This window comes from Azospirillum brasilense (assembly GCF_022023855.1).
GTDB lineage: Bacteria > Pseudomonadota > Alphaproteobacteria > Azospirillales > Azospirillaceae > Azospirillum > Azospirillum brasilense_F.
Genome location: NZ_CP059449.1, coordinates 2,136,891 through 2,249,309, shown reverse-complemented (window position 1 = coordinate 2,249,309; position 112,419 = coordinate 2,136,891). Strand labels below are relative to the sequence as shown.

Here is a 112,419-nt window from a genome sequence, read left to right as displayed (position 1 = left end):
TCAGCCCCTCCACCGCCACGGTCAGCGCGTCCAGCGTGCCCTGGGCGGTGCCCGATACGGTGCCCTCCCGCCAAGCAATGCCGGGGGCGAAGCCGTGCAGGGCAGAGTCCGGCCCGGCCTGAACCTCGTAGCGCAGGTCGAGACTGCGGCGGTCGGCGCCGACACGCCCCGAGAGATTGGCCGTGGCGGCGGCGGTCTCGACGGTCACCGGCTGCAACGTCAACGCCCCGTCCGGAGCGACCACCACGGTGCCCTTCAGAACCGGCTGCGGCCCGGCCAGCGGCGCGATGTCGGGGCCGAGCAGGGACGCCACGTCGCCGGTCGCCGCGAGGGTGACGGCGTGCCCTTCCGGAACCGCCTTGATCGTGGCGTCGGCGGCCAGCCGGGCGGCGTTCTCCGCCGCCGCGGTGAAGGTGCCCTTCCAGTCGTCCAGCGAGCCCTGCCCGTCCAGCGAGGCGCTGACCGGCGGCGCGCCGGGGATGTTCAGCGCGGTGGCGATCAGCCCGCCCGCCGGCTCCGACGCCTTCAGGTTCAGGTCGAGCCGCTTGTCGTCGGGATTGAAGGCGACGTCGAGCGCCACCGTTCCCGGCTGCTCGCCGAGACGGTCCACATTCAGATGCGCTTCCAGCGACGACCCGCCCGACGCGAGGTCGAGCGACCCGTCGATCTTCAGCCGCGCTTCCTGCCCGATCAGCGGCTCCGCCAGGACCAGCTCGGCGATGGCCAGCTTGTCCACGGCGACGCCCACCGGCAGGCTGGGCAGCAGCGACGTCGGCCCCTGGTCGGGCGGCGGCTCCGGCCCCTCGGCGGGCAGCGGCGCGCGCTCCACGACGACGCGCTGCGCCTCGATGGCGTCGGCCTTGGCCCGCCCGGTCAGCAGCGCGGTCGGGGCGAGGTTGACGCGCAGATCCTCCAGCCGCAGCCACACGCCCTCGCGGTCGGCGACGGTGACGTCCGAGATCGTGAAGTTCACGGGAACCGCGCCGCCGATGGTGCCGATCCGGACCTGGAGGTCGGGGCCGTTCACCGCCTTCTCGATGGTCTGGGCGATCCAGCGCCGGACCGCGTTGGCCGGCCCCCAGCCGCCCCCTTCGCTGTCGGCCGCGCGCGCGGCCTCCGTCAGGACCGCCCCGGTCAGGACGGCGATGGCCAGAAGAAGGACGATCAGACGACGCAGACCCGACACCACGCACCCCGTTGCGGCGTTCCCCGAATGGTATAACGGGAAAGAGCATGGGCGATCCCGATCCAAGTGGCAAAAATGCGACCCGGTCCGACATCACCGGTTGAAAGGACGAATCAGAAAGCCTGACCCAGACTGAGATAGAGCTGCCACTTCGCATCGCCGGAATCGGCGTTCAGCGGGAAGGCGACGTCCGCGCGCAGCGGTCCGAAGTCGGTGTAGTAGCGGGCGCCGATGCCGGCACCGACCTTCAGCGGCTCCTTGAAGTCCGGGAAGGCGCTGTCGAAGACGGTGCCGGCGTCGACGAAGGGCACGATGCCGATGGTTTCCGTCACCTTGACGCGCAGTTCCAGCCCGGCCTCGAACAGCGACCGCCCGCCGGTCGGATCGCCGTAGATATCGCGTGGTCCGGCCTTCTGGAAGCCGTAGCCGCGCACCGACCCGCCGCCGCCCGCATAGAAGCGGTGGTCCGGCGGCACCTGGTCCAGCGACGCTCCCACCGTGCTGCCGACGCCGATGCGCGCCGCCGCGACGTAGCGCCCGTCGTCGGACAGATCGCGGTAGGCCGACGCGTTGATCTGGAAGCTGGTGAAGATCGAGTCCGTATCCCCGGCGTAGGGGAACCAGGGGGTGGCGAGCAGCGAGGCGCGGTAGCCCCTGGACGGGTTCAGCAGATTGTCCGATCCGTCCCAGGCGATGCCCAGCGGCACGCCGATGAAGCCGGTCTGGTACTCCCGCAGGTTGGAGCGTACCCGCCCGCGCTCTCCCGACATTCCGTAGGAGACCTTGAGCTGGTCGGTCACCTGCCGCTCCAGCGAGGCCGAGCCGATGGTGGCGACGCGGTCGTAGGCCGGCGGCTGCTCCGAAGCGACCTGGAAATCCAGGATCAGCGACTGGCGCGGCGCCAGGAAATCGGGCTTGCGGAAGTTGGCGGACAGCCGGATGTCCGGCAGATCCAGGGTGCCGCGTGGCCCCTGCGCGGCGCCGTTGTCGCCGCCGATCCGCCCGACCTCCACGCCCAGCCGCAGCCGCTCCGCCCCGCCGAACAGGTTGCGGTGGCCCCAATAGGCGGAGCCGCCCACGCCATCCTCCGACGAGTAGAAGGCGCTGGCCCCGATGAAGCGGTGCAGCTTCTCGGCCAGGGTCACGTCCACCGGCGTGACGCCGCCCGGCCCCGGCTCCTCGGCCAGCCGCACCCGCACCGTGTCGAACACGTCGAGCTGGGCGATCTGCTGGCGCGCCCGGTCGACCTTGGCCGGGCTGTAGATGTCGCCCTGCTTCCAGGGCAGGCGCCCGCGGATCAGCCCCTCGTCCACGCTGGCCAGCCCGTCGATCTTGGTGTCGCCGAACATCACCAGCGGGCCGGGATTGACCGAGTAAGTAACGTCCATGCTGTGGTCGTCGTGGTCGACCACCACCCGCCGCTCGGCGACGGTGGCGAAGGGGTGGCCGCGGTCGGTCATCCGACGCAGCAGCGCGGACTGGGCGTCCACCACCTGCGGCGCCCGCGCCCGCTCCCCCACCGGCAGGCCGATGTCGCCGGGGGTCACGTCGCCGCCCGGCAGCGGCGCGCCGTCGGTGGAGGCGATGGTGATGGTCTTGAAGCGGTAGGGGGTGCCGGGCGTCACCGCGACGGTCACCTTGGCCGGCGTGCGGGCCGCGTCCACCCGGATGTCGAGAACCGCATCGTAGAAGCCGGCGGAGCGCAGCGCCGTCTGCAGGCGTTCCCGGTCGTTGTCGGCCCGCCGCTCCAGCCCCAGCACCGACGGCGGCAGGTCGTCCTTCAGGCTGACCAGCGAGGAGCTGTCGCGCAGCAGGTCCCGCAGCTCGTCGTCCTCCATTCCGGTGAACTCCACCTCGTAGGGGATCTGCGGGCCGGGGGCGTCGGGGGTGGGGTCATCCTGCCCGGAACCATCCTGCGCCGCGGGCGGCGGAGCGGCCTCCTGAACCGGGTCCGGCGCGGGGTCCTGCGCGCGCAACGGGTCGCCCGGCACGGCGGCGAGCGCGCTGGACAGGAGAATGACGGCGAGGCGGGAAGCGGAAACGCGGCTGGTCATCACCGGACCATGTGGGATTCCGCGACGCAGACGCCAATGATTCGGTCGCCGCGGCGCAAGGAAATTCCGCATAGGCGCTTTGGGCGAGTTTCCCCCACCACGCCGCTTGCGTTATGAAGCCGGATCATTATATTGCGTCGCAACAGTTTCCCCGGCAGAGCCCCCCGATCGATCTCGGAGGGTTTTTTTGTTGTGCGCGGCCGACGTGCCGCGGTGTCGGGGCGGCATTGCGCAACGGAAGCCCCAGAGCGGATTTAAGAGTCCCCGACACATGAATCTTCGTAACGTCGCCATCATCGCGCACGTCGACCACGGCAAGACGACCCTGGTCGATCAGCTCCTCAAGCAGGCCGGTTCGTTCCGCGAGAACCAGCAGGTCGCAGAACGCGCCATGGACTCCAACGACCTGGAGCGCGAGCGCGGCATCACCATCCTGGCCAAGTGCACGTCGGTCCTGTGGAACGACCTGCGCATCAACATCGTGGACACCCCCGGCCACGCCGATTTCGGCGGCGAGGTCGAGCGCATCCTCTCCATGGTGGACGGCGTGGTCCTGCTCTGCGACGCCGCCGAAGGGCCGCTGCCGCAGACCAAGTTCGTGCTGGGCAAGGCGCTGAAGCTGGGCCTGCGCCCGATCGTCGTCATCAACAAGGTGGACCGTCCCGACGGCCGTCCGCACGAGGTGCATGACGAGGTGTTCGACCTGTTCGCCTCGCTCGACGCCTCGAACGAGCAGCTCGATTTCCCGACCCTGTTCGCCTCGGGCCGCAACGGCTGGGCGACCACGGACCTGGAGAACGGCGCCCGCGAGACGCTGACCCCGCTGTTCGAGCTGATCCGCGACCATGTCCCGCCGCCCAAGGTGGAGGAGGACCTGCCCTTCGCCATGCTGGCAACCACGCTGGAGGCGAACCCGTATCTGGGCCGCATCCTGACCGGCCGCATCCAGACCGGCAGCGTCAAGGTCAACATGGCCATCAAGTCGCTGAGCCGTGACGGCAAGCTGATCGAGAACGCCCGCATCAGCAAGGTGCTGGCCTTCCGCGGTCTTGAGCGCGTTCCGGTGGACGAGGCGCACGCCGGCGACATCGTCGCCCTTGCCGGCCTGACCACCACCACCGTGGCCGACACCATTTGCGCGCCGGAAGTGGCCGAGCCGCTGGCCGCCCAGCCGATCGACCCGCCCACCCTGGCGATGACCTTCTCGGTCAACGACAGCCCGCTGGCCGGCCGCGAGGGCGACAAGGTCACCAGCCGCATGATCCGCGACCGCCTGATGCGCGAGGCTGAAGGCAACGTCGCCCTCCGCGTCAGCGACACCGAGGGCGGCGACGCCTTCGAGGTGGCCGGCCGCGGCGAACTGCAGCTCGGCATCCTGATCGAGACGATGCGCCGCGAGGGCTACGAGCTGGCCATCAGCCGTCCGCGCGTGCTGTTCAAGACCGACCCGCTGAACGGCCAGCGCCTGGAGCCGATCGAGGAAGTCGTCGTCGACGTGGACGAGGAGTTCTCCGGCACCGTCGTGCAGAAGATGGCGGAGCGCAAGGCCGACCTCATTGAGATGCGTCCGTCGGGCGGCAACAAGACCCGCATCGTCTTCCATGCCCCGTCGCGCGGCCTGATCGGCTATCAGGGCGAGTTCCTGACCGACACCCGCGGCACCGGCATCATGAACCGGCTGTTCCACGGCTACGCCCCTTACAAGGGCACGATTGCCGGCCGGCGCACCGGCGTGCTGATCTCCAACGCCGACGGCACCGCGGTCGCCTACGCGCTGTGGAACCTGGAGGATCGCGGCCCGATGCTGATCGATCCGGGCGTTCCGGTCTATCAGGGCATGATCATCGGTGAGCACACCCGCGGCAACGACCTCGAGGTCAACGTCATCAAGGGCAAGCAGCTCACCAACATCCGCACCACCAGCAAGGACGAGGCGGTCCGCCTGACCCCGCCGATCCAGATGACGCTGGAGCGCGCCCTGTCCTACATCGGCGACGACGAGCTGGTGGAGGTGACGCCGAAGTCCATCCGCCTGCGCAAGCGTTACCTCGACCCGAACGAGCGCAAGCGCCACGCCCGTGCCGCCGAAGCCAGCTGAGGCTGACGGGCAAGGCAGCGTTGAGATTGCGGGAGGGCTTCGGCCCTCCCGCTTTTTTTATGGCCCGTTTTCTTTTCAGCGGCGGTGGCCGCGGTTACCCTCCCGGAAACACATCCGGAGGGACCAATGTCAGGGCGCGAACACCAGTACGGCACGACGGTGACCTGGACGGGCAATCAGGGAACCGGAACCTCGGGCTACAAGGCGTACAGCCGCGATCTTGAGATCACCGCGCCCGGCAAGCCGCCGATCCCCGGCTCGTCCGACCCGGCCTTCCGCGGCGATCCCGCGCGCTACAACCCCGAGGACATGCTCGTGGCCTCGCTCTCGGCCTGCCACATGCTGTGGTACCTGCATCTGTGCGCCGTGAACGGCGTCGCCGTTATCGCCTACACGGACGAGTCCTCCGGCACGATGGCCGAGGACGCCAATGGTGGGGGCCGCTTCACCGACGTCGTCCTGCGTCCCCAGGTCACTCTCGCCCCCGGAAGCGACTCCGCCAAGGCCGTGGCCCTGCACCACGAAGCCCACGAGAAATGCTTCATCGCCAATTCGGTGAATTTCTCGGTTCGGGTCGAGGCGCGGATCGCCGTTGAATGACAAAGAAACCCCCTTCCGGATGGAAGGGGGCGATTCCTAGTCCCGCAAACTCTTCTTCTTGATGTCGGGCTTCTCGCCCAACTCATCGAACTTCTCCTGGACGGGCTTGTCGGGGTCGCCCGAGGCTTGCCCGGTTTCCTTGATGAGCTTGTCCTCGATCCGCTGAGCGGCGTCGGACGGAGCATCGTCCTTGCGATGCCCCCGCTCCTCCGCGCCCATCACTTGTCGCCTTTGAGGATGTCCTTCACCTTGCCGACGACCTTGTCCAGCTTGCCCTCGGCCTTGTCGGCGCGGCCCTCGTCCTTCAGGTCCCGATTGCCGGACAGGTCGCCGGCCTGCTTCTTGACTTCGCCCTTCAGCTCCTTGCCGGCACCGGTGATGCGGTCGGTGTTCATGGTGCCCTCTCCTTCGAACGGTGAATGTTTCAGGGAGCATGAACAAGGCAGCATGCAAAACGTCACGCCTTCGCTTGGCCGCAAATGGAGAGGGGGTCGTCGCGTCCGGCTTCGCCGCGCCTCACTTTTGGCCCAACCCCTCGCCGATCTTTCGGATAAGGCTGTCCCGCTCCTCCGGGCTGTAGCGCTCCGCGAAGCCCGACCCCCACACCGGCCCCGGCCACGCCGGGTCCTTCTTGGAGCGGGCGATGACGTGGATATGAAGCTGCGGGACCAGATTGCCCAAGGCCCCGACGTTGATCTTGTCCGGGGCGAACAGAGTCTCCAGCGTGCGCGAGGCCAGGGCGATCTCGTCCATCAGACGGTGCTGGTCCTCTCGGGACAGCTGGTGGATCTCCGTCAGACCATGCCGGGCGGGAACCAGGATCAGCCACGGCCACACCCGGTTGTCCATCAGCAGGACGCGGCACAGCGGCCATTCGGCGATCGGGGCGGTATCGGCCTGCAAACGGTCGTGCAGATGGAACATCGTCATGGGGTCCCGTGTCTTCCCTTCGGCCCGTAAGGTTTTCCTTGCGGTGTTCAGGGAAGAAAACGCCCATCCGGTGCGTTCGTCCAGTGGGGATTGCCGCCGCTGCAGGCCCGGGCACCGGCGCGTTGGAGTGGGACTGGTTGCGGGACTAGGAAAAATGTATAAACTGCCGCACGATCTTTATTCGGTCCGATGATGTTCCGGTCGGAGGCGTTCGGTCTTCCGGCTTATGCGGATCGCGCGGCGGATTGAGACGTGTCCTGCAACCAGGGTGGTGGGTCCGGGTGTTCGGTCCGAAGGCGGTGTCGGGGCGGCGAGTCCCCCTGTGTGCCGATCCGGTTGAACCCCTTCGCTGAATTGAAAGATGCCCGGCCGGGGCGGACAAAGCCAGGACGGCCGGCAGACGTTTGGGACAAAGAAAGACGGTCATGCGCAAGTCGGCGATCGCGGCTCTTCTTCTCGTGATCCTGGGCAACATCGGAGTCTGGGCGCTGTGGAACCGCCCGGTCGCCGAACGGTCCTGGGGCGGCGCCATCAGCGGCGTCGGCTATACGCCCTTCCACCCGGACAAGAGCCCATCCAAGGGCGACAAGGCCTCGGCGGAAGACATCGAGAAGGACATGAAGGCCCTGGAGGGGTCGGTCAAGGGCGTGCGCATCTACTCCACCACCGACGGGTCGGAGCAGACGGCGCCCATCGCCCGCAAGTACGGGATTCCGATCACCGCGGGCGCTTGGATCGCCGGCAAGCCGGAGATTGACGAGCCGGAGATCAACGGCCTGATCAAGCTGGCGCGCGACAACAACAACGTCCGCCGCGTCCTGGTCGGCAACGAGGCGATCCTGCGCGCCGACGTCACCGTCCCGCAGGCCATTGAGTACATCAAGCGTGTGAAGAAGAAGGTCAACGTCCCGGTCTCCACCGCGGAGCCGTGGCACGTCTGGCTGGAGCATCCGGAACTGGCCGACGCCGTGGACTTCCTGGCCGTCCACCTGCTGCCCTACTGGGAAGGCGTGCCCGCCGACCAGTCGGTCGATTACGCCATGTTCCGCTACAACGAGCTGAAGACCAAGTTCCCGAACAAGCACATCCTGATCTCGGAAATCGGCTGGCCGGCGGACGGCCCGTGGCGCCGTGGCGCCGAGGCGAGCCAGGTCAACCAAGCCAAGTTCATCCGCACCTTCCTGAACGTCGCGGCGCAGAACAAGCTCGACTACTTCATCATGGAGGCCTTCGACCAGCCCTGGAAGCGGGAGATCGAAGGCACCGCAGGCACCAGCTGGGGCCTGTGGGACGCGTGGCGCAAGCCGAAGTTCCCGATGATCGGCGAGGTGACGGAGTTGCGGAATTGGCCGCTGCTCTGCGGCATCTCCATCGCCGTGGGCTTCCTGCCGCTCGTCTTCTTCCTGTGGCGCCGCGGCGGCGACCTGAAGTTCGGCGGGCAGGTCTTCTACGGCGCGATGATCCAGGGCGTATCGTCGGTGCTGGTCTTCACCTTCACCGCGGCCAGCGTCGCCGGTCTCGCCACCACCACCGAGATCGCTTGGGGCATCCTGGTCTTCTGCCAGCTTGTCCTGCTCGCCGTCATGCTGATCGACGGGCTGGAGCTGACGGAGGTCGTCTGGCAGGACCACTTCAAGCGCAAGTTCCAGCCCTGCTCGGCGGCCCCTCTGCCCGACGCGCCGAAGGTGTCCATCCATGTGCCCTGCTACAACGAGCCGCCGCACATGGTCATGGAGACGTTGGATGCGCTGGCCCGGCTGGACTACCCGAACTACGAGGTCCTGCTGCTCGACAACAACACCAAGGACCCGGCCGTGTGGCGCCCGGTCGAGGAGTATTGTCGCAAGCTGGGGCCGAAGTTCCGCTTCTTCCACCTGGACAACTGGCCGGGCTTCAAGGCCGGCGCGCTGAATTTCGGCCTTGCCCAGACGGCGCCGGACGCCCAGCACATCGCCGTCATCGACAGCGACTATCAGGTCCATCCCGACTGGCTGAAGGCGACCATTCCCCATTTCAACCGGCCGGAGGTCGGCTTCGTGCAGTCCCCGCAGGACTACCGGGACTGGAGCCACGATCTGTTCCAGCGGATGATCAACTGGGAATACGCCGGCTTCTTCCACATCGGCATGATCCAGCGCAACGAGCGCAACGCGATCATCCAGCACGGCACCATGACCATCATCCGCAAGTCCGCGCTGGAGGAGGTCGGCCGCTGGGGCGAGTGGTGCATCACCGAGGACGCCGACCTCGGCCTGCGCCTGTTCGAGCACAAGTACGAGGCCGTCTACATGCCGGAGAGCTACGGCAAGGGCCTCGTCCCCGACAGCTTCTCCGCCTACAAGACGCAGCGCTTCCGCTGGGCCTACGGTGCCGTTCAGATCCTCAAGCACCACTGGCGCGACCTGCTGCCGGGCGGTCCGCGCCTGACCGCCGGGCAGAAGTATCACTTCATCACCGGCTGGCTGCCCTGGTTCGCCGACGCCGCCCACATGATCTTCGGCATCGCCGGAATCATCTGGTCGCTCGGCCTTCTGGCTTTCCCGAAGTATTTCGAGTTCCCGCCCAGCGTCTTCATGATTCCGACGCTTAGCGTCTTCGCCTTCAAGGTCGGCGCCTCGCTCTGGCTGTACGAGGCGCGGGTGAAGTGCGGCTTCTGGGACAAGGTCGGGGCGGCAATCGCCGGCATGGCGCTGACCCACACGGTGGGCCGCGCCATGTGGCTGGGCATGTTCACTTCCGGGCGCCCCTTCGTCCGCACGCCGAAGTGCGAGAACCAGCCGGCGCTGATGCAGGCCTTCCTGATGGCGCGGGAGGAGATCGCGCTGCTGCTGGGCCTTTGGGGCGCCGCTCTGGCCATCGTAGTGGTGTTCGGTCACGAGAATCGCGACGCCTTCATGTGGTCGGGCCTGTTGGTCGTGCAGTCGCTGCCCTACCTGTCGGCCTTCATCACCGCCCTGATAAACGCCTTCCCCAACATTGGGCTGGGCAAGCGGCGTCCTGAACCCACGGAAGCCGCCGGAGCCGGGGCGGACTGAGCGCTCCTGCCCATTGGATCGCCAACCCGAATCGCACGCATGAAGAGAGCCCCGCCGGAATGGCGGGGCTCTCTTCGTTTCGCCCGGAAAGGCGTGCCGTACGCATTCTTAGTCCTGGGAACCGCCGTCCGCCATCTGCCCGATCCCGACATGCGCCGACGCAGGATGGGTGGCGTTCACCTGGATCATCAGGCGCTCAACGATCTGCAACGCCACGCGATGCAGATTTGGATCCTCACCCTTTGGATCGCGATTCTGGTGGGCGGCAGCGGCGTCCTCAAGCGCGGCATGCGCTTCCTCGAGCCGTAAGACCCCGCGTTCCACCAATGCGAGCATAAGGGATTCACAAATCGAGAGGGCAGCCAGTCCCGCCGCATCCCGCTCCGCCGCCATGCCGCCCCCCGCACTGATCTGTTACCACCGCCGGCCGTTCAAAACCCCATACGGCCAATGCCACCAACAGTTTTGTATATGATCCCTCACCTGTCCGGTCGAGAAAATCTAACCCCCATTAACCTATGTTATAGATGGTTTTATCGTTTGGCTTAATCGTTCGAGGCCGCCCGGAATTGGGCTGGCAGTGGCACTCGCTTCGGGGCCATAACAATTGGACGATCAAAGGCTGGAACAGAAATGACCCGCGCCCAGGCCAACATACCGTCATCTCCACTGGGGCGCAAGATAACCAGTTACATGAGCCTGACAGACGAGGAGAAGAGTTTCCTCAACGAGTTGGAGCGCAATGTTACCCGGCACGGTTCGCGTTCTGATCTTCTCCAGCAGGGAGAACGCTACGGTTGCGTGCGAGTGATGCGCAAAGGCTGGGCAATCCGTCACAAAGCGCTTCCCGATGGGCGGCGGCAGGTTGTCAATTTTGTCCTGCCCGGGGACATCATCGGCTTTTACTGCAACCTGTTCGAGACGGCGGACCATGGCGTCACCACCCTGACCCCGGCGGAGGTCGCCAACTTCCAGCCGGAACGAATCATCGAACTGTTCAAGCTCTTCCCCCGTCTGGCCGCCGCCCTCGCCTGGTCGGGCGCCAAGGAGGAGGCGATCATCGCCGAACGCCTGCTCAGCGTCGGCCGCCGCACCGCGCTGGAGCGCACGGCCCACCTGATCGTGGAACTGCTGCGGCGGTTGAGCATCGTCGGGCTGGTCGAGGAGGGACGCTTCACCCTGCCGGTCACCCAGGAAATCCTGGCCGACGCGCTGGGGCTCAGCATCGTCCACATCAATCGGACGCTCCGGCGGCTGCGCGACATCGGGCTGATCGATCTGGCCGGACAGCAGATCACCGTCCACGATGTGAAGCAGCTCGCCTCCGTCGGCCAGTTCGACGAGTTGTACCTGCACCTGATCCAGGCGCCCAGACAGCTGGAGCACGCCTTGGACGCCAAGTCCGACCGAAAGCGCGCGGGGGACTGATCGGTTTTTTCGACCCTCTTAGATATTCCCTTCCGATTAACCTATGACAATGCGTCGGCGCGCCGTTCGATATAGAATCTTAATTACCTGCACAGATAACTGAGCAGACCGACCACGGAGCGGACAGCGGCCACCCCCGCAACAGCTTTCCCAAACACGCTGGACGGACGGTATCGGGCAGCCGATATCGCCGTCCTGCTGTTCACCGGTTTCCCCGCTGTTCATTGGATAACGCATGACCGACGCCCCCCTCGCCGGCCGATCCGCAAGCTCCGGCACACTGACCGTCGCCCTTCTTGAGGACGACATGGTGCTGTGCCTGTGCATGGAAACCTTGTTCGAGGATTGGGGAATGGTGCTGGTCAGCGCCCCGACGCCAGACGCGCTCCTGGACGCGCTGAATGGCGGGGCGCTCCCCGACATCCTGGTCGCCGATTACCATCTGGGACGTCACGGCAAGGCGCCGGAGTCGGTGCGGGCGGTGCTGGAGGACGTCGGCTCCGCCCTGCCCGTCATCATCACCACCGGCGACGAGTCCGCAGCCACCCAGGCGGAGATCCGCGCCGCGGGCTGGCATTTCCTCCCCAAGCCCTACGATCCCGAATCGCTTCGCGCCCTGATCCTGACCGTTCTCGGGCGGGCGGACTGATACGCCCTTTCCAGCCGCCATCCCCTCACGCGCCGGCCCGGACATCCTCCACCAACGCCTCCAACCGGTGCAGGTCGCGCACGACCAGCGCGTCGGCCCGCCGCTCCACCAGCCCATCGCGGGCAAGATCGTTCAGCACGCGGGCGACCGTCTCGCGTGCGGTGCTGACCCGGCTGGCGATGTCGGCGTGGATGGGAATCGGAGCGATCACCGCCGTCGCCCCTTCCACCCGCCCGCGTTTGGCGAGCCGCAGCAACTCGGCGTGGACACGGTTGTTGGCCCCCAGCGTGGACAGTTCCATCACCCGGTCGGTGGCGATGCGGACGACCCGGCACAGCCGCCGCATCACCGCCATGGCGAGTTCCGGGTGGCCGGACACCAATTCCTGAAAGGGTTGGGGTGCCAGGAAGGCGATCAGGGTTCCCTCCTCCAAAGCCATCGCGGAGGCCGAGCGGGGAAGCCCGTCGATGGCCGCCATCTCTCCCAGGAAGCCGCCGGCCTCGATGTCGTCGAAGCTGATCTCGCGACCCGCCGGGGAATGGCTCAACACCCGCACGCGCCCGTGGACCACCAGCACGACGTCCCGCGATTCTCCCTGGTGGTCGATGATCTGCTCGCCGGCGTGGAAGCGGCGCCAGCGGCACTGGCGCGCCAGGGCGACGCGCTCCTCCGCGGACAGTGGGCTCAACAGCGTGATCGCATCCAGCCGGGACAGTCCAGCGTCAACAGGCACGGGGCCACATCCTTTTCTGACAGCCACCCTCAAGCACAACCCTGAGCATAGCCGGGCCTGCGCAAAGGTGGAACCGCCTCCCTCGAACGGGTGTCGCTAACGTCCCGTTAACCCTGAAAGCGGCAGAACGGACGGGACGCGCCCACCGGAATTGAGAGAGCCATGTCGTTCCAACTGCCCTCCGGCCCCGTTCCCCGCAGCCTGATCCCTTATGCCGGCCGCGTGGATTCGCAGCGCCTGCTGTCGGTCGTCGCCATCCCCTTCGCCGCGGCCATCGCCATGGCGACCGCCGTGGCGGCGATGGGCGGCGTGACCGACCCCATCGCCGAGGCCGGCGGGCCGATGTACTTCGTCCTGAACTTCGTGAAGTTCTGCTATCTGGCGGTGTCGATGGCCCATCTGTCCGGCGCCCTGGCGGAGCGCGCCAACGGCGGCCTGCCCGCCGGCCTGTGGCTGGACGAGATGGATCGCTCGGAGCCGGAGTCCCGCGAGTCCTTCTGGCATGCCTTTCCGAACCACCTCGACGGGGCGGCCATCGCCGGCTGCGTCACGATGCTGTGCTTCCTGCTGACCTGAGCGCGCGCCGTCCGGACAGCGCGCCGTCCTCGACACGGATGCGGTGCAGGGTCAGCGGCACGTTCAGCAGCGTGGTCAGCACCGCGATCCACCATGCCCCGAAGACCAGGGGCAGCACGGCCAGTTCGCCCGCCACGACCAGATAGTTGGGGTGGCGGACCCAGCGGAACGGCCCGCGCCGCACCAGCGGGGCGCCGGGCAAGGTGACGATGCGGGTGGTCCAGAACCGCCCCAGCGTGGCGATCACCCAGACCCGCCCAGCCTGCAACAGCACGAACAGGGCGAGCAGCCAGCCGTTGATCGGCGCGTCCGCCGGAACGACGGCGAACAGCAGGGCCAGCCATCCGGCGTGCAGCCCGACGAACAGCGGGTAATGGGCGGCCCCGACCTCCTGCGCGCCCGCGGCTAGCAGGCGGCGCGTGTTGCGTTGGGCGATGACGAGTTCGCCCAGACGCTGGGCCGCGACCAGCAGCAGAATGACGTGGGGCCAGCCCAGCGGCAGCGTTTCCATTCCAAGCGCTCCTAGAGGTTGACCTGGGCCATCGCAGCGGTGAAGCCGGGGCCGAGCGCGGTCATCAGGTGGGGGCCGTGGGCGCCCGACGCGATGCGCCGCTCCAGCACGAACATCACGCTGGCCGCCGACATGTTGCCGCAGCGGCGCAGCACCGCCCAAGCGTCGTCCAGCCCGGCGGAGACCGGGGCGCAGACCTCCTCCAGCGCGTGCAGCACCTTGGCGCCGCCGGGGTGGCAGATCAACCCGGCAAGGTCGCCGCGGGCCAGCCGCCGCCGCTCCAGGAAGCCGTCGAGGACCGGTTCCAGCCGGTTGCGGATCAGCGCCGGGATGCTCTGGCTGAAGATCACGCCGAGACCGTCATCCTCGACCCGCCACCCCATCACGTCCTGCGTTCCCGGCCAAGTGTGCTCCGCACCGTCCACAAGGCGCGGCCCCTCTCCCTCAGCATCGGCACGCAGCACCGCCGCCGCTGCGCCATCCGCGAACAGGGCGCTGGCGACGACGTTGGTCGGGGTCGCCTCGGCCGAGCGGAAGGCCAGCGTGCAGAGTTCCACCACCAGGAACAGCACCGTCCGCCCCGCCATCGCCTGGGCGATCTGGCCGGCGCGGGTCAGTCCCAGCACGCCGCCGGCGCAGCCCAGCCCGAACAGCGGCAGACGCACCGTATCGGGACGGAAGCCCATGCGTTCCAGCAGCAGCGCCTCCAGGCTGGGCGTGGCGATGCCGGTCGTCGAGGCGCAGACGATGGCATCCACCTCCTGCGGCCTCAGACCGGCGCGGGCCAGCGCCTGCCCCGCCGCCTCTTCCAGCAAGGCCAGGGCGCCGTCACGGAAAGCGGCGGTGCGCTCCGGCCAGCCGCGTGGCTCCATGTACCAGTCGATGGGCATGACCGCGTGGCGCGTCTCGATGCCGGTGTTGGCGAAGACCGGCACCAGCCGTTCGAAGTCGCGCATCCGCGGTCCGAAGACGGCCCGTGCGACGCCGAGGGCCTCCTCCTGGTCGAGACGATGGGGCGGCAGAGCCGTGGCGAGCGAGAGGATGCGGGGGGTATGGGTCATCCTCAGCGATGTGATGCGCGTGGGGATGGCGGACCAGCCCCCCGGAGGGGTTTCCTTCGCTTGCTCTCCCGCGACTCTTTCCCGCCATCCGATACGTCGTTGTGGATTGAGCAGGACCCATGTCCTGTATCACTATACCGGGCGTCGGATTTTCGGGGGTGGGGCGGTGGATCGGAACGAGCAGAGCAGCCAGAGCGCGGCGGACGAGAACACGTCCCACCGGCCCGCTGGCATCGGCCTGATGGGGCGGCTGCGCGCCTATTTCCTGGCGGGCGTTCTGGTGACGGCGCCGATCGCGGTCACGGTCTATCTCGGCTGGTGGCTGCTGGCCTTCATCGACGGGCATGTGCGCCCGCTGATCCCCTCCGCCTACAACCCGGAAAACTATCTGCCCTTCTCGATCCCCGGCATCGGGGTGCTGACGCTGATCATCGTGCTGACCCTGATCGGCGCCTTCGCCGCCGGCTATGTCGGGCGGCTGGTGGTGCGCATCGGCGAAGGCGTGGTGGAGCGCATGCCGGTCGTCCGCTCCGTCTACGGGGCGGTCAAGCAGATCGTCGAGACGGTGCTCGCCAAGAAGTCCAAGGCCTTCCGCGAGGTGGTCCTGGTGGAGTTCCCGCGCCACGGCATCTGGTCGCTGGGCTTCATCACCGGCGCCGCCCATCCGGAGATCCAGAAGATCTCCGAGGAGGAGATGGTGCACGTCTTCATCCCCTGTGCCCCGCCGACCGCCGGCTATCTGGCGATCCTGCCGCGGCGCGAGGTGACCGTTCTGGACATGACGGTGGAGGATGGGCTGAAGCTGGTGATGTCCGGCGGCATCGTCACCCCGCCGAACCGCAAGCCCCCTCCGCAGCTTCACAAGCTGGATCGGGAGCGCAAAAGCGCCTGACCAGCACCAGCCCCCTCAACTCGCTCAGTAGCTCACACGGATGCCTTCGCGGTATTGCTGGGCGGATTTCGCGTCCTCGAAAGCACCAACTCCGCTCTTCTGCATCGCTTCCCACGCCGCCATGACCTCTTCGCGCAATTGAACCCGCTGGCCCATCACCGGAGCGTCCGTCCTGGCTTGCGTTGCAGGAAGGGAGATCGAGGGAAACAACGAATCGTCCGACGTGAATTCACGGTCCTGCGCAACCGTATGGGTGGATGGCTGCCCCGTCCGCTCGGCAATCAGAGAAGCCGCATCACGCTCTCCGAGGGAGCGAAGGGCCTTGTCAATGGAGGACAGGTCAACCCCGGCGTCCTTCAACTTATAAGCCGCATCGGCTTCCTTGCGTGTGTACGCCATCCGCGAGTCGGCAGGCTGCGTGATGCTGAAGCCCTGGAAGGGATCCAGAATCATACGCTGGTTACCGGATTGAGCAAGCAACAGCGCCGGGTTGGTGCCCTGCGCCATCAGTGAGGTCGATATCTCTCCATACTGCTCCGACGCTCCCTGACCACGCTGATCCAGCAGGGACAGCTTTCCCATAAGCTCCTCTCGCTTCGCACTGGTCGCGCTGAGAGCTTTTCTGAAATCATCCGACGTGGTGTCGTCGCTGGAGAAAAGCCCCGCATTATCATTGTGAGCCATGCGAAACGTCGCCGAGTACGCCGTGAGACGGGACTCTTTGAGCCGCTGTTTGAGCGCATTATGGACGTCTTCGCCGGTCAGCTTGCCGCTGTCGACCAACGACGACAACTGCGTCCGTGTTTCAGCAGACAGCGCATTGAACGCGGTCAAAGACTCATCACGCAGAGAAGAGGCCAGAGGGCTCAACGACACACTGTCCGCAATCCCTCCGGTGGTCCCACCGATCGCCCGCCCTGCTCCGCCTCCTGACGCCGACGAAGCGGACGGAGACGGAACGGAAGACGATGTGCGTTGGATTGATCCGCCCAGTTGTGAGGAGACATCGGAAATGCTCATCGCCGGATTCCTCGCCAGTTAGGAAAAGTGGCATTGCGCAAATTATAAACAAAAAGGATCATGAAGACGCCAGTCACACGCAAAACCACACACATATGCGTTAATAAATTCAGGACGCATCTTACCAAAACCAAACATTGATCAACGCCCAGCCGACAAGGCGCTTTGAATTTCTCACGCGACCTGCGTACAAGCGTTGATCAATATTGTTAATATTCAATTACTCTCTTCCAAGAATCACTCAGGTGAACAGGCTGTTCCATGACGAGTGCGCGAGAGCGCCCCAGCCGCTGACGAGCGATCCGTTGACTGCGGCTCCCTCAATGGTACCAACACCATCGTTTCCGAGATTCGTCAGCATTCCGCGAATCATAATGCCATTGTCGAAGCTGCCATCGTTAAGCTCGCCGCTCTGGTAAATGTAAAATGTGGATCGATCATCGCCCCAAGTCACCGTGAGCGATGTGGCATTCACCATGTAAAGAAAGTCAGAATTATTGAACTCATTCCCTGATAGATCATCAACGACGGTAATTCCGCCAAGAGCAAAGTCGTGATAGTATAAATCATTACCAGATCCGCCATATAGCGTATCGGCATTGCTCAATCCGGAAGCTGCACCTCCGCCAAGGATCGTATCGTTGCCGTTGTTCCCGTAAACACGATCCCGTCCCCAGCCGCCATCAGCGTAATCGTTTCCATCATCGGCGTAGATCCAGTCATCTCCGCCGCCGCCGTATATTTCGTCGTTCCCCTGAAGGCCAACAATACTATCATCACCGGTGGTTCCAGGCAGATAATCCGCGCCCGCCGTTCCAATAATCACAGCCATGACGAACTCCTTATTCAATTTATGATTCCATTGATGAGGATTCATCATTAGCCGACAGGAAGACAATTTTCAAGGGAAAAACACAAACGTGCACCAACCATTAGTTATCTAATCATTAGACACAGACACAAATTATTTGAGTATTTGCGTATGCATCGCATTTCGTTGAAGAAGTGTAGACGAGCATTTCTCCTGCCGACTTGGCAGTGGTGATGCATTGAAAGAGAGGCACTCTTTGGGGACCCGGCGACGGGCAGGCTCACGCGAAAAAGCGCGCGCACGTCAGGCTTGAGAAGCTTGCCGGAGAACAGACTTGAGGCGCCGATCAAGATTTTGATCGGACCGAGCAAAATCAATGGTTTGCGCCCATGAAAACGGGGTCTTGTTCTGCGCTACTACCCCGACCGCAACGTCTTTGCGGCGGCATCCCGCTCGAACAGGTACAGCAGGGTGCGCAGCGCTTGACCGCGCTCGCCGGCCAAGTCCGGATCGCGGTCCACGATCAGCTTCGCGTCGTCGCGGGCGGCGGCCAGCAGATCGCCGTGCACCGCCAGATCGGCCATGCGGAACTCGGGCAGGCCCGATTGGCGGGTGCCCAGCACCTCCCCCGCGCCGCGCAGCCGCAAGTCCTCCTCCGCGATGACGAAGCCGTCCTCGGTGTCGCGCATCGTCTTCAGGCGGGCGCGCGCCGTCTCCGTCAATTGCGGGTCGAACATCAGCAGGCAGGACGACGGCTTCTCGCCACGCCCCACCCGGCCGCGGAGCTGGTGAAGCTGGGCGAGGCCGAAGCGCTCGGCGTGCTCGATCACCATGACGGTGGCCTCGGGCACGTTCACGCCGACCTCAATGACCGTGGTGGCGACCAGGACGTCCAGGTTCCCGGCCTGGAAGGCGGCCATGACGGCGTCCTTGTCCGGCCCGCGCATCTTGCCATGCACCAGCCCCACCCGGTCGCCGAAGGTGGCGCGCAGGAAGGCGTGGCGCTCCGTCGCGGCGGCGAGGTCGGTCTGTTCCGATTCGTCGACCAGCGGGCAGACCCAATAGACCCGCGCGCCCTCCTGCACCTTGCGGTGGATGCCGTGCACCACCTCCTCCAGCCGGTCGAGCGCGATGGTCACGGTCTGGATCGGCTTGCGCCCCGCCGGCTTCTCGGTCAGGCGCGACACGTCCATGTCGCCGTAGGCGGTGAGCGTCAGCGTGCGCGGGATCGGCGTCGCCGTCATCACCAGCACGTCCACCGCCCGCCCCTTGGCGGAGAGCTGGAGCCGCTGATGGACGCCGAAGCGGTGCTGCTCGTCGATCACCGCCAGGGCGAGATCCTTGAAGGCGACGTCCTCCTGGAACAGCGCGTGGGTGCCGACCAGCAGCGGCAGCTCGCCCGAGGCCAGCCGGTCCAGCACCGCCTGCCGCGCCTTGCCCTTGTCACGCCCGGTCAGCAGGGCGAGGTCAACCCCCGCCGCCTTGCACAGCGGGGCGAGGCTCTCGGCATGCTGGCGCGCCAGGATCTCGGTGGGCGCCATCAGGGCGGCCTGATGGCCGGCCTCCACCGCGTTCAGCATCGCCATCAGCGCGACCACCGTCTTGCCGCTGCCGACGTCGCCCTGGAGCAGGCGCAGCATCCGCCGCTCCGACGCCATGTCCTCGTAGATTTCCTCCAGCGAGCCGGCCTGGGACTTGGTCAGGGAAAACGGCAGCGCGGCGGCCACCTTGGCGCGCAGCCGCCCGTCGCCCTGGATGACTCGGCCCGACAGGCGACGCTGCTGGATGCGGACCAGCGTCAGGGCGAGCTGATTCGACAGCAGCTCGTCATAGGCCAGCCTGCGGCGGATCGGGTTGGTCGGGGCGAGGTCGGCCTCGTCCTCCGGCGTGTGGGCGCGGCGGATCGACTCGTGCCACGTCGGCCAGCCGTTGCGGGCGCGCCACGCGGCGTCCTGCCATTCCGGCAGTTCCGGCACATCGTTCAGCATGGCTCGAACGGCCTTGCGCAGCGTCTTGGCCGGAAGCCCGGCGGTCATCGGGTAGACCGGCTCCACCGCCTCGATCTCGTCCTTCGACTCCAGCGGGACCACGGCGTCGGGGTGGGTGATCTGCGGCGTGTCGTGGAACCACTCGACCTTGCCGGACACCACCACCGTCTTGCCGACCGGCATCTGCCGTTCCAGCCAGTCGCCCTTCACATGGAAATAGATCAACTCCAGCACGCCCGTCTCGTCGGTGCAGCGGACCTTGTAGGGATGGCGGGAGTTGAGCGGAGCGGCGTGTGAATCGATGCGCACCGTCATGGTGGCGATCCGCCCGTTCGGCGCCTCGGCGATCTTCGGGGCGTAGCGGCGGTCGATGACACCGCACGGCAGGTGCCACAGCAGGTCCACGACCTGCGGACCGGCCAGCTTTTCGACGAGCTTGCCCAGCCGGGGACCGAGGCCGGGGAGCGCCGTCACCGGGCGGAACAGGGGGAAGAGAACGACGGGACGCACGGGAATGGAGTCTCAGCAGCGGGGATACGGGGGCCTGTGGCACCCATTCAAGCCCGCCGATGGGGCTCCGCGTCAAGCGCGGCGGTTTCCGATAAAGGCTGGGAGGGGAAAAGAAGACGGCGGTGTGCAAGGGTTTGGGGGGAAGCCTGGGCGGGGGACGCCGATCCAAGGCAAAAACCCTATGCACACCGCCGCAAGAAACGATCCGAGGGTATGCGGGAACATTCCGGATCGTGTGTGGCCGGCGGCGGGAACCGCCGGTGGATGACTCGCCAGTAATCAAACGTCGTCAATGACTGCAGTTGTAGCGCCCCCCGCCTGACCCCAGCGTTGCGGGATCATGAAATCCGTTTCATGAAGCCGCCGCTCACCGGGCGGCGGCCAGTAGGGCGTCGATGTCCACATGCTCCTCCAGCCGGGCGGCGATGCGGTCGAGCGCCTCTTCGACTGTCGCGACGTAGGATTGGCCGGACGCCTCGGCCCCCAGCCCCGTCAGGAAGGCGGCGCGGAAGCCGTCCGCCCCGAACAGGCCGTGCAGGTAGCAGCCCATCACCCGCCCGTCGGCGGACACCGCGCCGTCGGTCTGCCCGCCCGTCAGGGTCAGCATCGGGCGGGCGCGGTCCGCCCCCTCCGTGCGGCCCATGTGCATCTCATAGCCAGCGACCGCGGCCCCCGTGGCGGTATCGACACCGGTCGCCTCTTCCAGCACCTTAGGCCCCTTCAGCACGGTGTCCACGTCCAGCAGGCCCAGCCCCTCGGCCTCGCCCGGCGGTCCCTCGATGCCGTCCGGATCGGCGATGCGGCGGCCAAGCATCTGGTAGCCGCCGCAGATTCCCAGCACCCGCCCGCCGCGACGGCGATGGGCGGCCAGATCGACGTCCCAGCCCTGGGCGCGCAGCACCGCCAGATCGGCGATGGTCGCTTTGCTGCCCGGCAGGATGACCAGATCGGCGTCGCCCGGCAGGGGCTGGCCGCGCGGCACCATGGACAGGGCCACGTCCGGCTCCTGGGCCAGCGGGTCGACATCATCGAAGTTGGCGATGCGCGACAGCATCGGCACGGCGACGCGCAGCCGCCCTCCGGCGCGTGTCTTCCAGGTGTCCAGCGCCACCGCGTCCTCCGCCGGCAGCAGGGCGGCGTCGGCCAGCCAGGGCACGACGCCGAAGCTCGGCCAGCCCGTGCGCTCCGCGATAACCGACAGGCCGCCGTCGAACAACCGCACGTCACCGCGGAACTTGTTGATGAGGAAGCCGGCGACCAGCGCCCGCTCCTCCGGCGGGATCAGGGCGTGGGTACCGACGAGGCTGGCGATCACCCCGCCGCGATCGATGTCGCCGACCAGCACCACCGGCACGCCCGCCGCGGTGGCGAAGCCCATGTTGGCGATGTCGCCGGCCCTGAGATTGACCTCGGCCGGGCTGCCCGCCCCCTCGACCACCACCACGTCGGCCTCGGCCTTCAGCCGCTCGAAGCTGTCAAGCACGGTGGGGAGAAGCTGCCCCTTGCGCGACTGGTAGTCGCCGGCCCGTGCAGTGCCCGCCACGACGCCGCGCACCACCACCTGGGACCCGACGTCCGACTGCGGCTTCAGCAGCACCGGGTTCATGTGGACGGACGGGGCCACCCCGCAGGCCCGCGCTTGGAGCGCCTGGGCGCGCCCGATCTCGCCGCCGTCGGCGGTGACCGCGGCGTTGTTGGACATGTTCTGCGGCTTGAAGGGCCGCACGGTCAGGCCGCGGCGGACCAGCGCCCGGCACAGCCCGGCCACCAGCAGCGACTTGCCGACGTCGGACCCGGTGCCCTGAAGCATGATCGCGCGCGGCATGATCGCGCGAGGGAGGACCTTCGCTGCGGCCATGGCTCAGAACTCGATGCCCGGCTGGGCCTTGATGCCCGCCTGAAAGGGGTGCTTGACCAACGTCATCTCGGTCACGAGGTCGGCGGCCTCGATCAGCTCCGGCTTGGCGGTGCGGCCGGTGACCAGCACATGCAAGCCCTCGCGCCGCCCGGTCAGCACCGGAAGCACCTCCTCCACCGGCAGATAGCCCATGCGCAGCACGATGTTCAGCTCGTCGAGCACGATCAGGCCGTACTGGGGATCGGCCATGAGTTCCTGCGCCTTGGCCCAGGCGGCCTTGGCGGCGGCGATGTCGCGCTCGCGGTCCTGGGTCTCCCAGGTGAAGCCCTCGCCCATCGTGTAAAAGTCCACGAGGTCGTCGAAGCGCTCCAGCGCCACCGTCTCGCCGGTGGACCAGGCGCCCTTGACGAACTGCACCACGCCCACCCGCATGCCGTGCCCGGCGGCGCGCAGGATCAGGCCGAAGGCGGCGGTGGACTTGCCCTTGCCGTTGCCGGTGTTGACCATCAGCAGGCCCTTCTCCTGCGTCTTGCTGGCCATCACCCGGTCGTGCAGCGCCTTGCGCCGCTTCATCTTCTCGACGTGGCGTTCGTTCTGGTCGGCGTCTTCGGTCATGGTGTCTCTCCCTTCAGCAGCAGCGGCAGCCCGGCGGCGACGAAGGCCACCCGCTGGGCCACGGCGGCGATGTCCTGGTGCAGCCGCCCCGCATGGTCGCGGAAGCGGCGGGCCAGCGCGTTGTCCGGCACGATGCCCAGCCCCACCTCGTTGGAGACCAGCACCACCCGCCCCTCCACCGCCGCCAGGGCGGCCAGCAGGTCGGCGGAACGGGCGGGCACGTCGGCGTCGGCCATCATCAGGTTGGACAGCCACAGCGTCAGGCAATCGACCAGCACGCCCGTCCCGGCGCCGGCGTGGCGGCGCAGCGCGCCGGGCAGGTCCAGAGGCTCCTCCACCGTCGTCCAGCCGGGGCCGCGGTCCTCCTTGTGGCGGGCGACGCGGTCGGCCATCTCGGAGTCCCAGATCTCGGCCGTGGCGATGTAGACCCGCGGGCCGGGCGATGCAGTCACCAGCCCCTCGGCGTAGCGGCTCTTGCCGGAGCGGGCGCCGCCCAGGACGAGGGTGATATCGGTGCTCATAACGGTCGGGCCACCTTGACGCTTGCGAGATGGACGCTTGCGCGGAACCGGATGGTTAGCGCAGTTGGCGCCCCGGCGCAAACCGCCATGCCGGTTGTCCTCCCCCGCCACCCTCCCGTACCATCCGCCCGCCACTTTTTCTCCCGAACGACCCCGGAGCCGCCGACCGTGACCGATACCGCCCGGCCCCGCCCGGCCCTGGCCCGCGCCGCCGCGTTCCTCCGCCGCCTCATCGGCAAGCTGTTCCGCCGCGGCGCGCCCGTCCCGCCGCCCCCGCCGAGACCGGTGCCGGTGACGGAGCCGATGGAATCCGGGGTCTTCACCGACGACTCCGGCTCGCTCGCCTATCGGCTGTTCGTACCGAAGGGGGCGACGGGACCGCGCCCGCTGCTGGTCATGCTGCACGGCTGCACCCAGTCGCCGGAGGACTTCGCCGTCGGCACCCGCATGAACCGGCTGGCCGAGGAGGCCGGCTGCCTCGTCCTCTACCCGGAGCAGACCCCGGCGGCGAACGACAAGAAGTGCTGGAACTGGTTCAACCCCGACCACCAGCGCCGTGACCGCGGCGAACCGGCGCTGATGGCCGGAGCGGCCCGGCAGGTCCTGGCGGAACTGGGAGCCGATCCGCAGCGCGTCTACGTCGCCGGAATTTCGGCGGGTGGCTCCGCCGCGATGGTTCTGGCGATGACCCATCCCGACCTGTTCGCCGCGGTGGGCGTCCATTCCGGCCTGCCCTACGGCTCGGCCAGCGGCGTTCCGTCCGCCCTGCTGGCGATGAAGGCCGGCTCCTCGCCCGGCCAGCGTCCGGCGGTCGGGGCTCCGGTGGTGCCGGCCATCGTCTTCCACGGCGACGCGGACAAGGTCGTGCACCCGCGCAACGGCGATCATGTGATGGCCCAGGCCACCGCCAACGCGGAGGGGCTGACCGCGACGACCGAGGACGGGCAGGCCCCCGGCGGGCGCGGCTTCACCCGCACCGTCCACAGGGACCGCGACGGAGCGACGCTGTTCGAGCAGTGGACCGTCCACGGCAGCGGCCACGCCTGGTCCGGCGGCAGCCCGGACGGCACCTACACCGACCCGCAGGGGCCGGACGCCGCGCGGGAGATGCTGCGCTTCTTCCTGTCCCATCGGCACGCCGAGCCCGCGACAAGCGCGTGAGCCCCGCGGTTACCACTTTTGCACAACCGAATTCACGCCGCCCGTGCCATAAACTTCTCCAGCACCCACCAGCCCAACGATCCGGCCATGCGCGTCACCGCTCCCCGCCTCGCTGCCCTTGGCGCCCTCGCGCTTTGCCTGTCGGTGTCGCCGACGGCCCGGGCCGCCAACGTCTCCGCCGGGCAGGCCGAGGCGAAGGAGGCCGCCAAGTCGCTGGGCAACTGCACGCCCGCCAAGGTCGAGGTGATGAGCTACGTCACCGGCCGCTCCGGCCAGACCGTGTTCAAGGTGGGCTGCACGGAGGACAAGGACACCTTCGTGCTGGTGCAGTGCCGGTCGCGAATCTGCACGCTGCTGCGCTGATTCACGGCTTTTTAATGAGGTGTGCCTGGAATCGGACTCGAACACGGGACGGGGTGCAAGGGGAATGAGGCTCGCTCAGTCAATCGCGATGGTGGCGCTGGCGGTCCTTCCGCTCGGTGCCTGCAGCGGGCCGATGATGGTCGCCAGCCTCGGCGCCGATCTCGCCTCCGTCACCAGCACCAAGAAAACGCTCGGCGATCATGTGGTGTCCGCGGCGACCGGGCGCGACTGCTCGTCCGTGTCCTTCTCCGAAACCGGGCACTATTGCCCGGAGAAGGTCTACGTCGACCGCTCCCGCCTCTATTGCTACAAGACTCTGGCCGACGTGGATTGCCACCACATCCCCGACCCGCACCGCAACGGCCACACCGCCTTGGCGAGCCCCCCGCCGGACATCCGGCCGGAACCGCGGCAGCCGGGCTGGATCGAACGGATGATGACCGCGGCGGAGCAATAAGCCCGGCGGAGCAAACCCCCGCTCCGGGCCTCAGCGCATCTTCTTCGCCACGAAGGCCTTGGCGAGGGTCATCATCGCCTTCTCATGGGTGACGCCGCCCTGCCCGCCCTTGCCGGCGGGAACCACCATGGTGGCGGACTTGACCGGAGCGGCTGAGCCGGCGCGGCCGCGCGGCGCCGGTGCGTCCTCATCGGGGTCGCGGCCGAGGCGGCTCAGCACGTCGGCCAGCGCCTCCTTGCTCAGCGCGGAATCCACGGAACTGCGGGACCGGCCCGGCTGCGCGGGCGCAGACCGGCTGGACGCCGACGGGCGGACGCCCCGCTCGATCGCCGCCGCGGCGATGGCCTTCAGGAAGGGCTGCGAGATGCCCAGCAGGAGCTGCGGGTCCTCGACCGCCCAGGTCATCAGTAGTTTTTGCGCGGTCGCCCGGCTCCCCTTGGCCGCCACCAGCGCGTCGCGCACCTTGCCGTCCACATAGGAATTCGCCATCGCCACACGCCTCCGACCGCCGCGGACGCTCATCCGCGCAACAGGGCGACTCTCCGGCGGCAAGGGTTAACAAAGGGTTGCAAAGGCGGTTGGCCGAACGCAGGAGGGCGCCCCACGGGCTGGGCGGTTGCGCGGCGGGGTGGGAATGGGGGATAGTGGGCCTATGCTGATCGAAACCTACGCCGACCTGATCTGCCCCTGGTGCTACATCGGAAAGCGGCGGCTTGCCCGCGCGCTGGCCGATCGCCCTCGCGTCCAGGTGGAATTGCGCTGGCAGCCCTTCCAGCTCAACCCGGACATGGCGGCGGGCGGGATGGAGCGCAGCGCCTATCTGGCGGCCAAGTTCGGCGGCACGGAGCGGGCGCGGCAGATCCATCTGGTGGTCGAGGAAACGGCGGAGCGCGACGGACTGCCGCTGCGGCTGGACCGCATCCGGCGCTCACCCAACAGCTTCGACGGGCACCGGCTGATCCGCATCGCCGCCCGCCACGGGCTGGGCGACCGGATGGCCGACGCGCTGTTCCACGCCTATTTCGTGGACGGGCTGGACATCGGCGACCGCGACACGCTGGCTGCGACCGCCGCCGGCCTGGGCTTCGATTTCACGGAGATCAAAAATCTGCTGAATGGCGATGCGGAGACCACGGCGGTCTTCAACGCCGACGCCACGGCGCGGCAGCTCGGCCTTCAGGCGGTGCCCTGCTACATCTTCAACCGGCGTTACGCGCTGTCCGGCGCGCAGGAGCCCGCCAGCTTCCTCCCGCTTCTCGACCTCGGGGTGGAGGAGCAGGAAGGCGTGACGGCGGCGGCCGATTGATGATCGTGGAATTTTAATGATGATCCGGGTCACCCCGCGCATCAGCCTGGACGAGAGCGAACTTCAGGAGAGCTTCATCCGCGCCTCCGGCCCGGGCGGCCAGCACGTCAACAAGACGGACAGCGCGGTGCAATTGCGCTTCGACGTGGCGGCCTCGCCGAACATCCCCGACGACGTGAAGGCCCGGCTGGTCCGGCTGGCCGGCTCGCGCATGACGGCGGCGGGCGTGCTGATCATCGTTGGCGACACCTACCGCAGCCAGCTTCGCAACCGCGAGGACGTGCGCGAGCGGCTGATCGACCTGATCCGCGACGCAACGGTGGTGCCTAAGAGCCGCCGCCCGACCAAGCCGACCCTTGGCTCCAAGAAACGTCGCCTGGAGGCCAAGGGTCAGCGGTCCGACATCAAGCGTCTGCGCTCCGGCAAGCCGGAGGACTGAGGCGGTTTATTGCGGCGTCTTCTGCCGGCTCAACGAGATCATGTTCCCGCCATACTGGAACTCCGGCAGGTTGGCGAACTGGTCCTTGGTGAGCTGGGTCGCCACGATGGCGTCCTGCTGCTGGTTGTAGCGGACGTTGTCGATGTCCAGCGCCACGTTGCGCCCGCCGATGCCCATGATGCCGCCGGTGGAGACCACCAGTTGGCTCGGGCGGTTGCTGCGGTTGAACAGCACGTCCTCGACCTGCCCCACCTTCTGCCCGTCATAGGCGACGACCGACTTGCCCAGCATGGCCTGCGGCTCAATCCGCGAGGCGGTCTGGAGCGATTGCTCGGACATCGGGCGGGAAGCCTGATCGCTTCCCCCACCAAACCAGCTCGACGTCTCGGCGCAGCCCCCCAAAGCCAATAGCGCAACCGCCGACAGGACCGGAACAGCAACCTTACGCATAGCCCCCTCCTTCTGACGAGATAACCACGCGGGTTTAAACAGGCTGTCGACCGCAATCGTCACGGTGTCTTGCGGCGATCGCGCCCGACGCGCCGGAACGCGCCGCGTCCAGCCGTGTTCTGCACACTCTCAACTCTCCCCCGAGGCTCCGCCGATCATGGCCGAAGACACCGCCCGCCGGTTGCAGGCCCGCCCCATTCCGGTGCCGAAGGCCGCCCCGCCCGCCTCCACCCAGACGACGCTGCTGGTCACTGCGCTGGTGGTGGCGACCCTGTATCTGGGAAGCGACATCCTTGTCCCCATCGCGCTGGCGGTGCTGCTGACCTTCGTCCTGGCGCCCATCGTCAGCCGGCTGGAGCGGCTGCGTCTGGGCCGGGTACCGTCGGTGCTGGCCGTGGTGGTGCTGGTCTTCGCGGGCATCGCCGGCTTCGGCATGGTGGTCGGCGGGCAGATCGCCGATCTGGCCGACAACCTGCCCAGCTACCAGCGCAACGTCCACGCCAAGCTGGATTCGCTGCGCTCCAGCGCGTCGTCGGCGGGCAGCGGCGGGGTGGTCCAGCAGGCGACCGAAGCCTTCCGCGACCTGAAGCAGGGGCTGGAGCAGGTAACCGGGGAAAACCCGCCCGCCGCCACGGCACCCGCCAGCGCCCTGCCCGCCCCCGGCGCCGCGCGGGAGCCGGTGCCGGTGCGGATCGAGCAGGACGGCTCCGACGCGCTGACCATAATCAGCGACGTGCTGGGGCCGGCCATGGCGCCGGTCGCCACGGCGGGCATGGTGCTGGTCTTCACCATCTTCATGCTGCTGCAACGCGAGGATCTGCGCGACCGGCTGATCCGGCTGGCCGGGTCCGGCGACCTCAGTCGCACGACGGAGGCGATGAACGACGCGGGCGAGCGGGTCAGCCGCTATCTGCTGATGCAGTGCGTGGTCAACGTGACCTACGGCCTGCCCATCGGGATCGGGCTGTGGCTGCTCGGCGTGCCCAACCCGCTCTTGTGGGGGATGCTGGCGACGGTGCTGCGCTTCATCCCCTTCCTGGGACCGGCGATCGCCGCGGCCTTCCCAATCCTGCTGTCCTTCGCGGTCGATGCGGGATGGACCCTGCCGCTGCTCTGCATCGCCCTGTTCGTGGCGGTGGAGCTGTTTTCCAACAATGTGGTGGAGCCCTGGCTCTACGGCTCCGCCACCGGTCTGTCGTCCCTGGCGATCATCGTCGCGGCGGTGTTCTGGACCACGCTGTGGGGGCCGGTCGGGCTGCTGCTGGCGACGCCGCTGACCGTCTGCCTCGTCGTGCTGGGGCGGCACGTGCCGCAGCTTCATTTCCTGGAGGTGATGCTGGGCGACCGCCCAGTCCTGCCCGACGAGGCCAAGCTGTACCAGCGCCTGCTCGCCCGCGACCCCATCGAGGCCATGGAGATCGCCGAGGAGAAGATGACCGGCGGCGGCCTCGCGGAGGCCGGGCACGGCCTGCTGCTGCCCGCCCTGTCACTGGCCGAGCAGGACCGCCAGCGCAACCGCCTGAACCCGGAGGGACGGCAGGCGGTGGCGGAGGGCATGACGGCGCTGCTGGACGAGATGATGGAAGCCTCCCCGCCCGCCGCAGAGGACACGCCGCTGGTCCTGTGCATCGGCGCCCGCAACGACCTGGACGAGGCGGCGGCGGCGCTGCTCGGCCATTTGCTGCGCCCGCGCGGGCTGCGCGCCGACGTGATCCCGTGCGAGAAGGTGTCCGTCCGCTCCATCGCCGCGCTGGCCCCGACCGGCGTGTCGGCGGTGGTCCTGTCCTATCTGAATCCGTCCGCCCTCTCCCACGCACGCAGACTGGTGCGTCGGTTGCGCCTGCATTTCGGCCCGAACGTGCCGATCCTGCTCTGCCTGTGGAGCGCCCACCCCGAGGCCGACGCTCCGGAGCACGCCATATCCCAGACCTCGGCCGACCGCGTCGCCACCAGCCTGACCGGCGCCGTCACGCAGTTGGAGGAGCTGGGCGTTCTCGCCGCCGTCGAGGCGGAGAAGGCCCCGCAGGCGTAATGATCAGGAGGGTGCGACGACGGTGCAGACGCGCTTCAGCGCGTCCGCCGCACGCTCCACGTCCTCGTCGCGCACCAGCACGTAATCGGTGTCGTAGGTGGACATGGCGAAGATCGGCACCCGCGCTTGGGCCAGCGGCACGGCGATGCGCGCCAGCACCCCAAACAGCGAGAAGTCCAGCGGCCCTTCCACCTTGAAGGCGCGCCAGCCGCGCTCCGCCGTCACGCCATCCGGCACGCGGGACTCGCGGCAGAGGATGGACAACTCCTCCCCCGTGCGGGTGGCGCTGACCAGCGGGTCGGTCCAGTCGAGCCAGCCGGGCATCCCGTCCCCCGGCGCCAGCCGCGCAACCGCCAGCCGATCGGGCAGGACCGACAGGGTGAGCGGCTTGGTCTCCGGCAGCAGGGCGGCGTCCAGCGTGGCGCGGTCCACCTCGAACGGCTTCAGGATGCGCTTGGCTCTCGCCGCCAGCGACGGAATGCGGGAGCGCATGGCCCGGCCCAGCATGTCCGCCGCGACCGGGCGAAGCTCCGGATCGTCCGCCGCCAGATCGACCATGGCCTGAAGCGCGGCGCTCTGCACGATCCGGCTGGCCCGGTTCTCGAACCAGCCCTCCAAAAGCGCCACGGCGCGCCCGCGCTGCTCCTCGGTCAGGGTCAGGCGGGGAAGGACGGCCGCCAAGTGCCAGCGCACCTCCGCCTGCTCGATGGCCGCGGCGTCGGTCAGCAGCCGTTCCGCGAAAGCGTCCAATGGGCGGGCATCGCCGCGCGACACCCGCTCCAGGGCATCGGCGGCGCGCATCCTCACCCCGGCGTCGCCATCGAACAGGCAGGCGACCAGTTCCGGCAGGCGGGCGGGATCGGCGGCCACCGCCTCCGCCACCGTCGGAATGTCGCCGAATGCGCGACGGTCGCCGCCGAGCGCCAGGGCCTTCGCCAGCCCCCCGTCCTTTTTCATCGCCTCAGCGCCGCCCGAAGGGACGCGAGGGAATGTTCCGCCCGAACTTCGACCCGACTTTCAGCGCGCTGGGCCGTTGCGGAGGGGGCGGCGGTGGAGGCGGAGGCGCCTCGCCCTTCGGCACGGCGCCGCCGCCGGCCATCTGGGCGAGATCGCTCATCAGCCGGTTGACGCCGCGCACCCGCTGGGCCTCGTCGGCCCATTCGCGGGTGTAGACCAGCTTGTGGTCGGGCCGCAGCTTCATCAGACTCATCTGTTGGCTGATGTAGGTCAGCAGCTTGGCCGGCTCGGCGTAGCTGTTGTTGCGGAAGGTCAGAACGGCGCCCTTCGGCCCGGCGTCCACCCGCTCCACCCCCGCCTGTCGGCAGAGCTGCTTGATGGTCACCACGTCGAGCAGGTTCTCCACCTCGCCCGGCAGCTTGCCGAAGCGGTCGATCAGCTCCGCCGCGAAGCCGTCGATCTCCGCCCGATCCACCAGCTCCGCGATGCGGCGGTAGAGCGACAGGCGCACCGTCAGGTCGGGGACATACTCCTCCGGGATCAACACCGGCGTGCCCAGATTGATCTGCGGGGTCCAGGGCTGGTCCTCCGCGCCGCTCGGCACCTGCCCATCCATGCCGGCGCGGGCGTTGGCGACGGCCTCCTCCAGCATGTGCTGGTACAGCTCGACGCCGACCTCCTTGACGTGGCCCGACTGCTCCTCGCCCAGCAGGTTGCCGGCGCCGCGGATGTCCATGTCGTGGCTGGCCAGCTGGAAGCCGGCGCCCAGGCTGTCCAGCGTCTCGATGACGTGCAGCCGCTGCTGCGCCGTGCCGGTCAGCGGCTTGTTCGGCGCGTAGGTGAGGTAGGCGTAACCGCGCACCTTCGACCGGCCGACACGCCCGCGGATCTGGTAGAGCTGGGCCAGACCGAACATGTCCGCCCGGTGCACGATCAGCGTGTTGGCGTTGGGGATGTCGATGCCGCTCTCGATGATGTTGGTGGCGAGAAGCACCTCGAACTTGCCTTCGTCGAAGGCGGTCATCACCTCCTCCAGCTCGCTGGCGGGCATCTGGCCGTGGGCGGTGACGATCTTGACCTCGGGTACCAGTTCGCGCACCCGCTCGGCGACCTTGGGCAGGTCCTCCACTCGCGGGCAGACGTAGAAGGTCTGGCCGCCCCGGTAATGCTCGCGCAGGATGGCCTCGCGCACCACCACCGGGTCGTAGGGCAGGACGAAGGTGCGCACCGCCAGACGGTCCACCGGCGGGGTGGCGATCAGCGACAGCTCGCGCACGCCGCTCAGTGCCATCTGGAGCGTGCGCGGGATCGGCGTGGCGGTCAGCGTCAGGACGTGCACGTCGGCGCGCAGCTCCTTCAGCCGCTCCTTCTGCTTCACGCCGAAATGCTGCTCCTCGTCGACGATGACCATGCCGAGCTGCTTGAACTGCACGCCCTTGCCGAGCAGCGCGTGGGTGCCGATGACGATGTCGGCGGTGCCCTCCGTCAGCTCCTGCTTGACCTTGTTCTGCTCCTTCGCCGTGACCATGCGGGAGAGCTGGACGATGCGCAGCGGCAGCCCGGCGAAGCGGGTCGTGAAGGTCTTGAAGTGCTGGCGCGCCAGCAGCGTGGTCGGCACCACCACGGCGACCTGCTGGCCGCTCATGGCAACGAGGAAGGCGGCGCGCAGCGCGACCTCCGTCTTGCCGAAGCCGACGTCGCCGCAGACCAGACGGTCCATCGGACGGCCCGAACCGAGGTCGGTGAAGACCTCCTCGATGGCCTTCAGCTGGTCGTCCGTTTCCGGATAGGGGAAGCGGGCGGCGAACTCCTGATAGACGCCCTCCGGCGTGTAGACCGGGTCGGCCTTCTTCAGCATGCGCTCGGCGGCGATCTTCAAAAGCGCCTCGGCCATGTCCTTCAGGCGCTTCTTGACGCGGGCCTTGCGGCCCTGCCAGCCGGCCCCACCCAGCTTGTCGAGCTGCGCGTGCGCGTCCTCAGACCCGTAGCGGGTCAGCACCTCGATGTTCTCGACGGGGACGTAGAGCTTGTCGCCGCCCTCGTAGATCAGCCGCAGGCAATCGTGCGGCGCCCCGGACACCTCCAGCGTCTCCAGCCCGTCGTAGCGCCCGATGCCGTGGTCCATGTGCACCACGAGGTCGCCCGAGGCCAGCGCCGTGTATTCGGCGATGAAGTTGGCGGCCTTGCGCTTCTTCTTCGCCGCCGGGCGGACGAGGCGGTCGCCGAGGATGTCCTGCTCGGTGATGACGGCCATGTCGGCGGAGGTGAAGCCGTGCTCCATCCCCAGCACGATCATGCCGATGACGTGGCGGTCGAAGCGGCGGACGTCCTCGATGCTCTCCGCCGGCTCGAGCCCCGGAATGCCGTGGTCGCCCAGCACCGTCATCAGACGGTCGCGCGAGCCCGCGGAATAGCCGGCCACCAGCACGCGCCGCCCGTCGGCCCGCAGGGCGCGGATGTGGTCCTTCACCGCCTCGAAGACGTTCACGTCGGGCCGCGCCCGCTCCTCGGCGAAGTCGTGGCCGCGCCGACCGCCGGCGTCCAGCGTGCCCTTGATGCCCGGCGGCGTGCCGAAGGGCTGGAGCTGCGCCACGGCGTGGGTGGCGAACAGGTCGTCCCAGGCCTGGGCGTCGAGGAACATCATGCCGACCGGCACCGGCTTGTAGACCGGCGAGCCCGTCCGCTTCTCGATGACGATCATGCTCTCGCGGGAGGCGTGGAAGTCCATCACCTGCGCGATGCGCGAATCGCGCGCCTCCGTCGCCTGATGGTCCAGCGACAGGATGGCCTTGGGCATGTAGGCCAGCAGCGATTCCATCGTCTCGTGGAACAGCGGCAGCCAATGCTCCATGCCGCCGTACTTGCGCCCGGCGCTGATCGCCTCATAGAGCGGGTCGTCGTCGGTGACGGCGCCGAACAGCTCGCGGTAGCCGGAGCGGAAGCGGGCGATGCCGGCCTCGTCCAGGAAGACCTCCGACATCGGCTTCAGGTCGACGCCGTCGCGCTTGTCGGTGGTGCGCTGCGACATGGGATCGAAGCTGCGCACGGCCTCCAGCTCGTCGCCGAACAGGTCGAGGCGCAGCGGCTCGTCGGTGCCCGGCGGGAACAGGTCTATGATGCCGCCGCGCACGGCGAACTCGCCCGGCTCGCGCACCGTCTGGGCGCGGGTGTAGCCGTTGCCGGCCAGATAGCGCTGCAGCTTCTCCAGGTCGATCCGGTCGCGCAGCTTCGCCGAGAACACCGCGTCGCGGAAGGCGGCGCGGGGCGGCACCTTCTGCACCATGGCGTTGACGGTGGTCAGCACGACCAGCGGTGCGGCGTCCGCCTTGCGCGCCAGAAGGCGGGTCAGCGTGTCGATGCGCTTCGCCACGATGCCGCCGTTGGGCGACACCCGGTCGTAGGGCAGGCAGTCCCAGGCCGGGAAGACCTGCACCTCCAGCGACGGCGCGAAGAAGGCCAGCGCCTCCGCCAGCTGGGCGGCGCGGCTGTCGTCGAGCGCGACGTGGAGAAGTCCGGCGCTCCCCGCCCGCTTGGCGAGGTCGGCGAGGACGCGGGCGTCATGACCGGCGGGGGCGCCGCCGACCAGAAGGCGGCCGGAGCGTCCCGGCTGCAACTGTTCGAAGCTGGGCAAGGATCGGGCCTCAGGACCCCTGACGGGGCGTGTAGCGGAACTTGGTCAACAGCTGCATGACGTCGGTGTCATGCTCGGCGGGCAGCGGCTCGCGCCCGGCGTACCAGTTGTAGAGGTCGGGGTCGCTGAGTTCGAGCAGCGCCTCGTAGCGGTCGAGCTGCGCGTGATCGAAGTCCGGGACATGGGCGTCGGCGAAGCTGCCGATCAGCAGGTCCATTTCCCGCATGCCGCGGTGCCACGACCGGAAGCGCAGCCGCTTGCGCCGGTTTTCCAGGGATTCGCCGCTCTCGGACAGGGTGTTCTCGTCGCTCATGCCATCCACGCCAAAAAGCCCCGGCCCCGGAAGATAGGGGGCGGAGCGGTCCACATCCACCCCCGCATCCTGCACACCGGCACGCCCCCGCGCAAACCGAAATGCCGGACGATCCCCCGGAAGGAGCGTGATTCAGCGCGCCAGCCACGCCTCCAGCCCGTCGCGCAGGTCGGGGCCGGGGGCCAGCCGGGCGAAGCGCTCCGTCTCCACCGCCAGCCCTTCGCCGATGGTCATGTTCAGCCCTCGGGTCACCGCCCCCAGGATGCCGGACGCCGCCGCCGGGGAGTGCCGGACGATCCGCCCAGCCAGTTCGAAGGCCGCGGGCAGCAGCGCGTCGTGGGCCACCACCTGATTGACCAGCCCCACCGCCAGCGCTGTCGCCGGCGGGAAGGCGTCGCCGGTCAGCAGCCATTCCAGCGCCCGCTTGCGCCCCACATTGCGGGGAAGCCGCTGCGTCCCGCCGAAGGTCGGCATCATGCCGAGCTTGATCTCCGCCTTGGAGAAGGTCGCCCGCTCGCTGGCCACGGCGAGGTGTGCCGCCTCCAGAATCTCGCAGCCGCCGCCGTAGCAGATGCCGTTGACCGCGGCGATGATGGGCTTGGGGAAGGACTCGATGCGCGCACACAGCGTCTGTCCGGGCCGGAAGGCGCGCACCGCCGCCTCCGGTCCCCGCCGGACGGCCGGGGTGAACTCCGCAATGTCCGCCCCGGCGGAGAAGGCCCGCTCCCCGGCGCCAGTGACGATGATGGCCCGCACCGCCGCGTCGGCCTCCAGCGCGTCCAGCGTGTCGAGCATGGCGGCGGCCAGCGCCGTGCTGATGGCGTTCAGCTTGGCGGGGCGGTTCAGGGTGAGGGTGGCGATTCCTCCGGCGGTGACGCACAGCACGGGGTTGGCGGGGTCGGCGTGTTTGGTCGTCAGGGGCATGGCGCGGTCCTTTTGTCCTGCGTTTGGGATGCCCCACTGTCGAGCCCGAGCCACGCTCCTGACAAACGAGTACGCCGCGTGTTCGGGTGAGCAACGCTCACCTGAAACCGGGCCTCTGCCGCACGCCAAAGCGTCACCTTGACAGAATCGCGACAGTTGGTACACTGAACAGTCCCAGCCATTAGCCGTGGAGGTCGCCATGACCGACGGTTCGATTGGACGCTCGGAACCTCTGGTCCGCTCGGCCGGCGTGGTGGAGCGCACCGGCAGCGCGACCGACCGCAGGAAACGGCGGCAGAATCGGCAGGACCTGCAACAGCAGGAGCGCGAGCAGCAGGAACGCCGCGACCAGGACGAGGCCAACCACAAGCGGCGGCGCCTCTACGACCTGCTGTTCGACGAGATCGACGAGCTGGACACGCTGAACGCCGGGCAGCGGGCGCGCATCAAACAGAATCTGCGCGCGCAGCTCGCGAACCGCCGTCCGCCGCCGCATCTCGCCCCCAACCTCACCCAGCCGCCGCCGGCGGATGAGGACATCGAACGCATCGCAGCGGCGCTCCTCGAAAAGGCCGTTGCGGTCCATTCGGTCGACCATGACCACATCGTCGACATGGCGGCGCCGACGCACCCGGCGCTTCCGCCCGGACAGACGGCGGAGAATGTGGCGCTCGCCAACCAGCTCCGCGATTGCCTGGAACGGCGGACGACGACATCGCGGCGCGTTGCCGTGTATCTGCGCCTTCTTCTGACGCTCGAAGGCGCCTTCCGTCCGCATCTGGTGGTGGACGCCTGACGACAGTCCCACCGTGGCTGTGATGCGCGAATTCGGAGAAAGCCCCCCTCCGATGCGCCACCCAGGATGGTTGGACCATGCGGCACAATGGGCCTGTTGTTTCTCCGGCGGGGTTCGGGCGCGTTCCCGCGCCGTTCCCGCCGCGGAAAACCCGCTCCCGCAGGGAGGTTCCCCCGTGCCCGACACCCATCTCGCCACGCACGCCCAGCCGTCCGGCGACGCTCTTCGCCAAACTCTATCCACCCGTTTCCAGAAGATCCGCGCCCGCACCGCCGAACTCGCGGCGCCCTTGTCGCCCGAGGACCTGATGGTCCAATCGGTGGCCGACGGCGCGCCGGCCAAATGGCACCTCGCCCACACGACATGGCTGTTCGAAACCACCGTCCTGGTGCCCTGCAATCCCGGTTACCGTCCCTTCGACCCAGCCTTCCTGACGTTGTTCGCCGCCCGCGACGACCGGTTCGGCAGCCACCAGCTTCCCTCCCCCACCCTGCGCCTGCTCTCCCGGCCCAACGCGGCGGAGGTGATGCGCTACCGCGACCATGTGAACGCCGCGGTGCTGCACCTGCTGAACCAAGCCGACGAGGCCGACCTGCCGGAAATCGCCGACCGTGTGATCGTCGGCATCACGCATGAGCGGCGCCACCAGGAACGGCTGCTGACCCACATCAAGCACGCCTTCTGGAGCAACCCGCTGCGTCCCGCCTACGACCAGCCGCCACAGGCGGTTCCGACTCCGCCGCAGCTGGAACGCTGGATCGAGCATGAAGGCGGCATCGTCGAGATCGGGTTGACCAATGCCGGGGCTGGCTTCGATCATGAGGGGCCGCGCCACCGCGTCCATCTTGAGCCCTTCCGCCTCGCCGCCCTGCCGGTGTCCTGCGGCGCCTTCCGGGACTTCATCGAGGATGGCGGCTACGCGAAGCGCGCGCTCTGGCTCGCCGACGGCTGGGAGGCGGTGCAGACCGAGGGATGGCAGGCTCCGCTTTACTGGGAATGGCGCGACGGCGCGTGGCAGATCTTCACCCTCTACGGCATGCGCCCGCTCGATCCCGCCGAGCCGGTCTGCCATGTCAGTTGGTTCGAGGCCGACGCCTTCGCCCGCTGGGCCGGCAAGCGCCTGCCCGAGGAAGCCGAGTGGGAGGCCCTGGCGTCCTGCTGCGACAGCATGGGCAACCTGCTGGGCACCGGCAACCGCCACCCGCGCCCCAGCACCTGCCACGGCGACGGCCCGTGGCAATTGTTCGGCGACGTTTGGGAATGGACGCGCAGCCCCTTCGCCCCCTATCCCGGCTACCGTCTACCGGACGGGGTGGACGAGGCCGTTCATGGCCGCTTCATGATCAACCGCATGGTGTTGCGGGGCGGCAGCTGCGTCACCCCCTTCGACCACGCCAACCCGACGACCCGGCATTACCTGCGGCCGGAGTCCCGCCTGTCCTTCACCGGCCTGCGGCTGGCTGAGGATGCCTGACATATTGGAATCGTTTTAAACGGTGGCGCCGCACCGCAGCAAGCTCTATAACCATAATTAAATTATGGTCTATGGAGCCTGTGATGTCCCTCGATCTTCCTCCGGTGTTCCGCCACCACGTTTTCTGTTGCTCCCAGCAGCGCCCGCCCGGTCACCCGCGCGGGAGCTGTGCGGCGAAGAATGCCCACCCGCTGTGGGAACAGCTCGGCCAGCGCATCCAGGCCAAGGGATTGTTGGACGTCGGCATGGCCTGGACCGGCTGCCTCGGCTTCTGCTCCGCCGGGCCGCTGATGGTGGTCTATCCGGAGGGCCTGTGGTACCGCCCGGAAACGCCCGCCGACATCGACGAGATCGTCGATTCGCACCTCGTCAACGACACGCCGGTCGAACGGCTGGTGATGGTGCTGACCCGCTAAACGTAAAGGCTGAACGCAAAAGCCCCTCCGCGGCTTGGCCGGCGGAGGGGCTTTCTTCGTGCTGAACGACGATGCTATTTCCGGAACAGGAACTCGCGGCCAACCTTCACGCGCTTCTCTCCGTCATATTCGATGATGTCGGCGGTGGCGTAGGTCTCGGTCCAGCGCTCGGGCAGATAGCTGCCGGTGCCGATGATGTCGACGGGGGCGTTGGCCTCCGCCATCAGGCGGCACTTCGCCGGGCCGAAGCCGGAGCTGGCGACGATTTTCACCGCCGGGAAACCGGCCTCGTCCAGCTTCTCGCGCATGAAATGGATCGCCGCCGCCGACACGCCGGTGCCGATCAGGTAGCGGAGCTGCGTCTCGTCGCGATAGCCGCGGATGGAATGGGGGGCGTGCCGCTCCAGCACCGCGTAGGAGCCCGGCGGGTCCAGCCCTTCGAGGAAGCGCCCGCCCGGCGTGTCGAGCCGCACCGCCAACTTGCCCTGCGCGGCGAGGCCGGGGAAGCGGCGGCAGACCTCCATCGCGTCGGTCACCTCACGCCCGAAGTAATCGACCAGGACGGTCAGAGGCAGTTCGGGGAAGGTCTCGTGGAACATCTCCGCCGCCCGCACGGTCGATCCGGCGTAGCCGATCAGCGCGTGCGGCATCGTGCCCATGCCCTTCTTCTGGCCGAAGAAATGGGCGGTGGCGTCCGTGGCGTTGCCGATGAAGCCCTTGGCGCCGACCTTGCGCTTCGCCCGGTCCGACCCGACCGAGGCGGCGTAGGCCATCATCTCCTCCATCTCCGTGCCGGCGCAGTGGCGCGCCTCCATGGCGAGGAAGGCGGTCTTCGGCAGGTCGGCGCACATGGTGAAGGCGTTGTAGGCGCCGACGCAGGCGGGGCCGAGCTTCTGCAGAATGATCGTCTCGGTGTCGACCAGATGGTAGAAGGAGCCGGTGATGTAGAGGATCGGCTCGCCCGCACCGACCCACTTTCCTTCCGGATAGTTCAGGACGATGTCGAGGTCGAACCCGCGCTCCCGCGCAACCGCCTCCAGCCATTCGATGGCGAGTCGCGGCGCGCAGACCACCGGGCGGCGCATGAAGATGGCGTAGGTGACCTTCTTGTCACCGAATTTCCCGACCGCCTCCTTGGTCCGCTTGAAATAGGTGTCGGTCCATTCGGTGATGGCCGACGCGGGCGGATGGCTGGCGGGCGTGTGACTGGCCGGCGGCTGGTTCCTGGTCTCGTCCATGGCGATGTCCTTGTCTTCCCGCTCTTGCCCTTCACGATGGCCCCATCCGGAGTCCGCCCCCGCGGCGGGAACGGCAATCCGACTGAGAAACCAGCATTATACGCCCCGGCCCTCCGGTGGAAGAGGCTTCATCCGCTTCGGCCAACCGCCGCAAGCAATGGTGATTTACCGAAAATACGCTACGAAATCCGGCGCATTTCAAACACAAAGAAGCTGGGAAGAAATGGGCAGTTCCTGACTGTAATGTGCTGTCACCAAAAAGTATAAAATACCTGTATTTGACGCCTTCCTTTTACCCATCCACCATACACCCAAGAACAGGCACCACCCCCTTGCGGTGCCGGGAAAAGCGACGAGGTCGGCATGAGCCGGACAATCCGCCAGAACGCGCCGAACATTGCGGCAGGCCCCTCGACGGCAGCCACCTCGACGCTCGACCGCCTGAGCCGCCGTGTGGTGGTCGGGCTTCTCTGCACCATGGCCGGCTTGGCTGCAGCGGGCACCGGCGGGGCCTTCCTGCTGAAGCCCGGCACGGCGCAGGCCGGGCGTGTGGTGGGGGACACGCTGCGGACCGCCGCCAATTACGCGCGCCTGCCGGCGATGATCTTCACGCTGAGCGACGGCGACCGGCTGCGCGAGCTGCGGGTCCGCGTGGTGCTCGACATGGAGCCGACGGCCCCCGCCAAGACGGTGGAGAGCTACGGGCCGCGCATCGCCAGCGCCATGACCAACGTGATGCTGGAAACCGACCCCGGCGAATTGCGCGGGCGCAACGGCGCCTTCTACATCAAGGACGCGGTGATGCGCACCGCCGCGAAGGAACTCGGCGCGATGAAGATCCGTCAGGTGCTGGTCCAGGAACTCGTCATGCGCTGAGGGAAGGCCAGCCAGCCGCCTCGATCCGCCATCTCGGCCAACGCTCGACAGGCGTTCCGGAATGGGGAACACTCCTGTCCCGTTCGGATCTTGGGATTGCAAGGAGACGGCCGTGGCCGAGTTCGATTTCGACCTTTTCACCATCGGTGCCGGCTCCGGCGGCGTCGCGGCCAGCCGGCGGGCCGCGGCCATGGGGGCCAAGGTCGCCATCTGCGAAGGCAGCCGGGTCGGCGGCACCTGCGTCATCCGCGGCTGCGTGCCAAAGAAGCTGCTGGTCTACGCCGCCCAGTTCCGCGACGCCTTCGAGGACTCCAGCGCCTATGGCTGGGCCACCGCCACGCCGGCCTTCGACTGGGCCACGCTGATCGGGCGCAAGGACGCGGAGATCGACCGGCTGAACGGCATCTACATCAAGATGCTGGAGAACTCCGGAGTCACCCTGCACACCGGCTTCGGACGGCTGATCGACCGCCACACGGTGGAGGTCGCCAACCAGCGCTACACCGCGAAGAACATCCTGGTCGCCACCGGCGGCTGGCCGGCGCTGCCCAAGATTCCGGGGATCGAGCACGCCGTCACCTCCAACGAGGCGTTGCAGCTCGGCACCCTGCCCCACTCGGTCATCATCCTGGGCGGCGGCTACATCGCCGTCGAATTCGCCGGGATCTTCCGGGGCTTGGGCGCCGAGGTCACGATCATGATCCGCGGCGAGGAGCTTCTGAACGGCTTCGACGACGACATCCGCGTCGCTCTGGCCCAGGAGATGCGCAAGCGCGGCATCACCATCCTCACCCGCACCCAGCCGGTGAAGGTCGAGGAAGGCCCCGGCGGCTTCACCGTCACCGACCAGCTGGGGCGGGAGCATTCCGCCGGCCTCGTCATGGCGGCGACCGGGCGCCGTCCGAACACGCGCGACCTCGGGCTGGAAGCCGCCGGCGTCGCGCTTGACGAGAACGGGGCGATCCGGGTGGATGAGTATTCGCGCACCAGCGTGGACAACATCTTCGCCGTGGGCGACGTGACCGACCGCATGGCCCTGACCCCCGTCGCCATCGCCGAGGGGCGCGCCTTCGTGGAGACGCTGTTCAACGACAACCCGACCAGCATCAGCTACGCCAACATCCCGACCGCCGTCTTCTCCATCCCGCCGCTCGGCACCGTCGGCCTGACAGAGGCGGAGGCGCGGGCGAAATTCGCGACGGTGGACATCTACAAGGCCGGTTTCCGCCCGATGAAGCACACCATGTCGGGCCGCGACGAGCGCGTCCTGATGAAGCTGGTCGTGGACGGCGAGAGCCAGCGGGTGCTCGGTTGCCACATGATGGGCATGGACGCGCCGGAGATCGTCCAGGGGCTGGGCATCGCCCTGAACTGTGGCGCCACTAAGAAAGATTTCGACCGCACCATCGCCCTCCACCCCTCTACCGCGGAAGAGTTCGTCCTGATGCGCGAGAAGGTGTCCTGACGATCGGACATAAAACCAAAGGTCAGGAGCCTGATTTCCTGGAACGCTTCTAAGAAGCCTGTGTTGAGGGCACACGACGATGGCGGCGGCGATCACGGCGGCGGTCCAGCACCACCGCGGAAGCCGCCGCCTCCCATCCTTCATCCAGGCTCCGGGAGGGCTCCTACGCATGTTCATGCACAACAAGAACCTGATGTACACGGTCCGCGTCGCTGAACCGGACCCGAAGCTGGCCAGCCTGATGCTGGAACAGTTCGGCGGTCCCCAGGGCGAACTGGCGGCGGCCTTGCGCTACTTCACGCAGGGCCTTTCCGACGAGGACCCGGGCCGCAAGGACATGCTGATCGACATCGCGACCGAGGAACTGAGCCATCTGGAGATCATCGGCAGCATCGTCGCCATGCTGACCAAGGGCGTGAAGGGCAAGCTCGCCGAGGGCGCCGAAGAGGTCACCGACCTCTATGCCGACATCGCCAAGGGCAACGGCAGCCACACGCTGGCCCTGCTCTACGGCGGCGGCCCGGCCCTGACCAACTCCGCGGGGCAGCTGTGGACCGGTGGCTACATCGACAGCATCGGCGAGCCGACCGCCGACCTGCGCTCCAACATCGCCGCCGAATCGCGGGCCAAGATCATCTATGAGCGCCTCATCAACATCACCCCGGACCCGGGCGTGAAGGACGCGCTGACCTTCCTGATGACCCGCGAGGTGGCGCACCAGAAGATGTTCGAGAAGGCGCTCTATTCCATCGAGAACAACTTCCCGCCGGGCAAGCTGCCGGGCAACCCCGAATACACCGACAAGTACTACAACATGAGCCAGGGCGACGGCGACATGCGCGGCCCGTGGAACCAGGGCGAGCAGTGGGAGTTCGTGAACATCACCCCCGACCAGGCCCCGGTCAGTGGCGGTGACGGCAACCCCTCGGTCCGGCTGGCGGCGGAAGAGATGAAGGCCGTCAACGAGGCCGCCAAGCGCACCATGTCGCGCACCGACGTGAACCCGGTGACGGGTGCCGACCTCGGCGCCGGCCCCGGCTCCGGCAAGATGACCCCGGTGAAGTAAAGCCCATTACCGCCTGTTTCCCCTCCCCCGCCCAGCGGGGGAGGGTCAGGGTGGGGGCATGTGTCGGATTGCCGACTCCCCCACCTAAACCTTCACCACCGCCTCATCCCGCCTTGGCCGCGTCATCAGCCACAGCAGAACCAGCAGCCCCGGCACCGCCCCTCCGGTGGACAGCAGGAAGAAGCTGCTCCAATCCATCCGTTCGGCCAGCCAGCCCGACGACGCCCCGAACAGGTCCCCGCCCAGCTTGTAGAAGCTGCTGAGCAGCGCGTATTGCGTGGCCGTGTAGGCCGTGTTGCACAGGCTCGACAGATAGGCGACGAAGGCCGCCGTCGCGATGCCGCCGCAGACATTCTCCAGCGCCACCGTCACCGCCAGCGCCGACACGTCGTGCCCCACCTGCGCCAGCATGACGTAGCCGAGGTTCGACAGCATCTGCATCAGCCCGCCGACCAGCAGCCCGCGCAGCACGCCGACGCGCCCGACCAGCACGCCGCCGATCAGCCCGCCGACGATGGTCGCCCACAGGCCGAACAGTTTGGTGACGTTGGCGATCTCCGTCTTCTCGAAGCCGAGATCGACGTAGAAGGGCGCCGACATCACCCCCGCCAGCACGTCCCCCAGCTTGTAGCAGGCGATGAACAGCAGGACCGCCGCCCAGGCCGGACGGGTCATGAACTCCACGAAGGGCGCCACGACGGCGCCGTAGATCCAGGCCAGCAGGTCCGCCTTCCAGCCCGTCAGATGCGGGCGCGCGGCCAGCCAGTCGGCCACATGCCGTTCCCGCGCCTTGGACTCCGCGGTGTCCGTGACCTTCGGCTCGCGGTTCAGCAGGATCGTCACCATGCCGACCGCGACCAGCCCGGCCATGACGTAGTAGGCGACGTGCCAGCCGAAGAATTCAGCGAGGTACAAGGCCCCCGCCCCCGCCGCCAGCATGCCGAAGCGGTAGCCAAGCACGAGGATGGCCGCACCCGCGGCCTGCTGGTGCTCCTCCAGAACCTCGACGCGGTAGGCGTCGACCACGATGTCCTGGCTGGCCGAGAAGAAGGCGACCACCACGGCCAGCATGGCGGTCCACCACAGGTCGGTGACCGGGTTGGTGCTGCCCAGCCCGACCAGGGCAGCCATCAAACCGGCCTGCGCCACCAGCGCCCAACCGCGCCGCCGCCCGAACAGGCGCGTCATCACCGGCAGGCGCAGCCGGTCGATCAGCGGCGCCCAGACGAACTTCAGCGCGTAGGGCATGGTGACCAGCGCGAACAGGCCGATGGCCGTCTTGCTGACGCCGCCCTCGCGCAGCCAGATCGACAGGGTGGACCCGGTCAACGCCAGTGGCAGCCCTTCGGAAAAGCCGAGGAACAGAATGGCCAGAACGCGCCGGTCAAGATAGACGGAGGCCGCCTGACCCCAGGAGGATGCTTTCACCCGCTCAACCCTTCCGCACACCTGCGTGTTCGTCTGTATAGGCCGTGTCCGGATGCCCCGGCCAGCGCGCTTTTTCGGGCACCGCGCCGCATCATCCATTGCGGAAGTTGCGGTCGAAACTATGGAAAAATTTCCCGACTACCGCTATACAGATTACCCCTCCGGCCGTCATCCGGCCCCAGGTGGAACCCTTAGCACAAGGAAAGAGCGGGCGTCATGGTTGAGCGTTGGTCCCCCGACAGCTGGAGGTCGAAGCCGGCGAAGCAGCTTCCGACCTATCCGGACCCGTCCAAGGTCGAAGCGGTCGAGCAGCGCCTGTCCTCCTATCCCCCGTTGGTCTTCGCGGGCGAGGCGCGCCGGCTGAAGGACAGCCTCGCCGCCGCCGCTGCCGGCAACGCCTTTCTGCTGCAGGGCGGCGACTGCGCGGAAAGCTTCGCGGAGTTCCACCCGAACAACATCCGCGACACCTTCCGCGTCCTGCTGCAGATGGCCGTCGTGCTGACCTTCGGCGCCGCCATCCCGGTGGTCAAGGTGGGCCGCATGGCCGGGCAGTTCGCCAAGCCGCGCTCCGCCGACACCGAGGTGCTGGAAGGGATCGAGCTTCCGTCCTACCGCGGCGACATCATCAACGGCTTCGACTTCACGCCGGACGCCCGCGTTCCCGACCCGGAGCGCATGATGCAGGCCTACACCCAGGCCGCCGCCACGCTGAACCTGCTGCGCGCCTTCTCCCAGGGCGGCTACGCCGACCTGCATAAGGTGCACCAGTGGACTCTGGGCTTCGTCGAGCGCTCCCCCGCCGGTGAGCAGTTCCGCGAGATCGCCAACCGGCTGGACGAGACGTTGGGCTTCATGGCGGCCTGCGGCATCACCGCCCAGACCACCCCGCAGATCCGCGAGACCGAGTTCTTCACCAGCCACGAGGCGCTGCTGCTGCCGTTCGAACAGGCGATGACCCGCGTCGACAGCACCACCGGCGACTGGTACGACGTGTCGGCCCACATGCTGTGGATCGGTGACCGCACCCGCCAGCTGGACGGCGCGCATGTCGAGTTCCTGCGCGGCGTGAAGAACCCGATCGGCCTGAAGTGCGGCCCGACAACCGATCCGGACGAGCTGATCCGCCTGATCGACCTGCTGAACCCGACCAACGAGCCGGGCCGCCTGACCCTGATCGTCCGCATGGGTGCCGACAAGGTGGCGGAGAAGTTCCCGCCCCTGCTGCGCAAGGTGCAGCGCGAGGGCCGCGTCGTCGTCTGGTCCAGCGACCCGATGCACGGCAACACCGTCAAATCCTCCAGCGGCTACAAGACCCGTCCGGTGGAGAAGGTGCTGTCGGAGGCGCGCGACTTCTTCGCGGTGCACGAGGCCGAGGGCACCCACGCCGGCGGCGTCCATTTCGAGCTGACCGGCCAGGACGTGACGGAGTGCACGGGAGGCGCCCAGGCGATCACCGACCACAAGCTGGCGCTGCGCTACCACACCGCCTGCGACCCGCGGCTGAACGCCAGCCAAGCGCTGGAACTGGCCTTCCTGCTGGCCGAAGAGCTGAAGCGCGCCCGCCTGAAGCGCGACGCCGACCGCCGCGCGGCGGCGGAGTAAGGCGTTTCCCCGGGGGCATTACTGCCCCCACCCCGGCCCTCCCCCGCTTTCGCAGGGGAGGGTGCCTTCTGCGAAACGGCGGCATTTCCCTCCCCTGCGAAGCGGGGGAGGGTTAGGGTGGGGGCAACCGGCGCACGCGCCTACCGCACCACCATCCGCTCCAGCAGCACCTCGCGCACCCGTATGGCTTGCGCCTCACGCTTCATCACGCTCGCCACGGTGCTCTTGATCAGGTTGGCGCCCTCGGCCCCGCTCAACTGACTTGGCTCGATCTGGCGCAGCCGGTCAGCCATCTGATCGGCGATGCGGGGGACGAAGGGCGTGGCCGGGTTCGGGTCCCCTGTGGGCTCGATCTCCAACAGCACGCGGATGTCCACCAGACGCGCGTCGCTGCCCCCCAGCGTGAAGGTCATCGTCGGCAAGGACGCGTAGGTCTTCTGCGGCTTGCCGTCGCCACCGGTGCTGCGGGCCCCGGATTTGACGGAGACCACGGTCCAGGTGCCCAGCGCGGCAAGCAGCACCAAGACCACCGCGATGAGGACGGGCATCAGGGACACCGATTCCCCATCGGAGCGCCGCAGCAGAAACCGCACCGGGCCGCCTTTCCCCCGCTATTCCCCTGATTGGGGTATGGGCAAATTTAACGATGATTTATTCTAGATAAAAAAACAGGGCCGGTCAAAGCGCGTCGCGCGACCAGCCCCGCCTTTTTACTTGAAGTCAGCGCCCGGCACTCAGCCGCCGATGCCGCCCATGCACAAATACTTGATTTCCAAGTAATCCTCGATGCCGTACTTGGAACCCTCGCGGCCGATGCCGCTTTCCTTCATGCCGCCGAAGGGGGCGACCTCGGTGGAAATGATGCCCTCGTTGATGCCGACGATGCCGTATTCCAGCGCCTCCGCCACCCGCCAGACGCGCCCGATGTCGCGGCTGTAGAAGTAGGCGGCGAGACCGAACTCGGTGGCGTTGGCCATGCGCACGGCCTCCTCCTCCGTCTCGAAGCGGAACAGCGGGGCGACCGGGCCGAAGGTCTCCTCGCGGGCCACCTTCATCGCCGGGGTCACGTCGGCGAGGATGGTCGGCTCGAAGAAGCTGCCGCCCAGCTCATGCCGCTTGCCGCCCAGCACCACGCGCGCGCCCTTCTCCGTGGCGTCGCGGATATGGTCCTCGACCTTCTCCACCGCGGCCATGTCGATCAGCGGTCCCTGCTGCGCCCCTTCCGTGGTCAGGCCGGGGCCGACCTTCAGCGCCTTCACCGCCTCGGCCAGCTTGGCCGCAAAAGCGTCGTAGACTCCGGACTGCACCAGCAGCCGGTTCGCGCAGACGCAGGTCTGGCCGGTGTTGCGGTACTTCGACGCGATGGCCCCCTTCACCGCCTCGTCGAGGTCGGCGTCGTTGAAGACCAAGAAGGGCGCGTTGCCGCCCAGCTCCAGCGACACCTTCTTCACCGTGCCGGCGCATTGGGCCATCAGTTCCTTGCCGATCTCGGTGGAGCCGGTGAAGGTCAGCTTGCGCACCGTCGGATTGCCGGTCATCTCGCCGCCGATGGCGCGGGCGGAGCCGGTGACGACGCTGAGGATGCCCGCCGGAATGCCCGCCCGTTCCGCCAGCACCGCCATGGCGAGCGCGGTCAGCGGGGTGGCGGTCGCCGGCTTGATGACCATCGGGCAGCCGGCGGCCAGCGCCGGACCGGCCTTGCGGGTGATCATCGCCGCCGGGAAGTTCCACGGCGTGATGGCGGCGGTGACGCCGATCGGCTCCTTCGTCACGACGATGCGGCGGCCCGGCAGATGCTGCGGGACGGTGTCGCCGTAGACGCGCTTGCCCTCCTCGGCGAACCATTCGATGAAGGACGCGGCGTAGGCCACCTCGCCCCGCGCCTCGGCCAGCGGCTTGCCCTGCTCGGCCGTCATGATGCGGGCGATATCCTCCTGATTCGCCATCATCAGGTCGAACCACGTCCGCAGGGTCTTCGCGCGTTCCTTCGCGGTCAGGGCGCGCCACGCCGGCCAAGCGCGCTCGGCGGCGTCGATGGCACGGCGCGTCTCGTCCGCGCCCATCATCGGCACGCTCCCCAGGACGCTGCCGTCGGCGGGGTTGGTCACCTCCACGGTCTTACCGCTGTCGGCGTCGACCCACCGGCCATCGACGAAACACTGGAAGCGCAGCAGCTCGGCGTCCTTCAACCCAAGACGGCGGGCGGTGTCCACGGAATCGTACGGCATGGTGCCTTCCTTCCCTCGTTTCTTGCGCGCGGCCTCGCGGTCGGCCGCGCGTTCGGCAGAGAGTATAGGGCACCTCGCCCGCTCTGCGATCCTTCCTGTTGTGTGGGGAGGCCGTGCGGACCGGGGAAGAGAGGTCGGCGGTTACGCCGGAAGGACCGGGACGTTGTCGATCAGGCGGGCCTTGCCCATCCAGGCGGCGGCCAGCAGGCGCGCCGGACGCTCCACGCGGGTCACCGGTGCCAGCGTGTCGGCGTCGCGCAGCTCGACATAGTCGATGGAGCCGAACCCAGCGGCGGTGATGCGCGCCCGCACCGCCTCCAGCACCGTGTCGGCCTCTGCCCCGCCGGCCAGCGCCGAGGCGGCGTCGAGAAGCGCGCGGTTCAGCTCCGGCGCGCGGGTGCGCTCGTCGGCGGACAGGTAGGCGTTGCGCGACGACATGGCGAGCCCGTCAGCCTCGCGCACCGTCGGCAGCCCCTCCACCCGCACCGGGATGTCGAGATCGCGGGCGAAGCGGCGGATGACCATGAGCTGCTGGTAATCCTTCTCCCCGAACACCGCCACGTCAGGCTGGGCCTGCAGGAACAGCTTGGTCACGACCAGGGCGACGCCGCCGAACATCTGCGGCCGGAAGGTACCGCACAGCCCCTCCGCCGGGCCGCCGACCGAAATGGCCGTGGCGAAGCCCTCCGGATACATGGCGCGCACCGTGGGGGCATAGAGAAGATGGCAGCCCGCCGAGGCAAGCTTGCGCGAATCACCGACTTCATCGCGCGGGTAGCGGTCGAAGTCCTCGTGCGGGGCGAACTGGGTGGGGTTGACGAAGACGCTGGCGACCACTTGGTCGGCCAGTTCCCGCGCGCGGCGCACCAAAGCGAGATGGCCGTCGTGCAGCGCGCCCATGGTCGGCACCAGGGCCACCGTCTTGCCGTCGCGGTGCCAGGCGGCGACCCGGGCGCGGAGATCGTCCACGCTGCGGACGACCGGCAGGGGCTGTTCCGACTCCGGCAGGCGGGCGGCGGCGAGGGAGGTCATGGCGGGTGCTCCACAGGCGTCATAAACGGCGCTGGGATAAACCGCCGGATCGGCGCTGTCCAGTCATGGAATTAACCGGGCGAGCCCGAATTTGAAATTTTTCCATCCTGCGGGCGGGTCGGACCGCGCGGTCTCCCGCCCGCGGACTCGGTCAACGCATCAGCGTGACGACGACCAGATAGGTCAGGTTCACCCAGGCGCCGAGCGTGGCCAGGAGGACCAGGGTGGCCGGAGACAGCACCACCGAACCCAGGATCACGACGAGCGCCACGACCAGCAGGCCGAGGGCGAGAAGGGTCACGCGCGTATCTTCCATGTCACTGCTTCCAGATGATTGAGCAAATCGGATGTTGGAAGCGATAGACGAAAACCCCACGCGCTGTAGCTGATCTGAATCAACTGCGATGGCGTTCGTCTCAAAAAGGCACGCGCGATTGAGCAAGGAATTTTTGTTGTACTCACGCAGCAGAACATGGCCGTGCACCCGGAGCGGCGGCGTGTTTCTGGCGAATTCCAACGATGTCTCGCAGAGGAGGCGGTGTTTGGGATGGTGGGCGCAGTAGGGATTGAACCTACGACCCCACCCGTGTGAAGGGTGTGCTCTCCCGCTGAGCTATGCGCCCATCCCAAAGAAACAACCGCTGGCGCACCACAGAGACGACAATGCGAGGCCCGACGGACCCCGATCTTGACCGGCCCATATAGTGAAGGGGATGGTACCATCCGCAAAGCCCTCGAACCATCGGACTTTGGGATGGTGGGCGCAGTAGGGATTGAACCTACGACCCCACCCGTGTGAAGGGTGTGCTCTCCCGCTGAGCTATGCGCCCATCCCAGTAAAACCGCGTCGGCATCAGGCTCGTTTCGCTGTCGCGTCGTTGCCACCGCTGCGGTGAGGCGGGTTTCTAAAGGCCCCGCCCCCTCCTGTCAAGCACCTGTTTCACACCAATATCAAAGAAGCCCTTCCGCCCGGAGCCCCCGATGAGCCAATGGACATGACGCACCGGACCGCGCTTCCCGCCCAGCCTCCGATCAAGCGTCCCTCGACCGCCCTCGTCGCCGGCCTCATCGCGGGAATGTGCGCGGCGTTCTCCGGTCTGTTCCCCCTGCCCGCCCTGGCGCAGCGCTGGCAGTTGGACTACCGCGTCCATGTCGGTGGCGTGGCCGTGCTCGACGCGCGGGCGGAACTGACCCTGACCGAGGGCCGCTACAGCGTCCAGGTCAACGCCGCGACGGACGGCTTTCTGGGGCGCCTCTTTCCCTGGGAAACGCAATCCTTGAGCGTCGGCGCGGTCGGGCCGGATGGCGTCGCCCCGATCCGCCATACCCAGTCCGGCGTTCTGCGCGGCTCCCCGCGGACCGTCAGCTTGGATTATGGGCCGGACGGCCGCGTTCGCACGCAGGTCTCCCCGCCCCCGGAGGAGGAGGACCGCGACCCCGTCCCCGAGAACCTCACCCGGCAGTCCCGCGATCCGTTGAGCGGAGTTGTGGAATTGCTGCTGGCCGGGCTGCACGGCGAGGGATGCCAGCGCACCGTGCCCATCTATGACGGGCGCCGCCGGTACGACATGATCTTCACGGACCGGGGAATGACCATGGTCGGGGCGTCGCGCCATTCGGTGTTCTCGGGCGCGGCGCGGCAATGCCGGGTGTCCCACAAGCCAATCGCCGGCTACGAGCGCACGCCTCGTCAAGCCTTCTGGCAGCGCGGCGGAGGCCGGGAGGAACGCCCGCCCGTCGATCTGTGGATCGCTCCGCTGGAAGGGGCCGGCCCGCCCCTGCCCGTCCGGTTGGAAACCGACAGCGGATTCGGCGGGGTCGTCGTCCACCTCATCGCCGCCCGCAAAACCGACCAGACGGCGGAACGTCCCGCCGAACCGGCGCCGTCACCGCTTCGTTGACGGGTCAGGCGCGCCCGACGCTGCCGCTGCAAGCGGTGGGATGGTACAGCAACTCGGCCATGGGCCGCTCGGCCAGCGCCTGTTCGCACAGGCGGTTGAACTCGGCCATCTTGCGCTGAAGGTCGCTGTGGTGAGCCATCATCCGATCAAAGTCGGCGGTGGCCGAGTCGATCTGGCTGTTGGCCGGGGTAAAGTTGGCGGTGTGGCCTTCGATGGACAGAACATCGGCGGAGAGGGTGTTGCCGGTCTGGGTCTTACCGGGGAAGGCAAGGATCTGGGCCATCGGGTGTCTCCTTCGCTCACCACCATTCGATGCACCCATCCAACTACATTTACCTTTCGTTAGCCACCGTTAATCTCTCGTTAACCATGACAAGAAGGAGACCTACGGCGAAGCCCTCGCCGGCCTTGGCAACCCGGCCGTCCGCTCAGCCGCCCAGCCGCCGCAGGGCGTCCGGCAGATCGGCGATGCGGTCGAGCAGGATGTCGGCGCCCAAATCCTGCACCGGCATGCGGGGATAACCGTAGGTCATCGCCACCACCGGCACTCCGGCGGCGCGGGCGGCCTTAACGTCGTTGCGGTTGTCCCCCACCATCGCGGCACTGCCGCCACCCAATGCCTCGACCACCCAGGACAGATGGCGCCCGTCGGGCTTCTTCACCGGCAGCGTGTCGCCGCCGGCCAGCGCGCCGAACAGCGGCGACAGGCCCAGCGAGTCCAGCAGCTTGCGGGTGATCCGCTCCGGCTTGTTGGTGCACAGCCCCAGCTTCACGCCGTTAGCCGCCAGCGCCGCCAGGGTTTCCGGGACGCCGGGATAGAGCACCGGGGGTTCGTCGTCCTGGAAATAGGCGTCCAGATAGTCGGCCAGGGCCGTCCGCAGCGCCTCGTCGGTCAGAGCGTCGCCGGTCGCCGCGAAGGCCTGACGGACAAGGGCGGCCGAGCCGTCGCCCACCATGCCGCGCACCTGCTCCTCGCTGACGGCGGGTCGCGCGAAGCGGGACAGTGTGCGGTTGAGGACGCGGGTCATGTCCCGCGCGCTGTCGATCAGCGTGCCGTCGAGGTCGAAGACGACCGCGGAGAAGGGAATGGCGGCGGGCGCGGCAGACATCGGCAGAAGTCCCATGATGACGCTAAGACGGGCGGATACCCCTTTCGATAGCACGGCCTTCTCCCGGCGGCGAGCCCCTGTTCCCGCCATCCACCGCCGGCATAGGCCCTTCGGCACCGGCGGCGCGGGGTGCGTACACCCTCGGGCCGCGATTTGTGTATGTCAGATTGACACAAAAGTTGACTTGGGGTCCTGGCACCGGATGTGGCACTGAATGGCTGAAGACAGACGTTTTGTCCGGATTTTGATGCGCATGCTTTTCCGCCCGTCCGCCATAACCCGTTTCCAATACTGCAGGGATATCCGATGACTCAGCACCGCCCGCTCGCCTGCGTCATTCTCGCCGCCGGCAAAGGCACCCGCATGAAGTCGGACCTGCCGAAGGTCCTGCACCGCGTCGCCGGCCGGCCGATGGTCGGCCACGTCCTGTCCGCGGTGAGGGCGCTCGACCCCGACCATGTGGTCGTGGTGGTCGGCCCCGGAATGGACAATGTGGCCGACGCCGTTGCCCCCTACCCCACCGCTGTCCAGCACGAGCAGCGCGGCACCGCCGACGCGGTGCGCGCCGCCTTCGGCCTGCTGGAGGGCTTCGACGGGGACGTGGTGGTGCTCTATGGCGACACGCCGCTGGTCACGCCGGACACGCTGCGCGCCATGGTCGCCGCGCGGCGCCAGTCGAGCGACCCGGCGGTCGTCGTTCTAGGCATGCGACCCGACGATCCCGGCGCCTATGGCCGCCTGATCCTGAATGCCCGCGGCGGGCTTGAGAAGATCGTCGAGTATCTGGACGCATCGGAGGAGGAGCGCCAGGTCACCCTGTGCAACGCCGGGCTGATGGCCTTCGACGGCGCGCGGATGTTCGACCTGATCAGCCGCATCGGCAACGCCAACGCCAAGAGCGAATACTATCTCACCGACGTGGTGCAGATCGCCCGCAGCAACGGCATGGCCTGCGCGGTGGTCGAGGCCGCCCCGGCGGAGGTCGTCGGTGTGAACTCCCGCGCCGAACTGTCGGAGGTGGAGAAGCTGATCCAGCGCCGCCTGCGCAAAGCCGCCATGGACAACGGCGCCACCCTGACCGACCCGGACAGCGTCACCTTCTGCGTGGACACCCGCCTCGGCCGCGACGTGATCGTCGGCCCGCACGTGGTGTTCGGCCCCGGCGTGGTCGTCGCCGACCGGGTGGAGATCAAGGCCTTCAGCCATCTGGAGCAGGTGCGGGTGGACAGCGGCGCCCAGGTCGGTCCCTACGCCCGCCTGCGCCCGGGGGCGGAGATCGGCCCGGACGCCCACATCGGCAACTTCGTCGAGATCAAGAACGCGAAGATCGAGGCCGGCGCCAAGGTCAACCACCTCACCTACATCGGCGACGCGCGGGTGGGGGCGAAGGCCAACATCGGCGCCGGGACCATCACCTGCAATTACGACGGCTACGCCAAGAGCCACACCGACATCGGCGCCGGGGCCTTCATCGGCTCCAACACCGCGCTGGTGGCTCCGGTCAGGGTGGGCGACGGCGCGATCGTCGGGGCGGGCAGCGTGGTCACCACCGACGTGGAGGGCGACGCTCTGGTCGTTGCGCGCGGGCGCCAGCAGGCTTACACCGGCTGGGCCAAGCGTTTCCGCGAACGGAAGCAAAACGAGAAAGCGAAAAAGGCGTAAGATTGCCCCGGTTGACCGTTCACCCGGCCCCGGCCATCATTCAGGAGTTGCAGGTTCATGTGTGGCATCATCGGCATCATCGGCACGCATGACGCGGCCCCCCGTCTCGTCGAGGGTCTCCGCCGCCTCGAGTACCGTGGTTACGACAGCGCCGGCGTCGCCACGCTGGTCAAGGGCGGCATCGAGCGCCGCCGCGCCGAGGGCAAGCTGATCAACCTCGACGCCAAGCTGCGCGAGGCCCCGCTGCCGGGTGTGATCGGCATCGGTCACACCCGTTGGGCCACCCACGGCGGCCCGACCGAGAACAACGCCCACCCGCACGCCACCCACCGCGTGGCCGTGGTGCACAACGGCATCATCGAGAATTACCAGGAGCTGAAGACCGAGCTGATCGAGCACGGCTACGTCTTCGAAAGCGCCACCGACACCGAGGTGATCGCCCACCTCGTCACCTATTACATGGAGAAGGAAGGGCTGGGTCCGGTCGAGGCCGCCTCCGCCTCCTTCAAGCGCTTTACCGGCGCCTTCTCGCTGGTGCTGCTGTTCTCCGGCCAGGAGGACATGCTGATCGGCGCCCGCCACGGCACGCCGCTGGCCGTCGGCTACGGCGAGGGGGAGATGTATTTCGCCTCCGACGCCTTCGCGCTGGCGCCGCTGACCAACCGCATCTGCTATCTGGAGGACGGCGACTGGGTGGAGCTGACCCGCACCGCCGCCGTGATCCACGACGCCACCGACGCGGTGGTGGAGCGTCCGGTCAAGACCACCGCCCTGTCCGGCGCTCTGATCGGCAAGGACGGTTACCGGCACTACATGCTCAAGGAGATCTATGAGCAGCCGCAGGTCATCGGCGACACGCTGAACGCCTACATCAACCCGGAGACCGGCCGCGTCACCCTGCCGGAGACCAGCTTCGACATCGCCAAGGCGACGAAGCTGACCATCGTCGCCTGCGGCACCGCCTATTACGCCGGCGTCGTGGCGAAATACTGGTTCGAGACGCTGGCCCGCCTACCGGTCGAGGTCGACATCGCCTCGGAGTTCCGCTACCGCGAAGCGCCGATGCCCGAGGGCGGCGTGGCCCTGTTCATCAGCCAGTCAGGCGAGACGCTGGATACGCTGGAGGCGCTGCGCTACTGCAAGCGCCAGGGCCAGAAGATCCTGTCCATCGTCAACGTGCCGGAAAGCACCATCGCGCGCGAGTCCGACGCGGTGCTCTACACCATGGCCGGCCCGGAGATCGGCGTTGCCTCGACCAAGGCCTTCACGACTCAGCTGACCACGCTGGCCTGCCTGGCGGTCACGGTTGGCCACGCCCGCGGCGTGATCCCGGCGGAGCGGATGCAGCAGATCGCGCAGGCCCTGCGCGAGGTGCCGGCCCGCGCCGCCGACGTGCTGGCCCACGACGAGCGCCTGCACGAGCTGGCGCAGGAGGTCGCGGAGGCCCGCGACGTGCTGTATCTGGGCCGCGGCGCCATGTACCCGCTGGCTCTGGAAGGCGCGCTGAAGCTCAAGGAAATCAGCTACATCCACGCCGAAGGTTACGCGGCGGGTGAACTGAAGCACGGTCCCATCGCGCTGATCGACGAGAGCGTGCCGGTGATCGTCCTGGTGCCGTCGGACAACCTGTTCGAAAAGACCGTGTCCAACGTCCAGGAGGTCTGCGCGCGGTCGGGCAAGGTGCTGCTGATCGCCGACAAGAAGGGCATCGACAAGCTGTCCGACAAGGTCCGCTGGTCGCTGGAGCTTCCGGCCTGCGACCCGCTGGTCGCCCCGCTGCTCTACGCCATCCCGGTCCAGCTGCTGGCCTACCACGTCGCCGTGCTCAAGGGCACCGACGTCGACCAGCCCCGCAACCTCGCCAAGTCGGTCACCGTCGAGTAAGGCGGCCCGGTCAAACAAGGCCCCGCCAAAGAAAAAGCCCCCGTCCGACCGGCGGGGGCTTTTTCGTTTCCTCGCGGATGCACAATCCGGCATAAAGTGCACTTGGTCGCTCGGAGAATCAATATTTTAGAGAAGCCCTATCCGGGATATAATGTGCGAGAATCCGGCAAATACATTGTTTGGTGGAAAAAATCCGGCATAATTAGCCCAGGAAAATAACACACCCTTAAGATTACTAGCATAATAAATGAGAATTTGTACCCGTATGAGGTTGGGCGTTTATTCCTTCATGGCTTTCCATGACGATTAGCTAAAATAAAACTATCCTCTCCTTGCCATTCGACGAATCGCCGATGGCTTTGATGCGCCAGAGGCGTGGCCAGCGTCAACGCTGGTTGGAATAGAGCCGGTTCTCCTGCCGAATCGCACACAGCATTGACATCTGTTTTCACACGGTCAGAAGGCTCGGAAAGTCGCCTGACAGGAAGTCGATGGCTTGCGTCTTGTCCGAGACTCTCGGTCACATCACGGAGCCGCATAGAGGAGGGATGCGCCCCAGCCGTCATCCGAGCGGATGTTATTTCCAACGCGCTTGGTCTGATTTGAAGACGCTGCACACCAAACGTTTCAGGGGTACGCGCGCCAAATCGGAAGACCGAAAGAACGTCTTGCTTCTCCCGTCCACTGCGGGTCCCATTACCGGAGAAACATCAAAGTCCTTGAGAAGCTGAACCAAAGTCTGGAGCCAGCCCGCACTGCCATCGACCGACTCCTATCCTGCCACATACTCGGACTTGAACTCTTCCATGGCCGCTGCGGGGATTGCGGTCATAGCGCCATTCTTCTGCCGAGTCGCTCGCGCTTGCAGTAGCCCGGCATCGATCAGGTCGTAAACCACCTCCTCTCGCAGCCCAAGCATCGCCGTTGCGTCCTGGACAGTGAAGCCATGCAACTCCTCCGCCTTTCGGGATTGGAAGAAGTGCCGCGCCTCCTGGTAATCGAACACGAGGGCGGAATACCCTCTTTTCCCCAGATCGATCCGGCAGGGCTTGAGTGCCCCCTCAGACACCACGCCCCGGGGCACAATCAACGGATGCCCTTCCCGGTGTGGCGGAAGGGGACGCGCGTCTCGGCTGCGCTTGCGATCGCTTTCACCAATAAGCCGCCGGATCAGACCGCGCGCGGGGGCAGCGTCAACGCTCAGGGGCATACCCTCTGATGACCCTGCCCTCGGACCAAAACCGCGCGGATTGCCCTCCACTTACCGTCGCGTGCCGAGTCCCTGCCCGGCCAAGCACATGATTTCGCACCGATTGACGCCAATGTCCTTCAAAGTCCAGTCATCGATCTCCTGGAGAGAGGCCATTGTCCGGCGCATCCGGTGCCCTTCCCCAAGGCGCACGAGAAGAATGTCAGCCACGCTACGCCACGCGGCAAACCCAACGGTATTGCGATCAGCGCGCAGCACCGCATGAATGGATGTGGACGACATGCTTGTCTCCTGTTCTGAATAGTTGCTGGCCCGGCTTGCCGGCCGATCAGGGCTCGCGCCGGCAGACGTAGTAATCGTTCTGCAGATCATGCGGCAGCTGTTGCACCGTGACGTCCGTGAAACCGCGTTCGCTCAGCATCGCGACGGCCGTTTCCCGCCCCCACATCGCCCCGAATCCGGCACCGTCTTGAGCAAGCGACACGGTCATGCAGTGCATGCAGGACACCGTGTAGAGCAGTGGTCCGATGGGATGGCCGATGTTGTTGTGGTGGTGGCACGAGGCGTGGATGTCCTGCATCAGGAAGGTGCCGCCGGGCCGCAACGCGCGGGCGATGGCGCTCAACACGGTTCCCGGCTCCTTCTGGTCGTGGATGGCGTCGAAGGCGGTGATCAGGTCGTAGCGAGCCACCTCGTCCAGATGCGTCAGGTCGGCCTGGGCAAAGCGGATGTTGCCCGTCCCGTGCTGAATCGACTCCGCGCGCCCGCGCCGGATGGCCTCCACCGACAGGTCGTAGCCGGTGAAGCGGCTGTTCGGGAATGTCCGGGCCAACAGGTTCAGCGCCCGGCCACTGCCGCAGCCGACGTCCAGCACGTCGATGCCGGATTCCAACTGCCCCACGATCTCCGGAGCCAGGGGCAGGATCTGGTCGATCAGCGCCCCCAGCACGGTCTGCCCGCTGTCCTCGGCCATCACCTCATGGAAGCGGGCGAAGGCCTCGTACGGCACGCCGCCACCCTTGTGGAAGCACTCCACGATGCGGTCCTCGACCGAACCGAGCAGGGGGATGTACTGCGCATAGACCGCGACGTTGCCCAACGGGCTGGACCGCGTCAGCGAGGCCGCATGCTCCGTGGGCAGGGCGTAGCGTCCGGTATCGGGGTCGAGGTCGACGAAACCGCCCGTCACCATGGCGCCCAGCCATTCGCGAACATAGCGCTCGTTGAGTCCGGCGGCTTGCGCGATCTCTCCGCTGGTGGACGGCGGCAGCAGCGCCATCCGGTCGAACAGGCCGGTGCGGTGGCCGACCGAGGTCATCAGCGCCATGGCGCCGCCGTTCAGCACACCGATCAGCCGTTCCGCGAAGGCGTCAGCCCGGCCCTGGTCGAAGCTGGTGGTCGCGGTGGCGGTGCTGTCATGAGAGGTCATGGCGGAGGTCACGGCGGTCATCGGAGCGTTCCTTTCCGGATACGGGAGGTGTCGTGGCCGCACCATGCCCCCGCGCCCGTCTGCCGCCCGTCATCAGACCCGTGAATCGTGCGTGAATTCGCACAGCGGACCCTCCCGCCATGGTCCGATTTGGTCTTTTCCCCCTGCCGCAGCGATTTTCACGCCGCTTTCACGCTCCGCATGACGGGCGGCGGACAAGCCGGAGGCTAGCGTTGGGCCTTATCGTTTCCGCCAGAACAGCAGGGAGAACACACCATGGCCCGCATTCCGCGCCCTTCCACGTTCCTCGCCGTCACCGTGCTCGCCATGGCGTATCCGGCGAGCGCGCAGGACCATTCGATGCACCGACCGCTGAAAACGGAAGTGAAGCCCTTTACCGAGATGGGGACCGGAGCGACCGGCCCGCTGGATGCTTCGATGGACCTGCTCGACGGTCTCGGGACGCTCACTTGGCCCGTCACGACCACCAACCCACAGGCCCAGGCCTTTTTCGACCAAGGGCTCCGCTTGTCCTACGCCTTCAATCATGGGGAGGCGAGACGCGCCTTCCGCAAGGCGCAGAGTCTCGATCCCGCCTGCGCCCTGTGTTTCTGGGGCGAGGCGCTGGTGCTCGGCCCCAACATCAACTGGCCGATGGAGCCGGAAGCCAACGCGCCGGCCCTGACGGCCCTGCGGCAGGCGCAGGTCCACGCCACCCACGCCACGGACCGGGAGCGTGCTCTGATCGACGCGCTCGCCCGCCGCTACGCGGAGGGTGCGCCAGCCGATCGCAAGGCGCTCGACGCGGCCTACGCCGACGCGATGGCCGAGGTGGCGAGGCGCTTTCCCGAGGATGCGCAGATCGCCGTCCTGACGGCCGAGGCGATGATGAATTTGACGCCCTGGGATTACTGGGCGGACGCCGGCCGCGCGCCGAAGGGGCGAACGGCAGACATCGTCGCGACGCTGGAACGGGTGCTGGCATCCGATCCGGAGCATCCCGGCGCGATCCACTACTACATCCACATGGTCGAAGCGTCCGACCGGCCCGAGCGGGCGGAGCCCTTCGCCGACCGCCTCGGCCGGCTGATGCCGGCGGCGGGGCACATCGTGCACATGCCCTCGCACATCTACTACCGGGTCGGCCGCTATAAGGACTCGCTGGAGGCCAACCGCGGCGCGGTGGCCGCGGACGAAGCCTACCTGGCGAGGGTGAAGGCCGCCGGCCTCTATCCGGGCGCCTATTACCCCCACAACATTCATTTCCTGATGGTGTCGGCGCAGATGGCCGGCGATGGACCGACCGTGGTCGCCTCCGCCGACAAGCTTGCCAGGACCGTCACCGAGGAGGCCGCACGGACGATCCCGTGGGTCCAGCCGATCAAGGCCGCGCCCTATTTCGCGCACGCCCAGTACAGCGCGCCGGCCATCGTCCTTGCGCTGCCTGATCCCGGCGACGAGCTTCCCTACGTCAAGGCCCTGTGGCACTATGCCCGCGGGGTGGCCCAGGCGGCGGCGGGCAACGGCGCCGAAGCGGCGCGCGAGGCGGAAGCCATCGACGCCATCGTCCGCACCACCGATTTCACTGGCCTGGACGCGGCCGGCATTCCGGCGGACCGCATCGCCACGCTGTCCCGCCATGTGGTGCTGGCACGCATCGCGCAGGCGCGGGGCGACCTGGAGACTGCCCTCGAAGAATTTCGCGAGGCCGCAACCATCGAGGACGCGCTGTCCTACATGGAGCCGCCCTACTGGTACTATCCGGTGAGGCAGTCGCTGGGTGCCGTCCTGCTTCAGACCGGGCAGGCAGCGGAGGCGGAACGCGCCTTCCGCGCCAGCCTGACGAAGACCCCGCACAACGGTTGGGCGCTTTATGGCCTGACCGAAGCGCTGAAGGCGCAAGGCCGCACCGCCGAAGCCGAGCAGACCGCCGAGCGCCTCGCCCGCTCATGGGCCGGCGATCGCAGCCAACTGGCTCTGAACCGGCTGTAGGCGCATCAGGCGGTCAGCGCGTCCTGCACGCGCGGGATCGGGTGGACGAAGCCGACCCGGCGGCACTCCTCCAGCGCGTCGATGAGGCTGCGCCTTGTCGCCTCGTCGCGCAGTCCCCGGCCCCAGCGAGCCAGCGCCCGGCCGCGCGCAGCGAACAGCGTGCACCAGGGCAACGGCTCGGCGGCCGCGTAGTCCTCCAAGGCTTGGGCGTAGCGCTCCGCCAAGGGCCAGTCGTGCAGATCCAGCGCCGTGTCGATGGCGTCCCGGTAGAACTGCAAATGATTGTGTCCGACGCTTCCGCAGGCCAGCAACGCCTCTCCCTCGTCCAGCCGCGCGCGCCGGGCGCCCGGATCGTCGCAGCACAGAGCCAATTCGGACAGGATCGACGGCCCCATATAGCCAAGCCCCGTTTCGCGGGCGAGGTCGAGCGCCCGGTGCAGCAGGGCGCAGGCGTCGGAACGGCGGCCGGCGAGGCGCTCCAGCTTCGCCTCGAACGCCAGATGCTCCGCTTCGAAGCGCAGCGCACCGAGTTGTTGCGTCAGTGACCGGGCGCGGGCGAGATGGTCGCGACCGGAGGCCGCATCACCCAATTCGAACAGGATCTCGTAAGCGACGAGATGCGACAGCATTTCGGCCCGGCGATGGCCGATGTCGTGGGCCGCACGGGCGCCGGCGCGGGCATCCTCCACCGCGCCGCGCGGGTCGTTGAGGTAGAGGCGCGTGATCGCAACCATATAGAGATTCGACACTTCGACACGCGGCAGATCATGCTCGCGGGCGAGTGCGACGCAGCGCTCGAAATGCTCGCGCGCGGTCACCATGCGGCCGTGGGCGTAATGAGCGTCGCCAAGCCCGCCCAGCGCGGCGATCTCCAGTTCCGCCGCCCGGGGGTCCACCGCTCGGGCCTGCCGCGCCCAGTCGAGCGCCGCCCGATGCTCGCGCAGGCAGCCGTCCAGATCGCCGCGCGGAAAGCAGAGGTTGCCGCGCAGGTGGTGGACCCGCGCCCGTTCGCCGGTCAGTCCGGCGCGCACCGCCACCGCTTCGGCATCGGCCAGCGCCGCCATGGCGCCGTCCAGGTCCTCCGTCACCCGCTTGCCGGCCGCCAAGCCGAGCAAGGCCCGGCAGCGTTCGGCATCATCGTTCGCGAGGTCCCGCGCGGCAGCGAACGCCTCCACCGCCGCCCGGGCTTCGCCCAGCGCGTCGAGCAGTTCGGCCCGCAGATAGGCCAGCGCGAAGCGTTCCGCGGGCGTCCCGGCGAGGGCGAGGCCGCGCTCGGCGAGGCCGACCGCGCGCTCGAACCGGAAATCGGCGGCGCACAGTTCCGCGGCGCGGGCATAGGCCGCCACCGCCGTGGGGTCCTCCGCCCGGTCGAGGTGCTCGGCGTGGCGCACCGGGTCGCGGTCGGCGTACCAAGCGGCGGCGCGCCGGTGCAGGTCGCGCCGATGCGAGCGCAGGAGCGCTCCATACACCGCCTCCTGCACCAGGGCATGGGCGAACAGGAACGCCTCCCCATCCGGGCGGATCAGCGCCTGGCCGAGCAGCGCGGCCACGCTGAAGTCAGGCTTCTCGATCAGGTGTCGCAGCGCATCGAGCGTGAATTGCGGTCCCAGGATCGAGGCCGCCTGCAAGGCCTGCCGGTCGAGCGGGGCAAGCGCGTCGGTCCGCGCCAACACGATCCCGTGGATGGTTCCGGGTATGTCCTCCCCATCGCTCTGGCTGCGCAGCAGCTGGTCGAGGAACAACGGATTGCCCTCCGCCCGCTCCACACAACGAAGCACGCGCCGCGCCCCCGCGTTGGCGTAGGTGCTGGCGAGGGTCACGGCCTCGTCCCGGCGCAAGGGCGCGAGGTCGAGGGTCAGCACCGGAGCCCCGCCGATGGCGGCACGCCATTCGGCGCCGAGCGGATCATCCTGAACACGGGTGGAGATCACCAGCATGGCGCGGCATTCGGCAACCACAGCCGCCAGCATGGCGAGATAGGACAAGGTCTGTGCGTCGGCCCAGTGCACGTCTTCCACCACGAGAAGCAGGGGCTGAGCGGTGCTCCGGGCGCGCACCAACGCGGCGAAGGCTTTGCGCCGGCCACGATCGCGCGTGGGGTGGTCCAGCGCTTCGTACACCGCCTGGAGGTCCGGCGGCAGCGGCCGGTCCACAATTGGATAGAGGTGCAGGCGGGCATCCGCCGGCAACAACCCCCCATCGGACAGCCGGTCGTCGGACAGCCGGTCGTCGAACAGCCGGTCAAAGTCGGCTGGCGGTCCGGCAAGGCTGCGCACCAAGGCCCGCAGCGCGTCTTGCCCGCGACCGACGCCGACCTCGATCACAATGCCGACGGCACTGCGGAACCCCACCTCGGCGGCAATCCGCTGGAATTCGCCGACAAGGCGGCTTTTCCCGATACCGGGATCGCCGCGAAGGTGGATGGTCGTGCCGATGCCGCTCTCGCGGCACCCGTCGAGTGCCGCCCGGAACTGGCGCAGTTCCGCCTGCCGCCCGACGAAGGGATGACGGGCCGGCCCCACGCCGCCGTGCAGTCCGCACAGACGCCAGGTGGTGGCTTCCTCTCCGTCCGACACCGGCTCCACGTCCACGCGGTCGCCGAGGGCGCCGCGCATCCCGTCACACAGCAATGTTTCTCCGGAAGCGGCACGCGCCGCCAGACGCGTGGCGTCGTGCATGGCCTTGCCGGTGACGGTCCCGCCGCGTGCGCCGTCCACCACGACCAGACCGCAGGCGACGCCGGCCCGCACGCCCATCCCTTTCGCCGCACGCCCCAGTTCTGCCTGGATGTCCAGCGCCGCGCGCGCCGCGCGCCAGGGATCGTCGCCGAACGCACGCCGGATACCGAAGGCCGCCAGGGCCGTATCGCCGCCATGGCGCACCGTTTGTCCGCCATAATCCCTGGCGATCCGGTCGATGCGGTCGAACAACGCCGTGGAGAAGGTGTGCGCGTCCTCTGGATCGAGCGAGGCGCCGGCCTCCTCCACACCGGTCAGACCGATGCACAGAATGGCCGCGTACCGCAATTCGGGCTTAGCGGCGGGACCGGACGCGGCGGGCTGCGGCGGCTCTGGTAGAACGGGCTCCGGTAGAACGGTGGGCATGCCCGGCTCCTCGTTTCCGGACGGGAACATTGCGGACGGGGACGTGTCCAGCGCAGGTGGCGCAGCGGGGGCGGAGCCATCGCGGGCACGTCGGCGGTCGAGAACCTCACGGAACACGCGTTCGGTTCCCGGTTCGGGCAGGACGCCCAGCTCGCGCTCCAGCAGGCTGCGGCAGGTCTGATACTGCTTCAGCGCCGCAGCGGTGCGTCCCTGGCGGGCATAGAGCTGCATCAGCGCCCGGTGGGCTGGCTCCTGCAACGGATCGAGCGCCAAGATGCGCAACGCCGTACGGACACCGGCTTCCGTCGTGCCGGCCTCCAACGCGGCATCGAGCCGTCGGGTCATCGTGGACAGCGCCAGTTCGCGCAAGCGCTGCCGTTCGGCCATCAGCCAGTCATCAAAGGTCGGCGCGCGCAACGCAACGCCATCGAAGAGGTCTCCCCGATAAAGCTCCAGAGCGAGATCCTGCGCTTCCACCGAACCGGTCGCTATCCCCTTCGCCACCGCTTGTTCGAACGCGGCAACGTCGGTTTCGACGCAGCCTGAGGCGAGCGCCACCATGTCGCCTTCGGCCAGCAACAGCGGCGGGCCACCCTCTGCGGGCAGCCGGCGCAAGGCCGCGATCACCTGACGCAAGCTGCTGCGGGCCTGGATGCCCGGGCTGTCCTCCCAAAACAGGGCGGCAAGTTTGTCGCGGGATTGGGCATGATCAGGGCGCAGGGCGAGGTGCACCAGCAGGGCCATCGCCTTTCTGGTGGTGAGCACGACCGACGAGCCCGCAGCCGTTCGCAATTCGAACCCGCCGAGGAGGGACAACCTCCAGGCGTCCATGGCGACTCCACACCGAACTGGTCCATGGCGAGGCCGACATGATCCAGGCTGCCACCAAACGATGTGTGCCGCCAGATCAATTCCGCGTATCTCCTCCCTTGAACGTAGGCGGTTAGGACTGTCATGTTTCGCCGAAGGGCGGAAGGTTCAGTCGCCCAATTCGGTTCGGCAGCCTCCCGAAGGCGGTGTAGTGAAAAGGGACGGCGGCTGGGGACCGCCGTCTTTTCTGTCTGGCTCAGATCGCCTCCCCCTGGAGCAGATCGGCAACGGCCTGTGGGTGGCCGAAGCGGTGGAACAGGATGGCCCTACCCGACGAAGAAATAGTCGGTTCCCTCGGCCATACCGCTCGTTGCGTTGACCGTTACGCTGCCGGTGGCCCAGGTAAAGACGGTGTTGCTGGCGCTCATGGTGACGGCGACGTCGGCGGCGGTCAAATTCTTGAAGACCAGGCTATCGCCGGTCTCGAACCCAGTCACCGTGTCCTTGCCGTCGCCTGGCCAGAACCCAAACACGTCCACCCCGGCCCCGCCGTTGAGCAGGTCGTCACCCTTCTCGCCGACGATGAGATCGTCGTCGTCGCCACCGTTCAGCGTGTCGGCGCCCAGGCCGCCCCAGAGCTGGTCCGCCCCCCCGTCGCCCCAGACCTGGTCGTTCCCGGAGTCCGCGTAGATGATGTCGGCTCCCGCTCCGCCATGAATCTTGTCCTGCCCTTGGCCGCCGCGGATCAGGTCGTATCCCGTGCCGCCCTGGATCACGTCGTTGCCGTCACCGCCCGATACGAAGTCGTCCCCGCCCTTGCCGTCAACCGTGTCGTTGCCGCCGCCCGCCAGGATGTCGTCGGCGTTGCCGGTGCCGGTCAGGCTGGGGTCGTTCCCCGCCGTGCCGTTGATCATGTTCGCCCCCGGAGGCGCTTTGGTAGGCGGGTTCGGGTCGGGTACGAAGGGAGCGTTGGCAGAAGGGTCTTTCGGCGTCGCGATCGTCTGGTCGGCGAAGGACAGGAACTCGACCCCGGACAGAACGTCCACGTTCCCGGCGTCGGATTTGTAACTGACGGTCGTCTCCGTACCGGTGGTCTTGATCTCATACGCGGACAGGTTGTCCGAAAACACCGCGTAGTCCGTGCCGAAGCCGCCGTTCAGGACGTCCTTGCCGGGATCGCCCTGCAGGCGGTCGTTCCCATCGCCGCCGCTGAGGGTGTCGGCACCGATACCACCCTTGAGGAAATTGTCCTTGGCGTCGCCGGTGAGTGCATCGTCGCCGAGCCCGCCCCAGATGTCCTCGATGTTGACCAGGATGTCCTCGTCGACACCGCCCACTTTCGCCGTGACGAACCCGGCCGTCATCGGCCCCGACAGGTTGACGGTCACGGCCGCCTCCTCGCCCTCATAAGAGGCGACGTCCTTGCCGGCCCCGCCGTCCAGCAGGTCCTTGCCCTTGCCGCCCACCAGGGTGTCCTCGTTGGTGCCGCCGAACAGCCAGTCGTCGCCCTCTTCGCCCTTCAGGAGGTCGAACCCGGTGCCGCCCGCCAGCACGTCGCGGCCGAGCCCCCCGAAGAGACCGTCGTTGCCGCCATAACCGAACAGCAGGTTGTTGTTGGCGTTGCCGGTAAGGCCGTTGTCGTTCCCGTCGCCCTCGGTGACCGATTGCAGGCTCGGCATGGCGTAGGTGAGACTGGTGTGGATGGGCAGGTGGTTGGGCGTGTGGACGATGTAGAACTCGCCGCCCTGCGCCTGTCCCTGGTTCACCGAGTAGGGAAACTGGTGGATGCCCAGGTTCTGGAACTGTGCCGTTTCGCCCGCGCCGAGCGTTCCATTGGCGTACAACTCGTCCGCACCGGTCAGCCCGTGCGGGCCGCCCGGGACGACGCCCTTGGTGCTGTTGCCGCCGCCGATGACGGAGAAGGGGCCGAGCGTCGGGGTGGTCCAGTTCGGCGTCGCCGGTTCTTTTTCATGGAAGTGGGCGAACGGCGGATGGACGCCGTCGGCGGCGACGTGGTTGCTGGAGACCAAGCTGGTCTGCATGCCGGTCCATTCCTTGCCCGTCCCATTGACCACGGTAGGGTTGGCATAGACGTACAGGTGCTGCGCGTTGGTGGTGAGTTGGGAGACTTTCACCGCGACGGGGGTCATATCGTCGAATGTCGCCGTGTAGGCGACCTGTTCCTTGTTGTCCTTCTGGCCGTTCATCAGCATCAGGCCGCTCACGTCCGGCGATTTGTCGACGAACTGCCAAGCACCGCCCTGGAGGTTGGCTGTTTCGGTGGTCTGCGGCGTTGCTCCGTGCGACATGGTGCCTCCTCCGGGTGGATTGTCTCGACCAAGGGGCGCCGCGGCAGGCACGAGCCCGTCACGATGGAGTACACCGGTTGGCCGGGGATTCGCGAGCATGGCTGCAATGATGTGGGCGTCGATGTGAAGCGCGCCATTGCATCGCCAAAATTCCGCCGTGGCGCGCGGGTCCTGCCGGCCGCGGTGGCAACGATCCGGGAGGGGATGCGGCGCCCGTCCCGCAGGCGCCCGTCACGTGCGTCTCGACGTGGGCAGGAGGAGGACGGGCTGAGATAGGTGCCCCTGGTCGGAACAACACCGCCTTCGCGACGATGGCCACTTGCGAAGGTTCTGGGGGGCAGCTGCGAGGTGAAACTCGTCGCGGGTCCCGTTCGGTCCCCTCAGTCGCAGCCAGTCGAGCCTCAAGATGCATTTGCGGAGAGCACCGGCCCGCACACTTGAACGTCGACACGTGTCAGGAATGCGGGCCAAAGCGGTTCAGGCCACCTTCGGGGACAGGTCTGGCGCCAACGTCAGGCCGAAAGGTGCCGAGTGAAGAACGACTGAAGCTTATCCCATGGGATTAGGTCCATGCGGTCGTAGAGATCGACGTGGTTAGCCCCCCGAACCCAGAAAAGCTCCTTCGGTTCCACCGCTCGGGCGTAGGCGTCCTCGCTGAACTCCCTGGAATGCGCCTGATCGCCCGCGATGAACAGCATCGGGCGCGGCGAGATCGTTTCGATGTCATTGAACGGATAGAAGTTCACGAACTTGATTTCGCCCGCAAGGGTGCGGTTCTGGGTCAGTTCTGGAGTCCGCCCTTCGGGAACGTGCATGCCGCGCTCGGTCCGGTAGAAATCGTGGTACATCCGGGTGACGGGGTCGGCATCCGCCGGCAGCTGCATCGGTAGGTAGTTCCGGAAAATCTGCTCGCCGGTCGTGAACTCCTGATAACGCTGCTGCGCGGCCTGGGCGAGCATGGCCTTGCGCTGCTCGAGCGTCTGCGACTTGTTGTAGCCGTTCCGGGTGACCGCGCCCATGTCATACATGCTGACCGTGGCGATGGCTTTCAGACGCGGATCGATCTTCGCCGCGCTGACCAGAAAGCCGCCGCTGCCGCAGACGCCGATGCCGCCAATGCGCTCGCGGTCGACGAACGGCCGCGTGCCCAGGAAATCGACCGCGGCGCTGAACGCCTCCGCATAGAGATCCGGCGCGACCGCATTGCGCGGTTGACCGTCACTCTCGCCCCAGAATGGCAGGTCGATGGACATCGCGACAAAGCCCTGCTCGGCCATCTTCGTCGCGTACAGGTTGGCGCTCTGCTCCTTCACTGCGCCCATGGGATGACCGACGACGATCGCCGGAGTCCTGGCGTTGCGGTCGAGCCCCTTGGGCGTGAAGAGGTTGCCAGCGACCTTCATCCGATATTGGGTGTCGAAGGTGACCTTCTGCAGGTCGACCTTGTCGCTGGTGTAAAAGTTGTCTGCACCGTTCGGCATCTTCTTGGCCTCCGCGAAGGGGATGTTGGCGAGTGACGCCAGAGTGAGCGCCGTCGCTCCGGCGCCGGCGAAGTGCAATAGGTTCCGCCTGTTGATGGCGTTGAGGTCGTTCGGGTTGCGCATCGCAGCTTCTCCGTTCAATCACGCGGTTTCTTGGGTCCCTCTCCAGGCTTCGGATCGCCCGGCCGCGGCGGCCCTACGGGAAGCAATGAACGCAACCACGGCGGAGCCGCACAGGACGGTGGTGCTGACGGCGAAGGTGGCTTGGTAGCCGCTGCTGTCGAACATCAGGCCGCCGGCCGAGGCGCCGAGGGTGATGGCCAGTTGGATCGCCGCAACCATCAGCCCGCCGCCGGCTTCGGCGTCGTCGGGAAGGGTCCGGCTCAGCCAAGTCCACCAGCCGACCGGCGCGGCGGTCGCAATGAAGCCCCACAGGGCCAGCAGCACCCCGGTGGCGACGATAGACGATCCGACGGCGATCAGGGCGAGGGCGATCGCGGCCAGGGCGAGCGGCATAGCGACAAGCAGGCCATACAGCCGGGTCTTGACGACGAAGCCGATCAGGTAGGTGCCCAGGAGGCCGCTCAGTCCGAGCGCGAGCAGAATCAGGGACAGCGCCGTAACGCTCACGCCCGTGACGGTCTCCAGGAACGGCCGGAGATAGGTGAACAGGGCGAACTGGCCGATGAAAAGCAGGGACACGGCCATGATGCCGAGCGGCACGTTCCGGCGGCGCAGGACCCGAAACGCCGCGGCCGCCCCGGATCGACCGCGCGCGGGCATTGACGGCAGCGTCATGAACAGCCACAGGAAGGTCAGCGCCGCCGGCGGGACGATGGTGAAGAAGGCCCCGCGCCAGGCAATATATTGGCCAAGGAAGCTACCCAGCGGCGTCGCGATTGTGGTGGCCAGCGCGTTGCCGCCGTTCAGGAGCCCGAGGGCTCGTTGCACCTCGTCTTCGGACACCAGCCGCATGACGATCGCAGCCGACATCGACCAGAAGCCGCCGATGACCACGCCGACGAGGGCGCGGCCGACGACCATGACGGTGAAGTTCGGGGCAGAGGCGATAACCAGACCTGACACCAGCATGACCACGGTCAGCCCCAGCAGAAGCACCCTGCGGTCGATGGCCTGCGTCGCGGACGAGATGAACAGGCTGGTCAGCACCGCGAAGATGCCGGACACCGCAATCGCCTGCCCCGCTTGGCCCTCGGTCAGCCGCAGGTCGGAAGCGATCGGAGTGAGAAGGCTGACGGGCATGAACTCGGACGCGATCAGAGTTCCGACGCAGAGCATCAGCGCGAAGACGGCGCTCCAGCCCGCAGCGTGCGAGGGTGCGGCCCGGCACGCGCGGCGCTCGATCTCGACCGCGGTCGATGAAGGGATGGTATCGGTTTGCATGACAGCTAGGTAGCGGATGTAATAACCCACAACTAGACGCTATATTCGGCATAAACTTTTAAGTGAGACTTCAAAATGTCCCGCACCCCACTCGCCGATCTCGGCGCCTTTATCGCGGTTGCGCGCGAACGCAGCTTCACGCGCGCGGCGGCTCAGCTGGGCGTGTCTCCGTCCGCGCTCAGCCAGACCATGCGCGCCCTTGAGGAGAAGCTGGGGGTGCGCTTGCTGACCAGGACGACGCGCAGCGTTGCCCCGACCGACGCCGGTGAGCGACTGATCGCAACCGTGGGGCCGCATCTGGAGGAGATCGAGACAGGCTTGGCCGCCTTGTCCGAGCTTCGCGACAAGCCAGCGGGCATCATCCGCATCACTGCCGTGGACCACGCGGCGGAAACGATCCTCTGGCCCTCTCTTGCGAACTTCCTCGCCGAGTACCCGGATGTCCAGGTCGACTTGGTCGTCGACAACATGCTCCGGGACATCGTCGCCGAGCGCTTCGACGCCGGTATCCGGATGGGCGAGAGAGTCGCCCGCGACATGATCGCCGTGCGGATCGGACCCGACATTCGGATGGCCGCCGTTGCTACGCCTGCCTACTTCAAGAAGCACGGCAAGCCGAAGGTCCCTCAGGATCTGGCGACGCACGGCTGCATCAATCTACGCCTGCCCACACTGGGCGGAGTCTATGCTTGGGAATTTGAGAAGGGCACGCGCGAGATCAACGTGCGCGTCGAAGGGCAGCTGACCGTCAACGACATCGTGGTGATCAGGAACGCCGCGCTTCATGGCCTCGGGATCGCATTCATGCCCGAGGATGTGGCGCAAGCCCATCTGGATGCCGGTGATCTGGTCCGCGTGCTGGCGGACTGGACGCCGCCGTTTCCCGGCTATCACCTGTACTATCCCAGTCGGCGGCAGCAATCGCCCGCTTTCACCCTGCTCGTCGAGGCGCTGCGCTATCGTGGTTGACGGGATGTGCTTTTCTGAAGTCTGCCGAACATACTCAGTCCCCAAGTGATGGGTGAGTTGGAGCCGTGTGGTAAAAGGGGATCCACGCGGCGAGCGCCGGCCATATCACCGCGGTCCGTCAAGCGATCCGATGCGTTACGGCTCACAGGGACTGCAAGCCGCCTCCAGGGCTGCCTCATCGTCGCAACGCTCCTCGAAGCGCCGGATCCGACTGTCGTGTAGCACCCACCGGTGTTCGGTCGTCACCGTTACCGGTTTGCCGGTAGCCTTGCTGACGGCCTCGACGAGGTTCCGCGTGACGACTTGGTCTCCGTCCATTGCGATGTCCCGCACCTCATGCTTGGTGATTGTCCATTCCTTGGCCAACCCATGGAAATAGCACTGGACGCCTTCCACGCCGCGGAAGGTGCCGGAGAAGGCTGCAAGAGCCGGGGACTTGCTGCAAGATACCCACTCGACGTCGGATGCGAGATGCTCGAACAGCGGCGCCACATCACCCACGGCGTAGTGGTTGTACAGGTCGCGGAGCATCTCGATGTCGGTCTGCGCCATGCTGCATCTCCGGCCGCTATGGGATGGTCAAAAATGATAAGGCCGCTTGTCGGACGTTATTAACCTCCAAGTCGGCGGCGTCGCGAACGATGCTAAGAGGAAGCCCCTTTTCGTTCCAGTTCCCATGGCTTCCCGCGCATCACACGAAATTTCCGCCACCCCAGACAAAGCGAAGAAGCGGAAGCTATGTCCGTGACGGAATAACCACCTAACCAGCACGACCAATTTTCTAGGAAATGGACAAGCAACCCAGGAACACAACAGGCGCCAAATCCTATTTGGACTTGGCGCCTGATTGCCCCAAAGGTGCGAAATACACTTTATGCCGGACTCTACACGGTCAGGACGCCCAATGGCGCTTCGGACCGACGTCCACGTGGACGAAATTGCTGTCCGGGTAATAACCCACCCCGCCCCCGCGCAGGCTGAGCGCCGCGCGTTGCAGGGTGCGCAACGGCAGGCCGGGCACCCGCAGGTCGATCGCCTTGCCCTGCATGTGGAAGCTGTTCTGGGCGACGCCGCTGCCGTCCTGTTCACGCAGCCACGCGTTGGATTCAGGGGAGCGGTAGCCGGAGATGATGTGAACCGGCGTCTTGCTGCCGACCTTGCGGGTCAGGGCGTGCAGCAGGTCCAGAAGCTTCGGGTCGATGGGATGCACCGCACCGGTGCGGTGGTCGCGCAGGAGGTGGTTGATTTCGCGCAGGCCGTCGCGCTGGTAGCGGCCCTTGGACCAGTATTCCGCTCGCACCCGCTCGCCGGTGTGAAGGTTGAGGAGGACCAATTGCCGCGGAGGGGCGCGCAACGCCGCCTCCGACACCTCCGGGGCCATCACCATCCCGGCGGCAGCCGTCGCCAGACCGATGCGCAACAGTTCCCTCCGGCCGAGCTTGGCTGCTGGGGTCGGTTGGAATTCGGCCTCGGTCATCATGCCTCCATGGGGTCCCGAAAGGGGCTGCGCGCAGAGCACCCCCCCTTTTTGTCCGATGACTTTTGGCGGCAGAGCCCCCGCTTCTGTCAAGAAACCAATGGTTAATGTCTTTAAAAGGCCCGTGTTTCCTGGGCTTGCCAGGGCGGCCGTGCGATGGCCGGCAAGGCGACGGGTGCGTTACAGCGCTGAAACACAGCGCACCCCGCTTCCGATTCGCCCGAGTCTCACACTGGATCCGATCGTGACAAGGTCAGGGTAAAAAACGGCTACCATAAGGGGTAGTACCGCGACCTTTACCGTTTAGCCTTCGGTAAGGAATCTACCCCCATAGTTTGGATAGCGAAAACAACTCCCGTCAGAATCCTGCCCGTGCCCCCCGTCGCTACAGCCCCTGCGCCGGCACCCTCCTATCTTCGGCCCGATCAGTTGGCCGAAGTCCTGGACCGGCATGCCCGTTGGATCAAGGGCCAGCCGGGCGGTGCGCGCGCCAATCTGGCGCTGGCCGACCTGGAGGGCGCCGACTTGGCCCAGCGCGACCTGCGCGGCGCCCGGCTGGTCGGAGCGAAGCTGGCGCGCTGCCGGCTCAGCGGCACCAATCTGGCCGGCGCCGACCTGTTCGGCGTGGATCTGCGCGATGCGGACATCACGCGCGCCAATCTCATGCAGACGGATCTGCGCGGTGCCCGGCTGCGCTCCGCCGATTTCTCGAACGCCAACCTGCGCGGTGCCGATCTGCGCGCCGGAACGCTGGAACCGGGCGGCGGCGCCCGCCGTGGCACAGGCCCGGACGCTCATCCAGACGCCCAGGACGCCGAAGCCACCCGGCAAACCCACCGGACCGCCCTGGCCCGCCTGCAGGGCGGCGCCACGGCGGAGGGCGGCATCCCGACCGACCTGACCGGCGCCGTGCTGGCCGGTGCCAACCTGACGGAAGCCGACCTGTGCGGGGCGGTGCTTCAGAACGCCAACCTGACCGGCGCGGTGCTGACCGACGCCAACCTGTCGGGCGCGCGGCTGAACGGGGCCAACCTGACCGGCGCCCTGCTGGACGGCTGCACCTTCGACAACGCCGATCTGGTCGGCACACGGATGGTCGATTGCGACCTCTCGCAGGCCAAGCTCGGTTCCGCCTGTCTGACCCGCCCGATCGACAGCATGGGATCGGAAATCCAGCGGGCGATCTTCGACCATGAGCGTTGGATCGACAGCGTCGGCCAGCGCGGCGAGCGCGCCGAACTGGACGGCACCGACCTCAGCCGCGCCGACCTGCGCGGCGTCAATCTCAGCGCTGCCTCGCTGCGCGGCGCCAACCTGTCCGACGCGGCGCTGACCGGCTCCCGGCTGATGATGGCCGACCTGTCCGGCGCCAATCTGGAGCGCGCGAACCTGATGGGGGCCGACCTGTCCGGCGCCAACCTCAGTTTCGCCCGGCTGACCGGGGCCGACCTGACGCGGGTCAACCTTGGCCCCGCCGAGATCAAGGACCCCAGCGGGCGTCCCACGGGCCGCTCCTGGGCCGCCAATCTGATGGGCGCCGACCTGCGGCAGGCCATGCTGACCGATTCCCGCATGGTTCAGGCGAACCTGACCGACGCCGATCTGGAGAACGCCGACCTTGACGGGGCGGATCTGGCCGGCGCGAAGCTCCAGCGCGCCCATCTCAAGGGCAAGGCGCCGCGGCGGCGCTGACCCGCTTCCCTACGCTTCACGACCGTCATCATCCCGCAAAGGATCGAGGGGCATAATCCGGCACCTCGATCCGCCGGACGGTCCGCCATGCCCACCCCTCCCCGCCCCCTTCAGCGGCGTGGCGCCTTGCGCCTGATCCCCGCCGTCATCCTCGCCCTGTTCGTCCGCCCCACGCGGGCCGAGGATCCGCGCCTGTCCGAAATCTGGCGGTGCGGCGGCGGTGATTGCCCCGGCTACGAGTATCACCCCCGCGACGGCGACCCGGAGCACGGCGCGCCGGCGGCCACCGCCTTTCAGGATTTGCCGGCGGATTGGTTCTGCCCACGCTGCGGCGCCGGCAAGCCGGATTTCCGCCGGATGGGCGACTGATCCGAAAATTGACTTGTCGTCGCCTGCATAATCGGCAATTATTGCGGTCATGGACGATATAGACCGCAAAATCATCGCGCACATCCAGCAGGACGGACGCGCTTCCTACGCCGACATCGGGACGGCGGCCGGACTCTCGGTGTCCGCCGTGAACGAGCGGCTGAAGAAGCTGCAGGCCAACGGCGTGATCCAGGGTTGGGGGGCGCGGCTGTCGCCCAAGGCCGCCGGCCTGGATGTGCTGGCCTTCGTCGAAGTGCTGCTCGACCGTCCGGCGCATGACGCGCCCTTCCGCGACGCCATGCGCGCCACGCCGGCGGTTCAGGAGTGCCACCACGTCACCGGGGACTGGTCCTATCTGCTCAAGGTGCGCGTGGCCGACACGGAGGCGCTGGAGCGCTTCCTGTCCGACCGGCTGAAGGCCCTGCCCGGTGTCGTGCGCTCCCACACCGTGATCGCGCTCTCCTCGGTCAAGGAAACGCCGATCCTTCCCATCGCTTCAGATTGAGCCACCCGGAGCACCCGTCATGGACACGCTGCCCGCCCTGCTCAAGGGCCTGATCATCGGATTCAGCATCGCCGCCCCGGTCGGGCCGATCGGGCTTTTGTGCATCCGGCGCACCCTGGCCGACGGGCCGGCCCACGGCTTCGTCAGCGGGCTCGGCGCGGCCAGCGCGGACGCGGTCTATGGCGCCATCGCCGGCTTCGGGGTGGTTCTGGTCACCGACGCGCTCCTGGGCGCGCAGGTGGCGCTGAAGCTGGTCGGCGGGCTGATGCTGCTGTGGCTGGGCTGGAGCACCCTGCGCGCCCGCCCGGCGGAGCGCGCCGCGGACGCCCGCGGCGGCGGCGGTCTGGCCGGGGCCTACGCCTCCACCTTCGCGCTGACCCTCGCCAACCCGGCGACGATCCTCAGCTTCGCCGCGGTGTTCGGCGGGCTGGGCGTGTCGGCGGGGGACGGGAGCAGCACCGGCGTGGCCGCCCTGCTCGTGGCGGGCGTCTTCACCGGGTCGGCGATGTGGTGGTTGGGGCTCAGCGCCTCGGTCGGGGCGTTCCGGCGCCGGGTTACGCCCGCCGCCATGCTGTGGATCAACCGCGTCTCGGGTGCGGTGCTGGGAGTGTTCGGGATCGCGGCCCTTGCCTCCCTCCTGTGAGGAGACGGGATACGCCGGTCACCCGGAGCAAATCAGAACAGAATGGTCACCGGGCCGCCCAGAGCGACCGCGGCGACGATCAGGATGGCCACCGCTGTCAGCTTCTCCGCCGCCGACCAGCGCTGCCAATCCTTCTTGAAACTCTTGAGATCCTGGGCCATGGCAACCTCCGCCATCCCTGACTGTCCGTGTTGAGAGCGACATTGGACGCTTCCAGTTGATGTTTGGTTAACGTCGCCCGGAAACTCTTTCATCCATCGCAATGCCACAGGTAATCGGAAGAAAAACTGATGCAAGTCAAATAGAGGGCAAAAGCGGGTACAATTTTCGGCATCCCCCATGAGGAGGGCTCCGGGCGCGTCCCGCGTCCCCCGGATGGAAGGGTTTCCACCGACGGTCCGATGCCCCAAATCCCTTTGGACACCCATCGACGCGTCGGCGCCGGACAAGCCTGACCAAGCCCAAAGACATGAGGTGCTGGCGGTGAGCGGACTGAAGATCGGACTGGCCCTGGGCAGCGGTGCGGCGCGTGGCTGGGCGCACATCGGCGTTCTGCGCGCGTTGGAGGAGATCGGGGTCGAGCCCGACGTGATCTGCGGAACCTCCATCGGCGCGGTGGTCGGCGCGGCCTACCTGACAGACCAGTTGGACGAGTTGCAGGCATGGGCTCAGAGCATGGGCTGGCTCGGCATGCTCGGCATCATCGACCTGACCTTCCGCCGCGGCGGGCTGCTGGCCGCCGACCGCACCTTCGACCGCTTCCGCAACCATCGCACCGAAGTCACCATCGATCAGCTGCGCAAGCCCTTCGCCGCGGTCGCCACCGACCTCGGCACCGGGCGGGAGATCTGGCTGCGCGACGGGCCGATGCTCAGCGCGGTGCAGGCGTCGGCCGCCATGCCCGGCCTGTTTCCGGCGGTGCGGCGCGACGACCATTGGCTGGTGGACGGCGCGCTGGTCAACCCGGTGCCGGTGTCGCTCTGCCGCGCGCTGGGCGCGGACGTGGTGATCGCGGTCAACCTGAACAGCGAATTGTCGCCGCTGAGCCGCCCCTCCGGTCGCGGCGCCGCCAAGCTGCGCAAGGCGGCGGAGGCGAAGCCGGCCCAGATGCAGGCGTCTCAGATGCAGGAGGCCCGGATGCAGCAGGCCCAGCCCGTGCCGGAGGTGGCGATGGCCCCGGCGGGGGATGCGACCTCCCCCGTCTTCTCCACCCTGACCTCGCAGATCGCCTCCTGGATGGGACGGCGCCCGGCGGCGCGCACGCGGTTCCTCGCCGACCAGCTGACGCGCCCCCCGGCCTCCAACGTCCCGCCCAACGTGATGGACGTGATGGCCGGGTCGATCGACATCATGCAGGACCGCATTACCCGCTCCCGTCTGGCCGGCGAGCCGCCCGACGTGCTCATCGCGCCACGCCTCGCCCACATCGGCATCCTGGAGTTCGACCGCGCGGAGGAGGTGGTGGAGATCGGCTACGGCGCCGCCTCGATCCTCAAACCCGCACTGGAGCTGGCCCTGCGCCGGGCATAGCTGCGCTCAGACGGGAGCCGCCGGCCACATCCAGGTCAGCTCGTGCTTGTTGTGGTTCAGGTGCAGCACCCGCCCGCCGGGGATCGCGGCGAAGGCGCGGGCCGTCTCGTGGTCCGTCTCGGCCTGGAACTTCAGCGTGCAGATGAAGCGCTTGGCCAACCCGCTCTCCATCCACTGGTTCACCAGCCGCAGCAGGCGCGTGGGGTAGCAGATCACGTCGCAGCACAGCCAATCCACCGGCCCAACATCCTGCGGCTTCAGGCCGAAGGCGCTCTCCTGGCGGAACTCGATGCGCGGCAGGGCTGCGATGGCCGGATCGAGCGGCGCCTTGTCGACGCTGACCACGCTGGCGCCCAGCTCGTGAAGCACCCAGCTCCAGCCGCCGGGGCAGGCGCCGAGGTCGATGCAGCGGTCGCCCGGCCCCGGCTGTTCGCCGAACAGGGTCAGCGCTTCCCACAGCTTCAGATAGGCGCGGTTGGGCGGCACCGTCCGGTTCTCGACGAAGGTGACCTCGCCGTGGCGGTAGGGGCTGGAACAGCGCGCCGCCGCGACGATGGTGTTCTCATCCAGCAGCGTCCAGGAGCCCAGCGGGGCGGTCGGCAGCGGCGACGGGAAGACCACCGGCTTGGCCGAGACATGGGGCAGGTTGTCCTGGATCAGGCTGGCCCGGCGGTGATGGCGCAGCGTCCACAGCGCCCAGTTGCGCTGGATGGAGCGCAGGGCCCGCGCGCCCTCCTTGATCGACGCGAACTCGATCCGCACCGGGTCGTGCCAGATGTTCTGGGCCCAGGCGGCGGAACGCGCCGGCCCGTCGGCGAAGACCAGCCGGTCCTCCACCGCCGTCACGTCGCCCAGTTCGGCCACGAGGTCCTGAACGAAGCCCTCGGGCGCCAGATAGATGGTCTGCCCCAGGGGGGTGTGCGCCGGCAACGGACGGGCGGACGAAGTGTCGGATGAGTCGCTCATGCCGAGGGGCTAGCGCCCCTGGCGTTCGATTGCAAGAGCGCGGTCGAAGAAATTGGCGATCTCCGCGTTCAGTCGCTCGTGGAAAGCCGCCCGGTCGAAGCCCGGCGGGTCCCAGGCCGGCGGTCCGACCTCCACCGCGATGGCGGCGGGAACGGGCATCATGAAGGCGAAGTGCCCGGCATCGCTCACGTCCTCGTATTCGGGTGGCACGGGCAACCGGTCACGTAGGCCCTCGACCTGGGAAGCCGCGATTTGCTCGTCCCGCTCCGCCCGGTACAGGAGGATGGGAATCGTCACCCCGGCGAGGCCGTCCTTGGAGAAAGGAACGCCGACCGGCGCCATCAGGACGGCGGCACGGATGCGCCGGTCGCGCGCCTCGACACGAGCCTGCGTCTCCTCGTTCCCAAGATGGCAGAAGCGCTCACCGGCGGGCGGGGTGCGGCAATGGGCGGCGATGCGTCCCAGCTCCGCCACCCCGCCGGCGGCCACCAGAACCGTGTATCCGCCCGCCGAGAAGCCGAGGGCGCCGACGCGTTCGCCGTCGAGGCGGTCGGCCAGCTCCGGCTCCGCCAGAAGATGGTCGAGCGTGGCGGTAAGCTGGGCCGGGCGCTTGCGCCACATCCGCTCCGTGCCGGCGTCCCGATCGTCGTCGAAGGCGTTGCCCCGGTGATGGACCGCGGCGACCACATAGCCGCGCCGGGCCAGCGCCATGGCGGTGTCCGCGTGGCCGAAGGCGCTTCCTCCGGACCCGTGGGACAGGACCACCAGCGGGTGGCGCCCCTCGGCCACCGGCCCGCCCTCCGCCACCCGGAACGTGAAGGGGCCGCGCCGCACCGGCGTTTCCGGCGCGTCCGTCGGATACCAGACCACCGCGCGGGCCATGCCGCCGTCCGCCGGATCGGTGAAGGCCAGCACGCGCATGCCCACCTCCGCCGCGGCAGCACCAGCCCAAAGGACCGCGCCCCCGGCGATCAGCAGCCACCCCATTCGCAGCACCGCATCCTCCCACCGCTTGAAGAAAGGCATCGACGACGGAGGTAGCCGCATCCCCCGTTCGCCAGGGCTGTGACATTCCGCCGCAATCCGCTCAAATTTGGTCGTCATGATTCAGATCAATTGACAATCATTCTCAGTCGCAGCACATTGGCCCCAGCACGACCGCACAACACGCACCGCTGCCGGGGGCCCATGTACGTCTGCATCTGCCACGCGCTGAACGACAAGCAGGTTACCAAGGCGCTGGAGAATGGCGCCCGCACCCCGGCCTCCGTCTTTCGGCATTACGAGCGTCAGGTCCAGTGCGGCAAATGCGTGCCGATGATGCGGGAGATGGCCCAAAGCCATTGCGCGAACCAGTGCGAGGCCTGCCCCAGCCACGCCGCAACGCAGCAGCCAGCCCTGCTGCCGGAGCCGGCCAACGCCGATAGCTTCCCCTACGGCGTCGCGGCCGAGTAGCGGGCGCCGCCCTCCCCCTCCCTCCAAGTCACAGCGACAACAGCCGCCACCCCTTCGACTCGAACGTCTCCTTTAATCCAGAAGTCCGCCGATTTATTTCGAGGCTGGTCCACCGTTTTTGTGCCGCAATTCTGCCTCTCGGCACCAATCGGGATCTTCCATTAGGCTGCGACAAATCGCCATAGTCTTATACCCCTGGCCCGCTTGACGGGGCGGGGCCGATGATGCAGAAAGAGTCCAGACGGATTCAAGAAATCCGAAGACTTCGGAGCGGCACGGAACGCTTCCGATTGGGCCAGACACACAAAACGTCAAGTTCTTGGGAACTGGAAATGCCTTTCATACGTCTATGAAAGGCAACCAGAGGAATTTCTTATTTTGGCGCCGCAGCAGAGATTTTGTTGCAACGCACAGAATGCGGAAAATGGCACCCGCAGTGCAGCGCCGCCCCGGACCATAAGCCTGACGATCAGGCGAACGGTCCCAAGCGATCCGAAGGGAGGAGCGAGAGATGAGCTGCCGCAACCGGCACGCTTACGACGTCGAATGCCGCGACCTTCTCCAGGCAACCGCCGACCGGCTGGACCGGCTGCGGTCGCTGGTGGAGCGGTCCGGTCCCGAGGCTCGTGAAGCCATGAGCCGGGAGGACATGGAGCGCGCGCTGGACGCTCTGCGCGGCCAGCACAACCGGCTATGCGCCCGCGTCGAGGCGGCGCGCATCGCCACGGACGATGCCTGGGCCTTTGCCCGCGCCATCGCCGACCAAGCCGCGGAAGAGCTGGTCAGCGGTCTCGACCACATGGAAGCCTGCCTGAGGCGCAAAGCGGCCTGACCGTCACGAACCCGGCACCGGACCGCATCACTCCGCCTTCAACAGCAGGACGGCTCCACATTCGGCGGGCGGAGTGGGCGATGGGGTACCGGGAAGGTCGATGTTCACCACCGTGCCTTCTCCGGGGGCGCTGCTCAACGTCAGCCGACCGCCGTGGGCTTCCACAAAGCGCTTGGCGAGCGGCAGCCCCAGCCCCGTGCCGGAGTGGGCCTTGGTCATGTAGCTGTTCACTTGGCGGAACGGCTCCAGCGCGATCTTGATGTCCTCCGGTGACATGCCGATACCCGTGTCGGCGACGGTGAGCGACACGCAGCCGTCCCCGCTACGCGCCGCATCCACACGCACCCATCCACCCGCCGGCGTGAATTTGATGGCGTTGGACAGCAGGTTCAGGACCGCCTGCCGCAAGCGCATGGCGTCGGCCATCACCGTTAGGCCGGGTTCGACGGGAGAGCATTCCATCCGCACCCCCTTCTGGCCGGCCAGCGCCTCCACCAACTCGACGCACTCGCCGAGCAGGACGGCGACCTGAACCGGCTCCGGATACAGTTCCAGGCGCCCCGCCTCCACCTTCGCCATGTCCAGCACGTCGTTGACCAGCGACAGAAGATGCTGGCCGGAAACATGGATGCTGGCGATGTACTCCTGATGCTTCGGCGGGCTTGGACCGAACAGGCCGGACATCAGCGCCTCGCTGAAGCCGATGATCGCGTTCAGCGGTGTCCGCAGTTCGTGGCTCATGTTGGCGAGGAAGTCGGACTTCGCGAGGTTCGCGGCCTCCGCATGCTCCTTTTCCGCCTCCAGCCGGCGGCGCTGCTCCGCCAACATGGCCTCACGGGCCTGACGGGCCTCACGCTCCGCGTGGCGGCGGCGGCGGACATGGCGCGTCACCACCAGCGACAGCACCAGCGTCGCCAGACCGGCCCCCGCCGCACCGGCCAGGACGGTGGTGCGCGTCTGGTTCAACTGCCCGCTGATCTGCTCGAACGGGACGGCCACGATGATCGACCAGCCGGTCTGCTGCGAGCGATGGACGAGGACCAGCGCCTCATGCCCTTCCCGGGTTGTCGCCGAGAACAGCTTCGGATGCGGCTCCATCAGCCGGGGCACCATCATATCCCTGACCTTCTGACCGACATGAAGGTCGGGGTCGTGGGAGCGCGCGGCGATGACCATGGAGGGATCGACCACCGACACCGTCCAAGCCGGGGGAATCCCCGATCCGCGCAGCACGGCGCCCAACCCCTCCAACCCGACCGCCAGCGACAGAACGTGCCGGACAGGCACCCCTGGGGGACCTTCCGGGTCCAGCATCGGCGCACGGACGATCAGTGCCGGGCGTCCCGGCGGCCCTCCCGGGGGCAAAACCCCACCGACCACCGTCCGCTGCGTGGTGACCACCTGCCGGGTCACCTCGTCCAGACGCGGGGGCGGCAGGGGGACGCCCAGCGGATATTGGGTATGGAATTGAAGGGACATATCCTCCACCCTCACCATTCCGATCGCCAGCCAGCCCGGCTGGCTTCGCACGGCCTCCGCGGCCTCCGACTTCAGCAGGGCGAGATCGTCCACCGTGTTGCGGCTCAACGCGGCCAGAAGTTCGAGAGGGCGGGCCTTGCTTTCCAGCTCCCGGTCGATGGCGACCATCACGGAACGGGCCTGCGCCGCCAACTCCGCCGCCAGCACGTCCTGCTGCCGGAGATCCAGAATCCAGACCACCACCGCCAGGAACAGCAGCAGCGGGGCGATGGCGGCTAACCCCAGACCAAGCGTCGATGAGGGCAGGCGCAAGGCACTCTCCGACCTTTGACGGAAATGGAATGGCGACCGGACTGGACAGGGGAAGGCAGCATGCACGTCCTACCCCAATGGGTCGCCCGCATCGGTCCGCCTGTCAAGCCCGTCGGTTGCTTTCCTTTGCTCCTCACCCCACCGCCGCGAGTATGCGGGCAAGCTCCACCGCCGTCTTGACGCCCATCTTTTCGAAGACGTGGGCGCGGTGCACCTCGACGGTCCGCATGCTGATCCCCAGCTCGTCGGCGATGACCTTGTTCAGCTTGCCGGCCACCACCAGCCCCATCACCTGCCGTTCGCGCTGGGTCAGGGTCGCCAGCCGGGCGGCGACGCCGGCCTGCCCGGCCTGCCGCGCCCGCTCCCCGGCGTCGAAGGCCAGCGCCTCGATCACCCGGTCGACGAGGTCGTTGTCGTTGAAGGGCTTCTCCACGAAATCGCGGGCACCCTTCTTCAAGGCCGACACGGCGATGGGCACGTCGCCATGGCCGGTCAGGAACAGCACGGGCATCCGGCAGCCCATGGCGGACAGCCGGTCGAACAGCTCCAGCCCGCTCATCCCCTCCATGCGGATGTCGAGCAGAAGGCAGCCGGCCATGGCCGGGTCGTAATCGGCAAGGAACGCCTCCGCCGACGGCCAGGAGGCCACCGGAACGTTGCGGGACTGGAACAGCCAGCCGAGAGCGTCGCGGATCGCCTCGTCGTCATCGACGATGTGCAGCTTTGGCTCACACATCAGCCGCTCTCTCGTCGTGGGAGTCCGCCGCGCCGGTCATCGACGGGTCGCACAGGACCGGCAGGGAGAAGAGGAACACGGTGCCGCCGTCCGCTGCGGGCTCGAACCACAGGCGCCCCTGATGATGTTCGATGATGGACCGGCAGATGTTCAGGCCCATGCCCATGCCCTCGGTCTTGGTGGTGAAGAAGGGAGAGAACAGTTTTTCCGCATTTTCGGGCGAAATGCCACAACCGCGGTCCTGGATGCGCGTCAGGACCGCCCCGTCCATCGCCTGCACCGTCACGCTCAGCCGACGGCGGTCGCGGCGGGTCGAGGCCATCGCTTCGATGCCGTTGCGCATCAGGTTCACCACCACCTGCTGCAGCAGGATGCGGTCAGCCATCACCGCCGGCAGGCCACGCCCGATCTCCAGCACCAGCTTCACCCCTTGCTGACGGGCGTCGGCCTCCATCAGCGCCACGCAATCCTCCAGAACCTCGGACAGGCAGCAGGGAGCGACGTTCGGTTCGCTCTTGCGCACGAAGTCGTGGATCCGGCGGATGATCTGGCCGGCACGCTTGGCCTGCCCGGACAGCTTCTCCAGCGCCGTGGCCAGCTCGTCCGGCCGGATGCTGCCGGCCTGGAGGCGGTTGAGGCAACCGGTGCAATAGCTGGCGATGGCCGACAGCGGCTGGTTCAGCTCATGAGCCAGGGTCGAGGCCATCTCGCCCATGGTGATGAGCCGTGCCGTCTGCTGGAGCCGTTCCTGCTGCTGGCGGGCCAGTTCCTCCGCCCGCTTGCGCTCGGTGATGTCGAGGACGGAGCCCATCCAGCCGGTGTGCCGCCCCTTGGCGTCGATCAGCGGGGCCTCGTAGATCAGCGCGTCGAACCGCTCGCCGTTGGCCCGGCGGAAGCGCAGCTCGAAGCCGTTGGCCGGCGCATTGCCGGCCAAGACGGCGCGGAAGACCTCCTCGGTGTGGACGAGATCCTCGGGCAGCCAGTAGGGCATGACCGGCCCCGCCCCCACCAACTCCTCTGCCGACCAGCCGACCATGCGGCAGAAGGCCGGATTCACATAGATGATGCGCCCGTCCAGGTCGCGGGCGCGCATGCCCACCGTCAGGCTGTCCTCCATCGCCTTGCGGAAGGCGTGCTCGGCGCGCAGGGCCTCCTCCGCCCGGATTCGCCGGGCGATGTGGCGGCGCACCGCCCACAGGCTCCACAGGGCCGAAACGGTCAGCGCGAAGATGGCGGCGATCAGGATGTTGCGCCCGAGGTTGCCGGACAGCTGATGCAGCGTGGCGACCAGGGTCAGGCCATGCCCCGGCGGATCGAAGGGCACGACATGGCTGCGCCGGGGCTCCGGCATGGCGATGCGCGACTTGGTCCCCAGCACCGCGCCGTAGGGGTCGATGACCTCCAGCTGGTAGCGCTGGGCGAACCACCAGGGCACGTGATGGGTCAGCAGGGCGTCGATCGACAGCACGCCGGCGAGCGCGCCCGCGAACTGGTCCCCGCGGAAGATGGGGATGACGATCTCGAAGGCGGTGTCCGCGGCCCCCAGCCGGTAGGGCGCCGAATAGGCGCGGCGGCCCGAGGAGCGGGCGATCAGGAAGGCGTCGGCGCGCGGGCTGGGGCCGAAGGCGTCGTCCAGCGCCGGCCCATCGTCCACCGGCGGCTCCGACCGCACCGGCCGTCCCTGCGGGTCCAGCCGCACCACCCGCTGGATCGCCGGATTCACCGTCACGATATGGCGCGCCATCACCGAGTAGTTCACCGGTGTGGTGTCCTCGCGCCCCAGCGATTCGGCGAGATACTGCAGCTTCTCCTCGTCGGAGGTGAGCTGGAAATGCAGGTTCTGCTCCACCCAGAGCACGTCCTTGATGAGGGTGAGAGTCTCCTCCTCCCGCTCGCTGCGGTGGAGCACCCACAGGAAGACGCCGAACAGAAGGACGACCAGCGCCATCGCTACGATGGGCATGGCCTGCACCGGGCCGCGCTGGCCGAGGCCATGGGCGGCGCTGGCCGCACCGCCGGTCATGGGGGGGAGAGGTGTTGGCACGGCAACCAATATGTCACGTTCACAGCTACGGATTTCCACAATAGCGTCGGGGGAGAAATTATCGAACAATGAAAGAATACCAAAGGCCGGACCATCAGTCTGACCAACAACAAGTGGAGGATGACCCCTATGAAGTTCGTTTCGCTGCTGTGCGCCACCGTCGCCGCCGGCTGCCTGATGGCCGCCACCGCCGCCACCGCGCAGGAGCCGATCGTCATCAAGTTCAGCCACGTCGTCGCTCCGGAAACCCCGAAGGGCAAGGGCGCCGAGAAGTTCAAGCAGCTGGCCGAGCAGCGCACCGCCGGCAAGGTGAAGGTCGAGGTCTACCCGAACAGCCAGCTCTACAAGGACAAGGAGGAGCTGGAGGCCCTGCAGCTCGGCGCCGTGCAGATGCTGGCCCCGTCGCTGGCCAAGTTCGGCCCGCTGGGCGCCAAGGAATTCGAGATCTTCGATCTGCCCTACATCTTCCCCTGCAAGGCCGCCCTGGTGAAGGTCACCACCGGCACGATCGGCAAGCAGCTGTTCCAGAAGCTGGAGAACAAGGGCATCACTGGTCTGGCCTATTGGGACAACGGCTTCAAGATCATGAGCGCCAACAAGCCGCTGCACGCCACGGCGGATTTCAAGGGCCTCAAGATGCGCATCCAGTCCTCGAAGGTGCTCGACGCGCAGATGCGTGCGCTCGGCGCCCTGCCGCAGGTGATGGCCTTCTCCGAGGTCTATCAGGCGCTGCAGACCGGCGTCGTCGACGGCACCGAGAACCCGCCGTCCAACATGTACACCCAGAAGATGCACGAGGTGCAGAGTCACGCCACGCTCTCCGACCACGGCTATCTGGGCTACGCGGTCATCGTGAACAAGAAGTTCTGGGACGGCCTGCCGGCCGACGTCCGCACCCAGCTCGACGGCGCGATGAAGGAGGCGACCGAGTACGCCAACAACATCGCCCAGGAAGAGAACGACAAGGCGCTGGAGGCGATGAAGGCCGCCGGCAAGACCAAGTTCTACGAGCTGACCAAGGAGGAGCGCGCGTCGTGGCGCCAGGCCATGCTGCCGGTCCACGAGGACATGGCGTCGCGCGTCGGCAAGGAATTGCTGGCGAGCATCAAGACCGAGACCGACGCCGCCAAGTGCGAGTAACACGGTTCGGATAACCGGGCGGTACTCCCGCCCGGTCTTTCAAGAAAACAAGACAAAAGCACGGCCTTCGGCAAGCGCCCGCTCACCCGACGCGGGCGCTTCCTCCTGCGCGCGGAGCCACCATGCCCATGAAAATCCTAGACCATCTGGAGGAGATTCTTATCGCCTTCCTGATGGCCGCGGCGACGACGATCATCTTCGTCGCTGTCGTCCACCGTTATGCGTCCGGCATCCCCGTCATCCAGGACTACATCCTGCATTGGAATCTGGCCTGGGCGCAGGAACTCTGCATCTACATGTTCGTCTGGATGGCGAAGTTCGGCGCCGCGTACGGCGTTCGCACCGGCATTCATGTGGGCGTGGACGTGCTCATCAACAAGCTGTCCGTCCCGATGCGGTCGAAGTTCATCGTGTTCGGCCTGCTGGCCGGCGCGACGTTCACCGGCGTCGTCGGCACGATGGGTTCCACCTTCGTCTGGCACATGTCGAACACCGAGCAGGTCTCGGCGGACCTCGAATGGCCGATGTGGATCATCTATCTGGCGATCCCGGTCGGCTCCTACCTGATGTGCTTCCGCTTCCTTCAGGTGATGGTCAACTTCCTGCGCACCGGCGAGCTGCCGCACCACGACCACGGCCATGTCGAGGGTCTGGAGGAGGATATCACCGACCCGCAGCGCGCCGCGCAGGACGTCAACTGGTTCGAGATGGACGACAACCTGCACCCGCACGACATCGCCCATCACGAGGGCCGCAAGCCCGGCAACGGCCCGGCCGCCGGCCCGACGGCCGGTAAGGGACCGAAGGAGAACGACCGATGAACGCCGCCATCATCTTCGGCCTTCTGCTGGTTCTGATGTTGACCGGCATGCCGATCTCGATCTCTCTCGGCCTGACGGTTCTGACGTTCCTCTTCACCATGACCCATGTGCCGATCGAGGCCGTGGCGCTGAAGCTGTTCACCGGCATCGAGAAGTTCGAGATCATGGCGATCCCGTTCTTCATCCTGGCCGGCAACTTCCTGACGCACGGCGGCGTGGCCCGCCGCATGATCAACTTCGCCACGGCGATGGTCGGCCACTGGCACGGCGGCCTTGGCCTCGCCGGCGTGATGGGCTGCGCCCTGTTCGCGGCGGTGTCCGGTTCCAGCCCGGCGACGGTGGTGGCCATCGGCTCCATCGTGCTTCCGGCGATGGTTGCCCAGGGCTTCCCGAAGCAGTTCGGCGCCGGCGTCATCACCACCTCGGGCGCGCTGGGCATCCTGATCCCGCCGTCCATCGTGATGGTGATGTACTCGGTCGCCACCAGCGGCAGCCCGCACGCCGCCTCGGTCGGCCAGCTCTTCATGGCGGGCGTCATCCCCGGCCTGATGCTGGCCTTCGTGCTGGGCGGCGTCACTTGGTACCGCGCGCGCAAGTTCGGCTACCCGCGTCTGCCGAAGGCCAGCCTGGCCCAGCGCCTGAAGGCTCTGCGTGAAGCGATCTGGGGCCTCCTGCTGATCGTCATCGTCATCGGCGGCATCTATTCCGGCGTCTTCACGCCGACCGAGGCCGCGGCGATGAGCGCCGTCTACGCCTTCATCATCGCGGTCTTCGTCTACAAGGACATGCCGCTGCGCGGCGTGCCGAAGGTGCTGCTGTCCTCGGCCAGCATGTCGGCGATGCTGCTCTACATCATCACGAACGCGGTGCTGTTCTCGTTCGTGCTGACGTCGGAGAACATCCCGCAGGGCATCGCCGACTGGATCGTCGCCCAGGGGCTGGGTGTGATCGCCTTCCTTCTGGTGACCAACATCCTTCTGCTGATGGCCGGCAACTTCATGGAGCCGTCGTCGATCGTGCTGATCATGGCGCCGATCCTGTTCCCGGTCGCCATCAAGCTGGGCATCGACCCGGTCCATTTCGGCATCATGATGGTCGTGAACATGGAGGTCGGCATGTGCCACCCCCCGGTGGGCCTGAACCTCTACGTCGCGTCGGGCATCACCAAGATGGGCATCACCGAGCTGACCGTGGCCGTCTGGCCGTGGCTGCTGGCGATGCTGGGCTTCCTGGTGCTGATCACCTACGTGCCGATCATCTCCACCTGGCTGCCCCGCGCGCTGGGGATGATGTAATCCCCAACCCCGGGCGATGGCCCATAAGGAAAACCCCTCGCCGGAGCGCTCCGGCGAGGGGTTTTCTCTTTTCGGGGAAGCTGGAGGACGTCACGCCTTTTTGACGAATTCCGACTTCAGATTCATCGCGCCAATGCCGTCGATCTTGCAGGCGATGTTGTGGCCGTCGGCCCCATCGACCAGACGGATGTTTTTCACCTTGGTGCCACCCTTGACGACGAGAGACGAGCCCTTGACCTTCAGATCCTTGATGACCGTCACCGCGTCGCCATCGCTCAGCGCGTTCCCGTTGGCGTCCCGCACCCCCTGATCCGCCGCAGCCTCCGCGCCCGCGCCGCCTTCGGCCTGCGGGTTCCATTCATGGGCGCATTCGGGGCAGATCCACAGCATGCCGTCCTGATAGACATGCTCGGAGTTGCATTTCGGGCACTTCAATCCGTCGTCCATATCATCCTCGCCTTTCGGGAGCGGCATCCTAGTGCGGCGAGGCGAAATCCGGAAACGCAACTTGACCGCGGCGGGCATGCGCGCCCATCGCAGGCAAGTTGCGTGTCATAGCGGGCCGTTTACGCCGCCTTGATCGAGGCCAGGAACTTCTGCACCTCGTCGCGCAGATCGACGAAGCGGGCTTGGAGGGTCTGGGCGACCTCCACCGACTCGCGGGCCGCCGTCGCTACCTCCGACGAGGCGCCGGAAGCGACCGCGATGCTGCGGGTCACGGTGTCGGCCTCGCCGGCCACGGTGCGGACCTTCTCGGCGATTTCACCGGTCGCGGCCAATTGCTGCTGGACCGAGGCGGCGATCTCCGCCGAACGCTGGCTGAGCTGGCCGATGGTTTCGGTGATGGCGCCGATGGCGGACACGGTCTCCTGGGTGACCGACTGGATGGCGCCGATCTGGGTGGCGATCTCCTCCGTCGCCTTGGCGGTCTGGCTGGCCAGATTCTTCACCTCGCTCGCCACCACCGCGAAGCCCTTGCCGGCCTCCCCGGCCCGCGCCGCCTCGATGGTCGCGTTCAGGGCCAGCAGGTTGGTCTGGCCGGCGATGGAGGTGATCAGGCTGGTGATCTCGCCGATCTTGGCGGCGCCGGCGGCCAGCGCCTCCACCGTCTTGCGGCTGGCGTCGGCGCGGTCGATGGCCTGGGCGGACATGGCGACCGACTGCTTCACGCTCTCGGCGATGCTGCGGATCGACAGGGTGAGCTGCTCCGCCGCCGCGCTGGCGGTCTGGACGGTGCGGCTGGTCTCGTCGGCGGCCCCGGCCACCGAGGCGTTGCACTGGTCGGCGCGCAGCGCGCTCTCCAGCATGCTGCTGGCGCTGCCCTTCATCTGCGAGGCGGCGGTGGAGGCCTCGCCGACTGTCGCCTGGACCGAACGGTCGAAGGCGGCGGCGAGGCGGGTCAGCCGCTCGCCCCGCTGCGCCTCCTCCGCCTGCCGGGCCAGCTTCTCGGCTTCGAGCTGCTGGCGGTGCTGGGCGTTCTGGCGGAGCATGTCGATGGTGCGGGCCATGGCCCCCATCTCGTCACGGCGGTCCAGCGCCGGCACGGCGACCGCGTAGTCGCCCTGAGCCAGCCGCCCGACCATCGCGGTGATCTGCATCAGCGGGCGCGTGATGGCCGAAACGACGAGGTAAAGCGCCGCCATGATGGCGAGGAAGGCGACCGCCCCGACGACGATCTGGGTCACCGCGCCGGCGGTCACCCGCGCCTCCACCCGGTCGGTGCGCAGGCGCAGGACGAACTCGCCGATGGTCTTGCGCTGCCCGGCCTGCCCGCCGACGATGGGTTTCACCACCTCGATGAAGCCCTTCACGGCTTTGGTGTCGCCGACCTCGGCGACCACCTTGGCCTTGTCGTCGCGCACCTGGGCGCCGAGGAAGTCGGGGTCGGATGACGGCGCCTTGGCGACCTCGCGCACCTGCTCGGTGTCGAAGTCGAAGAGCGGGATCGCCGCCGCGCGGGCCTGCAGCGACGCCACCATGTCGGCGCGCGCCGCCAGCGTCTCCTTCGCTTGGTTGGCCGAGCTGTGCACCCCCCAGGCGATGGCCAGCACCTGATAGACCAGCAGCACGCCGCCGATCAGCAGCAACGCCCGCAGGCGCAGCCCCAGACCACCGCCTTGATTCCCGCTGTCCCGCGTCCCGTCTGCCGCGCCGCTGACCGTCATGATCCGCCCTTTTCTCTTGCTGAACAATCGGTTGCCGAACGGTCGGCGCCCGCCTCGGCGCTATTGGGTCGCCTTGAACCCGGCTTCGAGCTTCGCCAGAACCGCCGCGGCGTCGGGGGTCTTCTTCGACACGACGATGTAGACGTCCAGGCTCTGGACCGGCGTCGCCTTCAGGTCGGCGAGCGTCTTTCCCCCCAGCGCCTGCTGCATTGGCAGCGAGTATTGCAGCAGCGTCGGCGCCCGCCCGGCCTGGAGAAGCTGCAGCGCCTGGTCGGCGGTGCGCGCATCGACCAACTGCACCTTGTTGGCCGGGTCCTCCATCCAGGCGCGCCAGCCGCCGTAGGAATAGCCGTTCAACGCGATGACCGCCTTGCCCGACAGGTCCTCCTTCGCCTTGACCGCCGGGGCTTCGCCGATGCCGTAGGCGTTCAGCTCGATCCGGGCGATCGGGGCGGCGCTGATCAGCGTGGTGCCGTCGAACTCCTTGACCGTGCGGATTCCCAGGAAGATGTTGAACTCGCCGTCCGCGATGCCGGAGAAGAGGCGGCGGGCCGGGGCCGATTCGGCGGTGTAGGCGATCCCGGCCGCCTTGGCGGCCTTGTCGAACGCCTCGATCAGGCTGCCCTTCGCAGCCCCGCCGTCGGTCTGGGTGTAGGGCGGGAATTCCACATAGCCGAGCTTGACCCCGTCTGCCCACGCCGTGGCGATCCCCGGAGCGGCCATGCCGGCAACGGCCCCGACCATGGCTCCGAACAAGCTGGCGAACACCCCTGCCCGCAGCGTCCGCCGGGCGCCTCCGGCAACATTCGCGATCATACGGCTTCCCCTTGCTGTGTCGTTCCGCGCTCGCGCCGGCGAAAAGGCCGCCTTATGCGAGCATTTTTCTGAAAACATACATCTTTCCGCGACGCACCTCCACAAGGATAGGACTGCAATATTGAAATCTGATGGCAGTCCTTAAACAATCCTGACCGGTTGCGGAAAGCCGAACGCCGGACATAAGCTGATCCCCGTTTTCCCCCGCCGAGGCGTCCTTCCGTGAACTCCGTCTTCCTGCCGACCGCCTGCCCGCACGATTGCCCGAGCACCTGCGCCCTCGAAGTGGAACGGGTGGCACCGGACCGCATCGGCAAGGTCCGTGGGGCCGCAGCCAACAGCTACACGGCGGGCGTCATCTGCGCGAAGGTCAGCCGCTACGCGGAGCGCGTCCATTCCCCCGACCGGCTGAGGACTCCCCTGCGGCGCACCGGCCCCAAGGGGTCCGGCCAATGGGTGGAAATCGGCTGGGATGAGGCGCTGGACCGCATCGCCGATGCCTTCCTGGACGCCGAGCGGGTCCATGGCGCGGAAGCCGTCTGGCCCTATTTCTACGCCGGCACCATGGGGCTGGTGCAGCGCGGCGGCATCCAGCGGCTGCGCCACGCAAAGGGCTATTCCCGGCAGATCAGCACGGTCTGCGACACGCCGGCCAACATGGGCTGGCTGGCCGGCCACGGCGACATCCGCGGCGCCGACCCGCGCGAGATGGCCGACAGCGACCTGATCGTGAACTGGGGCGGCAACCCGGTGGCGACCCAGGTCAATGTGATGACCCACGTCAGCCGCGCCCGCAAGGGCCGCGGGGCGAAGCTGGTCACCATCGATCCCTACCGCACCGGCACGGCGGAGGTGTCGGACCTGCATCTGATGCTGCGCCCCGGCACCGACGGGGCGCTGGCCTGCGCGGTGATGCACGTCCTGTTCCGCGAAGGGCTGGCCGACCGCGCCTATCTCGACCGCTACGCCGCCGGGGCGGACCGGTTCGAGGCGCATCTCGCCACCCGCACGCCCGAATGGGCGGCGGCGATCACCGGCCTGACTGTGGAGGAGATCGTCGGCTTCGCCCGGCTTTACGGCACGACCAAGCGCAGCTATCTGCGGCTGGGCTACGGGCTTACGCGCGCCCACAACGGCGCGGCTCAGATGCACGCGGTGTCCTGCCTGCCGGTGGTCACCGGCGCCTGGGCGCACAAGGGCGGCGGGGCGCTCTACTGCTCGTCGGGCATCTACAGCATCGACCGCACCCTGTCGGAGGGGCTGGACCGGCTGGACACCACCGTGCGCGGCTTCGACCAGTCGCGCATCGGCGCCGTACTGACCGGCGAGGACATCACCGGCGGCCCCCCGGTCACCGCCATGCTGATCCAGAACACCAACCCGGCGGCGATCTGCCCGGACAGCGCCCGCGTGCGCCGCGGCTTCCTGCGCGACGACCTGTTCGTGGCGGTGCACGAGCAGTTCATGACCGACACGGCGCAACTGGCCGACATCGTCATCCCCGCCACCACCTTCCTGGAGCATGACGACCTCTACCGCGGCGGCGGGCAGATGCACATCCTGATCGGCCGCAAGGTGATCGAGCCGCAGTTCGAATCGCGCGAGAACCACTGGGTGATTTCCGAGCTGGCCCGCCGCGTCGGCGCCGAGCATCCGGGCTTCGGCATGAGCGCGCTGGAGATCATCGACTCCATGCTGAAGACCTCCGGCCTGACCGACGCCGCCACCCTGACCGAGCAGCGCTGGATCGACGCCCAACCGGATTTCGAGACCTCGCATTTCCTCAACGGCTTCGCCTTCCCGGACGGGCGGTTCCGCTTCGCGCCGGACTGGGCGGCGCTCGGCCCCTACGGCGCCGGCCAGTTGCCGGAACTGCCCGACCACATGACGCCGGGCCGCCCGGCGGACGCGGAGCATCCCTTCCGCCTCGTCACCGCCCCGGCGCGGCAGTTCCTGAACTCCAGCTTCACCGAGACGGTGACCGCCCAGCGCCGCGAAGGCCGTCCCACCGTCCTGATCCATCCGGAGGACGCGGCGGACCTCGCCTTGGCCGAAGGCGACGCCGTGCGCCTCGGCAACGGGCTGGGCAGCGTCGTCGTCCACGCCAAGCCCTTCACCGGAGTGCCGCGCGGCGTGGTGATCGTCGAGGGCATCTGGCCGAACAGCGCCTTCCTGGAAGGGATCGGGATCAACACCCTGACCTCGCCCGAGCCGATCCCGCCGGCGGGCGGTGCCGCCTTCCACGACACGGCGGTGTGACTGCGCGCCGCCTGAGCCGGTTCCGGCTCCCATCACCGGACGTGATCCGTCCCATCTGAACAAATCATTTTTCACGATGGCCGGACTGTCCTAGCCTCCCTCCGCGGATTACCGAAAGCGGAGGGCGGCGCGATGCCGGTTCACACCACTCTGACCCAGCGCCTGGGCCTGTCCAACCCCATTGTCCAGGCCCCGATGGCCGGGGGCGCCGACACGGCGGACCTCGTCGCCACGGTGGGCGAGGCCGGCGGCATCGGCTTCGTCGGCGCGGCCTATCTGTCACCGGACCAGATCGCCGAACGGGCGCGGGCGATCCGCGCCCGGACCGCCCGCCCCTTCGGGATCAACCTGTTCGCCCCGCTGCCCGCGCCCGAAGCACCGGACGCCGGGAGGATGGACGCGGCGGTCGCCGCCATTGCGCGCTACCACACCGATCTCGGCCTGCCCGCTCCCGGGACACCGGTCCTGGGAGCCGACGGCTTCGCCGCCCAATTGGCGGCGGCGCTGGACTGCGGGGCGGCGGCCTTCAGCTTCACCTTCGGCATCCCGCCCGCCGACGCGCTGGCCGCCATCAAGGCGCGGGGCATGCTCCTGATCGGCACGGCGACCGGCGTCGAGGAAGCCATTGCGCTGGAACGGGCCGGCATGGACGCCGTGATCGCCCAGGGGGCCGAGGCCGGCGGGCACCGCGGCAGTTTCGCTACGGGCTCGGGAGAGGTGGACTTCGCCGCGGGTCTGGTCGGCACCATGGCATTGGTTCCACAGGTGGTGGACGCGGTGAACCTGCCCGTGCTGGCATCCGGCGGCATCATGGACGGGCGCGGCATCGCGGCGGCGCTGGCTCTGGGCGCCGCCGGGGTGCAGATGGGCACCGCCTTCCTGACCTGCGCGGAGGCCGGCATCCCCGAGGCGCACAAGCGGGCGATCCTCGACGCCCGCGAGACGCAGACGCGCGTGACCCGCGCCTTCTCGGGACGCCCGGCGCGCGGGATCGTGAACCGGGTCATGGAGAACATCGCGGACGGCGACGCCCTGCCCTTCCCCCTTCAGAACGCGCTGACCCGCCCGATGCGCACCGCCGCGGCGCAGCAGGGGCGCGCCGAGTTCCTCTCGCTGTGGGCCGGACAGGGCGTCCGTCTTGCGCGGCGGCAGACGGCGGCGGAACTGATGGCGCGGCTAGTGGACGAAACCGACGCCGCGGTCCGGCGCCTGACGGGAAACACCTGACAGGCGGCGCTCAACCCGCCACCGTGGCCTCCGCGCAGACGCGGTTGCGCCCGCCGCGCTTGGCGGTGTAGAGCGCCTCGTCGGCGCGGCGCATCAGGGCCAGCAGATCCTCACCGGGGCGGTATTCGGCCGCCCCGACCGACAGGGTGACCGAGCCGTAGTTGGCGTTGCGCGACCGGTTGATGATCTGCCGCGACCCCACGGAGGCGCGAAGCTGCTCAGCCAGCTTCACGGCGTTCTGAAGCCCGGTGTGCGGCAGGATGACGCTGAACTCCTCGCCGCCGTAACGGGCGACGGTGTCGCGCCCCTTGACCCCTTCGGTCAGCACCTTGGCGACCAGCTTCAGGACGTGGTCGCCGACGAGATGGCCATGGGTGTCGTTGAAGCGCTTGAAATGGTCGATGTCCACCATAAGCAGGGTCATCGGCATTCCGGTCTGCGCTGCCTCCTCCGCGGCGGAGGCCAGCGCCAGATCGAAGCCACGCCGGTTCGCGATTCCGGTCAACCCGTCGGTCATCGCCTCGCGACGCGCGGAATCCAGGACAACGCGCAACTCGGCCAACTGCTGGCTGGATTCGAGAAGCTGGCTCTGCAGGCGGGTCTGGCGGTCCACGATGGCGGTCGTCTCCGCCGCGATGGCAGCCACCATGGCGCGCAGCTCGGCCAAGCTCATCGGCTGGTCCAGTTCCCCCCGGAAACCGGCCAGCGCCTGCCCGTAGCGGTCCGTCTCCGAGCCAACACTGCCCAACTGGTCGAGGATGCGCCCCAAGGCGACGCGCGCCCGCTCCGACGTTTCGCGGATGGCCTGGGCTTCGGCGTCGAGCGTGAAGAAGCGCTTGTACAGCTCGTCGCAATGGCCCTGCGACAGCTTGGCGCCGTCGCGCTGAGCCAGTTCGATGGCACGCGTCAGGTCCGGGTTCTGCCCGCCGAAATAAGCGTACCAGAGGGTAAAGTTCTCCGGGTTCGGCAAAAGCCCATGGACGGCGATCCGATCCATGGCGCGGCTCGCGAGAATCCGCGCCGTCTCGAAATCCTCTTCGCCCGCCATTGCCGCCGCCTTTCCACTGCTCATAGGAAAAAAGGCTACCGCACCGGGAAAGAGGCGGGCAAGCAACTTTCGGGTAAGGTTATTATAATACGGTGAGAGGCAAATTTACTTACCGTTTCATCAGTTGCACTGTCCCACGGATTTCTCGGCGCACACCGTCGTGCCGTCGATCCAGGTGGCGCCCGACAGATCGGCGTGCCGCAGGTCCGCACCGCCCAGCCGCGCCCCGGTGAAGTCGGCCTTTTGCAGGATGGCGTTCACCAGCTTCGCGTTGCGCAGGTCCGCTTCCTTCAGGGATGCCCCGGTCAGGTCGGCGCGGGTGAAATCGGCCTCGATCAGGCGGGCGCCGTCCAGCTTCACCCCCGGCATGGTGGCGCTGAAGAACTTCGCGCGATAGCCGTCGGTCTCCGACAGGTCGGCATCCTTCAACGTGGCCCGCTGGAAAGTGGCGTCGCGCAGCATCGCCCCGGCAAGTTTCACAGACGACAGATCGCGCCCGTCGAAGTAGCAGCGGCGCCAGTTGACCTTCGGCTGCGCCGGGTCGGTGCATTCGGCCAGAGCGACGGAGGGAACCAGGGCTGCGCCCAGGAAGGTGGCAAGTACCGCGAAGGCGGCGAAAATTGTCGTCTTCATGCGCCAACAGATAGTGTCGCGCAGGCCGAATAACAAAGGGTCCGGCGCAACAAAAAGCCGTGGCGGGCAGCGACTTACCGTCACGCCCCCTTCGGGGTCCGCAGCCCGACCGATCGCCCGGCCTGCGGCGGCACGGAAAGCGTGGCGTGCTCCGCCGCGGTCCAGGCCAGCCGTTCCGCGACGTCCGGAGCCAGCGGCACCGAACGGCGTTCCGCCAGATCGACATGGAGCAGAACGAATTCCGCCGTGGCGGCGAGGAAGCCGTCCTCCTCATGGCGCATTTCGTGGAACAGATGCAGCCGTTTGGCGTCCGCGCCCAGGACCAGGGACGTGAAGGTCAGCCCGTCGCCCTCCGTGACCTCGCGGGCGTAGGTCAGGTGCGCCTCGACCGCGAACATCGACCGCCCCTCGCCCTCCGCGTACGCCTTGCCGATCCCGAAATGGTCGAGCACGGCGTCGGTCGCGTGATCGAAGGCGAGCAGATAGTAGGCCACGTTCATGTGGCCGTTGTAGTCGATCCACTCCGGGCGGACGGTTTCCCGGTGCAGGCGAAGCGGGGTGGGCGAATGGTTCATGCCCTCAAGGATAAGCGATGCCGCTGCGCTTTGGGAACCGGCTTGGATGGTCAGCCAAGCCGGTTCCGAGCATCCTGAAGACGCCTTCTTCCCCATTGCGACACGGGAAAGGAGGCGATGCCCCGGTTCAGGCGCCCCGCCTCACACGCTGAAGTATTTCGCCCGCGGGTGGTGCAGGACGATGGCGGACGTGCTCTGCTCCGGGTGGAGCTGGTGTTCGTCGGACATCTCCACGCCGATCCGCCCGGCGTCGAGGAGCTTCAGAAGCTGCTCCTGGTCGGCGAGGTTCGGGCAGGCCGGGTAGCCGAAGCTGTAGCGGCTGCCGCGATAGGCCTGCTGCAGCAGCTTCTCCTTGTCGCGGCTGTCCTCGGCGCCGTAGCCCAGTTCGGCGCGGATGCGGGCGTGAACGTACTCCGCCATCGCCTCGGTCATCTCCACCGACAGGCCGTGCAGGTAGAGATAGTCCTGGTAGCGGTTCTCGGCGAACCAGTCCCGCGCCACCTCGGCGCAATGCTGGCCCATGGTGACGATCTGCAGGCCCAGCACGTCGCGCTCGCCGTCGTTCACGTCGCGCAGGAAGTCGGCGATGCACTCGCCGTCCTCCTTGGCCTGACGCGGCAAGGTAAAGCGAGCGACCTCGCTGGTCCCGTCCTCGGCGAACAGGATGACGTCGTCGCCGTCAGCCGCCGCCTTCCAATAGCCGTAGACCGCCTGGGGCCGCAGGATTTCTTCCTTCGCGGCGATCTTAAGGATGCGGTCGAGCACCGGGCGAAGCTCTTTCTTCGCCCACTCCTTGAACTCCTCGAAGGACTTGCCGTCCTTCCGGTAGCCCCACTGGAGCTGGTAGAGCATGCGCTCGTTCAGGTAGGTCACCAGCGTCTTCAGCGGCACATGCTCGATGACCTTCGGCCCCCAGAAGGGCGGAGTCGGCACCGGCACGCCTTCGGCCAGACGGGTGCGACGGGCGCGTGCGGCATCCTTGTCCACCGGGCCGACGGTGGCGCTGGTCGCCTGCCCGAGCACGCGGCGGCGGTTGACCGCCCGCCCCGCCCGCTTGGCCTGCTGGATGGCGAGCTGCTGGTCGAAGCTGCCGCCCACCACCTGATCCATCAGGGTCAGCCCGTCGAAGGCGTCGCCGGCATAGGCCACGCGGCCCGAGCCGTAGGAGGCCACGCAGTCCGTCTCCACATAGGCGCGGGTCAGGGCAGCACCGCCGAGCAGGACCGGAACCTCCAGCCCCTCGCGGGTCATCTCCTCCAGATTCTCGCGCATCACGACGGTGGACTTCACCAGCAGGCCGGACATGCCGACGGCGTCGGCCTTGTGCTCCTTCGCCGCCTGGATGATCGCGCCGATCGGCTGCTTGATGCCCAGGTTGACGACCTTGTAGCCGTTGTTGGTCAGGATGATGTCCACGAGGTTCTTGCCGATGTCGTGGACGTCGCCCTTCACGGTGGCCAGCACCATGGTGCCCTTCTGCTGGCCGTCCAGCTTCTCCATGTGCGGCTCCAGCCACGCCACGGCGGCCTTCATGGTCTCCGCGGACTGGAGCACGAACGGAAGCTGCATCTTGCCGGCGCCGAACAGCTCGCCCACCACCTTCATGCCGTCGAGCAGGTAGGTGTTGATGATCTCCAGCGGCGGGTGGGTCTTCATCGCCTCGGCCAGATCGTCCTCCAGCCCGGTGCGGTCGCCGTCGACGATGCGCTCCTTCAGCCGTTCCTCGACCGTCTCGGCGCGGGCCTTCTTCTTGGCGTCCGCCGCCTTGCGGCCCTCGAACAGTGCGATGAAGGCCTGGAGCGGGTCATACCCTTCCGCACGGCGGTCGAAGATCAGATCCTCGGCGGTCTTGACCTCCTTCTCGGGGATCTGGTGCAGCGGCATGATCTTCGAGACATGCACGATGGCGCCGGTCATGCCGCGCTTCACCGCATGATCGAGGAAGACCGAGTTCAGGACGTGGCGCGCCGCCGCGTTCAGGCCGAAGGAAACGTTGGACAGGCCCAGGATGATCTGGCAGCCGGGCATCTCGCGGCTGATCGCCTCGATGCCCTCCAGCGTCCAGATGGCCAGCTTGCGGTCGTCCTCGTTGCCGGTGGCGATGGTGAAGGTCAGCGGGTCGAACAGCAGGTCGTGCGCCGGCAGGCCGAACTCGTTGACCGCGAGGTCGTAGAGGCGCTTGGCAATGGCGAGCTTGCGCTTCGGCGTCTTCGCCATGCCCTCCTCGTCGATGGTCAGAGCGATCACCGCCGCGCCGAACTTCTTGGCGAGCGCGAGGCGCTTGCGGGCCGGCTCCTCACCGTCCTCGAAGTTGATCGAGTTGATGATCGCCTTGCCGCCGTAGAGCGCCAGCGCCTTCTCCAGCACGATGTATTCGGTGGAGTCGATGACCAGGGGGGCGGTGACCGATCCGGCGAAGCGCTGCACGACGGCCTTCATCTCCGCCACCTCGTCGCGGCCGACGAAGGCGGTGCAGACGTCCAGCGTGTGCGAGCCTTCCTTCACCTGCTCGCGCGCCATCTCGACGCAGCCGTCCCAGTCGTTCTTCTCCTGAAGCTCGCGCCACTTCTTGGAGCCATTGGCGTTGCAGCGCTCGCCGATGGCGAAGAAGGCGTTTTCCTGGCGAAGCGTGACCTGGGAGTAGAGCGAGGCGACCGCGGGCACCCAATGGACCGTGCGGCCCTTCGGGTTCGGGCGGTGCGAGCCGGCCGGGGCCAGCTTGCGCAGCATCTGGTTGGCCGCCGCGATGTGCGGAACGTTGGTGCCGCAGCAGCCGCCGACGAGGTTCACCCCGTCCTCGGTCACGAAGCGCTCCAGCCAATGGGCGAAGTCGTCGGCGCGCAACGGATAGTGGGTCTTGCCGTCGACCAGTTCCGGCAGGCCGGCGTTCGGCTGCACGGAGACGAGGCCCGGCCAGTTCTGGGTCAGCCACTTCACATGCTCGCTCATCTCCAGCGGGCCGGTGGCGCAGTTCAACCCGATCAGCGGCACGTCCAAAGACTGGATCACGGTGGCCGCCGCGGCGATGTCGGTGCCGACCAGCAGCGTGCCCGTGGTTTCCACCGTCACCTGCACGAAGACCGGCGTGTCCGACCCGGCCTCGGCGCGGGCGCGCTTGATGCCGTTGACGGCGGCCTTGATCTGCAGCGGGTCCTGGCAGGTCTCGACCAGGATGGCGTCGGCGCCGCCGGCGATCAGGCCGGCCGCCTGGACGAAGAAGCTGTCCTCAAGATCCTGATAGGGGATGTGGCCCAGGCTGGGCAGCTTGGTACCCGGCCCGACCGAGCCGATGACGAAGCGCGGCTGCCCGTCCGTGAAGGTCTCCGCCGCCTCGCGCGCCAGTTCGACCGCGCGCTGGTTGATCTCGAACGCCTTCTCGGAGATGCCGAACTCGCCCAGCGTCACCGGGGAGGCGCCGAAGGTGTCCGTTTCCACCATGTCCGCGCCGGCCTCGAAATAGCCGCGGTGGATCTCCCGCACGATGTCCGGGCGCGAGAGCGGCAGGATGTCGGTGCAGTTCTCGTGCCCCCAGTAGTCCTTCTCCACGTCGAGGTCGAGCGCCTGGATGCGGCTGCCGAACCCGCCGTCGCAGAGCAGGACGCGGTCGCGGAGAGTGTCGAGAATGTGCGGCATGGGAAGATCTGGTCCGTTTCGGGAGGAAGGTCGTGCGGAAAGTCAGGGAATCGGCGTCTCAGTCGAGATCGTGGCAGTTCACCGGCCACCAGTCTTCGTCAAGAAGCTGGTCAAGTCCGTAAGGGCATTCGGAAGGAAGGGCATGTTCATCGACGCGATCCTGTCCGAGCCCGTCGGTTGCAAAGCCGCGACCACGGCGGAACGCGGACGGAAGATCGACATGCCCCTTCAGGCTGGGGCTGTCGGCCAGCGCATCGACGGCCGCCGCACGCTGTTCGCGTACGGACTTCCGCCAACCGCTGCGCGGGTCGGAAGCCGGAGAGAACTCCAGTTTAAGAAGATGCTCGATGATACGGGCAAGATGGCTGTTGATCGCACGCCGGTCGTTCCTGCCCATGTCTTCGATCTCCTCCGCCACATGATCCCAATCGATGGGCGTGTTGAGGCGTTCGCGGGCGGCTTCGCGCAGCAGACGGGCCTGCTCCTGGGTCCAGGCGTAGAAGTCGTCGTCGTACCCGATCCGGCTGTCCATGGCCCTTCCTCCGCGACCGCGATCATCCGCAACACCCTATCACAGGGGGGCGGTCAGGACACCGCCGGCTGCTTCGCCTTCACGCCCAGCATCCGGCAGATGGCCACCGTCAGGTCCGAGCGGTTCAGGGTGTAGAAATGGAACTCCTTGATGCCCTGGGCCTGGAGCGCCTGGCACTGCTCCGCCGCCATGGTCGCGGCGACGAGCTGGCGGGTCTCCGGATCGGAATCCAGCCCTTCGAAGGTTTCGGCAAAGCGTTGGGGCATCGCCGCCCCGCACTTGCCGGCGAACTCCACCGCGCGGGCGAAGTTGGTGATCGGCAGGATGCCGGGCACGATCGGCACGGTGATGCCGGCGGCGGCACAGCGGTCGAGGAAGCGGAAGTAGGCGTCGTTGTCGAAGAAGAACTGGGTGATCGCCCGCGTCGCCCCGGCGTCCACCTTGCGCTTCAGGTTGTCCAGGTCGAACTGTGCGCTCGGCGCCTCCGGATGGCACTCCGGATAGGCGGCGACGGAGATCTCGAAGTCGGCGACCTTCTTCATCCCGGCCACCAGATCGGCGGCATAGGCATACCCGCCGGGATGCGGAACGTAGCGCCCGCCGACCCCGCCCTCGGTCTCCGGCGGATCGCCGCGCAGGGCCACGAGATGGCGGATGCCGGCGTCCCAGTAGGTGCGGGCGATGGCGTCGATCTCCTCGCGCGTCGCACCCACGCAGGTGAAATGGGCGGCGGCGGGGATGCCCGTTTCCTTCTGGATGCGCGTCACCGTGTTGTGCGTGCGTTCGCGCGTCGAGCCGCCGGCCCCGTAGGTCACCGAGACGAAGGACGGGGCGAGCGGGGCAAGGCGTTGGATCGCCTGCCACAGGCTCTGTTCCATCTTCTCCGTCTTGGGCGGGAAGAATTCGAAGCTGACCGACGGGATGCCGGACGTCATGACTGGGCTCCGCTGATGGAGAGGATGGAGGGGTCGGCCGGGGATGCGCCCTTCGCGGCGCGCACCGCCGGCCAGATGGATACGGTAAGCGGTTCGCCCGGCAGATGCACCACGGCACCGCACTCCAGACCGCATTGGCGGCACCAGGCGGTGACCTCGGCGTCCGAGAAGCCCAGCCGGCGGTGCGCGTGCTCCGCTCGCAGGGATTCCAGGGCGTGGGGAGCGAAATCGACCAGCAGCAGCAGGCCGCCGGGCCGCAGCACCCGCGCCGCCTCGACCAGAAGATCGGCCGGCGCCTCCGCGAAATGCAGCACCTGATGGACGACCGCCGCGTCGAAGGAGCCGGACGGAAAGGGAAGCTGGTACATGTCCGCCTGCCGGACATGGCAGTGGCGTAGCGCCGTGTCCTCCAGCTTGGTGCGGGCGATGGACAGCATCTCGCGCGACTGGTCGACCCCCACGGCGCGCCGGGCGCGCGGCCCCAGAACCTCCAGCATGCGGCCCGTGCCGGTGCCGATGTCCAGGAGATCCCCGATCCCGTCGGCGGGGATCAGGCGCAGCAGCGCCTCCTCCACCTCGCGTTCCGGGACGTGGAGGGAGCGGATTTCATGCCAGCGGGCGGCATTCTCGCGGAAGTAGCTGGCCGCCGCCTCGGAGCGGGCGCGCTTGATCGCCTCCAGCCGCTCCAGATCCAGCGTCATGGTCGGATCGTCGGACGGGATCGCGCCCACCAGCACCCGCGCCAACTCCGCCGAGGCGCCGCGCTCCGTCAGCCGGTAGAAGGCGAACGTGCCCTCCCGGAAACGGTCGAGAAGACCGGCGTCGCACAGCAGCTTCAGATGGCGGGACACCCGCGGTTGGCTCTGCCCCAGGATCTGGGTCAGTTCGGTCACCGTCAGCTCGCCATGAGCGCACAGCGCCAGCAGCCGAAGCCGCGTGGTCTCCGCCGCCGCCTTCAATGTCGCAAGCAGTTCGTCCATGACCGCCGGCACCGTCCCGAATCGCCCCGAAGGGCCGGCCGGCCACCACGGCCCGCCATGCGGGATACAGATATAAAGATATCTTTATGCAGCGTAAACACGTTTTCACCGGTCACCCTTCCAATCGGGCGGCACCGGCTGACGGGACGCCCGGTCGGCACGCGAAGGGCGCGGCAATCCTACCACATAGGGCGGTATCCGTATGGTGACCTCGCGTGGCACGCTGGTCAAAAGGCGGCGCCTGTGTTAGGCACGGAACAAAGGGATCGCACGGATTTTCCGGGCGATGTCCTGTCCGGCAGCGCCTGTTGCCGCCCGGCGAGGGATCGAACCCTTCGGATGTGGCGCGACGGGGCCGCGGAATCGGATGCCCCGCCCAAAGTCGTGTCCCCAGAAAGAGCCGTCGCCGATGAAGCTGGCCAACCTCTCCCGTTCCCTTCTTCGCTCGGCCGCCGTAGCCGTCGTCGCCTTCGGCATGGCCGGCTGCGCAACCGCGCCTGGCAGCAACGAAGCCGATGTCACGGTCAGCGATCCCCTGGAGATTCCCAACCGATTCGTCTTCGCCGTCAATGAGACCGCGGACATCCTGCTGATCCGCCCGGCGACAGAGGTGTATGTGGGCGTTGTCCCCGACCCGCTGCGCCAGGCGGTGCACAACTTCATCCAGAACCTGCTCGGCCCGCTCTACATCGCCAACAACCTGTTGCAGGGTGATTTCGAGGGCGCCCAGGTCGCCACCGGCCGGTTCATGACCAACACCATCCTCGGCATCGGCGGCCTCGCCGACGTGGCGACGGAGGCCGGGATCGGCGACCGTCCCGAGGATTTCGGCCAGACGCTGGGCGTCTGGGGCGTCGGACCCGGCCCCTACGTGGTGCTGCCGTTCCTCGGCCCGTCGAACGTCCGCGACACGCTGGGCTACGGCGTAGACACGCTGGCCGACCCGTTCCGCATCGGCACCAACGCCGCCGGGGCGGACAACGCGATGTATGGGCGGACCGCCGCCGCTGGTCTGGACCGCCGCTCGCAACTCCTTCGCGAGATCGACGATCTGCGCAAGAACTCGCTGGACTTCTACGCGACGGCCCGCAGCCTCTACGCGCAGCAGCGCCGCGCCGCGATCGCCAACGACATCGCGCCGGCGACGCCGGAATTCCCCGATTTCGACGAACCCGCCAAGAAATAAAGGAGGAGGCCTGCCGCGGCGCGACCGTCCGCGCTCGATCCCTTGTCCGATTGAGTGTTGACAAAGCCCCCGCGGCAGCCACTTTTGCCTTGCCATGCTGACACGTCGCCTGTTTCTTGTGTGCGCGGCCCTGCTCGCGGTGAGCAGCTGGGCCGCCCGTCCCGCCGCCGCGCAATCGGCTGATCCGGGCGCGACCGCGTTCATCCAATCGCTGGGGAACGAGGCCGTCGCCACCTTCTCGAACAAGAGCCTGTCGCGCGAGCAGGCAGTACAGCGCTTCCGCGGCCTGCTCTATCAGGGCTTCGACGTGGCCTACATCGGGCGTTGGGTGCTGGGCCGCTATTGGAACTCCGCCACGCCGCAGCAGCACGACGAATACCAGAAGCTGTTCGAGCGGCTGATCGTCAACACCTACGCCGACCGCTTCGTCGAGTATTCGGGCGAAACCTTCCGGATCTCCGGGGCCCGCGTGGAAGGCGAGGCGGACACCATGGTCACCACCCAGATCGTCCGCCCCAACGGCCCGCCGGTGAATGTGGACTGGCGCGTGCGCAAGCGCGACACCGCCTACAAGATCATCGACGTGGTGGTCGAGGGTGTGAGCATGGGCGTGACCCAGCGCCAGGAGTTCGCCTCCGTCATCGGTCAGAACGGCGGGCGGGTCGAAGGGCTGCTCCAGGCGCTCCGCCAGAAGGTTGGCAGCGCCGGCTGATCCTTCGCTCCGCGCAACCGGGCCATCTCACGGGCCGCCTTCGGGCGGCCCTTTTTCATGCCTGCTTTTTATGGCCCTTTTTCCTGATGGTCCAAACGGCGATTCCGTGACGAACACCGCCGGAAGGGGTATGGTCGCGCCCGAAGCCTCTCTTGTGTGTTGCAGCAGCGGGCGCCCCATCCGATGGCCGACCGGACTCCGAACGAGATCGAAGAGATCAAGGCGATCATCCTCGCCCACCAGACGTGGCTGACGCGCCGCGGCGGGCGGCGGGCCGACCTCAGCTTCCGCGATCTTTCGAATCTCAGCCTCGACCGGGTGAACCTGAACGGGGCGAAGCTGGCAGGGGCCAATCTGGTCGGCGCCCGCCTCGTCCGGGCCGACCTCTCGCAGGCCGACCTGTTCGGCGCCGACATGGAGGGGGCGAACCTGACCGCCTCGACCCTGATCGGGGCGGATCTGCGCGGCGCCAACCTGCACCGGGCCATCCTGACCGACGCCAACCTGCGCGGCGCCGACTTCCGCGCCGGGTCGCTGATGAGCGGAACGGACGACAAACCACGCAGCGACGGCGTCACCCGCCTGACCGAGGCGAAGATGGAGCGCTCCATCCTGGCCGGGGCGAACTTCACGGGCTGCGACCTCAGCGGCGCCGATCTCAACGACGCCGACCTGACGGGCGCCGACATGACCGCGGCCGTTCTGGTCGGCGCGGATTTCTGGGGCGCGACCCTGGACGGCGTGACCTTCGACGGCACGACGATCGACGAGGCGACGCTCGACCGCAACTACCTGCCTGCCTCCCTTCCCAAGAACGCCATCGTCAAGCCGGCCTACAAGCCGATGCCGTCGGGCGCCTTCCTGGAGGCCGTCGCCGAGCATGAGCGGTGGGTGAACAGCCAGGGGGCGGAGGGCCGCCATCTCGATCTCGACCTCGTGTCGGTGATTGGGGCCGACCTGACGGGCCGCGTGCTCGCCGCGGCGCGGCTGCGCCGCTGCCGCCTGATGGGCGTGCGGCTGCGCAAGGCCAGCCTGGAGATGGCCGACCTCTCCTACACCGAGATGATCGGGGCCGATCTGACAGAGGCCTGCCTGAACGGCACGAACCTGCGCCGCGCCGGGCTGGCCCGCGCCGTCCTGGCCCGCGCCGACGCCCGCCCGGCCCGGCTTTCCGGAGACCGTCCCTGGCCGACCAACTTCGACGGTGCCAACCTGACCGGCGCCGACCTGCGCGACGCACGGATGGAGGATGCGGTGCTGCGCTCCGCCAAGCTGGGCGGGGCGAAGCTTGACGGCACGGGAATCACGGTGATGGTGGACACCGCGCCACCGCCGCTGCCGGCGCCGGAGGAACGGCGGGCGCAGAAGCGCTACGCCCAACCCTGCCTGGTTGTTCAGACCGACCGTGGCGCCCATTCCTCCCGCAACTGGTCGATCGGCGGAGTCTGCCTCTACGCGCCGGACGATCTGTTCGAGGAGGGCGAGACGATCGAAGGTCGCCTGTCCATCACCGGACGGGACGACATCGTGGCCACCGCGCGGATGGTCGTGGTGCACAAGGGCGCGGGGAAAGGGCAGGTGTCCGTGCGCTTCCACCAGTATGGCGACGATCTCAAGCATCTCTTGAAGACCGCCTTCCTGGAGCATCAGAAGCTGGAAGGGTAACGGAAGAAGGCTCCCCCTCCCGGATGGGGAGAGGGAACCTGCCGGAGCCGCCGCTTAGGAACGGACCAGCGGCTTGTACTTGATGCGGTGCGGGTTCACCGCGTCCTCGCCCAGACGGCGCTTCTTGTCGGCCTCGTAGGCTTCGAAGTTGCCCTCGAACCACTCCACGTGGCTGTCGCCCTCGAAGGCCAGGATGTGGGTGGCGAGGCGGTCGAGGAACCAGCGATCGTGGCTGATGACCACGGCGCAGCCGGCGAAATTCTCCAACGCCTCTTCCAGGGCGCGCAGCGTGTCGACGTCCAGATCGTTGGTCGGTTCGTCGAGCAGCAGCACGTTTGCGCCGGACTTCAGCATCTTGGCGAGGTGGACGCGGTTGCGCTCACCGCCGGAGAGCTGGCCGACCTTCTTCTGCTGGTCCGGACCACGGAAGTTGAAGGACGAGACGTAGGCGCGGCTGGGCATCGACTTCTTGCCGAGGTCGATGATGTCCAGCCCGTCGGAGATCTCCTCCCACACGGTCTTGTTCGGATTCAGCGAATCACGGCTCTGGTCGACATAGCCCAGCTTCACCGTCTCGCCGACGCGGAAGGTGCCGGCGTCCGGCCCGTCCTGCTCGGTGATCATGCGGAACAGGGTGGTCTTGCCGGCGCCGTTCGGGCCGATCACGCCGACGATGCCGCCCGGTGGCAGGCGGAAGGACAGGCCGTCGATCAGCAGGCGGTCGCCGAAGCCCTTGTTGATGCTCTCGGCCTCGATGACGACGTTGCCCAGGCGCGGCGGCGTCGGGATGACGATGCGGGCCTCGCCCGTCGCTTCCTTGCCGCTCTCGGCCAGCAAGGTCTCGTAGGCGGAGATGCGGGCCTTGCTCTTGGCCTGACGGGCGCGCGGGGACTGCCGGATCCATTCCAGCTCGGTGGCGAGCTGCTTCTGGCGGGCCTCCTCGGCGCGGCCTTCCTGCTCCAGGCGCTTCTGCTTCTGTTCCAGCCAGGAGGAGTAGTTGCCTTCCCACGGAATCCCCGACCCACGGTCGAGTTCGAGGATCCAGCCGGTCACGTTGTCGAGGAAGTAACGGTCGTGGGTGACCAGGACGACGGTGCCCTTGTAGTCCTCCAGGTGCTTCTGCAGCCACGCCACGGACTCGGCGTCCAGATGGTTGGTCGGCTCGTCGAGCAGCAGCAGATCGGGCTTCTCCAGAAGCAGCTTGCACAGCGCGACGCGGCGGCGCTCACCGCCGGACAGCTTGGTCACGTCGGAATCGCCCGGCGGGCAACGCAGCGCGTCCATGGCGATCTCGACCGTGCGGTCGATGTCCCAGGCGTCGGCGGCGTCGATCTTCTCCTGAAGCTCGGCCTGCTCGGCCATCAGCGCGTCGAAGTCGGCGTCCGGGTCGCCCATCGCCTCGGACACGGCGTTGAAGCGATCCAGCAGGCCCTTGGTCTCGGCCAAAGCCTCCAGGACGTTCTCCTGCACCGTCTTCGTCGGGTCGAGCTGCGGCTCCTGCGACAGGTAGCCGACCTTGGCGCCCTGCGCGGCCCAGGCCTCGCCCGAATAGTCCTTGTCCAGGCCGGCCATGATCTTCATCAGCGTCGACTTACCGGCGCCGTTGACGCCGAGGACGCCGATCTTCACGCCGGGCAGGAAGGACAGCCAGATGTTGTCCAGAACCTTCTTGCCGCCGGGGTAGACCTTGGACAGGCCCTTCATCACATAGACATATTGATAGGACGCCATGCGCCGCTCCGACCCTTCTGCACAAAAAGGAAAAATCCAGGACGCCACCCGCGGCGCCACTTCGCTCGCTCAGGGTTTTAGCGCATAAGGACGCGGCATGAAACGGCGAAGGAGGGAAGCCGGGTGGTCGAGATTTATGTGGATGCCGATGCCTGCCCGGTAAAGTCGGAAATTTACCGGGTGGCCGGGCGCAACGGAATCAAGGTCTGGATCGTCAGCAACGGCCCGCTCCGCCTGCCCAACGAATGCCTGTCGGAACTGGTCGTCGTCGGGTCGGAGTTCGACGCCGCCGACAACTGGATCGCCGAGCACGCGACCGAGGCTGACATTGTGGTCACCGCCGACATCCAGCTCGCCGACCGCTGCGTCAAGAATCGCGCCGTGGTGATCGGCCCGACCGGGCGCCCCTTCACGGAGGACAGCATCGGCTCGGCCATCGCCACCCGCGCGCTGATGCAGGATCTGCGCGACATGGGCGTGGTCAGCGGGGGCAACAAGCCGATGAGCCAGCAGGACAAGTCGAAGTTCCTGCAGACGCTCGATCAGGCGGTGCAGGCGCTGAAGGCCGGGCGGCGGCCGAAATGGCGGTAAGGCGTCACTCGGGCAAAGTTCAATCGGGCAGGATTCACTCGGGCAGCGCGCCGGCCTGACCGGCGGCGAAGGCGCGAGCCTGCCCGTGCGTGGCGATCCCCCGCTGGTCCAGCCGCGTCAGCAAACCCGCGGCCAGCTCCGCCTCGACCAGGGCGGGGGCGAAGGGACCCATGCGGCGGTCGGTGGCGATGCCGAAGGCGGCGGCCAGTTGCTCCAGAGAGGCCCCCTCCAGCGCCGGATCGAGCGCCGCGGCGAGCCGGGCGAGGTCGAGCGTCGGCGGCGCCTCCGGCTCCGGCAGGCCGGCGTCGCGGCAGGCACGGGCCAGCGTGCCGAGCGCCGTGTCCACCCCCCAGCCGACCACCGCGCAGCCGCGCAGGGCGTCGGCGATCACCGGCCAGGCCGCGGCGAAGGGGCGCGCGCCTTCCACCATCGCCGCGGTCACGCCGTGGGTCGCGGTGCCCTCCGCCGGGATCGGCGTGCCGGGATCGATGAACAGCTCCAGCGACAGGCTGCGGAAGACGCGCGGCCCGACCATCCGCACCGTCCCGACCGCGACGACCGGCCCCTCCTCCGCCTGCCCGGTGGCGGTGGCCACCCACAGACTGACCATCGGCAGGGCCAGCAGCGGGTCCTCGTCGCCGAGATGGACGGGACGGGCGTTGGGGCGCAGCAGCCGCCGCTCGCCGGACAGCAAAGGCTGCGCCTCCCCCGCCTTTGCCGGGAAGACCAGGGCAATGCCCGACTGGAGCCCCAGATCCTTGACCCGCACCGGCACCTCGCCCCCCTGGGCGCGGCGCAGCAGGGCGGAGACCATCTGGCCGTCCTCGCGCGCCCGCTCGATGGCGCGGAACAGCTCCGGGCGCGACAGGTGGTCGTAGATGTCGGCCCCCGCCGCCAGCCCCAGATGAGCCGAGGCTGCGGGATTCAGCGTGTCGATCCGCCCGAAATCGTCGAGCACGACCACCGGCTCCTCCAGCGCGGCGATCACGCCGGCCAGCCGCTCCCCCGGGCGATGCTCGCCGTGGCGGCCATGGCGGAGCGCCTCCGCCGCTGCCCGGGCGAGGTCGCCGGCCTCGTCCTCCTTCGCATCGGCGGCGAGGGAAGCGGCGCCGCGCCCGCGCCACGCCGACAGGGTCTCGCGCAGCCGGCCCAGATCGCGGAAATGGCGGTTCAGCCGGGCAAAGGCCATCCACAGCGCCAGCACGCCGAGCCCGACAGCCCCCATGTCCAGCAAGGAACGCTCGGGGTCGGCGACGGCCAGCCGCCCGATTTCCACCCCCAGGAAGGCGAGCGCCATACCCGCCACCGCAAAGCCCAGCACCGCCGAACGCCACGCCCCGCCCCGCATCGGGCCGCCTCCACACACCGTACGAATGGCGCGACTGTAACGCTCCCGGATGCCGACGGAAAGGGAGCGGGCGGGTCAGCCCTCCCGCTTCCGCCCTGCTAATCCGCGGCGAAGCAGTAGAGCAGCCCAGCGCCGCCCGTGCTCTTCAAGGCGTCCTGGCTGCAACCGCCCCGCGTCAGGTGGGAACTGTTCCAGGATTTGGCCGGCGGGTCGTCGCCGAGCCCCATGCGGTCGTGGTGACCGACCATGGCGGCGCCCTCCGTCCCGCTACGGGTCCAGTTGCCGCAGGTCCGATCCTCCGCGCCGCCGAAGGCCGTGCCGTCGGGCTGGCTGCCGGTCAGGATGTCGTGGGTGTTCGGGGTATCGCCTCGGCCTTTGACCATCTCGCCGGTTTCGGTCAGCCCGGTCTGCTTGGTCAGGCCGTTGGTGGCGTGCAGATCCTCCACATTGCGGGCGATCACCTGCCCCTTGGCGTTCTGCCAGGGGCCGGCGCCGATGCGGTCGCGGGCGTTCACCGCGGGCCGGCCGTCCGCCGCCTGGGTGGACAGATAGGCCTTCCAGTCGCGGTTCCCCGCCCCGACGGCCTGCGCCAACTGCCGGCAATGGCGGTCCGCGCCCTCCAGCCCACCGAGGTCGGCGCCCTTTCCCGATCCGACGCTGGTGACGAAAAAGCTCATGCCCGTGGAGCCCCCGGATGTCTGTGCCGGCGTCGGTGCCGCCGTCAGCAGAACCGCCGCCGATAGCGCAACGCCGATACCAGCCCCAAAGATGGTGCGGACCATGGATGCCCTCCCCTGCCTTGTTGTTCAGACGATGGTGGTTCGTGGACGCCGGGGCGAACGGCTTTATTCCCGCATCCTTTCGGCGCATCACCCGGCCGCATGGGCGATCCTTCTTTTTTCCCCTTCCGGTGCAGCACGAAATCCTTATCGTCCCGGGCGGCTCCCTCACGCTGGCGCAGCCACAAGATTTAATACGAATTTCGAACCATTTTATTCCCATAACAATGAAAAGGTTTGCGGAACTCAAAATAATAATGAGAGAAAACGCGAACGAACACACGCTCTCGTTATCATGCTTTTAAACATTCAAAGACTTATTCGAACGCTGTTAATCGCTCATTAAGGCAAATCCGGCAGATTTGATCTTGCGTTCTCCTTCACATTTTTTGGGTCCGGCGATGGTGATGGTCTACCACCCTTACGCGCTCCAGCATCGGCAGGAACGGCGCTCCGGGCGCAAGCTTGCGCTGGCCTTGATCGTCGCCCTCGGCCTCCCCCTGGCGGTGGGCGCCGGCTACACCCTGGAGACGGTGCGCGGCTACGCGGTGCAGGCCCGTCTGGCGCAGGCGGTGGACGCGGCGGCTCTGGCCGGCGGGCGAGTGATGTTCGACGACCAGCGCGACGGCCACATCCGCACCTTCTTCGACAACGCCTTTTCCAAGAGCTTCCTGGGCGCCCACACTGCGGTGCTGAGGATCGAGGACGATACGAACAGCGGCGTGCTGACCGTGCGCGGTCGGGCAACCGTCAAGGCGCTGTTCACTCGCGTCCTGGGCGGCAGCGATCTGGTCGTGGAGGCGCAGTCGGTCGTCCGCCGCAACGTCCGTGGCCGCAAGGGGGCTTAAACCCTCCGAAGGGAGCGCCTCGGCGCTGTCGGATGGACAGCCATCACGGCGCCGCGCGCGCGCCCGAAATTTTTAAGGCATCGGGAAGCTTTGCGCTGATACGATGCGGGATCAGGCTCACCCACAACCCGCCGCGCTCCCGTGTCCAGCATCCTGTCCCTATCATCGCCGTCGAACGCGCAGTCCCTGTCCGGGATGGGTCGGCTTCGTCAGATGCTGGCCAGCGAAGCCATCGCGGTGCAGCCGATCCGGCGCGTGCCGGGGGAGCAGGAACGCCGGCGATCCGACGACGTCTCGGCCACCGACGATGCGCTGAAAAGCGGAAACCGGACGGAACTGGGTGAGGCGGAGGGAAACCGCGCCGGCCGCGCCGGCTCCTCCTCGAAATTCGCGCTGGGCGACGCGGAGGGTGACGACCGACCGGTCACCGGCGCGTCGCCGCGCCTGAGCGCCACGCCCAACGCCGGATTCATCGCGCAAAGCATCCATCAGGACGCCATGGGCAGCGGCCTGCACATCGAACCCTGGTCCGCCGCCATCACCGCCTACCGCAAGGCCGACGCCGCGGCCTATGCGGCCGGGACGTCGGCGGGAATGTCCGTCTAGACGGCGGACCGTTCCCCATCGCTTAGGACCCCATCGCTTACGATGAAGAATCCTCGCCGTAGATCTGCTCCTGCTGGTAGGCGGTCAGGCCCACGCGCTGGATCAGGTCGAGCTGGGTCTCCAGCCAGTCGATGTGCTCTTCGGTGTCCTCCAGGATCTCCCGGAAGATCTCTCGGCTCTGATAATCCCGCACCGCGTCGCAGTCGGCGATGGCTTCCAGCAGGTTGCCGCGGTTGTGGCTCTCGATGCCCAGGTCGGCTGTGAACATCTCCGGCAGGTCCTCGCCGATCTTCAGCTTGTGCAGGTCCTGAAGGTTGGGAAGCCCTTCCAGGAACAGGATGCGCTCGATCAGCTTGTCGGCGTGCTTCATCTCGCCGATGGATTCCTCGTAGACCTTACCCGCCAGCCGATGCAGGCCCCAGTTCTTCAACATGCGGGCGTGCAGGAAATACTGATTGATGGCGGTCAGCTCGTTCGTCAGAATCGTGTTGAGGTGCCGGATAACCTTCGGATCACCTTTCATCTACCCCTCCATCTTGATTGGCCGCGCGGCATGGCGCGACACCCTGTTCTTTTGCCCGACGACTGAATCGAAGTGTAAGCCAATAGCGCAGGATCGCAATCGGCATCCGGTTCGACTGGCTTCAGGACCGCTCGCCGCGGACCGCCTCGGCCAGCCGGCGCAGCCCCTCGTGCCCGGCCATCGCCTCCACCGGCACGCCCAGGCGGCGGCGCCAGTTGGGGTGCTGGTCCACGGTGCCTGGCAGGTTCGGCTGCTCCACCTCGCCCAGCGCGTCCTCGACCTGCACCATGGCGATGCAGCCCGGCGAGCGGGCGAGGTAGCGGTGAACCGCTTCCAT

102 protein-coding genes, 2 tRNA genes and 1 pseudogene (2 of these 105 running past the window's edge) are annotated in these 112,419 nt (G+C 67.6%); 43 read left to right on the top strand and 62 right to left on the bottom strand.

Annotation, left to right across the window (positions count from 1 at the left end; all coding sequences use genetic code 11):
• Positions 1-1,186, bottom strand: partial view of a translocation/assembly module TamB domain-containing protein gene (locus tag H1Q64_RS10630; RefSeq protein WP_237903466.1) — the 5' end (the start) only. Its footprint begins 3,119 nt before the window's first position; 1,186 of the gene's 4,305 nt are visible here — the first part of the coding sequence; the start codon lies at positions 1,184-1,186; its stop codon lies off the left edge, out of view.
• A gap of 113 nt (positions 1,187-1,299) precedes the next feature.
• Positions 1,300-3,240, bottom strand: a complete 1,941-nt coding sequence (locus H1Q64_RS10625; protein WP_237903465.1) for an autotransporter assembly complex protein TamA — start codon at positions 3,238-3,240, stop codon at positions 1,300-1,302.
• Between the two features lie 271 nt (positions 3,241-3,511).
• Here H1Q64_RS10625 and typA point away from each other — a divergent pair, with 271 nt between their 5' ends.
• Positions 3,512-5,338: a translational GTPase TypA gene (gene typA / locus H1Q64_RS10620; protein ID WP_014240708.1), complete on the top strand. Its 1,827-nt coding sequence runs from the start codon at positions 3,512-3,514 to the stop codon at positions 5,336-5,338.
• A gap of 126 nt (positions 5,339-5,464) precedes the next feature.
• On the top strand, positions 5,465-5,938 hold the full coding sequence (locus H1Q64_RS10615) for an OsmC family protein (RefSeq protein ID WP_237903464.1): 474 nt from the start codon (positions 5,465-5,467) through the stop codon (positions 5,936-5,938).
• 36 nt (positions 5,939-5,974) lie between these two features.
• On the opposite strand, the gene H1Q64_RS10610 is transcribed toward H1Q64_RS10615, so the two are convergent.
• The 3 genes from H1Q64_RS10610 to H1Q64_RS10600 all read right to left on the bottom strand — a co-directional run bounded on the left by H1Q64_RS10610 (position 5,975) and on the right by H1Q64_RS10600 (position 6,868).
• Complete coding sequence (locus tag H1Q64_RS10610; protein ID WP_188259348.1) at positions 5,975-6,157, bottom strand: hypothetical protein; 183 nt, start codon at positions 6,155-6,157, stop codon at positions 5,975-5,977.
• Positions 6,157-6,333 carry a CsbD family protein gene (locus H1Q64_RS10605; protein ID WP_237903463.1) on the bottom strand — a complete coding sequence of 59 codons (177 nt, stop codon included), beginning with the start codon at positions 6,331-6,333 and terminating at the stop codon, positions 6,157-6,159. Before H1Q64_RS10605 ends, H1Q64_RS10610 begins: the two co-directional genes overlap by 1 nt.
• 121 nt (positions 6,334-6,454) lie before the next feature.
• Positions 6,455-6,868 (bottom strand): HIT family protein, encoded by a 414-nt coding sequence (locus H1Q64_RS10600; protein WP_237903462.1) that lies wholly within the window; start codon positions 6,866-6,868, stop codon positions 6,455-6,457.
• A gap of 425 nt (positions 6,869-7,293) precedes the next feature.
• Between H1Q64_RS10600 and H1Q64_RS10595 the strand changes: the two genes are divergently transcribed.
• Positions 7,294-9,903, top strand: coding sequence for a glycosyltransferase family 2 protein (locus tag H1Q64_RS10595; RefSeq protein ID WP_237903461.1), 2,610 nt, complete (start codon positions 7,294-7,296; stop codon positions 9,901-9,903).
• A 108-nt stretch (positions 9,904-10,011) separates the two neighbouring features.
• Here the strand turns inward: H1Q64_RS10595 and H1Q64_RS10590 are convergent, their stop codons facing one another.
• Positions 10,012-10,296, bottom strand: coding sequence for a hypothetical protein (locus H1Q64_RS10590; protein WP_237903460.1), 285 nt, complete (start codon positions 10,294-10,296; stop codon positions 10,012-10,014).
• Positions 10,297-10,596: 300 nt separating this feature from the next.
• On the opposite strand from H1Q64_RS10590, the gene H1Q64_RS10585 reads away from it, so the two are divergent.
• Together H1Q64_RS10585 and H1Q64_RS10580 are read left to right on the top strand one after the other, a co-directional pair.
• Complete coding sequence (locus H1Q64_RS10585; protein WP_237903459.1) at positions 10,597-11,331, top strand: Crp/Fnr family transcriptional regulator; 735 nt, start codon at positions 10,597-10,599, stop codon at positions 11,329-11,331.
• 235 nt (positions 11,332-11,566) lie between these two features.
• Positions 11,567-11,980, top strand: coding sequence for a response regulator (locus tag H1Q64_RS10580; RefSeq protein WP_237903458.1), 414 nt, complete (start codon positions 11,567-11,569; stop codon positions 11,978-11,980).
• 25 nt (positions 11,981-12,005) lie between these two features.
• On the opposite strand, the gene H1Q64_RS10575 is transcribed toward H1Q64_RS10580, so the two are convergent.
• Positions 12,006-12,713: a Crp/Fnr family transcriptional regulator gene (locus H1Q64_RS10575; protein ID WP_237903457.1), complete on the bottom strand. Its 708-nt coding sequence runs from the start codon at positions 12,711-12,713 to the stop codon at positions 12,006-12,008.
• A gap of 162 nt (positions 12,714-12,875) precedes the next feature.
• Here H1Q64_RS10575 and H1Q64_RS10570 point away from each other — a divergent pair, with 162 nt between their 5' ends.
• A complete protein-coding gene (locus H1Q64_RS10570) occupies positions 12,876-13,289 on the top strand; it encodes a hypothetical protein (RefSeq protein WP_174451832.1) in 414 nt (137 codons plus the stop codon).
• Here the strand turns inward: H1Q64_RS10570 and H1Q64_RS10565 are convergent.
• Both H1Q64_RS10565 and H1Q64_RS10560 read right to left on the bottom strand, forming a co-directional pair.
• A complete protein-coding gene (locus H1Q64_RS10565; RefSeq protein ID WP_237903456.1) occupies positions 13,261-13,800 on the bottom strand; it encodes an isoprenylcysteine carboxyl methyltransferase family protein in 540 nt (179 codons plus the stop codon). The two genes, H1Q64_RS10570 and H1Q64_RS10565, sit on opposite strands and share 29 nt — an antisense overlap.
• Positions 13,801-13,811: 11 nt before the next feature.
• On the bottom strand, positions 13,812-14,861 hold the full coding sequence (locus H1Q64_RS10560; protein ID WP_237903455.1) for a type III polyketide synthase: 1,050 nt from the start codon (positions 14,859-14,861) through the stop codon (positions 13,812-13,814).
• A 166-nt stretch (positions 14,862-15,027) separates the two neighbouring features.
• On the opposite strand from H1Q64_RS10560, the gene H1Q64_RS10555 reads away from it, so the two are divergent.
• Positions 15,028-15,753 (top strand): DUF502 domain-containing protein, encoded by a 726-nt coding sequence (locus H1Q64_RS10555; protein ID WP_237903454.1) that lies wholly within the window; start codon positions 15,028-15,030, stop codon positions 15,751-15,753.
• A gap of 24 nt (positions 15,754-15,777) precedes the next feature.
• Here H1Q64_RS10555 and H1Q64_RS10550 read toward each other — a convergent pair whose 3' ends face one another.
• From H1Q64_RS10550 to cobU, 6 genes are all read right to left on the bottom strand, one after another.
• Positions 15,778-16,773, bottom strand: a complete 996-nt coding sequence (locus H1Q64_RS10550; protein ID WP_237903453.1) for a hypothetical protein — start codon at positions 16,771-16,773, stop codon at positions 15,778-15,780.
• A gap of 241 nt (positions 16,774-17,014) precedes the next feature.
• Entirely contained in the window at positions 17,015-17,605 is a 591-nt protein-coding gene (locus H1Q64_RS10545) for a calcium-binding protein (RefSeq protein ID WP_237903452.1), read from the bottom strand.
• A 395-nt stretch (positions 17,606-18,000) separates the two neighbouring features.
• A complete protein-coding gene (gene recG, locus H1Q64_RS10540; protein ID WP_237903451.1) occupies positions 18,001-20,082 on the bottom strand; it encodes an ATP-dependent DNA helicase RecG in 2,082 nt (693 codons plus the stop codon).
• 367 nt (positions 20,083-20,449) lie between these two features.
• Positions 20,450-21,940, bottom strand: coding sequence for a cobyric acid synthase (locus H1Q64_RS10535; protein WP_419468806.1), 1,491 nt, complete (start codon positions 21,938-21,940; stop codon positions 20,450-20,452).
• Positions 21,941-21,943: 3 nt separating this feature from the next.
• Positions 21,944-22,555, bottom strand: coding sequence for a cob(I)yrinic acid a,c-diamide adenosyltransferase (gene cobO / locus H1Q64_RS10530; protein WP_237903450.1), 612 nt, complete (start codon positions 22,553-22,555; stop codon positions 21,944-21,946).
• A complete protein-coding gene (gene cobU / locus H1Q64_RS10525; RefSeq protein WP_237903449.1) occupies positions 22,552-23,076 on the bottom strand; it encodes a bifunctional adenosylcobinamide kinase/adenosylcobinamide-phosphate guanylyltransferase in 525 nt (174 codons plus the stop codon). The genes cobO and cobU overlap by 4 nt, the downstream gene beginning before the upstream one ends.
• Positions 23,077-23,244: 168 nt before the next feature.
• On the opposite strand from cobU, the gene H1Q64_RS10520 reads away from it, so the two are divergent.
• The 3 genes from H1Q64_RS10520 to H1Q64_RS10510 all read left to right on the top strand — a co-directional run bounded on the left by H1Q64_RS10520 (position 23,245) and on the right by H1Q64_RS10510 (position 25,057).
• Positions 23,245-24,237, top strand: a complete 993-nt coding sequence (locus H1Q64_RS10520) for an alpha/beta hydrolase family esterase (RefSeq protein ID WP_237903448.1) — start codon at positions 23,245-23,247, stop codon at positions 24,235-24,237.
• 87 nt (positions 24,238-24,324) lie between these two features.
• Entirely contained in the window at positions 24,325-24,600 is a 276-nt protein-coding gene (locus H1Q64_RS10515) for a hypothetical protein (protein WP_137114602.1), read from the top strand.
• A 64-nt stretch (positions 24,601-24,664) separates the two neighbouring features.
• A complete protein-coding gene (locus H1Q64_RS10510; RefSeq protein WP_237903447.1) occupies positions 24,665-25,057 on the top strand; it encodes a hypothetical protein in 393 nt (130 codons plus the stop codon).
• 30 nt (positions 25,058-25,087) lie between these two features.
• Here H1Q64_RS10510 and H1Q64_RS10505 read toward each other — a convergent pair whose 3' ends face one another.
• A complete protein-coding gene (locus tag H1Q64_RS10505) occupies positions 25,088-25,546 on the bottom strand; it encodes a hypothetical protein (RefSeq protein ID WP_237903446.1) in 459 nt (152 codons plus the stop codon).
• Between the two features lie 163 nt (positions 25,547-25,709).
• Here H1Q64_RS10505 and H1Q64_RS10500 point away from each other — a divergent pair, with 163 nt between their 5' ends.
• Both H1Q64_RS10500 and arfB read left to right on the top strand, forming a co-directional pair.
• Positions 25,710-26,363: a DsbA family oxidoreductase gene (locus H1Q64_RS10500; RefSeq protein WP_237903445.1), complete on the top strand. Its 654-nt coding sequence runs from the start codon at positions 25,710-25,712 to the stop codon at positions 26,361-26,363.
• A 19-nt stretch (positions 26,364-26,382) separates the two neighbouring features.
• Positions 26,383-26,802 (top strand): alternative ribosome rescue aminoacyl-tRNA hydrolase ArfB, encoded by a 420-nt coding sequence (gene arfB / locus H1Q64_RS10495; protein WP_014240675.1) that lies wholly within the window; start codon positions 26,383-26,385, stop codon positions 26,800-26,802.
• Between the two features lie 6 nt (positions 26,803-26,808).
• Here the strand turns inward: arfB and H1Q64_RS10490 are convergent, their stop codons facing one another.
• A complete protein-coding gene (locus tag H1Q64_RS10490; RefSeq protein WP_237903444.1) occupies positions 26,809-27,141 on the bottom strand; it encodes a PRC-barrel domain-containing protein in 333 nt (110 codons plus the stop codon).
• 268 nt (positions 27,142-27,409) lie between these two features.
• Between H1Q64_RS10490 and H1Q64_RS10485 the strand changes: the two genes are divergently transcribed.
• Positions 27,410-29,284, top strand: a complete 1,875-nt coding sequence (locus H1Q64_RS10485; protein ID WP_237903443.1) for an AI-2E family transporter — start codon at positions 27,410-27,412, stop codon at positions 29,282-29,284.
• 3 nt (positions 29,285-29,287) lie between these two features.
• On the opposite strand, the gene H1Q64_RS10480 is transcribed toward H1Q64_RS10485, so the two are convergent.
• From H1Q64_RS10480 to H1Q64_RS10465, 4 genes are all read right to left on the bottom strand, one after another.
• Positions 29,288-30,241: an ACT domain-containing protein gene (locus H1Q64_RS10480; RefSeq protein WP_174441076.1), complete on the bottom strand. Its 954-nt coding sequence runs from the start codon at positions 30,239-30,241 to the stop codon at positions 29,288-29,290.
• Between the two features lie 4 nt (positions 30,242-30,245).
• The gene (gene mfd, locus H1Q64_RS10475; protein WP_237903442.1) at positions 30,246-33,872 is read right to left on the bottom strand and encodes a transcription-repair coupling factor; all 3,627 of its coding nucleotides are present in this window, start codon (positions 33,870-33,872) and stop codon (positions 30,246-30,248) included.
• A gap of 10 nt (positions 33,873-33,882) precedes the next feature.
• Entirely contained in the window at positions 33,883-34,185 is a 303-nt protein-coding gene (locus H1Q64_RS10470) for a succinate dehydrogenase assembly factor 2 (protein ID WP_038530795.1), read from the bottom strand.
• A 132-nt stretch (positions 34,186-34,317) separates the two neighbouring features.
• The gene (locus tag H1Q64_RS10465) at positions 34,318-35,109 is read right to left on the bottom strand and encodes a crotonase/enoyl-CoA hydratase family protein (protein ID WP_237903441.1); all 792 of its coding nucleotides are present in this window, start codon (positions 35,107-35,109) and stop codon (positions 34,318-34,320) included.
• A gap of 199 nt (positions 35,110-35,308) precedes the next feature.
• Between H1Q64_RS10465 and H1Q64_RS10460 the strand changes: the two genes are divergently transcribed.
• The 3 genes from H1Q64_RS10460 (at position 35,309) to H1Q64_RS10450 (ending at position 37,795) form a co-directional block, all read left to right on the top strand.
• The gene (locus H1Q64_RS10460; RefSeq protein WP_237903440.1) at positions 35,309-35,905 is read left to right on the top strand and encodes a hypothetical protein; all 597 of its coding nucleotides are present in this window, start codon (positions 35,309-35,311) and stop codon (positions 35,903-35,905) included.
• A gap of 175 nt (positions 35,906-36,080) precedes the next feature.
• A complete protein-coding gene (gene egtB, locus H1Q64_RS10455; protein WP_237903439.1) occupies positions 36,081-37,379 on the top strand; it encodes an ergothioneine biosynthesis protein EgtB in 1,299 nt (432 codons plus the stop codon).
• A gap of 83 nt (positions 37,380-37,462) precedes the next feature.
• Positions 37,463-37,795, top strand: coding sequence for a (2Fe-2S) ferredoxin domain-containing protein (locus tag H1Q64_RS10450; protein ID WP_237903438.1), 333 nt, complete (start codon positions 37,463-37,465; stop codon positions 37,793-37,795).
• 74 nt (positions 37,796-37,869) lie between these two features.
• Here H1Q64_RS10450 and H1Q64_RS10445 read toward each other — a convergent pair whose 3' ends face one another.
• On the bottom strand, positions 37,870-39,033 hold the full coding sequence (locus tag H1Q64_RS10445; protein WP_237903437.1) for a nicotinate phosphoribosyltransferase: 1,164 nt from the start codon (positions 39,031-39,033) through the stop codon (positions 37,870-37,872).
• A 363-nt stretch (positions 39,034-39,396) separates the two neighbouring features.
• On the opposite strand from H1Q64_RS10445, the gene H1Q64_RS10440 reads away from it, so the two are divergent.
• The 3 genes from H1Q64_RS10440 to H1Q64_RS10430 all read left to right on the top strand — a co-directional run bounded on the left by H1Q64_RS10440 (position 39,397) and on the right by H1Q64_RS10430 (position 42,440).
• Entirely contained in the window at positions 39,397-39,909 is a 513-nt protein-coding gene (locus tag H1Q64_RS10440) for a flagellar basal body-associated FliL family protein (protein WP_237903436.1), read from the top strand.
• 112 nt (positions 39,910-40,021) lie between these two features.
• Positions 40,022-41,374 carry a glutathione-disulfide reductase gene (gene gor, locus H1Q64_RS10435; RefSeq protein ID WP_237903435.1) on the top strand — a complete coding sequence of 451 codons (1,353 nt, stop codon included), beginning with the start codon at positions 40,022-40,024 and terminating at the stop codon, positions 41,372-41,374.
• Between the two features lie 169 nt (positions 41,375-41,543).
• Positions 41,544-42,440 carry a manganese catalase family protein gene (locus H1Q64_RS10430; RefSeq protein ID WP_145699941.1) on the top strand — a complete coding sequence of 299 codons (897 nt, stop codon included), beginning with the start codon at positions 41,544-41,546 and terminating at the stop codon, positions 42,438-42,440.
• 84 nt (positions 42,441-42,524) lie between these two features.
• On the opposite strand, the gene H1Q64_RS10425 is transcribed toward H1Q64_RS10430, so the two are convergent.
• Positions 42,525-43,868, bottom strand: coding sequence for an AmpG family muropeptide MFS transporter (locus H1Q64_RS10425; protein ID WP_237903434.1), 1,344 nt, complete (start codon positions 43,866-43,868; stop codon positions 42,525-42,527).
• A gap of 216 nt (positions 43,869-44,084) precedes the next feature.
• On the opposite strand from H1Q64_RS10425, the gene H1Q64_RS10420 reads away from it, so the two are divergent.
• Positions 44,085-45,470, top strand: a complete 1,386-nt coding sequence (locus H1Q64_RS10420) for a class II 3-deoxy-7-phosphoheptulonate synthase (RefSeq protein WP_014240660.1) — start codon at positions 44,085-44,087, stop codon at positions 45,468-45,470.
• A 140-nt stretch (positions 45,471-45,610) separates the two neighbouring features.
• On the opposite strand, the gene H1Q64_RS10415 is transcribed toward H1Q64_RS10420, so the two are convergent.
• The 6 genes from H1Q64_RS10415 to H1Q64_RS10390 form a co-directional block, all read right to left on the bottom strand.
• A complete protein-coding gene (locus H1Q64_RS10415) occupies positions 45,611-46,018 on the bottom strand; it encodes a flagellar basal body-associated FliL family protein (RefSeq protein WP_237903433.1) in 408 nt (135 codons plus the stop codon).
• A 186-nt stretch (positions 46,019-46,204) separates the two neighbouring features.
• Positions 46,205-47,698, bottom strand: a complete 1,494-nt coding sequence (gene gabD / locus H1Q64_RS10410) for an NADP-dependent succinate-semialdehyde dehydrogenase (protein ID WP_237903432.1) — start codon at positions 47,696-47,698, stop codon at positions 46,205-46,207.
• A 141-nt stretch (positions 47,699-47,839) separates the two neighbouring features.
• Positions 47,840-48,730 (bottom strand): pantoate--beta-alanine ligase, encoded by an 891-nt coding sequence (panC, locus tag H1Q64_RS10405; protein ID WP_237903431.1) that lies wholly within the window; start codon positions 48,728-48,730, stop codon positions 47,840-47,842.
• Between the two features lie 151 nt (positions 48,731-48,881).
• Positions 48,882-49,046: a hypothetical protein gene (locus H1Q64_RS10400; RefSeq protein WP_014240656.1), complete on the bottom strand. Its 165-nt coding sequence runs from the start codon at positions 49,044-49,046 to the stop codon at positions 48,882-48,884.
• Positions 49,047-49,278: 232 nt separating this feature from the next.
• A tRNA-Val gene (locus tag H1Q64_RS10395) sits at positions 49,279-49,353 on the bottom strand.
• Positions 49,354-49,485: 132 nt separating this feature from the next.
• Positions 49,486-49,560: transfer RNA gene (locus H1Q64_RS10390), tRNA-Val, on the bottom strand.
• A gap of 165 nt (positions 49,561-49,725) precedes the next feature.
• Between H1Q64_RS10390 and H1Q64_RS10385 the strand changes: the two genes are divergently transcribed.
• Entirely contained in the window at positions 49,726-50,631 is a 906-nt protein-coding gene (locus tag H1Q64_RS10385) for a DUF3108 domain-containing protein (RefSeq protein WP_237903430.1), read from the top strand.
• 4 nt (positions 50,632-50,635) lie between these two features.
• Here H1Q64_RS10385 and H1Q64_RS10380 read toward each other — a convergent pair whose 3' ends face one another.
• Complete coding sequence (locus tag H1Q64_RS10380) at positions 50,636-50,914, bottom strand: hypothetical protein (protein ID WP_200475224.1); 279 nt, start codon at positions 50,912-50,914, stop codon at positions 50,636-50,638.
• Between the two features lie 145 nt (positions 50,915-51,059).
• The gene (gene gph / locus H1Q64_RS10375; RefSeq protein ID WP_237903429.1) at positions 51,060-51,740 is read right to left on the bottom strand and encodes a phosphoglycolate phosphatase; all 681 of its coding nucleotides are present in this window, start codon (positions 51,738-51,740) and stop codon (positions 51,060-51,062) included.
• A 306-nt stretch (positions 51,741-52,046) separates the two neighbouring features.
• On the opposite strand from gph, the gene glmU reads away from it, so the two are divergent.
• Together glmU and glmS are read left to right on the top strand one after the other, a co-directional pair.
• Positions 52,047-53,402: a bifunctional UDP-N-acetylglucosamine diphosphorylase/glucosamine-1-phosphate N-acetyltransferase GlmU gene (gene glmU, locus H1Q64_RS10370; protein WP_237903428.1), complete on the top strand. Its 1,356-nt coding sequence runs from the start codon at positions 52,047-52,049 to the stop codon at positions 53,400-53,402.
• Positions 53,403-53,459: 57 nt separating this feature from the next.
• Positions 53,460-55,286: a glutamine--fructose-6-phosphate transaminase (isomerizing) gene (gene glmS, locus H1Q64_RS10365; RefSeq protein WP_174437822.1), complete on the top strand. Its 1,827-nt coding sequence runs from the start codon at positions 53,460-53,462 to the stop codon at positions 55,284-55,286.
• 772 nt (positions 55,287-56,058) lie between these two features.
• Here glmS and H1Q64_RS10360 read toward each other — a convergent pair.
• From H1Q64_RS10360 to H1Q64_RS10350, 3 genes are read right to left on the bottom strand one after another with little or no spacing between them, the layout of a single operon-like run.
• Positions 56,059-56,496, bottom strand: coding sequence for a helix-turn-helix domain-containing protein (locus H1Q64_RS10360; protein ID WP_237903427.1), 438 nt, complete (start codon positions 56,494-56,496; stop codon positions 56,059-56,061).
• Between the two features lie 51 nt (positions 56,497-56,547).
• Positions 56,548-56,778 carry a DUF1127 domain-containing protein gene (locus tag H1Q64_RS10355; RefSeq protein WP_237903426.1) on the bottom strand — a complete coding sequence of 77 codons (231 nt, stop codon included), beginning with the start codon at positions 56,776-56,778 and terminating at the stop codon, positions 56,548-56,550.
• A gap of 46 nt (positions 56,779-56,824) precedes the next feature.
• Complete coding sequence (locus tag H1Q64_RS10350; protein ID WP_237903425.1) at positions 56,825-57,946, bottom strand: class I SAM-dependent methyltransferase; 1,122 nt, start codon at positions 57,944-57,946, stop codon at positions 56,825-56,827.
• Positions 57,947-58,201: 255 nt separating this feature from the next.
• Between H1Q64_RS10350 and H1Q64_RS10345 the strand changes: the two genes are divergently transcribed.
• Positions 58,202-59,917, top strand: a complete 1,716-nt coding sequence (locus H1Q64_RS10345; RefSeq protein WP_237903424.1) for a tetratricopeptide repeat protein — start codon at positions 58,202-58,204, stop codon at positions 59,915-59,917.
• A gap of 5 nt (positions 59,918-59,922) precedes the next feature.
• On the opposite strand, the gene H1Q64_RS10340 is transcribed toward H1Q64_RS10345, so the two are convergent.
• From H1Q64_RS10340 to H1Q64_RS10320, 5 genes and pseudogenes are all read right to left on the bottom strand, one after another.
• Positions 59,923-63,786 carry a BTAD domain-containing putative transcriptional regulator gene (locus H1Q64_RS10340; RefSeq protein WP_237903423.1) on the bottom strand — a complete coding sequence of 1,288 codons (3,864 nt, stop codon included), beginning with the start codon at positions 63,784-63,786 and terminating at the stop codon, positions 59,923-59,925.
• 371 nt (positions 63,787-64,157) lie between these two features.
• Complete coding sequence (locus tag H1Q64_RS10335; protein WP_237903422.1) at positions 64,158-66,140, bottom strand: calcium-binding protein; 1,983 nt, start codon at positions 66,138-66,140, stop codon at positions 64,158-64,160.
• A 231-nt stretch (positions 66,141-66,371) separates the two neighbouring features.
• Positions 66,372-66,554: pseudogene (locus tag H1Q64_RS10330) on the bottom strand (hypothetical protein); the annotation flags it as partial.
• 98 nt (positions 66,555-66,652) lie between these two features.
• Positions 66,653-67,744: an alpha/beta hydrolase gene (locus H1Q64_RS10325; RefSeq protein WP_237903421.1), complete on the bottom strand. Its 1,092-nt coding sequence runs from the start codon at positions 67,742-67,744 to the stop codon at positions 66,653-66,655.
• An 18-nt stretch (positions 67,745-67,762) separates the two neighbouring features.
• The gene (locus tag H1Q64_RS10320) at positions 67,763-69,055 is read right to left on the bottom strand and encodes an MFS transporter (protein WP_237903420.1); all 1,293 of its coding nucleotides are present in this window, start codon (positions 69,053-69,055) and stop codon (positions 67,763-67,765) included.
• Between the two features lie 45 nt (positions 69,056-69,100).
• On the opposite strand from H1Q64_RS10320, the gene H1Q64_RS10315 reads away from it, so the two are divergent.
• Positions 69,101-69,994, top strand: a complete 894-nt coding sequence (locus H1Q64_RS10315) for a LysR family transcriptional regulator (RefSeq protein ID WP_237903419.1) — start codon at positions 69,101-69,103, stop codon at positions 69,992-69,994.
• 135 nt (positions 69,995-70,129) lie between these two features.
• On the opposite strand, the gene H1Q64_RS10310 is transcribed toward H1Q64_RS10315, so the two are convergent.
• Together H1Q64_RS10310 and H1Q64_RS10305 are read right to left on the bottom strand one after the other, a co-directional pair.
• The gene (locus tag H1Q64_RS10310; protein WP_237903418.1) at positions 70,130-70,546 is read right to left on the bottom strand and encodes a nuclear transport factor 2 family protein; all 417 of its coding nucleotides are present in this window, start codon (positions 70,544-70,546) and stop codon (positions 70,130-70,132) included.
• 340 nt (positions 70,547-70,886) lie between these two features.
• Positions 70,887-71,471 (bottom strand): DUF882 domain-containing protein, encoded by a 585-nt coding sequence (locus H1Q64_RS10305; protein ID WP_237903417.1) that lies wholly within the window; start codon positions 71,469-71,471, stop codon positions 70,887-70,889.
• Positions 71,472-71,900: 429 nt separating this feature from the next.
• Here H1Q64_RS10305 and H1Q64_RS10300 point away from each other — a divergent pair, with 429 nt between their 5' ends.
• From H1Q64_RS10300 to H1Q64_RS10285, 4 genes are all read left to right on the top strand, one after another.
• On the top strand, positions 71,901-73,163 hold the full coding sequence (locus H1Q64_RS10300) for a pentapeptide repeat-containing protein (RefSeq protein ID WP_237903416.1): 1,263 nt from the start codon (positions 71,901-71,903) through the stop codon (positions 73,161-73,163).
• A gap of 87 nt (positions 73,164-73,250) precedes the next feature.
• Positions 73,251-73,532, top strand: coding sequence for a rubredoxin (locus tag H1Q64_RS34105; RefSeq protein ID WP_419468805.1), 282 nt, complete (start codon positions 73,251-73,253; stop codon positions 73,530-73,532).
• 49 nt (positions 73,533-73,581) lie between these two features.
• Positions 73,582-74,037 carry an Lrp/AsnC family transcriptional regulator gene (locus H1Q64_RS10290; protein WP_237903415.1) on the top strand — a complete coding sequence of 152 codons (456 nt, stop codon included), beginning with the start codon at positions 73,582-73,584 and terminating at the stop codon, positions 74,035-74,037.
• Positions 74,038-74,056: 19 nt separating this feature from the next.
• Positions 74,057-74,680, top strand: coding sequence for a LysE family translocator (locus H1Q64_RS10285; protein ID WP_174450713.1), 624 nt, complete (start codon positions 74,057-74,059; stop codon positions 74,678-74,680).
• Between the two features lie 32 nt (positions 74,681-74,712).
• Here H1Q64_RS10285 and H1Q64_RS33825 read toward each other — a convergent pair whose 3' ends face one another.
• Complete coding sequence (locus H1Q64_RS33825; protein WP_256380053.1) at positions 74,713-74,841, bottom strand: hypothetical protein; 129 nt, start codon at positions 74,839-74,841, stop codon at positions 74,713-74,715.
• Positions 74,842-75,154: 313 nt separating this feature from the next.
• Between H1Q64_RS33825 and H1Q64_RS10280 the strand changes: the two genes are divergently transcribed.
• Complete coding sequence (locus H1Q64_RS10280; protein WP_237903414.1) at positions 75,155-76,210, top strand: patatin-like phospholipase family protein; 1,056 nt, start codon at positions 75,155-75,157, stop codon at positions 76,208-76,210.
• 6 nt (positions 76,211-76,216) lie between these two features.
• Here H1Q64_RS10280 and H1Q64_RS10275 read toward each other — a convergent pair whose 3' ends face one another.
• Together H1Q64_RS10275 and H1Q64_RS10270 are read right to left on the bottom strand one after the other, a co-directional pair.
• Positions 76,217-77,176, bottom strand: coding sequence for an SAM-dependent methyltransferase (locus H1Q64_RS10275; protein WP_237903413.1), 960 nt, complete (start codon positions 77,174-77,176; stop codon positions 76,217-76,219).
• A gap of 9 nt (positions 77,177-77,185) precedes the next feature.
• Positions 77,186-78,163 carry an alpha/beta hydrolase family protein gene (locus H1Q64_RS10270; RefSeq protein ID WP_237903412.1) on the bottom strand — a complete coding sequence of 326 codons (978 nt, stop codon included), beginning with the start codon at positions 78,161-78,163 and terminating at the stop codon, positions 77,186-77,188.
• A 201-nt stretch (positions 78,164-78,364) separates the two neighbouring features.
• On the opposite strand from H1Q64_RS10270, the gene H1Q64_RS10265 reads away from it, so the two are divergent.
• Together H1Q64_RS10265 and H1Q64_RS10260 are read left to right on the top strand one after the other, a co-directional pair.
• Positions 78,365-78,631, top strand: coding sequence for a (2Fe-2S)-binding protein (locus H1Q64_RS10265; protein WP_237903411.1), 267 nt, complete (start codon positions 78,365-78,367; stop codon positions 78,629-78,631).
• A gap of 511 nt (positions 78,632-79,142) precedes the next feature.
• Positions 79,143-79,463 carry a hypothetical protein gene (locus H1Q64_RS10260; RefSeq protein WP_014240637.1) on the top strand — a complete coding sequence of 107 codons (321 nt, stop codon included), beginning with the start codon at positions 79,143-79,145 and terminating at the stop codon, positions 79,461-79,463.
• Positions 79,464-79,490: 27 nt separating this feature from the next.
• On the opposite strand, the gene H1Q64_RS10255 is transcribed toward H1Q64_RS10260, so the two are convergent.
• From H1Q64_RS10255 to H1Q64_RS10245, 3 genes are all read right to left on the bottom strand, one after another.
• Complete coding sequence (locus H1Q64_RS10255) at positions 79,491-81,254, bottom strand: sensor histidine kinase (RefSeq protein WP_237903410.1); 1,764 nt, start codon at positions 81,252-81,254, stop codon at positions 79,491-79,493.
• A 133-nt stretch (positions 81,255-81,387) separates the two neighbouring features.
• Positions 81,388-81,990, bottom strand: a complete 603-nt coding sequence (locus H1Q64_RS10250) for a response regulator transcription factor (protein ID WP_237903409.1) — start codon at positions 81,988-81,990, stop codon at positions 81,388-81,390.
• Positions 81,983-84,013: a sensor histidine kinase gene (locus H1Q64_RS10245; protein ID WP_237903408.1), complete on the bottom strand. Its 2,031-nt coding sequence runs from the start codon at positions 84,011-84,013 to the stop codon at positions 81,983-81,985. The genes H1Q64_RS10250 and H1Q64_RS10245 overlap by 8 nt, the downstream gene beginning before the upstream one ends.
• 150 nt (positions 84,014-84,163) lie before the next feature.
• Here H1Q64_RS10245 and H1Q64_RS10240 point away from each other — a divergent pair, with 150 nt between their 5' ends.
• The 3 genes from H1Q64_RS10240 (at position 84,164) to H1Q64_RS10230 (ending at position 87,290) form a co-directional block, all read left to right on the top strand.
• A complete protein-coding gene (locus H1Q64_RS10240; RefSeq protein ID WP_237903407.1) occupies positions 84,164-85,174 on the top strand; it encodes a TRAP transporter substrate-binding protein in 1,011 nt (336 codons plus the stop codon).
• A gap of 122 nt (positions 85,175-85,296) precedes the next feature.
• On the top strand, positions 85,297-85,995 hold the full coding sequence (locus H1Q64_RS10235; protein ID WP_237903406.1) for a TRAP transporter small permease: 699 nt from the start codon (positions 85,297-85,299) through the stop codon (positions 85,993-85,995).
• The gene (locus H1Q64_RS10230) at positions 85,992-87,290 is read left to right on the top strand and encodes a TRAP transporter large permease (RefSeq protein WP_237903405.1); all 1,299 of its coding nucleotides are present in this window, start codon (positions 85,992-85,994) and stop codon (positions 87,288-87,290) included. Before H1Q64_RS10235 ends, H1Q64_RS10230 begins: the two co-directional genes overlap by 4 nt.
• Before the next feature lie 90 nt (positions 87,291-87,380).
• On the opposite strand, the gene H1Q64_RS10225 is transcribed toward H1Q64_RS10230, so the two are convergent.
• The 3 genes from H1Q64_RS10225 to H1Q64_RS10215 form a co-directional block, all read right to left on the bottom strand.
• Positions 87,381-87,737, bottom strand: a complete 357-nt coding sequence (locus H1Q64_RS10225; RefSeq protein ID WP_145686769.1) for a zinc ribbon domain-containing protein YjdM — start codon at positions 87,735-87,737, stop codon at positions 87,381-87,383.
• A 119-nt stretch (positions 87,738-87,856) separates the two neighbouring features.
• Positions 87,857-89,455: a methyl-accepting chemotaxis protein gene (locus tag H1Q64_RS10220; protein ID WP_237903404.1), complete on the bottom strand. Its 1,599-nt coding sequence runs from the start codon at positions 89,453-89,455 to the stop codon at positions 87,857-87,859.
• A gap of 60 nt (positions 89,456-89,515) precedes the next feature.
• The gene (locus H1Q64_RS10215; RefSeq protein WP_237903403.1) at positions 89,516-90,271 is read right to left on the bottom strand and encodes a transporter substrate-binding domain-containing protein; all 756 of its coding nucleotides are present in this window, start codon (positions 90,269-90,271) and stop codon (positions 89,516-89,518) included.
• 222 nt (positions 90,272-90,493) lie between these two features.
• Between H1Q64_RS10215 and H1Q64_RS10210 the strand changes: the two genes are divergently transcribed.
• Together H1Q64_RS10210 and H1Q64_RS10205 are read left to right on the top strand one after the other, a co-directional pair.
• Positions 90,494-92,530, top strand: a complete 2,037-nt coding sequence (locus tag H1Q64_RS10210) for a molybdopterin oxidoreductase family protein (RefSeq protein WP_237903402.1) — start codon at positions 90,494-90,496, stop codon at positions 92,528-92,530.
• 132 nt (positions 92,531-92,662) lie between these two features.
• Positions 92,663-93,757, top strand: coding sequence for an NAD(P)H-dependent flavin oxidoreductase (locus tag H1Q64_RS10205; RefSeq protein WP_237903401.1), 1,095 nt, complete (start codon positions 92,663-92,665; stop codon positions 93,755-93,757).
• Between the two features lie 10 nt (positions 93,758-93,767).
• Here H1Q64_RS10205 and H1Q64_RS10200 read toward each other — a convergent pair whose 3' ends face one another.
• The 7 genes from H1Q64_RS10200 to H1Q64_RS10170 all read right to left on the bottom strand — a co-directional run bounded on the left by H1Q64_RS10200 (position 93,768) and on the right by H1Q64_RS10170 (position 102,093).
• Positions 93,768-94,829, bottom strand: coding sequence for a GGDEF domain-containing protein (locus tag H1Q64_RS10200; RefSeq protein ID WP_237903400.1), 1,062 nt, complete (start codon positions 94,827-94,829; stop codon positions 93,768-93,770).
• A gap of 96 nt (positions 94,830-94,925) precedes the next feature.
• Positions 94,926-95,438, bottom strand: a complete 513-nt coding sequence (locus H1Q64_RS10195) for a pentapeptide repeat-containing protein (RefSeq protein ID WP_237903399.1) — start codon at positions 95,436-95,438, stop codon at positions 94,926-94,928.
• Between the two features lie 80 nt (positions 95,439-95,518).
• Complete coding sequence (locus H1Q64_RS10190; RefSeq protein WP_237903398.1) at positions 95,519-96,013, bottom strand: thioesterase family protein; 495 nt, start codon at positions 96,011-96,013, stop codon at positions 95,519-95,521.
• 141 nt (positions 96,014-96,154) lie between these two features.
• Positions 96,155-99,646 (bottom strand): methionine synthase, encoded by a 3,492-nt coding sequence (gene metH, locus H1Q64_RS10185; RefSeq protein ID WP_237903397.1) that lies wholly within the window; start codon positions 99,644-99,646, stop codon positions 96,155-96,157.
• Positions 99,647-99,704: 58 nt separating this feature from the next.
• Positions 99,705-100,178: a DUF29 domain-containing protein gene (locus tag H1Q64_RS10180; protein ID WP_237903396.1), complete on the bottom strand. Its 474-nt coding sequence runs from the start codon at positions 100,176-100,178 to the stop codon at positions 99,705-99,707.
• Positions 100,179-100,231: 53 nt separating this feature from the next.
• On the bottom strand, positions 100,232-101,113 hold the full coding sequence (gene metF, locus H1Q64_RS10175; protein ID WP_237903395.1) for a methylenetetrahydrofolate reductase [NAD(P)H]: 882 nt from the start codon (positions 101,111-101,113) through the stop codon (positions 100,232-100,234).
• Positions 101,110-102,093: an ArsR/SmtB family transcription factor gene (locus tag H1Q64_RS10170; protein WP_237903394.1), complete on the bottom strand. Its 984-nt coding sequence runs from the start codon at positions 102,091-102,093 to the stop codon at positions 101,110-101,112. The genes metF and H1Q64_RS10170 overlap by 4 nt, the downstream gene beginning before the upstream one ends.
• Positions 102,094-102,502: 409 nt before the next feature.
• On the opposite strand from H1Q64_RS10170, the gene H1Q64_RS10165 reads away from it, so the two are divergent.
• The 3 genes from H1Q64_RS10165 to H1Q64_RS10155 all read left to right on the top strand — a co-directional run bounded on the left by H1Q64_RS10165 (position 102,503) and on the right by H1Q64_RS10155 (position 105,656).
• On the top strand, positions 102,503-103,279 hold the full coding sequence (locus tag H1Q64_RS10165) for a VacJ family lipoprotein (protein ID WP_014240617.1): 777 nt from the start codon (positions 102,503-102,505) through the stop codon (positions 103,277-103,279).
• A 139-nt stretch (positions 103,280-103,418) separates the two neighbouring features.
• Positions 103,419-103,991: an MlaC/ttg2D family ABC transporter substrate-binding protein gene (locus tag H1Q64_RS10160; RefSeq protein WP_237903393.1), complete on the top strand. Its 573-nt coding sequence runs from the start codon at positions 103,419-103,421 to the stop codon at positions 103,989-103,991.
• A gap of 183 nt (positions 103,992-104,174) precedes the next feature.
• Positions 104,175-105,656 (top strand): pentapeptide repeat-containing protein, encoded by a 1,482-nt coding sequence (locus tag H1Q64_RS10155; RefSeq protein ID WP_237903392.1) that lies wholly within the window; start codon positions 104,175-104,177, stop codon positions 105,654-105,656.
• Between the two features lie 54 nt (positions 105,657-105,710).
• On the opposite strand, the gene ettA is transcribed toward H1Q64_RS10155, so the two are convergent.
• A complete protein-coding gene (gene ettA, locus H1Q64_RS10150) occupies positions 105,711-107,387 on the bottom strand; it encodes an energy-dependent translational throttle protein EttA (protein WP_014240614.1) in 1,677 nt (558 codons plus the stop codon).
• A 123-nt stretch (positions 107,388-107,510) separates the two neighbouring features.
• Here ettA and H1Q64_RS10145 point away from each other — a divergent pair, with 123 nt between their 5' ends.
• Complete coding sequence (locus H1Q64_RS10145) at positions 107,511-107,978, top strand: YaiI/YqxD family protein (protein ID WP_237903391.1); 468 nt, start codon at positions 107,511-107,513, stop codon at positions 107,976-107,978.
• A 34-nt stretch (positions 107,979-108,012) separates the two neighbouring features.
• Here the strand turns inward: H1Q64_RS10145 and H1Q64_RS10140 are convergent, their stop codons facing one another.
• On the bottom strand, positions 108,013-109,326 hold the full coding sequence (locus H1Q64_RS10140; RefSeq protein WP_237903390.1) for an exonuclease domain-containing protein: 1,314 nt from the start codon (positions 109,324-109,326) through the stop codon (positions 108,013-108,015).
• A 98-nt stretch (positions 109,327-109,424) separates the two neighbouring features.
• Positions 109,425-110,003: a hypothetical protein gene (locus H1Q64_RS10135; RefSeq protein ID WP_237903389.1), complete on the bottom strand. Its 579-nt coding sequence runs from the start codon at positions 110,001-110,003 to the stop codon at positions 109,425-109,427.
• A 509-nt stretch (positions 110,004-110,512) separates the two neighbouring features.
• Between H1Q64_RS10135 and H1Q64_RS10130 the strand changes: the two genes are divergently transcribed.
• A complete protein-coding gene (locus tag H1Q64_RS10130) occupies positions 110,513-110,953 on the top strand; it encodes a hypothetical protein (protein ID WP_237903388.1) in 441 nt (146 codons plus the stop codon).
• Between the two features lie 213 nt (positions 110,954-111,166).
• On the top strand, positions 111,167-111,559 hold the full coding sequence (locus tag H1Q64_RS10125) for a hypothetical protein (RefSeq protein WP_237903387.1): 393 nt from the start codon (positions 111,167-111,169) through the stop codon (positions 111,557-111,559).
• A 37-nt stretch (positions 111,560-111,596) separates the two neighbouring features.
• Here H1Q64_RS10125 and bfr read toward each other — a convergent pair whose 3' ends face one another.
• Positions 111,597-112,082 carry a bacterioferritin gene (bfr, locus tag H1Q64_RS10120; RefSeq protein ID WP_014240606.1) on the bottom strand — a complete coding sequence of 162 codons (486 nt, stop codon included), beginning with the start codon at positions 112,080-112,082 and terminating at the stop codon, positions 111,597-111,599.
• Between the two features lie 121 nt (positions 112,083-112,203).
• Positions 112,204-112,419, bottom strand: the 3' end of a protein-coding gene (malQ, locus tag H1Q64_RS10115; RefSeq protein WP_237903386.1) for a 4-alpha-glucanotransferase. Its footprint extends 1,974 nt past the window's final position; the window shows 216 of its 2,190 coding nt (coding positions 1,975-2,190); its start codon lies beyond the right edge, outside the window; its stop codon occupies positions 112,204-112,206.

What these genes read in the sequence shown, in the direction of transcription:
- H1Q64_RS10625 (WP_237903465.1), bottom strand. Translation starts at nt 3,240, where the DNA reads ATGACCAGCCGCGTTTCCGCTTCCCGCCTCGCCGTCATTCTCCTGTCC.
- typA (WP_014240708.1), top strand. Translation starts at nt 3,512, where the DNA reads ATGAATCTTCGTAACGTCGCCATCATCGCGCACGTCGACCACGGCAAG.
- H1Q64_RS10615 (WP_237903464.1), top strand. Translation starts at nt 5,465, where the DNA reads ATGTCAGGGCGCGAACACCAGTACGGCACGACGGTGACCTGGACGGGC.
- H1Q64_RS10610 (WP_188259348.1), bottom strand. Translation starts at nt 6,157, where the DNA reads ATGGGCGCGGAGGAGCGGGGGCATCGCAAGGACGATGCTCCGTCCGAC.
- H1Q64_RS10605 (WP_237903463.1), bottom strand. Translation starts at nt 6,333, where the DNA reads ATGAACACCGACCGCATCACCGGTGCCGGCAAGGAGCTGAAGGGCGAA.
- H1Q64_RS10600 (WP_237903462.1), bottom strand. Translation starts at nt 6,868, where the DNA reads ATGACGATGTTCCATCTGCACGACCGTTTGCAGGCCGATACCGCCCCG.
- H1Q64_RS10595 (WP_237903461.1), top strand. Translation starts at nt 7,294, where the DNA reads ATGCGCAAGTCGGCGATCGCGGCTCTTCTTCTCGTGATCCTGGGCAAC.
- H1Q64_RS10590 (WP_237903460.1), bottom strand. Translation starts at nt 10,296, where the DNA reads ATGGCGGCGGAGCGGGATGCGGCGGGACTGGCTGCCCTCTCGATTTGT.
- H1Q64_RS10585 (WP_237903459.1), top strand. Translation starts at nt 10,597, where the DNA reads ATGAGCCTGACAGACGAGGAGAAGAGTTTCCTCAACGAGTTGGAGCGC.
- H1Q64_RS10580 (WP_237903458.1), top strand. Translation starts at nt 11,567, where the DNA reads ATGACCGACGCCCCCCTCGCCGGCCGATCCGCAAGCTCCGGCACACTG.
- H1Q64_RS10570 (WP_174451832.1), top strand. Translation starts at nt 12,876, where the DNA reads ATGTCGTTCCAACTGCCCTCCGGCCCCGTTCCCCGCAGCCTGATCCCT.
- H1Q64_RS10565 (WP_237903456.1), bottom strand. Translation starts at nt 13,800, where the DNA reads ATGGAAACGCTGCCGCTGGGCTGGCCCCACGTCATTCTGCTGCTGGTC.
- H1Q64_RS10560 (WP_237903455.1), bottom strand. Translation starts at nt 14,861, where the DNA reads ATGACCCATACCCCCCGCATCCTCTCGCTCGCCACGGCTCTGCCGCCC.
- H1Q64_RS10550 (WP_237903453.1), bottom strand. Translation starts at nt 16,773, where the DNA reads ATGAGCATTTCCGATGTCTCCTCACAACTGGGCGGATCAATCCAACGC.
- H1Q64_RS10545 (WP_237903452.1), bottom strand. Translation starts at nt 17,605, where the DNA reads ATGGCTGTGATTATTGGAACGGCGGGCGCGGATTATCTGCCTGGAACC.
- H1Q64_RS10535 (WP_419468806.1), bottom strand. Translation starts at nt 21,940, where the DNA reads ATGGCCGCAGCGAAGGTCCTCCCTCGCGCGATCATGCCGCGCGCGATC.
- cobO (WP_237903450.1), bottom strand. Translation starts at nt 22,555, where the DNA reads ATGACCGAAGACGCCGACCAGAACGAACGCCACGTCGAGAAGATGAAG.
- cobU (WP_237903449.1), bottom strand. Translation starts at nt 23,076, where the DNA reads ATGAGCACCGATATCACCCTCGTCCTGGGCGGCGCCCGCTCCGGCAAG.
- H1Q64_RS10515 (WP_137114602.1), top strand. Translation starts at nt 24,325, where the DNA reads ATGCGCGTCACCGCTCCCCGCCTCGCTGCCCTTGGCGCCCTCGCGCTT.
- H1Q64_RS10510 (WP_237903447.1), top strand. Translation starts at nt 24,665, where the DNA reads ATGAGGCTCGCTCAGTCAATCGCGATGGTGGCGCTGGCGGTCCTTCCG.
- H1Q64_RS10505 (WP_237903446.1), bottom strand. Translation starts at nt 25,546, where the DNA reads ATGGCGAATTCCTATGTGGACGGCAAGGTGCGCGACGCGCTGGTGGCG.
- H1Q64_RS10500 (WP_237903445.1), top strand. Translation starts at nt 25,710, where the DNA reads ATGCTGATCGAAACCTACGCCGACCTGATCTGCCCCTGGTGCTACATC.
- arfB (WP_014240675.1), top strand. Translation starts at nt 26,383, where the DNA reads ATGATCCGGGTCACCCCGCGCATCAGCCTGGACGAGAGCGAACTTCAG.
- H1Q64_RS10490 (WP_237903444.1), bottom strand. Translation starts at nt 27,141, where the DNA reads ATGTCCGAGCAATCGCTCCAGACCGCCTCGCGGATTGAGCCGCAGGCC.
- H1Q64_RS10485 (WP_237903443.1), top strand. Translation starts at nt 27,410, where the DNA reads ATGGCCGAAGACACCGCCCGCCGGTTGCAGGCCCGCCCCATTCCGGTG.
- H1Q64_RS10480 (WP_174441076.1), bottom strand. Translation starts at nt 30,241, where the DNA reads ATGAAAAAGGACGGGGGGCTGGCGAAGGCCCTGGCGCTCGGCGGCGAC.
- H1Q64_RS10470 (WP_038530795.1), bottom strand. Translation starts at nt 34,185, where the DNA reads ATGAGCGACGAGAACACCCTGTCCGAGAGCGGCGAATCCCTGGAAAAC.
- H1Q64_RS10465 (WP_237903441.1), bottom strand. Translation starts at nt 35,109, where the DNA reads ATGCCCCTGACGACCAAACACGCCGACCCCGCCAACCCCGTGCTGTGC.
- H1Q64_RS10460 (WP_237903440.1), top strand. Translation starts at nt 35,309, where the DNA reads ATGACCGACGGTTCGATTGGACGCTCGGAACCTCTGGTCCGCTCGGCC.
- H1Q64_RS10450 (WP_237903438.1), top strand. Translation starts at nt 37,463, where the DNA reads ATGTCCCTCGATCTTCCTCCGGTGTTCCGCCACCACGTTTTCTGTTGC.
- H1Q64_RS10445 (WP_237903437.1), bottom strand. Translation starts at nt 39,033, where the DNA reads ATGGACGAGACCAGGAACCAGCCGCCGGCCAGTCACACGCCCGCCAGC.
- H1Q64_RS10440 (WP_237903436.1), top strand. Translation starts at nt 39,397, where the DNA reads ATGAGCCGGACAATCCGCCAGAACGCGCCGAACATTGCGGCAGGCCCC.
- H1Q64_RS10430 (WP_145699941.1), top strand. Translation starts at nt 41,544, where the DNA reads ATGTTCATGCACAACAAGAACCTGATGTACACGGTCCGCGTCGCTGAA.
- H1Q64_RS10420 (WP_014240660.1), top strand. Translation starts at nt 44,085, where the DNA reads ATGGTTGAGCGTTGGTCCCCCGACAGCTGGAGGTCGAAGCCGGCGAAG.
- H1Q64_RS10415 (WP_237903433.1), bottom strand. Translation starts at nt 46,018, where the DNA reads ATGCCCGTCCTCATCGCGGTGGTCTTGGTGCTGCTTGCCGCGCTGGGC.
- gabD (WP_237903432.1), bottom strand. Translation starts at nt 47,698, where the DNA reads ATGCCGTACGATTCCGTGGACACCGCCCGCCGTCTTGGGTTGAAGGAC.
- panC (WP_237903431.1), bottom strand. Translation starts at nt 48,730, where the DNA reads ATGACCTCCCTCGCCGCCGCCCGCCTGCCGGAGTCGGAACAGCCCCTG.
- H1Q64_RS10400 (WP_014240656.1), bottom strand. Translation starts at nt 49,046, where the DNA reads ATGGAAGATACGCGCGTGACCCTTCTCGCCCTCGGCCTGCTGGTCGTG.
- H1Q64_RS10385 (WP_237903430.1), top strand. Translation starts at nt 49,726, where the DNA reads ATGACGCACCGGACCGCGCTTCCCGCCCAGCCTCCGATCAAGCGTCCC.
- H1Q64_RS10380 (WP_200475224.1), bottom strand. Translation starts at nt 50,914, where the DNA reads ATGGCCCAGATCCTTGCCTTCCCCGGTAAGACCCAGACCGGCAACACC.
- gph (WP_237903429.1), bottom strand. Translation starts at nt 51,740, where the DNA reads ATGTCTGCCGCGCCCGCCGCCATTCCCTTCTCCGCGGTCGTCTTCGAC.
- glmU (WP_237903428.1), top strand. Translation starts at nt 52,047, where the DNA reads ATGACTCAGCACCGCCCGCTCGCCTGCGTCATTCTCGCCGCCGGCAAA.
- glmS (WP_174437822.1), top strand. Translation starts at nt 53,460, where the DNA reads ATGTGTGGCATCATCGGCATCATCGGCACGCATGACGCGGCCCCCCGT.
- H1Q64_RS10360 (WP_237903427.1), bottom strand. Translation starts at nt 56,496, where the DNA reads ATGCCCCTGAGCGTTGACGCTGCCCCCGCGCGCGGTCTGATCCGGCGG.
- H1Q64_RS10355 (WP_237903426.1), bottom strand. Translation starts at nt 56,778, where the DNA reads ATGTCGTCCACATCCATTCATGCGGTGCTGCGCGCTGATCGCAATACC.
- H1Q64_RS10350 (WP_237903425.1), bottom strand. Translation starts at nt 57,946, where the DNA reads ATGACCGCCGTGACCTCCGCCATGACCTCTCATGACAGCACCGCCACC.
- H1Q64_RS10345 (WP_237903424.1), top strand. Translation starts at nt 58,202, where the DNA reads ATGGCCCGCATTCCGCGCCCTTCCACGTTCCTCGCCGTCACCGTGCTC.
- H1Q64_RS10335 (WP_237903422.1), bottom strand. Translation starts at nt 66,140, where the DNA reads ATGTCGCACGGAGCAACGCCGCAGACCACCGAAACAGCCAACCTCCAG.
- H1Q64_RS10325 (WP_237903421.1), bottom strand. Translation starts at nt 67,744, where the DNA reads ATGCGCAACCCGAACGACCTCAACGCCATCAACAGGCGGAACCTATTG.
- H1Q64_RS10315 (WP_237903419.1), top strand. Translation starts at nt 69,101, where the DNA reads ATGTCCCGCACCCCACTCGCCGATCTCGGCGCCTTTATCGCGGTTGCG.
- H1Q64_RS10310 (WP_237903418.1), bottom strand. Translation starts at nt 70,546, where the DNA reads ATGGCGCAGACCGACATCGAGATGCTCCGCGACCTGTACAACCACTAC.
- H1Q64_RS10305 (WP_237903417.1), bottom strand. Translation starts at nt 71,471, where the DNA reads ATGACCGAGGCCGAATTCCAACCGACCCCAGCAGCCAAGCTCGGCCGG.
- H1Q64_RS34105 (WP_419468805.1), top strand. Translation starts at nt 73,251, where the DNA reads ATGCCCACCCCTCCCCGCCCCCTTCAGCGGCGTGGCGCCTTGCGCCTG.
- H1Q64_RS10290 (WP_237903415.1), top strand. Translation starts at nt 73,582, where the DNA reads ATGGACGATATAGACCGCAAAATCATCGCGCACATCCAGCAGGACGGA.
- H1Q64_RS10285 (WP_174450713.1), top strand. Translation starts at nt 74,057, where the DNA reads ATGGACACGCTGCCCGCCCTGCTCAAGGGCCTGATCATCGGATTCAGC.
- H1Q64_RS33825 (WP_256380053.1), bottom strand. Translation starts at nt 74,841, where the DNA reads ATGGCCCAGGATCTCAAGAGTTTCAAGAAGGATTGGCAGCGCTGGTCG.
- H1Q64_RS10275 (WP_237903413.1), bottom strand. Translation starts at nt 77,176, where the DNA reads ATGAGCGACTCATCCGACACTTCGTCCGCCCGTCCGTTGCCGGCGCAC.
- H1Q64_RS10270 (WP_237903412.1), bottom strand. Translation starts at nt 78,163, where the DNA reads ATGGGGTGGCTGCTGATCGCCGGGGGCGCGGTCCTTTGGGCTGGTGCT.
- H1Q64_RS10265 (WP_237903411.1), top strand. Translation starts at nt 78,365, where the DNA reads ATGTACGTCTGCATCTGCCACGCGCTGAACGACAAGCAGGTTACCAAG.
- H1Q64_RS10260 (WP_014240637.1), top strand. Translation starts at nt 79,143, where the DNA reads ATGAGCTGCCGCAACCGGCACGCTTACGACGTCGAATGCCGCGACCTT.
- H1Q64_RS10250 (WP_237903409.1), bottom strand. Translation starts at nt 81,990, where the DNA reads ATGTGTGAGCCAAAGCTGCACATCGTCGATGACGACGAGGCGATCCGC.
- H1Q64_RS10245 (WP_237903408.1), bottom strand. Translation starts at nt 84,013, where the DNA reads ATGACCGGCGGTGCGGCCAGCGCCGCCCATGGCCTCGGCCAGCGCGGC.
- H1Q64_RS10240 (WP_237903407.1), top strand. Translation starts at nt 84,164, where the DNA reads ATGAAGTTCGTTTCGCTGCTGTGCGCCACCGTCGCCGCCGGCTGCCTG.
- H1Q64_RS10235 (WP_237903406.1), top strand. Translation starts at nt 85,297, where the DNA reads ATGCCCATGAAAATCCTAGACCATCTGGAGGAGATTCTTATCGCCTTC.
- H1Q64_RS10230 (WP_237903405.1), top strand. Translation starts at nt 85,992, where the DNA reads ATGAACGCCGCCATCATCTTCGGCCTTCTGCTGGTTCTGATGTTGACC.
- H1Q64_RS10225 (WP_145686769.1), bottom strand. Translation starts at nt 87,737, where the DNA reads ATGGACGACGGATTGAAGTGCCCGAAATGCAACTCCGAGCATGTCTAT.
- H1Q64_RS10220 (WP_237903404.1), bottom strand. Translation starts at nt 89,455, where the DNA reads ATGACGGTCAGCGGCGCGGCAGACGGGACGCGGGACAGCGGGAATCAA.
- H1Q64_RS10215 (WP_237903403.1), bottom strand. Translation starts at nt 90,271, where the DNA reads ATGATCGCGAATGTTGCCGGAGGCGCCCGGCGGACGCTGCGGGCAGGG.
- H1Q64_RS10205 (WP_237903401.1), top strand. Translation starts at nt 92,663, where the DNA reads ATGCCGGTTCACACCACTCTGACCCAGCGCCTGGGCCTGTCCAACCCC.
- H1Q64_RS10200 (WP_237903400.1), bottom strand. Translation starts at nt 94,829, where the DNA reads ATGAGCAGTGGAAAGGCGGCGGCAATGGCGGGCGAAGAGGATTTCGAG.
- H1Q64_RS10195 (WP_237903399.1), bottom strand. Translation starts at nt 95,438, where the DNA reads ATGAAGACGACAATTTTCGCCGCCTTCGCGGTACTTGCCACCTTCCTG.
- H1Q64_RS10190 (WP_237903398.1), bottom strand. Translation starts at nt 96,013, where the DNA reads ATGAACCATTCGCCCACCCCGCTTCGCCTGCACCGGGAAACCGTCCGC.
- metH (WP_237903397.1), bottom strand. Translation starts at nt 99,646, where the DNA reads ATGCCGCACATTCTCGACACTCTCCGCGACCGCGTCCTGCTCTGCGAC.
- H1Q64_RS10180 (WP_237903396.1), bottom strand. Translation starts at nt 100,178, where the DNA reads ATGGACAGCCGGATCGGGTACGACGACGACTTCTACGCCTGGACCCAG.
- metF (WP_237903395.1), bottom strand. Translation starts at nt 101,113, where the DNA reads ATGACGTCCGGCATCCCGTCGGTCAGCTTCGAATTCTTCCCGCCCAAG.
- H1Q64_RS10170 (WP_237903394.1), bottom strand. Translation starts at nt 102,093, where the DNA reads ATGGACGAACTGCTTGCGACATTGAAGGCGGCGGCGGAGACCACGCGG.
- H1Q64_RS10165 (WP_014240617.1), top strand. Translation starts at nt 102,503, where the DNA reads ATGAAGCTGGCCAACCTCTCCCGTTCCCTTCTTCGCTCGGCCGCCGTA.
- H1Q64_RS10155 (WP_237903392.1), top strand. Translation starts at nt 104,175, where the DNA reads ATGGCCGACCGGACTCCGAACGAGATCGAAGAGATCAAGGCGATCATC.
- ettA (WP_014240614.1), bottom strand. Translation starts at nt 107,387, where the DNA reads ATGGCGTCCTATCAATATGTCTATGTGATGAAGGGCCTGTCCAAGGTC.
- H1Q64_RS10140 (WP_237903390.1), bottom strand. Translation starts at nt 109,326, where the DNA reads ATGCGGGGCGGGGCGTGGCGTTCGGCGGTGCTGGGCTTTGCGGTGGCG.
- H1Q64_RS10135 (WP_237903389.1), bottom strand. Translation starts at nt 110,003, where the DNA reads ATGAGCTTTTTCGTCACCAGCGTCGGATCGGGAAAGGGCGCCGACCTC.
- H1Q64_RS10130 (WP_237903388.1), top strand. Translation starts at nt 110,513, where the DNA reads ATGGTCTACCACCCTTACGCGCTCCAGCATCGGCAGGAACGGCGCTCC.
- H1Q64_RS10125 (WP_237903387.1), top strand. Translation starts at nt 111,167, where the DNA reads ATGCTGGCCAGCGAAGCCATCGCGGTGCAGCCGATCCGGCGCGTGCCG.
- bfr (WP_014240606.1), bottom strand. Translation starts at nt 112,082, where the DNA reads ATGAAAGGTGATCCGAAGGTTATCCGGCACCTCAACACGATTCTGACG.